The sequence below is a fragment of the Pseudomonas spartinae genome (genome assembly GCF_965197125.1).
In the GTDB taxonomy this organism is placed as follows: Bacteria; Pseudomonadota; Gammaproteobacteria; order Pseudomonadales; family Pseudomonadaceae; genus Aquipseudomonas; species Aquipseudomonas composti_A.
On sequence record NZ_CBDAMB010000005.1, the window covers coordinates 167,945 to 283,287 of the forward strand.

The 115,343-nt window shown below is 62.9% G+C and carries 76 protein-coding genes, 1 tRNA gene and 1 pseudogene (1 of these 78 cut by a window edge); 65 read left to right on the top strand and 13 right to left on the bottom strand.

Features of this window, described 5'->3' with window-relative positions; all coding sequences use genetic code 11:
• Nucleotides 1-674: 674 nt before the first annotated feature.
• From ACN8M7_RS13590 to metR, 4 genes are all read right to left on the bottom strand, one after another.
• Nucleotides 675-3,821: an efflux RND transporter permease subunit gene (locus tag ACN8M7_RS13590; protein WP_490261097.1), complete on the bottom strand. Its 3,147-nt coding sequence runs from the start codon at nucleotides 3,819-3,821 to the stop codon at nucleotides 675-677.
• Between the two features lies 1 nt (nucleotide 3,822).
• The gene (locus ACN8M7_RS13595) at nucleotides 3,823-4,908 is read right to left on the bottom strand and encodes an efflux RND transporter periplasmic adaptor subunit (RefSeq protein ID WP_490261098.1); all 1,086 of its coding nucleotides are present in this window, start codon (nucleotides 4,906-4,908) and stop codon (nucleotides 3,823-3,825) included.
• 9 nt (nucleotides 4,909-4,917) lie between these two features.
• Entirely contained in the window at nucleotides 4,918-5,574 is a 657-nt protein-coding gene (locus ACN8M7_RS13600) for a TetR/AcrR family transcriptional regulator (protein ID WP_061241553.1), read from the bottom strand.
• A 226-nt stretch (nucleotides 5,575-5,800) separates the two neighbouring features.
• A complete protein-coding gene (gene metR, locus ACN8M7_RS13605) occupies nucleotides 5,801-6,718 on the bottom strand; it encodes a transcriptional regulator MetR (RefSeq protein ID WP_061241551.1) in 918 nt (305 codons plus the stop codon).
• Nucleotides 6,719-6,886: 168 nt separating this feature from the next.
• On the opposite strand from metR, the gene metE reads away from it, so the two are divergent.
• Complete coding sequence (gene metE / locus ACN8M7_RS13610) at nucleotides 6,887-9,175, top strand: 5-methyltetrahydropteroyltriglutamate--homocysteine S-methyltransferase (protein ID WP_490261099.1); 2,289 nt, start codon at nucleotides 6,887-6,889, stop codon at nucleotides 9,173-9,175.
• Nucleotides 9,176-9,370: 195 nt separating this feature from the next.
• The gene (locus ACN8M7_RS13615; protein WP_061241662.1) at nucleotides 9,371-10,360 is read left to right on the top strand and encodes an alpha/beta fold hydrolase; all 990 of its coding nucleotides are present in this window, start codon (nucleotides 9,371-9,373) and stop codon (nucleotides 10,358-10,360) included.
• Nucleotides 10,361-10,459: 99 nt separating this feature from the next.
• On the opposite strand, the pseudogene ACN8M7_RS13620 reads toward ACN8M7_RS13615, so the two are convergent.
• Nucleotides 10,460-10,630, bottom strand: a pseudogene (locus ACN8M7_RS13620) (DUF6316 family protein); the annotation flags it as partial.
• Nucleotides 10,631-10,909: 279 nt separating this feature from the next.
• Here ACN8M7_RS13620 and ACN8M7_RS13625 point away from each other — a divergent pair.
• Complete coding sequence (locus tag ACN8M7_RS13625; protein WP_490261100.1) at nucleotides 10,910-11,872, top strand: DMT family transporter; 963 nt, start codon at nucleotides 10,910-10,912, stop codon at nucleotides 11,870-11,872.
• On the opposite strand, the gene ACN8M7_RS13630 is transcribed toward ACN8M7_RS13625, so the two are convergent.
• Nucleotides 11,869-12,336 carry an Lrp/AsnC family transcriptional regulator gene (locus ACN8M7_RS13630; protein WP_013714912.1) on the bottom strand — a complete coding sequence of 156 codons (468 nt, stop codon included), beginning with the start codon at nucleotides 12,334-12,336 and terminating at the stop codon, nucleotides 11,869-11,871. The genes ACN8M7_RS13625 and ACN8M7_RS13630 overlap by 4 nt on opposite strands.
• Nucleotides 12,337-12,534: 198 nt before the next feature.
• On the opposite strand from ACN8M7_RS13630, the gene ACN8M7_RS13635 reads away from it, so the two are divergent.
• From ACN8M7_RS13635 to ACN8M7_RS13645, 3 genes are all read left to right on the top strand, one after another.
• On the top strand, nucleotides 12,535-16,002 hold the full coding sequence (locus ACN8M7_RS13635; RefSeq protein WP_490261101.1) for an indolepyruvate ferredoxin oxidoreductase family protein: 3,468 nt from the start codon (nucleotides 12,535-12,537) through the stop codon (nucleotides 16,000-16,002).
• Nucleotides 16,003-16,071: 69 nt separating this feature from the next.
• Nucleotides 16,072-17,184 carry a Leu/Phe/Val dehydrogenase gene (locus ACN8M7_RS13640; protein WP_490261102.1) on the top strand — a complete coding sequence of 371 codons (1,113 nt, stop codon included), beginning with the start codon at nucleotides 16,072-16,074 and terminating at the stop codon, nucleotides 17,182-17,184.
• A gap of 76 nt (nucleotides 17,185-17,260) precedes the next feature.
• Nucleotides 17,261-17,335: transfer RNA gene (locus ACN8M7_RS13645), tRNA-Arg, on the top strand.
• A 122-nt stretch (nucleotides 17,336-17,457) separates the two neighbouring features.
• Here the strand turns inward: ACN8M7_RS13645 and ACN8M7_RS13650 are convergent.
• Nucleotides 17,458-19,599, bottom strand: coding sequence for a TonB-dependent siderophore receptor (locus tag ACN8M7_RS13650; RefSeq protein ID WP_490261103.1), 2,142 nt, complete (start codon nucleotides 19,597-19,599; stop codon nucleotides 17,458-17,460).
• Between the two features lie 424 nt (nucleotides 19,600-20,023).
• On the opposite strand from ACN8M7_RS13650, the gene ACN8M7_RS13655 reads away from it, so the two are divergent.
• The 10 genes from ACN8M7_RS13655 to ACN8M7_RS13700 all read left to right on the top strand — a co-directional run bounded on the left by ACN8M7_RS13655 (nucleotide 20,024) and on the right by ACN8M7_RS13700 (nucleotide 53,806).
• Entirely contained in the window at nucleotides 20,024-20,818 is a 795-nt protein-coding gene (locus ACN8M7_RS13655) for an ABC transporter ATP-binding protein (protein ID WP_490261104.1), read from the top strand.
• On the top strand, nucleotides 20,818-21,798 hold the full coding sequence (locus ACN8M7_RS13660) for a FecCD family ABC transporter permease (protein WP_490261105.1): 981 nt from the start codon (nucleotides 20,818-20,820) through the stop codon (nucleotides 21,796-21,798). The genes ACN8M7_RS13655 and ACN8M7_RS13660 overlap by 1 nt, the downstream gene beginning before the upstream one ends.
• Entirely contained in the window at nucleotides 21,795-22,838 is a 1,044-nt protein-coding gene (locus ACN8M7_RS13665; protein WP_490261106.1) for a FecCD family ABC transporter permease, read from the top strand. The genes ACN8M7_RS13660 and ACN8M7_RS13665 overlap by 4 nt, the downstream gene beginning before the upstream one ends.
• 28 nt (nucleotides 22,839-22,866) lie before the next feature.
• On the top strand, nucleotides 22,867-23,805 hold the full coding sequence (locus ACN8M7_RS13670) for an ABC transporter substrate-binding protein (RefSeq protein ID WP_490261107.1): 939 nt from the start codon (nucleotides 22,867-22,869) through the stop codon (nucleotides 23,803-23,805).
• Nucleotides 23,806-23,979: 174 nt separating this feature from the next.
• On the top strand, nucleotides 23,980-24,972 hold the full coding sequence (locus ACN8M7_RS13675) for a TauD/TfdA family dioxygenase (protein ID WP_490261108.1): 993 nt from the start codon (nucleotides 23,980-23,982) through the stop codon (nucleotides 24,970-24,972).
• A 65-nt stretch (nucleotides 24,973-25,037) separates the two neighbouring features.
• Nucleotides 25,038-29,840 (top strand): acyl carrier protein, encoded by a 4,803-nt coding sequence (locus ACN8M7_RS13680; RefSeq protein ID WP_490261109.1) that lies wholly within the window; start codon nucleotides 25,038-25,040, stop codon nucleotides 29,838-29,840.
• Nucleotides 29,837-39,367 carry an amino acid adenylation domain-containing protein gene (locus tag ACN8M7_RS13685; protein ID WP_490261110.1) on the top strand — a complete coding sequence of 3,177 codons (9,531 nt, stop codon included), beginning with the start codon at nucleotides 29,837-29,839 and terminating at the stop codon, nucleotides 39,365-39,367. Before ACN8M7_RS13680 ends, ACN8M7_RS13685 begins: the two co-directional genes overlap by 4 nt.
• 2 nt (nucleotides 39,368-39,369) lie before the next feature.
• Nucleotides 39,370-48,384, top strand: a complete 9,015-nt coding sequence (locus ACN8M7_RS13690; RefSeq protein WP_490261111.1) for an amino acid adenylation domain-containing protein — start codon at nucleotides 39,370-39,372, stop codon at nucleotides 48,382-48,384.
• Nucleotides 48,381-52,163, top strand: a complete 3,783-nt coding sequence (locus ACN8M7_RS13695) for a non-ribosomal peptide synthetase (RefSeq protein ID WP_490261112.1) — start codon at nucleotides 48,381-48,383, stop codon at nucleotides 52,161-52,163. The genes ACN8M7_RS13690 and ACN8M7_RS13695 overlap by 4 nt, the downstream gene beginning before the upstream one ends.
• Nucleotides 52,163-53,806: a cyclic peptide export ABC transporter gene (locus tag ACN8M7_RS13700; protein ID WP_490261113.1), complete on the top strand. Its 1,644-nt coding sequence runs from the start codon at nucleotides 52,163-52,165 to the stop codon at nucleotides 53,804-53,806. The genes ACN8M7_RS13695 and ACN8M7_RS13700 overlap by 1 nt, the downstream gene beginning before the upstream one ends.
• A gap of 4 nt (nucleotides 53,807-53,810) precedes the next feature.
• On the opposite strand, the gene fhuF is transcribed toward ACN8M7_RS13700, so the two are convergent.
• On the bottom strand, nucleotides 53,811-54,536 hold the full coding sequence (fhuF, locus tag ACN8M7_RS13705) for a siderophore-iron reductase FhuF (protein WP_490261114.1): 726 nt from the start codon (nucleotides 54,534-54,536) through the stop codon (nucleotides 53,811-53,813).
• Between the two features lie 288 nt (nucleotides 54,537-54,824).
• On the opposite strand from fhuF, the gene ACN8M7_RS13710 reads away from it, so the two are divergent.
• The 3 genes from ACN8M7_RS13710 (at nucleotide 54,825) to ACN8M7_RS13720 (ending at nucleotide 57,541) form a co-directional block, all read left to right on the top strand.
• On the top strand, nucleotides 54,825-55,040 hold the full coding sequence (locus tag ACN8M7_RS13710) for an MbtH family protein (protein WP_490261115.1): 216 nt from the start codon (nucleotides 54,825-54,827) through the stop codon (nucleotides 55,038-55,040).
• Nucleotides 55,040-55,816 carry a thioesterase II family protein gene (locus tag ACN8M7_RS13715; protein ID WP_490261116.1) on the top strand — a complete coding sequence of 259 codons (777 nt, stop codon included), beginning with the start codon at nucleotides 55,040-55,042 and terminating at the stop codon, nucleotides 55,814-55,816. Before ACN8M7_RS13710 ends, ACN8M7_RS13715 begins: the two co-directional genes overlap by 1 nt.
• A 297-nt stretch (nucleotides 55,817-56,113) precedes the next feature.
• A complete protein-coding gene (locus tag ACN8M7_RS13720) occupies nucleotides 56,114-57,541 on the top strand; it encodes a diaminobutyrate--2-oxoglutarate transaminase (RefSeq protein ID WP_490261117.1) in 1,428 nt (475 codons plus the stop codon).
• Between the two features lie 66 nt (nucleotides 57,542-57,607).
• Here the strand turns inward: ACN8M7_RS13720 and sstT are convergent, their stop codons facing one another.
• The gene (gene sstT, locus ACN8M7_RS13725) at nucleotides 57,608-58,831 is read right to left on the bottom strand and encodes a serine/threonine transporter SstT (RefSeq protein WP_490261118.1); all 1,224 of its coding nucleotides are present in this window, start codon (nucleotides 58,829-58,831) and stop codon (nucleotides 57,608-57,610) included.
• Nucleotides 58,832-59,206: 375 nt separating this feature from the next.
• Between sstT and ACN8M7_RS13730 the strand changes: the two genes are divergently transcribed.
• Nucleotides 59,207-60,448, top strand: coding sequence for a glutamine synthetase family protein (locus tag ACN8M7_RS13730; protein ID WP_490261168.1), 1,242 nt, complete (start codon nucleotides 59,207-59,209; stop codon nucleotides 60,446-60,448).
• Nucleotides 60,449-60,486: 38 nt separating this feature from the next.
• Nucleotides 60,487-61,809, top strand: coding sequence for an MFS transporter (locus tag ACN8M7_RS13735; protein ID WP_490261119.1), 1,323 nt, complete (start codon nucleotides 60,487-60,489; stop codon nucleotides 61,807-61,809).
• Between the two features lie 13 nt (nucleotides 61,810-61,822).
• Here the strand turns inward: ACN8M7_RS13735 and ACN8M7_RS13740 are convergent, their stop codons facing one another.
• The 4 genes from ACN8M7_RS13740 to flgA form a co-directional block, all read right to left on the bottom strand.
• Entirely contained in the window at nucleotides 61,823-62,572 is a 750-nt protein-coding gene (locus ACN8M7_RS13740; protein WP_061241508.1) for a flagellar brake protein, read from the bottom strand.
• A 91-nt stretch (nucleotides 62,573-62,663) separates the two neighbouring features.
• Complete coding sequence (locus tag ACN8M7_RS13745) at nucleotides 62,664-63,131, bottom strand: flagella synthesis protein FlgN (RefSeq protein ID WP_490261120.1); 468 nt, start codon at nucleotides 63,129-63,131, stop codon at nucleotides 62,664-62,666.
• A 50-nt stretch (nucleotides 63,132-63,181) separates the two neighbouring features.
• The gene (gene flgM / locus ACN8M7_RS13750; RefSeq protein ID WP_061241505.1) at nucleotides 63,182-63,517 is read right to left on the bottom strand and encodes a flagellar biosynthesis anti-sigma factor FlgM; all 336 of its coding nucleotides are present in this window, start codon (nucleotides 63,515-63,517) and stop codon (nucleotides 63,182-63,184) included.
• A 135-nt stretch (nucleotides 63,518-63,652) separates the two neighbouring features.
• Nucleotides 63,653-64,411 carry a flagellar basal body P-ring formation chaperone FlgA gene (gene flgA, locus ACN8M7_RS13755; protein WP_490261121.1) on the bottom strand — a complete coding sequence of 253 codons (759 nt, stop codon included), beginning with the start codon at nucleotides 64,409-64,411 and terminating at the stop codon, nucleotides 63,653-63,655.
• 78 nt (nucleotides 64,412-64,489) lie between these two features.
• Here flgA and ACN8M7_RS13760 point away from each other — a divergent pair, with 78 nt between their 5' ends.
• The 44 genes from ACN8M7_RS13760 to ACN8M7_RS13975 all read left to right on the top strand — a co-directional run.
• Nucleotides 64,490-65,422 (top strand): chemotaxis protein CheV, encoded by a 933-nt coding sequence (locus ACN8M7_RS13760; RefSeq protein ID WP_061241501.1) that lies wholly within the window; start codon nucleotides 64,490-64,492, stop codon nucleotides 65,420-65,422.
• A gap of 44 nt (nucleotides 65,423-65,466) precedes the next feature.
• Complete coding sequence (gene cheR / locus ACN8M7_RS13765; protein WP_061241499.1) at nucleotides 65,467-66,294, top strand: protein-glutamate O-methyltransferase CheR; 828 nt, start codon at nucleotides 65,467-65,469, stop codon at nucleotides 66,292-66,294.
• Nucleotides 66,295-66,647: 353 nt separating this feature from the next.
• Nucleotides 66,648-67,055 carry a flagellar basal body rod protein FlgB gene (flgB, locus tag ACN8M7_RS13770; protein WP_061241497.1) on the top strand — a complete coding sequence of 136 codons (408 nt, stop codon included), beginning with the start codon at nucleotides 66,648-66,650 and terminating at the stop codon, nucleotides 67,053-67,055.
• Nucleotides 67,056-67,066: 11 nt separating this feature from the next.
• Entirely contained in the window at nucleotides 67,067-67,510 is a 444-nt protein-coding gene (gene flgC / locus ACN8M7_RS13775) for a flagellar basal body rod protein FlgC (protein WP_061241495.1), read from the top strand.
• Nucleotides 67,511-67,529: 19 nt separating this feature from the next.
• Entirely contained in the window at nucleotides 67,530-68,195 is a 666-nt protein-coding gene (flgD, locus tag ACN8M7_RS13780) for a flagellar hook assembly protein FlgD (RefSeq protein WP_061241493.1), read from the top strand.
• A 36-nt stretch (nucleotides 68,196-68,231) separates the two neighbouring features.
• The gene (gene flgE, locus ACN8M7_RS13785; RefSeq protein ID WP_061241491.1) at nucleotides 68,232-69,602 is read left to right on the top strand and encodes a flagellar hook protein FlgE; all 1,371 of its coding nucleotides are present in this window, start codon (nucleotides 68,232-68,234) and stop codon (nucleotides 69,600-69,602) included.
• Between the two features lie 212 nt (nucleotides 69,603-69,814).
• Nucleotides 69,815-70,555 (top strand): flagellar basal body rod protein FlgF, encoded by a 741-nt coding sequence (locus ACN8M7_RS13790; RefSeq protein WP_061241489.1) that lies wholly within the window; start codon nucleotides 69,815-69,817, stop codon nucleotides 70,553-70,555.
• 46 nt (nucleotides 70,556-70,601) lie between these two features.
• Nucleotides 70,602-71,387: a flagellar basal-body rod protein FlgG gene (flgG, locus tag ACN8M7_RS13795; protein ID WP_061241487.1), complete on the top strand. Its 786-nt coding sequence runs from the start codon at nucleotides 70,602-70,604 to the stop codon at nucleotides 71,385-71,387.
• A gap of 38 nt (nucleotides 71,388-71,425) precedes the next feature.
• Nucleotides 71,426-72,148, top strand: a complete 723-nt coding sequence (gene flgH / locus ACN8M7_RS13800; RefSeq protein ID WP_061241485.1) for a flagellar basal body L-ring protein FlgH — start codon at nucleotides 71,426-71,428, stop codon at nucleotides 72,146-72,148.
• A 256-nt stretch (nucleotides 72,149-72,404) separates the two neighbouring features.
• Nucleotides 72,405-73,484 (top strand): flagellar basal body P-ring protein FlgI, encoded by a 1,080-nt coding sequence (locus tag ACN8M7_RS13805; RefSeq protein ID WP_490261169.1) that lies wholly within the window; start codon nucleotides 72,405-72,407, stop codon nucleotides 73,482-73,484.
• 14 nt (nucleotides 73,485-73,498) lie between these two features.
• Entirely contained in the window at nucleotides 73,499-74,683 is a 1,185-nt protein-coding gene (gene flgJ / locus ACN8M7_RS13810; RefSeq protein WP_490261122.1) for a flagellar assembly peptidoglycan hydrolase FlgJ, read from the top strand.
• Between the two features lie 9 nt (nucleotides 74,684-74,692).
• Nucleotides 74,693-76,738 (top strand): flagellar hook-associated protein FlgK, encoded by a 2,046-nt coding sequence (gene flgK, locus ACN8M7_RS13815; RefSeq protein WP_490261123.1) that lies wholly within the window; start codon nucleotides 74,693-74,695, stop codon nucleotides 76,736-76,738.
• 68 nt (nucleotides 76,739-76,806) lie between these two features.
• Nucleotides 76,807-78,495: a flagellar hook-associated protein 3 gene (locus tag ACN8M7_RS13820; RefSeq protein WP_061241476.1), complete on the top strand. Its 1,689-nt coding sequence runs from the start codon at nucleotides 76,807-76,809 to the stop codon at nucleotides 78,493-78,495.
• A gap of 197 nt (nucleotides 78,496-78,692) precedes the next feature.
• Entirely contained in the window at nucleotides 78,693-79,463 is a 771-nt protein-coding gene (gene rfbF / locus ACN8M7_RS13825) for a glucose-1-phosphate cytidylyltransferase (protein WP_490261124.1), read from the top strand.
• Nucleotides 79,454-80,521: a CDP-glucose 4,6-dehydratase gene (rfbG, locus tag ACN8M7_RS13830; RefSeq protein ID WP_490261125.1), complete on the top strand. Its 1,068-nt coding sequence runs from the start codon at nucleotides 79,454-79,456 to the stop codon at nucleotides 80,519-80,521. The genes rfbF and rfbG overlap by 10 nt, the downstream gene beginning before the upstream one ends.
• The gene (gene rfbH, locus ACN8M7_RS13835; protein WP_490261126.1) at nucleotides 80,514-81,836 is read left to right on the top strand and encodes a lipopolysaccharide biosynthesis protein RfbH; all 1,323 of its coding nucleotides are present in this window, start codon (nucleotides 80,514-80,516) and stop codon (nucleotides 81,834-81,836) included. Before rfbG ends, rfbH begins: the two co-directional genes overlap by 8 nt.
• Entirely contained in the window at nucleotides 81,836-82,528 is a 693-nt protein-coding gene (locus ACN8M7_RS13840; protein ID WP_061241464.1) for a sugar phosphate nucleotidyltransferase, read from the top strand. Before rfbH ends, ACN8M7_RS13840 begins: the two co-directional genes overlap by 1 nt.
• On the top strand, nucleotides 82,525-83,889 hold the full coding sequence (locus ACN8M7_RS13845) for a GHMP family kinase ATP-binding protein (RefSeq protein ID WP_061241461.1): 1,365 nt from the start codon (nucleotides 82,525-82,527) through the stop codon (nucleotides 83,887-83,889). Before ACN8M7_RS13840 ends, ACN8M7_RS13845 begins: the two co-directional genes overlap by 4 nt.
• Nucleotides 83,886-85,799 (top strand): N-acetylneuraminate synthase family protein, encoded by a 1,914-nt coding sequence (locus tag ACN8M7_RS13850; RefSeq protein WP_490261127.1) that lies wholly within the window; start codon nucleotides 83,886-83,888, stop codon nucleotides 85,797-85,799. The genes ACN8M7_RS13845 and ACN8M7_RS13850 overlap by 4 nt, the downstream gene beginning before the upstream one ends.
• Nucleotides 85,792-86,988: an FkbM family methyltransferase gene (locus tag ACN8M7_RS13855; RefSeq protein WP_061241456.1), complete on the top strand. Its 1,197-nt coding sequence runs from the start codon at nucleotides 85,792-85,794 to the stop codon at nucleotides 86,986-86,988. Before ACN8M7_RS13850 ends, ACN8M7_RS13855 begins: the two co-directional genes overlap by 8 nt.
• 5 nt (nucleotides 86,989-86,993) lie before the next feature.
• Nucleotides 86,994-88,784, top strand: a complete 1,791-nt coding sequence (locus ACN8M7_RS13860; RefSeq protein ID WP_490261128.1) for a thiamine pyrophosphate-binding protein — start codon at nucleotides 86,994-86,996, stop codon at nucleotides 88,782-88,784.
• A 2-nt stretch (nucleotides 88,785-88,786) separates the two neighbouring features.
• Complete coding sequence (locus tag ACN8M7_RS13865) at nucleotides 88,787-89,668, top strand: sugar phosphate isomerase/epimerase family protein (RefSeq protein WP_490261129.1); 882 nt, start codon at nucleotides 88,787-88,789, stop codon at nucleotides 89,666-89,668.
• The gene (locus ACN8M7_RS13870) at nucleotides 89,665-90,720 is read left to right on the top strand and encodes a Gfo/Idh/MocA family protein (protein WP_490261130.1); all 1,056 of its coding nucleotides are present in this window, start codon (nucleotides 89,665-89,667) and stop codon (nucleotides 90,718-90,720) included. The genes ACN8M7_RS13865 and ACN8M7_RS13870 overlap by 4 nt, the downstream gene beginning before the upstream one ends.
• The gene (locus ACN8M7_RS13875) at nucleotides 90,713-91,543 is read left to right on the top strand and encodes an SDR family oxidoreductase (protein ID WP_490261131.1); all 831 of its coding nucleotides are present in this window, start codon (nucleotides 90,713-90,715) and stop codon (nucleotides 91,541-91,543) included. The genes ACN8M7_RS13870 and ACN8M7_RS13875 overlap by 8 nt, the downstream gene beginning before the upstream one ends.
• Nucleotides 91,537-92,406 carry a class I SAM-dependent methyltransferase gene (locus ACN8M7_RS13880; protein ID WP_061241443.1) on the top strand — a complete coding sequence of 290 codons (870 nt, stop codon included), beginning with the start codon at nucleotides 91,537-91,539 and terminating at the stop codon, nucleotides 92,404-92,406. Before ACN8M7_RS13875 ends, ACN8M7_RS13880 begins: the two co-directional genes overlap by 7 nt.
• 1 nt (nucleotide 92,407) lies before the next feature.
• A complete protein-coding gene (locus tag ACN8M7_RS13885; protein WP_082768115.1) occupies nucleotides 92,408-93,466 on the top strand; it encodes an NAD-dependent epimerase/dehydratase family protein in 1,059 nt (352 codons plus the stop codon).
• 53 nt (nucleotides 93,467-93,519) lie between these two features.
• Nucleotides 93,520-98,613 carry a glycosyltransferase gene (locus tag ACN8M7_RS13890; protein WP_490261132.1) on the top strand — a complete coding sequence of 1,698 codons (5,094 nt, stop codon included), beginning with the start codon at nucleotides 93,520-93,522 and terminating at the stop codon, nucleotides 98,611-98,613.
• A gap of 246 nt (nucleotides 98,614-98,859) precedes the next feature.
• Nucleotides 98,860-100,344 (top strand): flagellin, encoded by a 1,485-nt coding sequence (locus ACN8M7_RS13895; protein ID WP_061241436.1) that lies wholly within the window; start codon nucleotides 98,860-98,862, stop codon nucleotides 100,342-100,344.
• 72 nt (nucleotides 100,345-100,416) lie between these two features.
• Nucleotides 100,417-100,809 (top strand): flagellar protein FlaG, encoded by a 393-nt coding sequence (locus ACN8M7_RS13900; RefSeq protein ID WP_490261133.1) that lies wholly within the window; start codon nucleotides 100,417-100,419, stop codon nucleotides 100,807-100,809.
• A 78-nt stretch (nucleotides 100,810-100,887) separates the two neighbouring features.
• Nucleotides 100,888-102,354, top strand: a complete 1,467-nt coding sequence (gene fliD, locus ACN8M7_RS13905) for a flagellar filament capping protein FliD (protein ID WP_490261134.1) — start codon at nucleotides 100,888-100,890, stop codon at nucleotides 102,352-102,354.
• 6 nt (nucleotides 102,355-102,360) lie between these two features.
• Nucleotides 102,361-102,756 (top strand): flagellar export chaperone FliS, encoded by a 396-nt coding sequence (gene fliS, locus ACN8M7_RS13910; RefSeq protein ID WP_490261135.1) that lies wholly within the window; start codon nucleotides 102,361-102,363, stop codon nucleotides 102,754-102,756.
• A 109-nt stretch (nucleotides 102,757-102,865) separates the two neighbouring features.
• Nucleotides 102,866-103,249, top strand: a complete 384-nt coding sequence (gene fliS / locus ACN8M7_RS13915; RefSeq protein ID WP_490261136.1) for a flagellar export chaperone FliS — start codon at nucleotides 102,866-102,868, stop codon at nucleotides 103,247-103,249.
• Between the two features lie 23 nt (nucleotides 103,250-103,272).
• Nucleotides 103,273-103,566, top strand: a complete 294-nt coding sequence (fliT, locus tag ACN8M7_RS13920; protein ID WP_061241420.1) for a flagellar protein FliT — start codon at nucleotides 103,273-103,275, stop codon at nucleotides 103,564-103,566.
• A 257-nt stretch (nucleotides 103,567-103,823) separates the two neighbouring features.
• On the top strand, nucleotides 103,824-105,299 hold the full coding sequence (locus tag ACN8M7_RS13925; protein ID WP_490261137.1) for a sigma-54 dependent transcriptional regulator: 1,476 nt from the start codon (nucleotides 103,824-103,826) through the stop codon (nucleotides 105,297-105,299).
• A gap of 165 nt (nucleotides 105,300-105,464) precedes the next feature.
• On the top strand, nucleotides 105,465-106,679 hold the full coding sequence (locus ACN8M7_RS13930) for a sensor histidine kinase (protein WP_490261138.1): 1,215 nt from the start codon (nucleotides 105,465-105,467) through the stop codon (nucleotides 106,677-106,679).
• 3 nt (nucleotides 106,680-106,682) lie between these two features.
• Nucleotides 106,683-108,098, top strand: a complete 1,416-nt coding sequence (fleR, locus tag ACN8M7_RS13935; RefSeq protein ID WP_490261139.1) for a sigma-54-dependent response regulator transcription factor FleR — start codon at nucleotides 106,683-106,685, stop codon at nucleotides 108,096-108,098.
• 234 nt (nucleotides 108,099-108,332) lie between these two features.
• Complete coding sequence (gene fliE, locus ACN8M7_RS13940) at nucleotides 108,333-108,662, top strand: flagellar hook-basal body complex protein FliE (protein WP_017679158.1); 330 nt, start codon at nucleotides 108,333-108,335, stop codon at nucleotides 108,660-108,662.
• Between the two features lie 10 nt (nucleotides 108,663-108,672).
• A complete protein-coding gene (fliF, locus tag ACN8M7_RS13945) occupies nucleotides 108,673-110,460 on the top strand; it encodes a flagellar basal-body MS-ring/collar protein FliF (RefSeq protein WP_490261140.1) in 1,788 nt (595 codons plus the stop codon).
• Entirely contained in the window at nucleotides 110,453-111,469 is a 1,017-nt protein-coding gene (gene fliG, locus ACN8M7_RS13950; RefSeq protein WP_061241412.1) for a flagellar motor switch protein FliG, read from the top strand. Before fliF ends, fliG begins: the two co-directional genes overlap by 8 nt.
• Nucleotides 111,470-111,472: 3 nt before the next feature.
• Nucleotides 111,473-112,276, top strand: a complete 804-nt coding sequence (gene fliH, locus ACN8M7_RS13955) for a flagellar assembly protein FliH (RefSeq protein ID WP_490261141.1) — start codon at nucleotides 111,473-111,475, stop codon at nucleotides 112,274-112,276.
• Entirely contained in the window at nucleotides 112,266-113,612 is a 1,347-nt protein-coding gene (fliI, locus tag ACN8M7_RS13960) for a flagellar protein export ATPase FliI (RefSeq protein ID WP_061241409.1), read from the top strand. The genes fliH and fliI overlap by 11 nt, the downstream gene beginning before the upstream one ends.
• Before the next feature lie 46 nt (nucleotides 113,613-113,658).
• Nucleotides 113,659-114,108: a flagellar export protein FliJ gene (gene fliJ, locus ACN8M7_RS13965; protein ID WP_490261142.1), complete on the top strand. Its 450-nt coding sequence runs from the start codon at nucleotides 113,659-113,661 to the stop codon at nucleotides 114,106-114,108.
• An 85-nt stretch (nucleotides 114,109-114,193) separates the two neighbouring features.
• Entirely contained in the window at nucleotides 114,194-114,499 is a 306-nt protein-coding gene (locus ACN8M7_RS13970; RefSeq protein ID WP_490261143.1) for an STAS domain-containing protein, read from the top strand.
• Nucleotides 114,499-115,343, top strand: the 5' portion of a protein-coding gene (locus tag ACN8M7_RS13975) for an ATP-binding SpoIIE family protein phosphatase (protein WP_061241401.1). It continues 844 nt past the right edge of the window; only the first 845 of its 1,689 coding nucleotides appear in the window; its start codon is at nucleotides 114,499-114,501; its stop codon lies beyond the right edge, outside the window. Before ACN8M7_RS13970 ends, ACN8M7_RS13975 begins: the two co-directional genes overlap by 1 nt.

Below are 115,343 nucleotides of genomic sequence, written 5' to 3' on the forward strand. Positions count from 1 at the left end.
GATGGCGCGGATACTAAGTTGGCTGTTAGGGCATTTCAAGCAAAACCTGAACCAAACTTTTAGTTGTTTTTTAATTCGGCGATTTTTTGTTATTTTTATAATAAAAACAATAACTTATATTTCGATCTTTTTTGGGCGTCAAAAAACAGTCTCGTTATTTCATGTTGTTTTTATGGCGCCATAAAAACAACATCTCTCCGTGCATGCTTGTGTGGCGTGCGTTTTCGGTTTTGCTCGAAAGTTGTGCGAAACATGCTCTGTGACGTTAGTGCTAAGTTGCGGAGTGTTACGCGGTAGATGCTTTATTGGGGTTGGCGCGTGCTGCAGTACGGCGAGGAGCTTCTTGCTATGTGAAGGGCACCACGTAATTGCTGCTTGGCACAATGCCACTGCCTGATCTACTCTCCGGGTACCGGGCTAACGAAGTGGCCAACAGGCAGGATGCCGACCCCATACACTTCGTTAGCTCGGTCTTCATTGCCTTCGCTGGTCTGCGAGGCGAGTGAAATACAAGGCCCTCACGCAGAGGGCTTTGTCGTTTCTGCAGGGCGCTGTGCGCCCGCTGCCTGTAAATAGCATCCCTGCTGCCTTTCCATCCCCGCCCTTGGTCGTCATTGCTGAGTAGTCTAGATGATGTATGGCATTTTGCCATATCCCCCTCTCGGGAGGCCGTTTCAGTCGGTGCTTTGCCGCCGCACCGCGTTCGGGCGAGGGGGCATGAGGTGTTCCGGCAGGTCGAGCAGGTCGGTGTCGTAGGTCTCCAGTGGCGGTGGGCGGCGCTCGAAGCGAGCACCGAGTACCAGCATGCAGGGCGTAAGCAGCAGGGTCAGTACGGTGGCGAAGGCCAGGCCGCCGGCGATGGCGCTGGACAGTTGGGTCCACCACTGCGTCGAGGGTGCGCCGAAGCCGAGGCTGGGGCTGATCAGGTCGACATTGACGCTGAGTACCATTGGCATCAGGCCGAGGATGGTGGTCACCGCGGTCAGCAGCACCGGACGCAAGCGCAGGCTGCCGGTTTCCAGCGCGGCTTCGCGTGGCTCCAGGCCCTGGCGGCGCAGTTGGTTATAGGTGTCGATCAGAATGATGTTGTTGTTGACCACGATGCCGGCCAGGGCGATCAGACCCATGCCGACCATGACGATGCCGAACGACTGGCCGTTGACCAGCAAGCCGATCAACACCCCGGCAGTGGAAAGGACGATGGCCGACAGCACCAGCGCAGCCTGGTAGAGGCTGTTGAACTGGGTCACCAGGATGATCGCCATGAGGAAGATGGCGACGGCGAAGGCCGTCATCAGGAAGGTGGCCGCCTCGCGCTGGTCAGCATCTTCACCTGCGAATGTCACCTTGACCTCGGCCGGCACTTCGCCGAGCGCTTCACGCAATGCCTTGAGGCGTTCATCCAGGCGCGCACCTTCGGCCAAGTCTGCCTGCAGGGTGATGGTGCGATCCCCGTCGACGCGGCGCAGGGTGCCGACCTTGGGCGCCGGCTGCAGGTCGACGAAGTTGCTCAGAGGCACCTGGCCCGCCGGCGTGTTCAGCGTCAGGCGGCCGAGCTGGTCGAGCGAGCGCCAGTTGCCAGGCAGACGCACGCGAATGTCGACTTCGTCGGTGGCATCTTCCGGGCGGTAGGTGGCCAGCTTCAGGCCATTGGTGATCATCTGTACCGCGTTGCCGACGCTGAGCACGTCGGCGCCGAAGCGCGCGGCGGCCTCGCGGTCGACCTTGATCCGCCATTCGATGCCGGGCAGGGCGCGGTCGTCTTCTATATCGACGAAACCACCGAGCTTGTGCATTTCCCCGCGAATACGCTCGACCCACGCTTCGCCCTGTGCCGGATCCAGCGCACTGATCTGCAGCTTCACCGGTTTGCCATCGGTGGGGCCTTGTTCCTGTTGGCGAAATTCCAGTATCACCCCGGGGATTCCGGCGGTGCGCTGGCTCATGTCGGCAAGAATCTCCTTGGCGGGGCGGCGCTGGTGCCAGTCGACGAACTGGAACTGCAAGGTGCCGATCACATCGGCGCCGAGCTGGCCTTCCGGCTGCGCCAGGGAGCGGGCATACAGCGCTTTGACCTCGCGCATGCCAAGCACCTGCTTCTCGACCTGTTTGAGCAGGGCGTCCTTCTCCTGCACTGACAGATCGCCGCGTGCGCGCAGCCAGATCTGCGCGCTTTCCGGTTCGACGTCGGGGAAGAACTCCACGCCATGGTTGAAGCGCCCGTAGCCGACGTAAATCAGCGCAACCAACGCGAGCATGCCGAGCAGCGTGAGGCCGGGACGCTTGAGCAGGGTTTCCAGCAACTGGCGATAGAGGCTGCCCGCGAGGTGAGTAGACGGCGCGCGCGGTCGGGCCTGGCCGCCCGTGACGGCGCCGAGCACCGGCAGGAACACCAGCGCCATGGCCAGTGAGGCCAGCAGGCAGATGATCACCGTGGCCGGCAGGTACTTCATGAACTGACCGACCACGCCAGGCCAGAACAGCAATGGCAGGAACACCACCAGGGTGGTGGCGGTGGAGGCGATCACCGGCCAGGCCATGCGCGTGGCGGCGTTGGCCCAGGCCTGACGCGGCGTCTGTCCCTGCTGCAGGTAGCGGTCGGCCAGCTCGGAGACGACGATGGCGCCGTCGACCAGCATGCCGGCCACCAGAATCAGGCTGAACAGCACGACGATATTGAGGGTGAAGCCGAGCATCCAGATCAGCAGAATGCCGCTGAGGAAGGCGCCGGGAATGGTCAGCCCGACCAGCAGTGCCGAGCGCATGCCCATGCTCGCCACCACCAGAATCAACACCAGGACGATGGCGGTCAGCACGTTGTTGAGGAGGTCGCCGAGCATGCTCTGCACCTCCTGCGACTGGTCCATGATGTAGCTGACTTCCACGCCCGGCGGCAGCAGGGGCGCCGCCTGCGCCATCAGCGCCTTGACCTGATCGATGGTCTCGATGATGTTGGCGCCGCTGCGCTTGGCCACCTCCAGCACGATGGCCGGCTGGCCGTTGATGCGGGCGAAACCGGTCGGGTCCTTGAAGGTACGGTGGATGGTGGCGACGTCGGCGAAGGTGACCACGCTGTCACCGACCACCTTGATCGGCATGTTCATCACGTCTTCGAGGTTTTCGATGACGCCGGGCACCTTCATGCTCATGCGGCCGGCACCGGTATCCAGGCTGCCGGCAGCGACCAGGCGGTTGTTGCGACTGACCAGGTTGAACAGTTCGTTGTAATCGATCCCGTAGCTGTCGAGCACCTGCGGGTCGACGACGATCTCCAGCAGGTCCTCGCGGTCACCGCCGATTTCCACCGACAGCACTTCGGCGATGCCTTCGATGTTCTCCTTCAGGCGCCTGGCGATGTACACCAGTTCGGTTTCGGCAATCGGTCCGGACAGCCCCACCGACAGCACCGGAAACAGCGCCACGTTGACTTCGGTGACCGTAGGCTCGTCCGCTTCCTCTGGTAGCTTGCTGCGAGCGGTGTCGACTTTCTCGCGTACATCGGCCAGCGCCACCTTGGCATCGAAGCCTGCGTCGAACTCCAGCGTCACCGACGCATGGCCCTCGCTGGACACCGAGCGCATTTCCTTGACGCCCTCCAGGCTGCGCAGCTCCTGCTCCAGCGGGCGCACCAGCAGGCGTTCGCCATCTTCCGGGCTGATGCCTTCAAGGGTGACCGAGACGTAGATCATCGGGATGGCGACGTCCGGGTTGGACTCCTTGGGCATGGCGATATAGGCCACCAGTCCGCCGCAAAGCAGAAACAGCAGGATCAGGATGGTGGTGCGGCTGCGGTCGAGAGCGGCAGCGATCAGTGCGTGCATCTCAGCTGCCCTCGGCGAGTTGCGTGCGCACCTGCTGACCCGGCTGGACGAAGCCCTGGCCAAGGGTGATCAAGGCCACCCTCGCTGGCAGGCCGCTGACCCAGGCGCCCTGGTTATCGACGCTGATCAGCTCGACCGGGGTGAACTCCACGCGCTGCGCATCATTGACCCACTTGACGCCGTGGCGGCCGTTTTCGTCCAGGCTGAGCAGCGCGGGGGACAGGCGGTGGGCCATGGTTTCGCCGGTCTGGATATGCAGCGTGGCGCTGGCGCCGGCCAGGCGCAGGCCGTCCGGGTTGTCCACCTTGACCTCGATACGGAAGCTGCGCGAGCCAGGGTCGGCGGCGGCGGCGATGAAGTACAGCTCGCCCTGCAGCGTGCGGCCGTCGAGCAGTTCCACTGTGACAGGTTGGCCCAATTCGAGCTGGATGACCTGCTGCTGGGCAATCTGTGCGCTGACCTTGAGTCGGTCGATATCCACCAGGGTCAACAGGCTTTGCCCGGGCTGGACGAAATCGCCGAGTTCGACCATGCGCTGGTCATAGATGCCGGCAAACGGCGCTCTGATCTTGGTGTTGCGTTGCTGCAGACGGGCGCTGTCGAGTTCGGCGCGGGCCTTGGCCAGCTCGCTCTCCAGGCGCATCAGTTCATTGGCCGAGACCAGGCTGCGTTCACGCAGGCGTTTGGCTGCGCTGACATCGCTCTGACGCTGGCGTACATCGGCCTCGCTGCGTGCGACCTGGGCCGGGCGGTCATCTGGCGAGAGGCTGAGCAGCAGTTGCTCGGCAGCGACCCGATTGCCCTTGTCCTGATCCAGGTTCTGCACACTGCCGCTGACCTGGGCGCGCAGCTCTACCCGCCGCCAGGCCTCGACCTGACCTTGCACGACATGCTGGCGCTGCATGGGCTGTGCCTCCAGCCATTGCACCTCGACCCTGGCCAGTTCGGGCGCTACGACAGGCTTGTCGGGCTCGGCTTGTACGTCGTCGCGTGCCATGAAGCGGTCTCCGCTGAGCAGCCAAAGCAGCAACACAACGACGATGACGACGGCGATGATCCAGGGGCGTTTGCTCAATTGCGCGAACATGGCGATGGCTCACTCGTTGATGGCGGGCGCTGCCAGCAGCGCGGCGGCCTGGCCCTGCAGGCCGGCGATGATGAAGTCGGTGACGCGCTCGAAATAGGCGTCGAAGGCAATGGGGTCGGCCCAATGCTCGAAGCCGCCCGAGGCAATGCGCGTCATCACCCCGTTGATGCAGGCCTCCACGCCCCACAGCAGGTGCTGGCAATGCTCGGCAGAGAGCTGCAGACCGGCGAAACTGTTCTGCAGCAATTCACCGAACAGGGCCACGTACTCGGCTTCGAGTTCGAGGAATTGCTCGCGGTAGGGCGGTTCCAGTCGTTCCTGAAAGGCCGGTCGATCGCAGTGCAGGCATAGCTGGGCCTGCAGTGGGTCGGCCAGCAACTGCTCGAAGGCGCGACGGATCATTCGGCGCATGGCCTCCGGCGCCGGTGCGGAGTGAGAAAGTGCCCGCAGCTCGGTCAGATGCATGCGCGAACGATCGAGCACCAGGCGCGCATAGAGCGCTTCCTTGCTGGGGAAGTGCTTGTACACGGTGCCCTTGCCGATGCCGGTATGGCGTGCCACTTCGGCGATGGTGACGCGGTCCCAGGACTGGCTCTGGAACAGCTGGCGGGCGGCTTCGAGGAGGGCGCTTTCGCGTTGCTGGAAGAGTTGATCCTGGTAGCGCATGGACATTTCCGCAAATTGACGTGACCGGCGGTCATGCTATGACCGTCAGTCACGGCGCAGCAAGGCGAGAGTTGTAACAAGGCAATTACCGGCCAGGCGCGTTGCTCGCAGGCTGCAGCTGTTACGGATGGCAGGGCGTCACATGGCTGCCCACGATGAGGGCGAAGCACGCGGGCAGCCGACGAAATTCGTTTGGCTGCCAGCTGCCTTGTGTGTGAAAGGACGCTCAGCGCGCGACGCTGACGCCCTCGAGGCTGGCGAACGAGGTGTCCTTGGCGGTGAGCAGGAAGTCACGCATGAACGGCGCGTCGAGCATATCGGTGCGGATCGCCGCGTAGAGGGTGGCGAACAAGCCTTTTTCGCCCAGACGCTTGGCGCTGACGTAGCCACGCGAGCTGTACTCGTGCAGCGCCCAGTTGGGCAGGCCGCATACGCCACGCCCGCTGGCCACCAGTTGCATCATCATCACCGTCAGCTCGGAGGTGCGTACCTGTGCCGGCTCGACGTCGTTGGGTTCGAGAAAGCGGGTGAAGATGTCCAGGCGGTCGCGTTCCACCGGGTAGGTGATCAGGGTTTCCGTGGCCAGATCCTGCGGCTGGATGCAGGCCTTGTGTGCCAGGCGGTGCTGGTTGGCCACGGCGAGCATGGCTTCGTAGGTGAACAGCGGTACGTAGGTGATGCCGGCGAGCTCGATGGGGTCGCTGGTCACCACCAGGTCCAGGTCGCCACGGGCCAGCGCCGGCAAAGGGGCGAAGGAGAATCCCGAGGCCAGATCCAGCTCCACCTCCGGCCAGGCGTCGCGGAACTGGTCGATGGTCGGCATCAGCCACTGGAAGCAGCTATGGCACTCGATGGCCATGTGCAGGCGGCCGGCAGTGCCACCAGCGAGGCGCGCCAGGTCACGCTCGGCGCCGCGCAGCAGGGGCAGGGTGGCGTCGGCCAGTTGCAGCAGACGCAGGCCGGCGCTGGTGAAGCGTACCGGCTTGGTCTTGCGCACGAACAGCTGCAGGCCGAGGCGTTCTTCCAGTTCCTTGAATTGATGCGACAGCGCCGACTGGGTCAGGTGCAGGCGCTCGGCGGCTTCCACCAGGCTGTCGGTTTCGCGCAGGGCGTGCAGGGTTTTCAGGTGGCGGAGTTCGAGCATGACGGGTCTCTACTAGGGCTTCATTCATCCAATGCCGTAACTGGATGAAAATGGTTCATACAGCCTACATGAGTAAAACTTTAGATCAAGACGAAAATCTTGAGTTTGTCTCACTCTGACGTGATGCCGAGAATGGCGCCATCTCGATTGATTCTGGAGTTTCACCACATGGCCCTGTCTCACTCTCTCGGTTTCCCGCGCATTGGTCGCGACCGCGAACTGAAAAAAGCCCTCGAAGCGCACTGGAAAGGCGAGCTGGACGAAGCCGGTCTGCGCTCCGTCGGCCAGCGCTTGCGTGCCGAGCACTGGCAGCTGCAGAAGGATGCCGGCATCGATCTGCTGCCCGTGGGGGACTTCGCCTGGTACGACCAGGTACTCGGTCACTCCATGGCTTTCGGGGTGATTCCCGAGCGCTTTCGTTCGGCTGCGGGCAAGCCGACGCTGGATACCCTGTTCGCCATGGCGCGTGGCGTCAGTAGCAGTTGTTGTGGCGGCGCTCATGCGCAAGAGATGACCAAGTGGTTCGATACCAACTACCACTACCTGGTGCCGGAGTTCAGTGCCGATCAACGGTTCGCCCTGAGCTGGGAGCAACTGTTCGAGGAGGTGGCTGAGGCTCAGGCGCTCGGTCACCGGGTCAAGCCGGTGCTGATCGGTCCGCTGACCTATCTGTGGCTGGGCAAGGCCAAGGGCGACGACTTCGACAAGCTGGAGCTGCTCGAGCGTCTGCTGCCGGTCTATGGCGAGATCTTCCAGCGTCTGGCTGCACAGGGCGTGGAGTGGGTGCAGATCGACGAGCCGATCCTGGTGCTGGATCTGCCGCAGGCGTGGAAGAACGCCTTCGAGCGTGCCTACAACCTGATCCAGCGCGAGCCATGCAAGAAGTTGATCGCCACCTATTTTGCTGGCCTGGAAGACAACCTGGGCCTGGCCGCCAACCTGCCGGTGGACGGCTTGCACATCGATCTGGTGCGTGCGCCCGAGCAGTACCCGACCATTCTCGATCGTCTGCCGGCCTATAAGGTGCTGTCCTTGGGCGTGGTCAATGGGCGCAATGTCTGGCGCTGCGATCTGGATAAAGCCCTCGAGGTGCTGCGTCATGCTCATGAGCGTCTGGGCGAGCGGCTGTGGGTGGCGCCGTCCTGCTCGCTGCTGCACAGCCCGGTGGACCTGGCCCGTGAAGACCAGCTCGACGCCGAGCTGAAAGGCTGGTTGGCCTTCGCCGTGCAGAAGTGCCAGGAGGCGGCATTGCTCGGCAAGGCCCTGGAGGCGCCGCAGGATGCCGCGGTGCAAGCGGCGCTGGAGGCGAGCCGCGCAGTCCAGGCGGCTCGCGCCACTTCAACGCGTATTCACAAGCCCGAGGTGCAGGCCCGCCTGGCGGCGATTCGTCCGCGCCATGCCCAGCGCCAGTCGCCGTTCGCCGCGCGTATCGAACAGCAGCGCGAGTGCCTGCAGCTGCCCTTGCTGCCGACCACGACCATCGGCTCCTTCCCGCAGACTTCGGCCATCCGCCTGGCGCGGCAGTCGTTCAAGCAGGGCAAGCTCAGCAACGCCGAGTACACCGAGGCCATGCACAGCGAAATCCGCCATGCGGTACAGGTGCAGGAGCGCCTGGGTCTGGACGTGCTGGTGCATGGCGAGGCCGAGCGCAACGACATGGTCGAGTACTTCGCCGAGCAACTCGACGGCTACGCCTTTACCCGCTTCGGCTGGGTGCAGAGCTACGGTTCGCGCTGCGTCAAACCGGCGGTGATCGTCGGTGACCTGAGTCGGCCCAAGGCCATGACCGTGGAGTGGATCACCTACGCTCAGGGCCTGACCGACAAGGTGATCAAGGGCATGCTCACAGGCCCGGTGACCATGCTGATGTGGTCGTTCCCGCGCGAGGACGTGGCCCGTGAAGTGCAGGCCAGGCAACTGGCGCTGGCGATTCGTGACGAGGTGGTGGATCTGGAAGTGGCCGGCATCAAGATCATCCAGATCGACGAGGCTGCGTTCCGCGAGGGCTTGCCGCTGCGTCAGGCGGCTTGGCAGCACTATCTGGGCTGGGCTACCGAAGCCTTCCGCCTGACCGCCAGCGGCGTGCGTGACGAGACGCAGATCCATACCCACATGTGCTACAGCGAGTTTAATGATGTGATCGAGTCCATCGCGGCGATGGATGCTGACGTCATCACCATCGAGACCTCGCGTTCGGACATGGAGTTGCTGGAGGCTTTCGAGCGCTTCGCATATCCCAACGAGATCGGCCCGGGCGTTTATGACATTCACTCGCCGCGTGTGCCTGACAGTGCCGAGATGGCCGGGTTGCTGCGCAAGGCGGCACGGCGCATTCCGCTGGAGCGCCTGTGGGTCAACCCCGATTGCGGCCTGAAGACCCGCGCTTGGCCGGAAACCGAAGCCGCGCTGGTGAACATGGTCGCCGCTGCCAGGCAGTTGCGCGTCGAGCTGGCCTGATTGCCGCCAGTCGCGCTGCCCCTCCCTCGGGCACCTGAGGGGAGGGCAGCGCGACGCTCTGGGCTGGGCTTTTGGTCACCATTCGGGCAACCGTTCGTCCTCCTTCATCAAACTGTCACGCTTGTGTGGCAGCGCCGCCGAATGACTTTCATCAGACTCGCGTTTCAGTGGGGTTCTGCGTTTCTGGTGTTTTTCATGCGTGTACTGATCTTTCTCGCCGCATTGCTATGCGGCCTGCCGACTCTTGCGGCCAATCGTTGTGATCTGAATGAGCCCACCCGCTATGCCGACGTTGGCGATGTGCGCCTGGCCTATCAAAGTGTTGGCAGTGAGCGCGATCCGACTCTGCTGCTGGTGATGGGGCTGGGCGGGCAGTTGATCCACTGGCCTGACGAGGTGGTCGAGCGTTTGTGTCAGCAGGGTTTTCGCGTCGTACGCTTCGACAACCGCGATGTGGGTCTGAGCAGTTGGCGAAAGCCTGCGCCAAGCATCAACCTGCCTTACGAAGTGCTGCGCTATCGCCTGGGGTTGTCCCTCGGCGTGCCTTACCACCTGCGGGACATGGCCGGCGATGCTCTGGGGCTGATGGATCAGCTCGGTGTCGAGCGCTTTCATGTGCTGGGCGCGAGCATGGGCGGCATGATCGCCCAGCACCTGGCCGACCTGGCGCCGCAGAGGGTGCTGAGCCTGACGCTGGTGATGACCAGCTCGGGTGCCCAGGGTTTGCCGGCCCCCAGCGATGCGCTGGTGGCGCTGCTGGCAAGACGCGAGGCGGGCAGTCGCGAGGCGGCGTTGCAGCAACAGGCGGACCTGCTGGCGGCGCTCGGTAGCCCGGCGGTGCATGATGATCGTGCCCTGCTTCTGCACCAGGCCGAGGTCGCCTATGACCGTGCCTTCAACCCCGAAGGGGTGCAGCGCCAGTTACTGGCGATTCTTGCCGAGTCCAGCCGGGTCGAACTGCTCAATCGCCTGAAGGTGCCGACACTGGTGGTACACGGTACCGCCGACCCGCTGTTGCCGGTGATGCATGGCGTGCACGTGGCGGCGCACATCAAGGGAGCCGAGCTCAAGTTGATTCCGGGCCTGGCGCACCGCTTTCAGGATGCCTTCAAGGAGCCGCTGCTGGCGGCGGTCTTGCCACACCTGGCGGCGCATCGAGGCGACCTGGGGTTGGCGCACCTGTAGCGTGAGCGCTCAAGGCTCCTGGTTGTGCTTGATCGCTTCGCGCCGCTGCAGGTTATCAATGTGCTCGCTGCTGTGGCGCATCAGCTTGTCGGCCATGACCATGCGTTCGATGTAACGCACGATGCTCTGTTCGGCGTCGTGGCGCGAGCGGTAGGGGCCTTCCAGCGTGCCTTCGCGTGTGGCGAAGAAATACTGGCCATTGACGGCGCTGACGCGTGAGCTGCGGTAATGCGTACCCGGTTGAGGGTCGAGGCTGCGTTGGCCGAACATGGTGAGGGCTCCATCTGCAGGGGCTGGATAAGCTGAGTCTACTGTGGGCGATGCGGCCTGCCTGGCCAGGCGACAGGTGGTCGACTTTGGCGTCCTTTTGGCTGCTTTTCTGTGGTTTTTTGGGGTTTTTGACGCCGGCTGGTTGGCGTTGCTGGTGTGCCCAGCAGTACAGTTCTGCGCTGCAACCGGGCTGAACTGTTGCTGTGTCGGTGTGGTGGCCTCTCCTAGAATGCTCTGCTGCGGTCGACACGCTCTGTTGGCTGCCTGCCAGAGGTTGTCATGCACATTTCATCCGGCCGTTGGATGTACGGCCTGCTGTTGGCCCTGATCACGTCAGTGTTGTGGGGCATCCTGCCGATCAAATTGAAAGAAGTACTGCAGGTGATGGACCCGGTGACGGTCACCTGGTACCGCCTGGCCGTGGCCGGTTCCCTGCTGCTGGCCTACCTCGCTGCGAGCCGCCGGCTGCCACGTTTTCGTCCTCTGGGGCGCAAGGGCGGTTGGCTGCTGGCGCTGGCCATCGCTGGGCTGACGTCCAACTATGTGCTGTATCTGGTCGGGCTCAATCTGCTCAGCCCCGGTACCACGCAACTGGTGATCCAGGTGGCGCCCATCCTGCTGCTGATCAGCAGCCTGTTCGTCTTTCGCGAGCGCTTCAGCCTGGGCCAGGCGATTGGCCTGATGGTGATGCTGCTGGGCTTCGGTCTGTTCTTCAATCAGCGTCTGGGCGAACTGCTGACCTCGCTGACCACCTATACCACCGGCGTGCTCACCGTCCTGGCTGCTGCCTTCGTCTGGACCTTCTACGGCCTGGCGCAGAAGCAGCTGCTGACCTCGTGGAGCTCGGTGCAGGTGATGATGGTCATCTACCTGGCCTGCGCACTGTTGCTGACGCCCTGGGCGCAGCCGCTGCAGGTGCTCGAGCTGAGCCCGCTGCAGGGCTGGCTGCTGCTGGCCTGCTGCCTCAATACTCTGGTGGCCTACGGCGCCTTCGCCGAGGCGCTGGCGCACTGGGAGGCCTCGAGAGTCAGCGCGACCCTGGCACTGACGCCATTGGTGACGTTCGTCTCCGTGGCCCTGGCATCGACCTGGTGGCCTGACCATGTGCTGCCCGAACAGGTCAACTGGATCGCCTATGCAGGCGCCGTGGTGGTCGTGCTCGGCTCGGCCCTCACTGCACTCGGCCCGTCGCTGCTGGCCGCTTGGAGGGCGCGCAGGGCCAGGCGCCAGGCCCTGTCTTAATCCAGCGGCAGCTCGGTGGTGCGTTTGACCTCGCTCATGGCGATATGCGAGTGCGCTTCATGCACATGCGGGCGCTGCAACAGGTGGTCACGCAGGAAACGCTCGTAATCGGCGATGTCCTTGGCCACCACCTTGAGCAGGTAGTCCGAGCCGCCGGCCATGCTGTAGCACTCCAGCACTTGCGGATAGCCCACCACGGCCTGCTCGAATTCGTCCAGATTGCCGCGGCCGTGGGCCGATAGCTTGATGTCGACGAACACCGTGATGCCGAAGCCCAGGCGCTTGTGATTGAGCAGGGCGACCTTGCGCTCGATCAGTCCTTCTTCCTGCATGCGGTTGATCCGTCGCCAACAGGGCGACTGCGACAACTCGACCTTTTCTGCTACCTCGGCAGCCGAGAGGTCGGCATTGTGTTGCAGCAGGCGGAGAATCCGGCGGTCGATGGGGCTGAGCTTGTCCTGCATGATTGTTTCCGATTTTTTTTAATTGTTGGAAGGATCATGCGAAGTATCGCCCTCGCTGCTGAAAAAAAGAAAGAAAAAAGCGGAACCCTCCGGTCATGATTTAGGCAAATCCGTCGCAGTGATCCTGCGGCAGGATCCAACGGAGCGTGTTTACCGTCGCGCTCCCTGTGCTCGCCATAAGAATAAAAGGAGCGCTCCATGTCACTGGCCGAAATCCGCCTGGATGACAAATACCGCCTCGCTACTGGTCACCTCTACCTGACCGGCACCCAGGCGCTGACCCGCCTGCCCATGCTGCAGAAGCAGCGTGACGCCGCCTTCGGACTCAATACCGCCTGCTTCATCTCCGGCTATCGCGGCTCGCCTCTGGGCGGTCTGGACAAGAGCCTGTGGGATGCGCGCGATTACCTGAAGGAAAACCACATCCACTTCCAGCCTGGCATCAACGAAGAGTTGGGCGCGACGGCAGTGTGGGGCAGCCAGCAGGCCAACCTGTTCCCCGGCGCGCGCTACGACGGCGTGTTCGCCATGTGGTACGGCAAGGGGCCGGGCGTCGACCGCAGCGGCGACGTGTTCAAGCACGGCAACTCGGCCGGGGTCTCCAAGCACGGCGGTGTGCTCTTGCTGGCCGGTGACGACCATGGCTGCAAGTCCTCGACCATCGCCCACCAGAGCGAGCACGCCTTCATTGCCGCGTCGATTCCGGTGCTCAACCCGGCCAACGTTCAGGAAGTGCTGGACTACGGCATCATCGGTTGGGAGCTGTCGCGCTACAGCGGCTGCTGGGTGGCGCTGAAGACCATCGCCGAGAACGTCGATTCCTCGGCCGTGGTGGACGTCGATCCGCTGCGCATCCAGATCAAGATTCCCGAGGATTTCCAACTGCCGGAAGACGGCGTGCATATCCGCTGGCCGGATCCGCCCCTGGCCCAGGAAAAGCGCCTCAACGTCTACAAGATCTACGCCGCGCGTGCCTTCGCCCTGGCCAACAACCTCAACCAGGTCAAACTCGATTCGCCCAACCCGCGCCTCGGCATCATCACCACCGGCAAGTCCTACCTCGATGTGCGTCAGGCCCTGGATGACCTCGGCCTGGACGAGGCGCTGTGCGCCAAGGTTGGCCTGCGAGTGCTCAAGGTCGGCATGAGCTGGCCGCTGGAACCGGTGTCCGTGCACCAGTTCGCCGAAGGCCTGGATGAGATCCTGGTGGTGGAGGAAAAACGCAGCATCATCGAAGACCAGCTTACGGGGCAGCTATACAACTGGCCGGTGGGCAAACGCCCGCGGGTGGTCGGCGAGTTCGATGAACAAGGCAATTCGCTGCTGCCCAACCTCGGTGAACTGACCCCGGCGATGATCGCCCGGGTGATCGCCAAGCGCCTGGCGCCGATCTACAGCAGCCCGACCATTGAGGAGCGCCTGGCCTTTCTCGATGCCAAGGAAAAGGCCCTGGCCGCGCCCAAGCACAAGACTGTGCGCACCCCGCATTTCTGCTCCGGCTGCCCGCACAACAGTTCGACCAAGGTGCCGGAAGGCAGCCGTGCCCTGGGTGGCATCGGTTGCCACTACATGACCCAGTGGATGGACCGCAGCACTGATACCTTTACCCAGATGGGCGGCGAGGGTGCCACCTGGATCGGCCAGGCGCCGTTCACCGACACCCCGCATGTGTTCCAGAACCTCGGTGATGGCACCTATTTCCACTCCGGTCACCTGGCCCTGCGCGCCGCCGTGGCCGCCGGGGTCAACATCACCTACAAGATCCTCTACAACGACGCGGTGGCCATGACCGGCGGCCAGCCCATCGACGGTGAGCTGCGCATCGACCAGCTCAGCCAGCAGGTGCATGCCGAAGGCGTGAAACGCATCGCCCTGGTCAGCGACGAGCCGGACAAGTACCCGACCCGCGCCACCTTCGCCCCGGGCGTGACCTTCCATCACCGCCGCGAGCTGGACGCCGTGCAGCGCGAGTTGCGCGAGGTCAAGGGCTGCTCGGTGATCCTCTACGACCAGACCTGCGCCACCGAGAAGCGCCGTCGGCGCAAGCGCGGCAAGCTGGTCGATCCGGCCAAGCGCGCCTTCATCAACCCGGCGGTGTGCGAAGGCTGCGGTGATTGCAGCGTCAAATCCAACTGCCTCTCGGTACTGCCGCTGGAGACCGAGTTGGGGCGCAAACGCGAGATCGACCAGAGCGCCTGCAACAAAGACTTCAGTTGCCTGGAGGGCTTCTGCCCGAGCTTCGTCACCGTGCATGGCGGCAGCCTGCGCAAGCCCGAGGCCGTTGGCCTGGGCGCGCTGTTCATCGCCTTGCCGGAGCCGAAGCAGCCGGCCCTGAGTCGGCCCTGGAACATCCTGTTGCCCGGCGTCGGTGGCAGTGGCGTGACCACCGTCGGTGCACTGCTGGGCATGGCCGCGCATATCGAAGGCAAGGGCTGCACGGTGCTTGACCAGGCCGGCCTGGCGCAGAAGTTCGGCCCGGTGATCACCCACATCCGTATCGCTGCGCGGCAGAGCGATATCTACGCGGTGCGCATCGCCGCCGGAGAAACCGATCTGCTGCTGGGTTGCGACCTGGTGGTGTCGTCCAGTGAGGAGGCGCTGGCCAAGCTCAACGACAAGATCGCCCATGCGGTGATCAACAGTCACGAGTCGGCGACCGCCGAATTCACCCGCAATCCCGATGCCCAGGTGCCCGGCGCTGCCATGCGCGAAGCGATCAGCGAGGCGGTGGGTGAGGGCAAGACCCGCTTCGTCGATGCCACTCGCCTGGCGACCCGGTTGCTCGGTGACAGCATCGCCACCAACCTGTTCATGCTCGGCTATGCCTATCAGCTGGGTCTGGTGCCGGTGTCGGCAGAGGCGCTCAACAAGGCCATCGAGCTCAATGGCGTGGCGGTGCAGCTCAACCAGCAGGCCTTCCTCTGGGGCCGTCGCGCCGCGCATGACCTGACCGCGGTGGAGAAAGTCGCTGCGCCCAAGGTCGTCGAAGTGCCGCATTGCAGCACGCTCGATGAGATCGTCGCCGACCGTGTGCAGCGCCTGACCGCCTACCAGAACGCGGCCTATGCCGAACGCTACCGGGCGCTGGTCGAGCGTGTGCGCAAGGCCGACAGCGATGCCCAGCAGCGCCTGAGCAAGGCTGTGGCGCGCTACTACTTCAAGTTGCTGGCCTACAAGGACGAGTACGAAGTGGCGCGGCTGTACAGTGACGAGACCTTCCGCAAACAGCTCGAAGCGCAGTTCGAAGGCGATTACCAGTTGCAGTTCCACCTGGCGCCGAGCTGGTTGAGCAAGCCGGATACGGTCACCGGCGAGCCGCGCAAGCGCAGCTTCGGTCCCTGGATGCTCAAGGCATTCGGCGTGCTGGCGCGTTTCAAGTTCCTGCGTGGCAGCGTGCTCGATCCGTTCGGTCACAGTGCCGAGCGCCGCCTGGAGCGCGAGCTGATCGAGGAGTACGAAGCCAACGTGGCCTACCTGCTCGCCGAGCTCAACGCCGGTAACTACCGCACGGCAGTGGCGCTGGCCGAGATTCCGGAGCAGATCCGCGGCTACGGCCACGTCAAGGACGCGGCGCTGGCCAAGGCGCGCGAACAGGCAACGCAGCTCAAGGCGCGTCTGACCGTCAGCGAGATCGCCGCGGTGCAGTTGTTCGAACCGGCTGCCTGACCTTCCCATCCCCTTTGCCACCCTCTCCCATGCGGGGGAGGGGCGGCTTTTTACATCCGAGGTAACCCGATGTCCGTCTTCACTCACGTCGACTTCGATCAGCACGAACAGGTGGTTTACGGCCACGACCAGGCCAGCGGCCTGAAAGCCATCATCGCCATCCACGACAGCACGCTCGGCCCGGCACTGGGCGGCTGCCGCATGTGGAACTACGCCACTGACGAAGAGGCACTGCGCGATGTGCTGCGCCTGTCGCGCGGCATGACCTACAAATCGGCGCTGGCCCGTTTGCCGCTTGGCGGCGGCAAGGCGGTGATCATCGGCGACCCGCACACCGGCAAGAGCGAGGCGCTGTTCCAGGCCATGGGCGATTTCGTCGACAGCCTGGGCGGGCGCTATGTCACTGCGGCGGATTCGGGCACCGGCGTGGCCGAGATGCGCATCATGGCCGAGCGCACCCGCCATGTGGCCGGCGCCGGGCAGCGTGAAGCCTTCGGCGGTGGCAGCCGTGACGGCGATCCGTCGCCTTCGACCGCCTATGGCGTATTTATCGGCATCCAGGCGGCCGCAGCGCATCGCCTGGGGCGTCAGGATCTTGAAGGCGTGCGCGTGGCCATCCAGGGTGTCGGCCAAGTCGGTTTTGGCCTGGCCAAGCTGCTCAAGGAAGCCGGCGCGCAGCTATGGGTGACGGACATCTTCGAGGCCAACGTGCAGCGCGCGGTCAGCCAGCTAGGCGCCACTGCGGTCGGCCAGCACGACATCTACCGCCTCGACGTGGACGTGTTCGCGCCGTGCGCGCTGGGCGCCATCGTCAACCTGCAAACCCTCGAAGCACTGCGTGCACCGATCATCGCCGGCGCCGCCAACAATCAGCTGGCCGATGCCAGCCTGGCCGAGCTGCTGCGCCGCCGCGAGTGCCTGTACGCGCCGGATTATGCGATCAATGCAGGTGGCATCATCGACGTCTGCTACGAGCGCACCGGCGGCACTGCGGCTGAGCTCAAGGCGCATATCGAAGGTATCGGCCCGACCCTGACGGAAATCTTCCAGCGCGCTGAACGCGAAGGCGAGACCACCACTGCGATTGCCGACCGCATGGCGCTGGAGCGTCTGCGCGGCGGTGTGCAACCACTGCGCGCTGCAGCGGCCCTCAGGGTGGTTTCCCAAAGCTGGCAGCGCTAGGCAGCGAGAGGGGCACGACATGACAAATGCGTGCGTCGCCGCTAAGATGCGGCCCGGTCGTTGCCAATACGGCCGTGTCCCCTTAGTTCAACGGATAGAATAAGCCCCTCCTAAGGGCTAGATGCTGGTTCGATTCCAGCAGGGGACGCCATCGACTCCGCAACGAAAAAGCCGGCTATTGCAGCCGGCTTTTTCGTTTTTGGTGGTTTGCAAGGATGGCAGCAGGCTTCGGTAGAAGCCTGCCACTCCATCGGTTTGCTGGGTATGGACGCATCACCAGTTGAAGTTCACCGAGGTCAGCAGGGTGCGTTCGTCACCGTATTGGCAGGTGGAGAACGAGCACTGCGTGTAGCGCTTGTTGGCCAGGTTGCTGGCGTTGACGGTCACGTTCCAGTGGTCGTCGATCTGGTAGCGGGCCATGGCGTCGAACAGGGTATAGGCAGGCATGGCCGAATCCATTTCCGAGGCCTGGGTTGTACCCATGTAGCGAGCGCCGGCGCCTACGGTCAGTTGCGGAATACCCCAGTTGACGAAGTCGTAGCTGGCCCACAGGGCGGCCTGGTGGTAGGGCGTATCGTCGCTGCGTTGGCCAACGCTTTTATCAGGGTCGACGGTCTTGGTAATACGAGCATCGGTGTAAGCGTAGGAGGCGATCAGGCTAAGAGCCGTGGTGACGTCCGCTTTGGCTTCGAGTTCAAGGCCCCGGGAACGGACTTCATCTGTCTGCTGAGGATCGCCATTGTTGTCGGTGCTCAGGACGTTGGTTTGGGTTAACTCGTAAATGGCAGCACTGAGTAGCAGGTTGCTGTCCTTGGGCTGATAGCGCACGCCGACTTCATACTGCTTGCCTTCGGTGGGGTCGAAGGTCTGGCCGGTGACTGACGCAACGGAAACCGGGAAGAACGACTCGCTGTAGCTGATATAGGGTGCCAGGCCATTATCTGCGACGTAGACCAGTCCTGCGCGGTAAGTAGTGGCTTCGTCATCCTGACTGGCCTTGGTGTCATTGCGATGCGCCATTTGCTGCTGATCGGCCCAGTCATGGCGGCCGCCGAGCAGCAATATCCACTTGTCGTCGAACTTGATCTGATCCTGGAAATAGACACCCTTTTGTAGTGTGTCGAGCTGTGAGCCGCGATCCAGGCTGCGATCCTTGTTTACTACTACCGGTTGTCCATAGTTGTAACGGGTCAGATCCAGGCTTGGGGCGTTGCCACGGAAGTTATGCGAGTCGTAGGAGGTGTCGTAGCCGTCGAAACCAACCAGTACGGTGTGCTCGGTGCTACCGAGCTGCCATTTCGACTCAATATTGGTATCGCTGGCCCAGGTTCGCGCGCGCTCGCGTCGATCACTGTATTGGCGTGCCAGAATGCCAGTGGCTGAGGCTTGCGCAATTGCTGCTCTTCTGGCCGCTCCCGAGAATGGAAGCTGAACGTAGTTGAACTTCACATCCGACTCGTAATATCGCAGCTTATGATTGAGCGTGAAGTTTTCGTTGAAGTGGTGCTGAAATTCGTAGCCCAGCGTCGACATCTCGCCGTTCATGTCGTCGTAGTCCGGCTCGCCGATGAAATCGTGGCGACCGATCTTGAAAGCGCTATCACCTACACCTTTGACCAACTGATAGGGCAGGGACGCGGGGAAGCGCGTATCGGTCTTCTGGTAGAAGGACAGCAGGGTCAGCGAGGTGTCTTCGTTGGGGCGCCAGGTCAGCGCCGGGGCGATGTAGAACTTGTCGTCGTTGATATGATCCTGCTGGGTGTCGCTGTTGCGGCTGAGCAGGGTCAGGCGATAGCTCAGGGTGTCGCTGCCAGCCAGCGGGCCGCTGAAGTCTGCAGCGAGTTGCTTGCGGTCGTGGGAGCCTACTTGCAGGTTCAGCTCATGGAAGGGCGTTTCGGTCGGACGCTTGCTGACGCCATTGACCATGCCGCCGGGCGAGAGCTGACCATAGAGCACCGAAGCGGCGCCGCGAACGACCTCGACGCGCTCCAGGCCATAAGGCTCCTGAATCCCGTCGTAGGAATTGTTCTGCAGACGCAGGCCATCGCGCAGCGAACCGCCGGTGCCGGACTCGACCTCGAAACCGCGGATACGGAAGCGATCCGCAGTGCGGTTGAAAGCGGTCGAACTGGCGGTGAACCCTGGTGTGTAGCTCAGCGCCTGGGCCAACGTTTCCGACTGGCGGTCGCGGATCTCGTCGCTGGTCACCACCGACAGCGACTGCGGCGTTTCGGTGATCGGCGTATCGGTCTTGGTCGCGCTCATGTTGCGCTTGGCCACGTAACCCGGCACGTAGCCCGTGGGTTTTTCCTGGGCCTGGCCGGTCACTGTCGTGGCGCCGAGTTCCACTGGCTGAGTGGCATTCGTGGTGTCTCGCTCGGCTGCAGATAACCCCGCTGAACTCAGGCTAGCCATAGCCAGGGCGATAGCTGTAAGACGAAATCCTGGGCGTCGAGCGGTGTGTTCCGGGCGTTCTTGCAACGATACGTGGCGCATGCGTGACGGGTCCTGTTGTCTTTAGAGGTATGTCTGCGCGTGGCCGAGGACATTCTGACGATCCATCATGGCGCAGCGCTGTTGGCAGGTTGCTATAGCGCCGTGAACTCTACATCTAAATGAGAAAGATTTGTACTACTTAACAATTTATTGTCTTCACTAGGCTATTGCTGCAAGCTACGTGCAATGACCCAAGGCTCGAACACTGGCACGGAGCAAGGCAAGTCGAGCTGGGTACGATTTTCGCGGTGAACCCCGTATGTCCGTCAGTCTGTCTGGCCTTCGAGCTGGTCAGTGGTTGGCGGCGTGGTTCGAATTCGAGTGTGTGCGCATGTTGAAAGCGATGCGACTTCAGCTCCGGTTTGACGAGCTGAAGGTGCTGGATGACATCAGCCTGACGATTCCCGATGGCTGCTTTACCGCGCTGATTGGCGCCAATGGCTGTGGCAAGACCACCTTGCTCAATGTGCTGGCGCGCATGCAGCGTGTGGCCAGTGGTGAGGTGCTGCTCGAGGGCAGGCCGCATGCGCAGTTTTCGCGGCGCGAGTTGGCTCAGCGCGTTGCTCTGTTGCCACAGCGCACCACCTCACCTGCCGGTATCACGGTGCGTGAGCTGGTCATGCAGGGGCGCTACCCCTGGCAGAACTGGTGGCAGCAGTGGAGCGAGAAGGATCAGCAGGCAGTGGATCGAGCGGTAGCGCTGGCCGACATCACCACGCTGCTGGATCGCACCTTGTCCACCCTGTCCGGTGGCCAGCTGCAGCGCTGCTGGATCGCCATGACCCTGGCGCAGGACACGCCGGTGATCCTGCTCGACGAGCCCACCACCTTTCTCGATATTGCCCACCAGATTGCCTTGCTCGAGCTGTTGGCCGAGCTGCGTGACCAGGGGCGCACCATTGTCGCCGTGTTGCACGACCTGAACCAGGCTGCGCGCTACGCAGATCATCTGGTGATGCTGCGCCGGGGCAAGGTGCATGCGCAGGGGGCTCCAGCGGATGTGTTCACGCCGGACAACCTCAAGGCCGTATTCGATCTGGATGCGCACATCATTACCGATCCGCATTCGGGCGACCCTTTGTGCGTACCGGCTTCATCCACACGCTCTCGCGTCGTTGATTGCCAGGTAAGCCTGTGATGCGTGCGTGGGCCTGGCCGATCTGGTTGTCGATTCTGGTGGGTGTCGGCCTGGCCTCGATGCTGCATCTGGCGGTGGGCGCCAAGTCGATCCCGTGGAGCGATGTCTGGCAGGCGCTGGTGGCCTACGACCCGAGTAATTCCGATCACAGTGTGATTCAGGGCTCTCGTCTGCCGCGCCTGTGGGTGGCAATGGCGGTGGGTGGCTGTCTGGGTCTGGCGGGCACGGTGATGCAGGCCGTGGGGGACAACCCTCTGGCTGATCCGGGCATTCTTGGTATCAACAGTGGTGCGGCGCTGTTCGTGGTGGTGGGGCTGCTGGTGTTGCCCGGCAACGACATGAGCATGATTCCGCTGTTCGCCTTCAGTGGTGCTCTGGTTGCCGCAGTTGGGGTCATGCTGCTGGCGGGGCGTAGGCCCAATCCGGTGCGCCTGACGCTTTCCGGGGCAATGATGGCCGCGCTGTTCGGTTCCATCACGGCTATCTTGCTGCTGCTCGATCAGCAGGGGCTCGATAGTCTGCGCCGTTGGCTGACCGGCTCGCTGGGCATCGCTGGCGCCAACCTGCCAAGCTGGCTCTGGCCATACCTGGCCGCAGGTGTGGTGCTTTGCCTGATCAACGTCCGGGCACTGAATGCCTATCGTCTCGGGGCGCAGGTGGCTTCGAGCATGGGCGTCAATCTGCTGCGCATGCGCCTGCTGAGTCTGGCTGCGGTTGTGCTGCTGTCTGGCTGCGCGGTGGCCCTGGCCGGGCCTATCGGTTTCGTAGGGCTGGTGGTGCCGCATGCAGCGCGGCTGCTGGTAGGGCATGACTTGCGTCGCCTACTGCTGGCGACGCCATTGCTGGGCGGCTTGTTGCTGATTCTGGCCGATGTCGTTGCGCGTACCCTGGTCAGCCCCTATGAACTCAACACGGGTATCGTCACGGCGCTGATCGGTGGCCCGGTGTTCGTCGTCCTGGTGCTGAGGAAGTTGAAATGAGCCGCTGGCTGACGACGCCCAGACGTCTCGCCGGGCTGCCCTGGATCGGCCGGCCGATCGATATGCTGTCCGCGCTGTTACTGGTCGTGCTGCTGCTGGGGTTGGCGCTCTACGCCGCCACGGTGGGCAGCTATTCGCTGGGTATGGCTCAGCTCTGGCAGAGCCTGTTTATCGGCGATCTGTCGGCCATACAGGACAACGTGCTGTGGGAGTTGCGCCTGCCACGCATCTTGCTGGCGATTCTCGGTGGCGCGGCCATGGCTTTGGCAGGCGTGCTGATGCAGTCGCTGACGCGTAATCCTCTGGCGGCGCCCGGCCTGGTAGGGGTGGAGGCGGGGGCCAGCGTCACCATGCTGCTGATTCTGGTGCTATGGCCGTCAGCGCTACCGCTGCAGCTTTATCCAATGGCGGCGTTGCTGGGCGGACTGGCGGTGGCGTTGTTCATCGTCGGGCTGTCCTGGCGCGGCGGCATCGCACCACTGCGTTTGATTCTGGTTGGTGTGGGGCTGACGGCCATGCTCGGCGCCGTCGCTGACCTGCTGATCACCTACGGCAATATCGATCGCGTCGAGTCGGCACTGATGTGGCTGGGCGGTAGCCTGCACCGTGGCGGCTGGCCGCAGGTAAAGAGCCTGGCGTTGTGGTTGCTGATCGCAGGGTTGCCGCTGCTGTTGTGCCATCGTCAGCTCAATCTCATGCAGTTGGGTGAGGGCGTGGCGCTCAGTCGAGGCCTCAACCTGACCGGGCTGATGCTTCTGTTGTTGCTCAGCAGCGTGATGCTGACCGCCGCGACGGTGGCCAATATCGGTGTGATGACCTTCGTTGGTCTGGTCGCGCCGCACCTGGCCCGCCAGCTTTGTGGTGATCGACATGGTGCGTTGCTGCCACTGTCGGCGCTGTTCGGCGCCGTACTGGTCTTGCTCGGCGACACCCTCGGCCGGGCGTTAATGCCACCGCTGCAGCTACCTGCCGGGCTGGTAGTGGCGCTTATCGGTGCACCCTATCTATTGGTTTTGCTGGCGCGGCAACGCAACCGTTGACGCGCCTTCACTCAAGGACATGACGACGATGATGGTAACGCTGAGAGCTTTTTTGCTGCTGGGTTGTGCGTTGGTTGGCCTGACTTCCGTGCAGGCGTTCGCTGCTGAGATGCGGGTGTTCGAGAATCAGTTTGGCCGCGTCGAGGTGCCGGTTGCGCCGCGTTGCGTGGTGTCCTTGCACGACCTCAGCCTGACTACGCAGTTGCTCGAGCTAGGGGTAACGCCCTGCGGCTCCGCCGGGCGCAAGAAGCTGTTCTCCGATGCGCTGTTTCGTGGTGCTCAGCAGCGTTTCGACGTTTCCGCCATCCGCTATGTCGGCTCGCACCAGTCGCCCGATCTCGAGGCCATTGCCGCGCTGAAGCCGGACCTGATCGTCGGGCTGTCCTATCACGAGGAGCTCAAGGAGCGGCTGAGCAAGATCGCGCCCGTGGTGCTGCTGCCGGCGCGCGAGGCCGATATCAAGACCTACGCCAAGGAGCTGGCCGATCTGGTGGGCAAGCAGCAGCGCTACCAGGAGATGCTCAAGGAGTACCAGTGGATCGTTGGCGAGTTCGCCAAGCGGGTGAAGGATCCCGGGCGCATCACCGTGACCACCCTGGAGGTCTACCCGGATGGCTTCCAGTTGATTGGTCGCTCCGGCATGGATGACGTGATCGCCGACTTCGGCCTGGGGCGCGTGGCGGCCTTCAAAGAGGCGCGCCAGAATGTGCCTTACAGCCTGGAGCGCATTGGCGACTTCGACAGCGACTTCATCATCGATACCTACGAGGAAATGCTCGACTCGGAAGCCGGCACCGAGGCGTTTCGCCGTTCGCCGCAATGGCAGAACCTGTTCGCGGTGAAGAATCATCAGTTCCTCTACTTCAACCGCAGCCGCTTCGCCGACACCATGCAGGGCATGATCGGTTCGGCTTATCTGCTGCTGTCGCACATTGGTGAGCGTGCCTACAACCTGCAGGAAAAATGATGATGCTCTGTTTCGGCATGGCCAAATAGTGGCTCTGACTCGCCTGTTTCGGGGGTTTGCCGCGACGCTGTGAACGATTCGTGTTTTATTCTCAAATAATATTAATTCCTGTTTGATAGTGAGTTTGTTTTGCGATAATTTGGTGCGCCTAATCAGTAGCACCAAGGAATCCAGATGCTTACCGACTCGCTCTCCCGCGCAGACCATTCACTGGATAGGGTTCAGGCAGATAGCGAGGGTGCTCTGCCATTCATCTTGCGTGCCCCGGTGCCGGGCGAGTCCTGGCGCGATCATGCCGATCTGATCAGGCGCACTGTCGACAGTCAGTTGCAGGCCGCTGGCGGCGTCCTCTTCCGTGATTTCGCCTTTCGCGACGCCGGTGACTTCGAGGATTTTGCCCGCAGCTTCGGTCATGAGCTGTTGACCTACGACTATGCGTCCACGCCGCGTACCAAGCTCAACAGCCGCGTCTACACCTCGACCGAATACCCCGCTCACCAGGTCATTCCGCTGCACAACGAACAGTCCTACTCGTTGAATTGGCCAATGAAAATCTGGTTTCACTGCATCCAGGCGGCGCAGGCCGGTGGTGAAACCCCGATTGCCGACAGTCGCCTGGTCTATCAACGCATCGATCCCGTCATTCGTCAGCGCTTCGCCGACAAGCGCCTGATGTACGTGCGCAACTACGGCAATGGGCTGGATCTCACCTGGCAGCAGGCCTTCAGCACCGAAGATCGCAGCGAGGTCGAGCGCTTCTGCCGCCTCAGCCAGATCGACTTCGAGTGGAAGGACGATGGCGAGCTGTGCACGCGCCAGATCTGTCAGGCCATTGCTCAGCATCCGGTCACGGGGGAGTGGGTCTGGTTCAATCAGGCGCACCTGTTCCATATCTCCAACCTGCCGGCGGCACTGCGCGAAACGCTGGTGTCCATCGTCGGCGAGGAGGGCGTGCCGCGTAACGTCTTCTACGGCGATGGCTCGCCCATCGAGCTGGACGCACTGGAGCATGTGCGCGATGTGCTGCAGCGCACTCAGGTCAGTTTTCCCTGGCAGGCCGGCGATGCGCTGATGCTCGACAACATGCTGGTCGCCCACGGGCGTTCCACCTTCCAGGGGCCGCGCAAGGTCGTGGTGGCCATGGCCGAGCCCGCACCAGCGGGCTGATGCCCTCACTCCTGATGCCGCCGCGCAGGCGGCAGACCTCGAATCTGCAAGAAGAAGGACGACACATGCTCGATCGCTTGATGCGTGACTGCTGGCTGCGCGGTATTCGCCTGTCCGCGAGTGAAGGCCGTTTGATGATTGCGGCCGCTACGCCGCAGGCCTTGAATGCCGATCTGGAACAGGAGCTGCTGGCACGCAGCGGTGAGATTCTGTCGTGGCTCGAGCTCCACGCGGATTATTTCGCGGCGCGCCCGCTCAGCGATAACGAGCAGGCTCTGTGGTTTCTGCAGCGCATGGAGCCGAACAGTTGCGCCTACAACATCGCACTGGCTGGGCGGGTCAGGCCGCAGTACCTCTGGGCCGATCTGCCGCAGCGTCTGGAGCGGGCCTGGCAGGTGGTGCAGCAGCGCTACCCGCACCTGTGTAGCGCCTATGTCGAGCGTGATGGCGAGTTACTGCAATGGGACAGCCGCCCGCAGCCCACCTCGCTGCAATGCGAAACCTTGCAGGGTGCAGATGCAGCCAGTATCCAGCGCCGCGTGATCGAGCTGGCTGACACGCCTTTCGACCTGGCCGCTGGTGAAGTCAGCCGCCTGGTGCTGTTGAGCAATGAGCTGGGTGAACGTACCGAGCACACGGTATTGCTGGGTATTCACCATATCGCCTCCGACCTGACCACCTTCGATGTGCTGTTCAGTGAGCTGTTCGCCCAGGTCGATGAGCAAGCGCTTGCCGATGTCGACCCTCAGGCCTACCGCAACTGGTGTTGCGATCTGTACGTGCGCAGCGAGGCGATCGAGGCCGAGGAGCTGGCCTGGTGGCAAACGCAGTTGGCTGATGTGCCGACGCTGGAGCTGCCGACCGATTTCGCCTATGGCAGCAGTCAGGGCTTCGACGGTGGGGAGCTGTCGTTTCATTTTGGCGCCGACGACAGCGAGCGCCTGCGTGCGGTGGCCAGGCGTCTGGGTGTGACGCCCTACGTTTATTGGTTCTCGTTGTTCCAGCAGTTTCTCGGCGTGCTGTCGGGGCAGGATGATTTCGTCCTCGGCACGCCCAGCGGCTGGCGTCTGAAGCGCGAGCAGGCCGAGCTGCCGGGCTATCTGGTCAACCCCTTGCCGGTGCGCTGCCGTTTGCGTCGTGACCTGTCCAGTGCTGAGTGGGCCAAGCAGGTGGCAGCCACTGTCAGGCAGACCTTGCGCCATCGTCACTATCCCTTCGCGCGGCTGGCCAAGCATCTGGATCTGCCGCGGCAGATGGGCCGGGCGCCGGTGTTCCAGCACATGTTCACGCTGAACAAGGAACGTGACGTGCCGTTCGAGCGTTACATCGAGCGCATGATCGGCGAGCAGCGTGGCGCGGCTCACGAACTGAACCTGGTGATAATCGATGACCTGCCCGAGTTCATCGGGCGCTGGCGCTACAGCAAGGCGCTGTATCGGCGCGAAAGCGTCGAGCGTTTCCAGGCGCAGTTCCTTGCCCTGGTCATGGCGGCCATGGAGCAGCCGGACGTGCCTTTCTCCGAGCTGAACTGGCTGGCTCCCGAACAGCGTTCGCAGTTGTCTGGCGAGGTTCTGCCGGTGCTGGAGGAGAGTGCCTGGCAGGCCTTCACCAAACACTGCTCGGCAAAACCGCAGGCCATCGCCCTGGAGGATCGGCAGGGCCAGTTGAGTTATGCCGAGCTGGCCGGAGCCGTGGTCGCCCGTGGCGAGCGCCTGCAAGGCTCGCTGAGCGCGCTGGGAGATCGGATTGCCCTGTGCCTGCCACGCAGCCGCGAACTGGTGATGCATATGCTCGCCGCCTGGCAGTGCGGCGCCACCTATCTGGCCCTCGACCCGCAGTGGCCCGAGTCGCGCCTGCAGGGCATCTGCCTGGATGCCACGCCCAGGGTCTGTGTCGGTATGGGTGAGCGCCCGCACTGGTTGCCAACGTCGGTACAGTGGCTGGTCGTGCCGAGTGCGCCGCTATTTAGCGATGCACCGCTGCGTGCCGGTCTACCCGCGGATCTGCCGGCCTACGTGGTCTACACCTCCGGCTCCAGCGGGCGGCCCAAGGGCGTGGAGGTGACCCAGGGCAACCTCATTCACTACGTCAGCGCCTGCCTGGAACGCCTGCAACTGAGCTACGAAGCCAGCCTGACGAGCCTGGCCAGTTGCGCCACGGATCTGGGCCACACCGCCTTGTTCGGCGCACTGCTCAGCGGCCGGCGCTTACGTCTGCTGGACGAGGCGCTGGCCTTCGACGCCGAGGAATTGGCGGCGCTGCTCGGGCAGCAGCCCGTGGACATGCTGAAGATCGTACCCTCGCACCTCAATGCCCTGCTGGTGGCCAGCGAGCCGCAGCGTCTGTTGCCGCGTCAGTGTCTGGTACTTGGCGGCGAAGCCTTGGGCGCCGATCTGCTGGCGCGGGTGCGTGCCCTGAGCCCGAGCCTGCGTATCGTCAACCACTACGGGCCCAGCGAAACCACGGTGGGCGTGTTGACCCACGAAGTTGAAGGCGAGGGCGACGCGCCGCTCGGACGTCCCCTAGGCAACGTGCGCATCAGCGTGCGCGGGCCGGATGGCGCAGTGCTGCCGGCTGGCGCCAGCGGCGAGCTGTATATCGAGGGCGCGACCGTGGCGCGTGGTTATCTGAGTGCCAGCGAGGCCGATCAGGCGCGCTTCGGTAAGCTGGGTTACCGCACGGGCGACCGGGTGCGCCTCGATCATCTGGGGCGAGTGCTGTTCCTTGGGCGTCTGGACGAGCAGGTGAAGATTCGCGGCTATCGCGTCGAGCCTTCGGAGGTGGCGGCGCAATTGCGCGCGCTGCCACAGGTCGAGGACGTGCGCGTGCTGAATGTACCGACGCCGCTGACGGGCAATCGCCTGGTGGCTTTCCTGGTCGCCGCGCCGAGCGCACTGGCTGGCATTCAGGCGGCTCTGCAGGTGCGCCTGCCGGACTATATGCAGCCGGCGCAGTGGCACTGCCTGGAGGCCATGCCGCTGCTGGCCAATGGCAAGGTCGATCGTCTGGCGCTGTTGACGCTGACCGAGCAAGCGCCGCGCAGCGTCGAAGCGCGTGCCGAGCAGCCGTTGAACGAAGTCGAACGCGCTTTGCTGGCGATTTGGCGCGAACTGTTGGGCAACCCCGGCATCGGTCCGGACGACAACTTCTTCGCCCATGGCGGCGACTCGATTCTCGGCCTGCAGATCATTGCCCGCGCACGCCAGCAGCGGATCACCCTCACGCCCAAGCAACTGTTCGCCGAACCCAGCGTGCGTGCGCTGGCGCTTGTTGCGCAGACGCCGCAGCGGGCCAGGGTCGAGCGCCTGCTGACGATTGCCCGGGAGATTCTGGAGAAGCCTGATCTGCAAGCCGACGACAACTTCTTCGCGGTCGGCGGCGACTCGATCCTCAGCCTGCAGATCATCGCCCGCGCCAAGCAGCAGGGCCTGCAGCTCAAGCCCAAGCAGATCTTCGAGTTTCCTTCGGTCAGCGGCTGGGCCGAGCAGGCCGTGGACCTCGCCAGTGTGGTCGAACAAACCAAGGTCGATAGCGCCGAGCCGAGCGGCGCTTTCGCCCTGACGCCGATCCAGGCCTGGTTCTTCGATCAGCAGCAGAATACGCCGCAGTACTGGAACCAGTCTCTGCTGCTGGCCGTTCAGCAGCCGCTGGAGTCGGCGCGCCTGGGCCAGGCTCTGGCTACCTTGCTGCAGCGTCACAGCAGCTTGCGTCTGGTCTTCGAACGGGGCGTACAGGGTTGGCAGCAACGCTATCAGCCGTGGTCGGCAGAGATGGCCGGCAAGCTGCTGCAGGTGGTCGATCAGCCGTTGGATGACGTGCTGCTGGAGCAGTGGCAGCAGGGCTGGCAACTGGATAGAGCGCCCTTGATCCGCTGGGTGTATTTCACCGGCAGCGGGCATCTGCTGTGCACGGCGCACCATTTGCTGGTCGATGCGGTGTCCTGGCAGGTGCTGCTAGAGGAGTTGGAAAGCCTGTACCTCGACCCGCAGGCCGCGCTGCCAGTCGTTTCCGCCAGCTTCCATCGCTGGAGTGAGGCCCTGCAGCGCCATCGTCAGGAGCCGGCCGTTTTGGCTCAGCGCGAATACTGGCAGGCGCAGTTGGCAGAGGAGGGCGAGGTGACCCGCGTGGTCAGCCTGTACGGCGAAAGCCGCACGCTGGAGACGCGTCTATCTGCCGAGAAGACTGAGCAGTTGCTGGGCGATTGCCATGAGGCCTACAGCACTCAGGTGCAGGATCTGCTGGTCGCCGCCCTGGCCTCTGTCATCGGTCAATGGCTGGGACGCGAGCAGGTCACCCTGGAGATGGAAAGCCACGGTCGCAGCGGCTGGGAGCAGGGCCCGGATCTGTCGCGTTCGGTGGGCTGGCACACCAGCCGCTACCCCTTGGCCGTGCCCGCTGCCGAACAGCCGGAAGAGGCGATCATCGCTGCCAAGGAGACATTGCGCCGCGTGCCGGAGCAGGGCATCGGCTACGGCCTGCTGCGCCTCGATCCACAGCAGCTTGGTGCCGCCTCGCTGCTCACCTTCAACTACCTGGGCCGTGTCGATCAGTGGCTCGGCGGCTCGCGCCTGTGGCGCCTGGCGCAGCCGCTGTGCCCGGCCATGCGCGCCCCCGACACCTGCCGCACCCATCTGCTCGACGTCACCGCCCTGGTCGACCAGGGCCAGTTGCACATCGAATGGCGCTACGCCCCGCAGGTGCATGAGCAGGCCCTGATCGGCGCGCTGGCGCAGCAATTTCAGCAGCGCATCGAAGCCCTGCTCGAACACTGCCTGGATCCCGAAGCCGGTCGCGCCACCGCCGCCGACTTCGCCGACTCGGGGCTTTCCGATGACGAATTCCTCGGTCTGCTGGAGCAACTGCAATGACCATCCCCGGCGCCCCCATATCCCCAGCCCACGGCAAGGAGACCCTCGGCATGAACGACAAGGTCAAGGCACTTTCCCGCAATATCGAGGCCATCTACCCGTTGGCGCCCATGCAGCAGGGGCTGCTGTTCCACAGCCTGATGCATCCGGGCAAGGGCATGTATCTGCTGCAGTACCGCCATGTCATGGTGCTGCCGCAGCTCGATCTGCAGGCTTTTCGCCAGGCCTGGGCACAGGTGGTGGAGCGCCACGAACTGCTGCGCACCTCCTTCGTCTGGAAGCAGCAGAAGCGCCCCATGCAGGTGGTGCACAAGCAGGTCGAACTGCCTATCACCTATGAGGACTGGTCGGCTATCGACGAGGCCGAGCAGCAGGCGCGCCTGGAACATCTGCTGGCCGAGGAGCGCCGCCAGGGGCTGGATTTCACCCAGGCGCCGCTGATGCGTGTGCGCCTGTTCAAGCTGGCGCCAGACACCTATCAGTTCGTGCGCAGCTATCACCACATACTGATGGATGCCTGGTGCTTCTCCATCATCATGATGGACTTCCTCGACGGCTACCGCGCGGCGCGTGAGGGGCGGCGCCTGGAACTGCCCAAGCCACGCCCGTACCGCGATTTCATCCGCTGGCTGGAACAGCAGAAACCTGAAGAGCATCAGGCCTTCTGGCAGCAACGCCTGGCCGGTTTCGACACGCCCAATCAATTTGGCTTCGGCCACCCTGGGCGCGTTACGGATGCGCCGGAGCCGGTGGAGGATTGCGTCGAGCACCTCAGCGTCGAGCAGACCCAGGGCCTGCAGCAGGCCGCCAGCCGTCTGGGCATCACCCTCAATACCTTGGTGCAGGGCGCCTGGGCCTTGCTGCTGGGGCGTTACAGCGGCAATCGCGATCTGCTGTTCGGCGTCACCGTGGCCGGGCGCCCGGTGCACATGCAGGGCATGGAAAGCATCGTCGGGCTGTTTATCAACAGCCTGCCGCTACGCTGGAACTGGCAGCCGCAACAATCGCTCGGAGCCTGGCTCAAGGCTTTGCAGGCGGAGAACCTGAGCCTGCGCGAGCACGAAAGCGTGTCGCTGGCGCAGATTCAGAGCTGGAGCGAGGTGCAACGCCAGGATCTGTTCCAGAGCCTGTTCGTCTTCGAGAACGCGCCGATTTCCGCCAGCCTGCGTCAGGGCCAGTTGGACTACCTGATCAGCGACATGGCCAACCGCACCCACACCAACTATCCGATCACCGTGGTGATCGTGCCCGGCGAGCGCCTGCACCTGCAGTTGACCTACCAGACCGACTGGTTCCTGCGTGATGAAATCGAGCAGATGCTGCGCCACTTCCGCACGCTGCTGCTGAACATGGGCGAAGCCCTGGCGCGCGATACGGACACCCCGCTACAACGCCTGACCATGCTCGATGCCATGGAGATTGCTCAGCAGCACGCCTGGGCCACTGGCGACGTGGCGGCGGACGAGGCGTTGTTGCAGCCGCTGTACATCGAGCGCCTGCAACAGCAAGTGCGGCAAACGCCCGAGCGAATTGCCGTGGTGCATGGCGAGCGTAGCCTTACCTTCGATCAACTGAACCGCGCTGCCAACCGCCTGGCCCGCCACCTGCGCGCCAATGGCGTGCAGGACGGCGACCTGCTGGCACTGCTCGACGAGCGCGGCCTCGACCTGGTGGTGATGATCCTCGCCACGCTCAAGGCCGGTGCCGGCTGGCTGCCGCTGGATCCGCGCAACCCGCCGCAGCGTCTGGCGCAGGTGCTCACCCAGAGCCGTTCGCCGTTGTTGATCCATGGCGCCGAGCAGAGTGACCTGGCCCTGCAGGCGCTGCAGCAGATGGCCCAGCCGCCAGCAGCGATCCGCTACGAGCCAGCAGCCCTGAGCGACTACAGCGATGCCGATCTGGATCTCCCCGTGCATGGCCTGTCGCTGGCCTACTGCATCTTCACCTCGGGTTCCACCGGCACGCCCAAGGGCGCCATGGTGGCCCACGCCGGCATGCTCAATAACATCCTCGGCAAGTTGCCGGGCCTGGGTCTGAATGAGCAGGACGTGATCGCCCAGAGCGCGCCGCAGTGCTTCGACATCTCCGTCTGGCAGACCCTTGCCGGCCTGGTGCTGGGGGCGCGCACGGTGATTCTCGGCGACTGCGTGATGCAGAATCCCGAGGCCCTGGCCGAGGCCATCGCGCGGCATGGCGTGAGCATTCTCGAGGCGGTGCCGTCGCTGATGCAGAGCCTGCTCGACGCAGGCCTGGAGCGCAGTGCGCTGCGCTGGGTGCTGGCCACTGGCGAGGCGCTGCCGCCAGCGCTGGCGCGGCGCTGGTTCGAGCGCTACCCGGACATTCCGCTGATGAATGCCTACGGCCCGGCGGAATGCTCCGATGACGTGGCCTTCCACCCGCTCACCGAGCGCTTGCCCCAGGCGCGTAGCAGCGTGCCGATTGGCCGCGCCACCCTGAACAATCGCCTGTACCTGCTGGATGCCGAATTGCAGCCGGTGCCGCGCGGTGCGGTGGGGGAAATCTTCGTCGCCGGTGTCGGGGTTGGCCGTGGCTATATGGCCGACCCGGCGCGCACGGCGGCGGTGTTTCTGCCGGACCCCATCGCCAACGACGGCAGCCGCCTGTATCGCACTGGCGATCTGGCGCGCTTTTTAGCCAATGGCGAACTGGAGTATGTGGGGCGTACCGACCACCAGGTGAAGATTCGCGGCCACCGTATCGAGCTGGACGAGATCGAAGCCTGCCTGACCCGTTATCCCGGCGTGCGTGAAGCGGTGCTGCTGGCCCGCGACGACCAACAGCGCGCCAAGGTGCTGGTGGCCTACGTGGTGGCCGAGCCGCAGCCCTCCATCGAGGCGCTGCGCGAGTTCGTTGCGGCCAACCTGCCGCCGTACATGCTGCCCAGTGCGTTCATGCTGCTCGAGCGTATGCCGCTCAACGCCAACGGCAAGATCGACCGCAAGGCGCTGCCGGCACCCGACTTCGCCGCGCAGAGCGAGGCTCGTTACGTGGCGCCGAGCAGCGAGCTGCAAGCGCAATTGGTCGAAGCCTGGCAGTCCGTGCTCGGTCTGGCGCGCGTCGGCATTGAGGATCACTTCTTCGAGCTGGGTGGGCATTCGCTGCTGGCCACGCAACTGATCGGCCAGATCGGCAAGCTCAGTGGCAAGGAGCTGCCCCTGCGCGTGGTCTTCGAGCGCCCGACCATCGCGGCCATGGCCGAGTGGCTGGAGCAGCAGGAAGCCGGCGAGAGCAATGCGCCGATGAGCCTGCCGCGTCCGCAGGACCTGCCGCTGTCGTTCGCCCAGCAACGCCTGTGGTTCCTCCAGCAGCTACAGCCGCAAAGTCCGGCCTACAACCTGGCCGGCGCGGTGCGCCTGAGCGGCGACCTGCATGTGGCTGACCTGCAGGCAGCGCTACAGGCCCTGGTCGATCAGCATGAAATCCTGCGTACCCGTTTCGTCAGCGATGGCGGCGAGCCGGTGCAGGTCATCCTCGCCAAGGCCGAGCTGGCCCTGCCGCTGATCGAGGTGGCCAGCGAGGCGCAGTTGCACGAGCTGCTGCGCCAGGACGCGATGACCCCGTTCGCCCTGGACAGCGCGCCACTGCTGCGTGCCTGCCTGTATCGCCTGGGGCCGCAGGCGCACGTGCTGGCGCTCAACTGTCACCATATCGTCGCCGATGGCTGGTCGCTGCAACTGATCATCGACGGCCTCTGCGCCCATTACCGCGAGCTGCGTCAGGGACGTGAACCGGCGTTGGTCGAGGCGCCGATGCAGTACGCCGACTATGCCTTGTGGCAACGCCAGTGGATGGACAGCGCCGCCTGCCAGGACGAACTGACCTACTGGCGCGAGCAGTTGTCCGGTGAACTGCCGGTGCTCGAACTGGCGGCCGATTTCCCCCGTCCGGCCCATGCCAGCCAGGCTGGCGGGCGCGTCGAACAGCGCCTGCCGGATGGGCTGGCGGCGCGCCTGCGGGCCTTCAGCACGAGCCATGGCTGGAGCAACTTCATCCCCATGCTCTGCGCCTTCCAGTTGCTGCTGCGCAGTCGCAGCGGCGAGCACGACATCCTCGTCGGGGTGCCTGCGGCCAACCGTCACCATGCGGCGTTGCAGCCGCTGGTGGGCTGCTTCGTCAACACCCTGGTGTACCGCCAGAACCTCTCCGGCACGACCAGCCTGTTGCAGCACATGAACGAATTGCAGGCGCTGTCGGTGGCGGTGCAGTCGCATCAGGATCTGCCCTTCGACTACCTGATCGAACAGCTCGGCGTGGCCCGTCAGGTCAGCTACAACCCGTTGTTCCAGGCCATGTTCAACTACTTCCCAGGCCATGCCCTGGAGCGTTTCGAGCTGACCGACCTGATCGCCGAACCCCTCGATAATCGCCCGGACAGTGCCCTGTGCGACCTGCATCTGGACGTGCGCGACAGCGAGCACGGCATCGCCCTGAGCCTGCAGTACAGCAGCGAGCTGTTCCGCGAGCAGACCGCCCAGGCGATGCTTGATCAGTACCTGGCGCTGCTCGACGCCGTGCTCGGACAACCGCAGCAGGTGCTCGGTGAACTCGCCTGGCAGCCCGAGCAGCGCGCGCTGGCCCGCTTGCACGGTGAGCCTGTGCAGGGTCAGGAAGACATCCTGCTGGCCTTCGCCCGGCAGGTCGCCGAGCAGCCCGGGGCTATCGCCGTGCAGGCTGGCGAACGGCACCTGAGCTATGCCGAATTGAATCAGGCCGCCGAGCGCCTGGCCGCCGCCTTGCAGGCCCGTGGCGTCGGCGCCGAGGACCGCGTGGCGCTGCGCCTGCCGCGTGATGCGCGTTTGCCCATGGCCATGCTGGCCATCCTCAAGGCCGGCGCCGCCTACGTGCCGCTAGCCGAGGACACCCCGGCCGAGCGCGGTCGCTACATCCTTGCCCACGCGCGGCCACGGCTGTGCCTGACCAATGCCGAGGCCCTGGCGGAACTGGCCGAGTGGGGCAGCGATGTCGAGTTGCTGGATATCGATGTGCTGACGACCACCGAGCCTTACTACGCGCCGAGCGTACATCCTGCCCAGCTCGCCTATGTGCTCTACACCTCGGGTTCCACCGGGCAGCCCAAGGGCGTGGCCATCGAGCGCGGCAACCTGATGAACCTGATGCTCGGCGTGCAGCAGGTGCTGCCATTAACGGCGCAGGACAGGGTGCTGGCGCTGACCACCGCCACCTTCGATATCGCCATCGTCGAGCTGCTGCTGCCGCTCGGTCGCGGGGCCAGCATTCTGCTCGCCGACCGTGAGCAGGCACGCGACCCGCAAGCCCTCGACCGCCTGATCGAGGCCGGCCAGCCGACGGTGATGCAGGCCACGCCGGCCACCTGGCGCATGCTGGTGGCACACACCCAGCGCAGTTGGCAGGGCGTGCGCGCCATTTCCGGTGGCGAGGCCCTGCCAGCCGCGTTGGCCGAGGCCATGGAGCAGCGTGGCGCCCAGGTGATCAATGGTTACGGGCCGACCGAGGCCACCGTCTACAGTACCTTCGAGCCGCGCCAGGGCGACAGCAGCGGGGTCGAGGTGCCGATTGGCCAGCCTGTGGTCAATACGGCCGCCTACGTGCTGGATGCCGACCTGCAACCCGTTGCACCGGGCGTGTCCGGCGAGCTGTACCTGGCCGGTGCCAACCTGGGGCGGGGTTACTTCGCCGCGCCGGGGCTGAGTGCGGCGAGCTTCCTGCCCGACCCGTTCGTGCCGGGCGCGCGCATGTACCGTACCGGCGACCGCGTGCGGCGCAATGCCAACGGCAGCCTGGACTACCAGGGGCGCCTGGACTTTCAGGTCAAGCTGCGTGGCTTCCGTATCGAGCTGGGCGAGATCGAGGCCTTGCTGGCGCGCGTCGCCGGGGTGCGCGAAGCGGCGGTGGTGCTGCTTGGCAGCGGCGACAGTGCGCGCCTGGTGGCTTACTACTCGGTCACCCAGGCGGCGGGCGAGCTGACTGATGCCGTGCTGCGTGAGCAACTGGCGCAACACCTGCCCGACTACATGCTGCCGAGCCAATTCGTGCGCCTCGACACGCTGCCGTTGAGCCCCAGTGGCAAGGTCGAGCGCAAGGCGCTGCCGGCCCCCACGCAGCATGAAGGCCAGCGCTATGGTGAGCTGAGCCAGCCCTGGGAGGCGCAACTGGCCGAGCTGTGGTGCGAGCTGCTCGGTTGCAACACGGTGGGCGCCAGCGACAACTTCTTCGCCCTCGGTGGCCATTCGCTGCTGGCGGCACGGCTGGTGGCGCGCATCGCCGAGCGCCATGGTCGGCAACTGGCGCTGCGCAGCGTGTTCGAGTGCCCGACCCTGGGCGAGCTGGCGGCCAGCCTGGCTGCTGCCGAGGGGGCAGAGGAGAGCATCCTGCGGCCATTCGGCGAGGCGCCGGCGCCGCTGCACTTCACCCAGCAGCGGCTATGGTTCCTCGACCGCTTGCAGGGCGATACCCAGGCTTACCATCTGTCCCTGGCCATGCACCTGCACGGCACCCTGCGAGCCGATGTACTGGAACGCGCCCTGGCGCAACTGGTACAGCGTCAGCACAGCCTGCGCAGCGTGTTCAGCGAGACGGACGAAGGCGCACGGCAGCAGGTCGTGCAGTGGCACGGCCCGCTGCTCAGCGTCGCACCCTTGCAGCAGGATGTACGTTCGCCGGCCTTTGCCCGCACCCTGAGTGAGGAGGCGCAGCGTGCCTTCGACCTGACTCGCGCGCCGCTGTGGCGCGTGCGCCTGTACCAGGGCGAGGGGCACAGCGTGTTGCAGGCCACCTTGCACCACATCATCGCCGACGCCCGTTCGCTGGAAATCTTCTTCGATGAGCTGCAACGCCTGTATCAGGCCGAGCTGAGCGGAGCCCAGGCGGCGCTGGCGCCGTTGCCGTTGCAGTTCAGCGACGTCGCTGCCAGTTGGCAGAGCTCAGCCGGGCAGGCGCTGATCAAGGCGCAACTGGACTACTGGCGGCAGACCCTGGCCGGCGAGCCGCCGGTGTTGGATTTGCCCACCGACCTGCCGCGCCCTGCCGAGCAGGGCTACCACGGGCGGCGCCTGCGCTTCGAGCTACCTGCCGAGTTGGTCGAGCGTCTGCGTAGCACCGCACAGCGCCATGGCCTGACCGCCTTCGCGCCGCTGCTGGCGGCGTGGAAGGTGCTGCTGGCCCGGCATTCCGGGCAGCGCGAGCTGTGGATCGGCCTGCCGGTGGCGCAGCGTCAGCAGGCGCACACCGACAACCTCATCGGCTACTTCGCCAGCACTCAGGTGCTGCGCAGCCAGATCGATCCGCTGCAATCGGTGGCGTCGTTCTGGCAGGCGTTGCAAGCCACCCACCTGACCGCCCAGCAGCACGCCGACGTGCCCTTCGAGCGCTTGGTGGAAGCCTTGCAGGTACGCCGTGATCTCAGCCATACGCCGCTGTTCCAGGCGCTGTTCAACCTGATCCAGCGCGACGACGTGGCGGCGGTCGGCCAGGGCTTCGCCGGCCTGCCGGCGCAGCGCCTGGATGTCGAGAGCGACAGCGCCCTGGTGGACATCGGCCTGCATATCGAGCAGCACGGCAGCGCCTGGCACTGCGTGCTGGAGTACAACACCGAGCTGTTCGTCGCCAGCACCATGCAGCGCTACGCCGACGAGTACCGTCACCTGCTCGACGGTATGCTGGCGCGACCCGAGGCGCGGCTGTGGGATATCGACCTGGCCAATGCCGATCACGCCCTGACCCGCCGCCCATGGAACCTGCCGGCGCACACCCTGAGCGAGACGGAAGACCTCATCGCCCGCTTCGAGCGCCAGGTCTTGCAGAGCCCAGATGCACTGGCCGTTGATTGCCAGGAGCAGCGTTACAGCTATGTCCAGCTCAATGCCCTGAGCAACCGCCTGGCCCACTGGCTGCGCGCCCAGGGTGTCGGCTGCGACGATCTGGTTGCCCTGTGCCTGAGCCGTGGCCCCTGGCTGCTGCCCTGCATTCTGGCGATTCACAAGGCGGGCGCGGCCTACCTGCCGCTGGATCCGCAGCAACCGGGCGAACGCCTGCGCTTTATCATCGAGCACGCACGGCCTGCACTGGTGCTCAGCGAGCAGGCCTGCGCCGAGGTGCTCGTCGCTGTCGACAGCACGCTCGTCGAGCACCTGCCGTTGGATGCACAGCCCGCGCATGACCTGGCCTTGCCGGTGGCGCCGCAGCAGCGTGCCTATGTCATCTACACCTCGGGCTCCACCGGCACGCCAAAGGGTGTGCAGGTCACCCGTGGCAACCTGAGCAACCTGCTCGTCGGTCTCGACCAGCAGTTGCCGTTGACGGTCGAGGACGTCTGGCTGGCCAGCACCACCTATGCCTTCGATATGTGCAAGCCGGAGCTGTTCCTGCCGCTGCTCAAGGGCGCGGCCATCCTTCTGGCGCGGCGCGAGCAGGTGGTCGATGGTCACCGCCTGTTCGAGCTGCTGCGCCGTGCCACGGTGTTCCAGGCCACCCCAGCCGGTTGGCAGCTCCTGCTGGAAACCGGGCGTGACGACTGGCCGGCCCTGCGCGGCCTGATCGGTGGTGAAGCGGTGCCGGCCGAGTTGGTCAAACTGCTGCAAGCCAAGGGCGTGCAACTGATCAACGCCTATGGGCCGACGGAAACCACCGTCTGGTCGACCACCCAGGCGCTGCGCGAAGTGCCGGCCGGCGTGGCCGATATCGGCATGCCGCTGCTCAACACCCGTTGTTACGTGCTCGACGAATGCCTGCGGCCCGTGCCGCTGGGCAGCACCGGCGAGCTGTATATCGCCGGCAGCGGGGTGACCCGTGGTTACCAGCGGGCGCCGGCGATCACCGCAGCGGCGTACCTGCCCGACCCGTTCGCCCGCGAGCATGGCAGCCGCATGTACCGCACCGGCGACCTGGTGCGCCGACGCAGCGATGGGCGCCTGGCCTACGTCGGCCGTGCCGATTTCCAGGTCAAGGTGCGCGGCTTCCGTATCGAACCGGGGGAGATCGAATCGCTGCTGCGCCGTTACCCCGGCGTGGAAGAGGCGGTGGTGATGCTCGATGGTCGCAGTCACAGCCTGTTTGCCTGGTTGCAAAGCCCGAGCCCGGTCGACGAGGCGGCGCTGCGCCGTCATCTGGAAAGCCTGCTGCCGGCCTACATGGTACCGGCCGGCTTCATCCAGGTGCAGCGTTTCGCTCTTAATGCCAACGGCAAGATCGACCGCAAGGCCCTGCCGGCGCCGCAAGCGCAGGCCGAGCAAGGGGTGGCGCCACGCACGGCGCTGGAGCGCGAACTGGCCGAGCTGTTGCAGGAGCTACTCGATCTGCCGCAGGTCGGCGTGCTCAGCAGCTTCTTCGAGCTCGGTGGCCATTCGCTGCTGGCGATGCGCCTGATGACCCGGGTGGAGAGCCGCTTCGGCGTCAAGGTCGAGCTGCGCAGCCTGTTCCATAACCCGACCATTGCCGGCCTGGCCGAACAGATCGAAAACCCGCAGCGGCCTTCGACCGACCAGGCACTGGATGAAATGCAGCGTTTGCTGGCAGAGATGGAAGACTGAAGATGAATGCGACCAACCAACAGGCCTTTGTCGAGATCGCCCAGCGCCTGGCCTCGCTGCCAGCGGACAAGAAGCAACTGTTCCGTCAGCGCCTGGCCGAGAAGGGCATCGATAGCTGGCGCCTGCCTATCGTCCCGGCCACTGGCGGGGAGGGGGCCGCGGTGCCGCTGGCCCATGCGCAACTGCGTTTTCTCTCCGCTGAGGCCCTGAGCAGCCGCGCGCTGTACAACCTCTGCTCGGTGCTGCGCTTCGATGGTCGGCTGGATCTGGCGTGCCTGCAGCAGGCCATGCAGCAACTGGTGGAGCGCCACGCCATCCTGCGCACCCGCTATCTGGCCGATGCCCATGGCCGCTTGCAGGCGCATTGCGAGCCCTGGACGGCGGGCCTACCAGCGGTCGAGCCGTTGCCGCCAGAAGCTATCGCTGACCCGCAGCAATCGTGCGCCGACGAGTACGCTCGGCAACTGGCCGAGCCCTTCGACCTGAGCCGCGAGATGCCCTGGCGCTGGCGCGCGTTCAGCGATGCTGAGCAGGGCAGCACCTGGCTGTTCTTCACCATCCACCACGTTGCCTACGACGCTTGGTCGGCCCAGCAACTGACCCGCGAACTGGCCGAGGGCTACCGCGCGCTGAGCCTGGGCGAACCCGCTCAGCAGCCATCGCTCAGCATCCAGTACGCCGACTACGCAGCCTGGGAGCACGAATGGTTAGCCAGCGACGCCTGCCGCCAGCAGCTCGATTACTGGCGCAACCAGTTGGCCGATGCGCCTGGCCCGTTGGCTCTGCCATACGACCACCCGCAGCCGCCGACCAACCAGCGCCGCCACAGTGGTGCAGTGCGAGTGCGTGAGCTGCCGGCTACCTTGTCGGCGCAGGTCGATAAGGCGATTCGTGAGCAGGGCGTGACCCTGTATATCTTCGGCCTGACGGCCTTCGCCTGCCTGCTGGCGCGCTACAGCGGCGAACGCGACCTGTGCCTGGGCACCTCGGTGGCACAACGCGATCGCCCCGAGCTGGCGCCGTTGATTGGGCCGCTGCTCAACACTCTGGTGTTGCGTCAACGCCTGGAGGATGACCCGGACTTTCGCAGTGCTCTGCTGCGCACCCGCGACAGTGTGGCAGCCGCCTTCGACCAGCAGACCCTGCCTTTCGAAAAGGTGCTCGAAGCCCTCGACCGGCCGCGCTCCAGCCCGTTGTTCCAGGCCATGTTCGTGCAGGTTGAGCTGCCGGAAAGCCGCACCCTGAGCTTGCCAGGCGTGAGCGTCGAGGTGCTCGACCCGCCGCAGCGCCATGCCCGGTTCGACCTTACCTTGCGCCTGCTGCGTTGCGCCGACCAGCGCCTGCGCTGCGAGCTGGAATACAGCGACGAGCTGTTCGAGGCCGCCACCATCGAGCAACTGCTCGACGATCTGCAGGCCATCCTGCAGGACGCATCAAGCAATCCCGAACGGCGTCTGTCGGCGTTGCGCCTGGCGTCACCGCGCAGCGAACTGCAGGGCCCCGCGCTGAACGCCAGCCCCGAGCCGCTGGACCGCCAGGTGCAGCAATGGGCCGCGCGTACGCCACAAGCGCCCGCCCTGTGCGAGGCCCGGCAGACGCTGGCCTATGGCGAGCTGGGCAATGCCGTGCAGGCCCTGGCGCTGCGCCTGGCCGAGCAGGGTGTCGAGCCCGGCCAGGTGGTGGCCCTGTGCATGCCGCGCAGCGCCAAGCAGGTGCTGGCGATGCTGGCCTGCTGGCAGCGTGGCGCGACTTGCCTGTTTCTCGATCCGGCACAGCCCGCGCAGCGTCTTGAGCAACTGCTTGCAAGCAGCGCGGCGAGCCTGCTACTGACCCTGGCCGAGGCGCCGGCGCTGAACGCCGCAGTGGCGCGCCTGCAACTGAGCGCCGCCGACCTTGCCGCGCCCGCCCCGCAGCAGCCGGTGGCCAGCCTTAGCCAGCCCGAGCAGGCCGCCTACCTGATCTACACCTCGGGCTCTACCGGCCAGCCCAAGGGCGTGCTGGTCAGCCATGCCAACCTGGCGCACTACGCCGCCGCCGTCAGCCAGCGTTTGCAGGCCAGTGCCGGCAGCTGTTGGGCGACCCTGGCCACGGTGGCCGCCGACCTCGGCCTGACCTGCGTATTCGCCGCCTTGCACTCAGGTGATCCGCTGATCCTGCCGGAGGCCGCGCTGGCCTTCGATCCACCGGGCTGGGCCGACTTCCTGGCGCAGCATCCCGTCGACTGCCTGAAGATCGCCCCCTCGCACCTGCGCGGCCTGCTGGCGCTGGATGCTGCCCAGCGCGTATTGCCTCGGCAACTGCTGATTCTCGGCGGTGAAGGCTTCGATGCGGCGCTGTTCGCCCGCATCCGCGAACTGGCGCCGGAGCTGCGCGTGTTCAACCACTATGGCCCGTCGGAAACCACCGTCGGCGTGGTCTGTGGTGAGGTGACGGAGGCCGGGCAGGGCGCTTACCTGCCGCTGGGCCAGCCATTGGCCGGTGCCGAGCTGCGTATCGTCGATGCGGCGGGCCAGCCGGTGCCGCGCGGCGTGGCCGGCGAGCTGCTGATCGGCGGCCCGCAGGTCGCCCAGGGCTATCTCGGCCAACCCGAAGCCACTGCCGCCGCCTTTATTGATAACGGCGAAGGTCGGCGTTTCTACCGCAGCGGGGATCGGGTACGCCTGGATCACCATGGGCGCTTGTCGTTCCTCGGGCGCCAGGACGACCAGGTGAAGATTCGCGGTTTCCGCGTCGAACCCGGCGAGGTCAGCGCCTGGCTGAGCCAACAATCGCTGGTGCGCGAAGCTGCCGTGCTGGCGCGCGAGATTCAGGGCCGTCTGCAACTGGTGGCCTATGTCGCGCCGCGCCTTACCCAAGATGAACTGAACGCCCTCCAGGCGCAGGCCAGGGCGCAACTGCCCGAACCGCTGCAACCGGCCTACTGGTCGAGCCTGGACGCTCTGCCACTGACCGCCAACGGCAAGCTGGATCGCCGTGCCTTGCCCGAGCCTGAAGCGAACGTGGTCGTGGATGAGAGCGGGCAGGCACCGCAGAGTGCCAGCGAGCAAGTGCTGGCTGCGCTCTGGAGTCAGGTGCTGGGCTGCGCCGCGGTCAGTCGTCAGGACGACTTCTTCGCCCTCGGTGGCGACTCGATTCTCAGCCTGCAACTGATCGGCTTGGCCGCTCGCCAGGGGCTCAAACTGCAACCGCGCGATGTGCTGCAGCAGTCGACGCTGGCAGCCATGGCGGCGAATGCCGACTGCCGCGCGCAGCCGCGCCTGGCCAGTATCCTGTCGGCCTTCCGTGAATTGCTCGGCCAGCCGCAACTGGGGCTGGACGACGACTTCTTCGCCGCTGGCGGCGATTCGATTCTCAGCCTGCAACTGATCGCCCGGCTGCGTCAGGCCGATCTGCGCCTGATGCCGCGCCAGTTGCTGGAAAACCCCACGCCACGGCAACTGGCGGCCGCGCTGGAGCCTGCGCCTGAACCCGCAGCGGCGCCGCCAGCACAGGTCAGCGCCGTGGCGCGCCTGTCTCATGCCCAGGAGCGGCTGTGGTTTATGCAGCAGCTCGAACCCGAAGCCACCGCCTACAACGTCACGCAACTGCTGGCCTTGCACGGCGAGCTGGATGTGCCACGCCTGCGCAGCGCCTGCTTGAGCCTGATCGAACGGCACGAAGCCCTGCGTTGCCGCTTCTTCGAGGACAACGGGCAGGTGCGTCAGCGCCTGGACACGGCGCCCGAGCCCAGCTTCGCCCTGCACGATCTGCGCGCATCGCCGGCAGAAGCGCGCGAGGCGGCGATTGCCCAGGCAGCGCAGCGGGTCTTCGACTTGGCCCAGGGGCCGCTGGTGGCCATCGACCTGTTCCAGCTCGCGGAAGACGACTACCGCCTGCTGTTCAACGCCCACCATATCGCCGTGGACGGCTGGTCCATGGGGCTGCTGGTGCAGGATCTGGCGGCTCTCTACGAAGGCCGTCAGTCCACTCCTAGACGTGGCCTGCTGCAGGTGATCGAAGCGCAGCGCCAGACGCTGGAAGGGGATGCCGGCCAGGCACTGCTGGATTACTGGCAGCAGCGCCTGCAGGGCTTGAGCGATGAGCCGCTGACCCTCAGTGAAAGCCCGCGCCCGGCACTGCAAGCCTATGCCGGCGCCCGTGAGCAGTTTCCATTGCCGGGCGAGCTGACCTCGGCACTCGCGGCCCGCGCCAGGCAGCTTGGGGTGACCCCCTTCGTGCTGTATTTCGCCGCGCAGCAACTGCTGCTGTGGAAACATTCCGGGCGCCGCGATTTCGCCATCGGCCTGCCGGTGTCCGGGCGCGAAGCGGCAGACAGCCAGGCGCTGGTCGGCCTGTTCGTCAACACTCTGGCCTACCGCGTGCAGCTTGAAGAGCGGGAAAGCCTGGAGCATTTCCTGCAGCGCCTTGGCCAGCGCCTGGCCGATGACAGGGCCCACGAGCAACTGCCCTTCGAGCGCCTGCTCGAGGTGCTCCAGGTCGAACGCAGCCTTGACCGCACGCCCTTGTTCCAGACCCTGTTCAACTATCAGGTGGATCACCTCGGCGAGCGCAACCTGCACCTGCCTGGCGTCACGGTCGCGCCCCTGGCGCTGCCGCAGGGCGCGGTCAGCGCCAAGTTCGACCTCACCTTCAACCTGTTCAGCCAGGGCCGTGGCGATGAGGCCAGTAGCCAACTGATAGTCGAATACGCCACCGCGCTGTTCGACCCGGCACGCATCCAGTGCCTGGTGGACGACTACCTGGGCGTGCTGGCCAGCCTGGCGCATCTGGATCTGCAGCGGCCGCTGCTGGACTTGCCCTTGGCGTCGGTCCAGCGTCTGTCGCGTGCTGGCGATGCTGCCGAGTTGGATGTCGAGGCAGATTTCGTGACCCGCTTCGAGCTGCAGGCCGCCTTGCATCCTGAGCGCACTGCGCTGTTCTGCCGCGACCGGCAACTGAACTACGGGCAGTTGCAGACGCAGGCCAACCAGCTTGCCCACTGGTTGCTGAGCCAGGGTGTAACGGCGGAATCGACTGTTGCCTTCTGCCTGCCGCGCGACGAGCGCCTGCTGGTCTGCCTGCTGGGCATCCAGAAGGCCGGGGCACAGTACCTGCCGCTCGACCCCAGCCATCCGCCTGCGCGGCAGGCGGCTATCCTGCAGCGGGCACGGCCGCACCTGTTGCTGTGCGAACGTGAGGATGAGCATTTTCCGGCCACGCTGCGTTGTCAGCGCTGGCAGGATCTGGCCTTGTCGGCGCAGCCGGCCCATGCACCGGCGCTGCCGAGGCACCTGCAGCAACTGGCCTACACCCTCTACACCTCCGGTTCCACCGGGCAGCCCAAGGGCGTGCAGGTCAGCCGGGGCAACTTCGCCAACTTCCTTCTGGCGATGGAGCGCGCCTTGCCGCTGGACGGCGTGCAGCGCTACCTGGCGCTGACCACCGTGACCTTCGATATCAGCGGCCTGGAGCTGTGCCTGCCGCTGGTACGCGGTGGCAGCGTGGTACTGGCCGATGACGAGCAACGCCAGGATCCGCTGCTGCTGGCACAACTGATCCGTGAGCGTGAGGTGGAGCTGATCCAGGCCACCCCAGCGACCTGGGCCATGCTGCTGCAGGGCGATCGCCAGGTGCTGGCCGGGCGTGTCGCTTTGGCCGGTGGCGAGGCGCTGGCGGCGGAAATGGCCGGCGAGCTGCGCCAAGTCGTGGGCTGCCTGATCAACGTCTACGGGCCGACCGAAACCAGTGTCTGGTCGACCCAAACGCCAGTGACTGAGCTGACTCAGCCGGTGGTGCCGATTGGCAGGCCGCTGCTAAACACGCGCTGCCATGTGCTCGACGAGTTCCTCTGCGAAGTCCCGCCGGGTCGTGTCGGCGAGTTGTATATCGCCGGAGACGGGCTGGCCCGTGGTTATGCCGAGCAGCCGGCGCTGAGCGCCGAGCGTTTTATCGCCGACCCGTTCGGCACAGGCGGGCGCCTGTACCGCACCGGTGATCTGGCGCGTTGGCAGGCCGACGGCCAGTTGTATTACCTGGGCCGCAGCGACGATCAGATCAAGCTGCGCGGCTTCCGTATCGAACTGGGCGAGATCGAGGCGGCGTTGCTCGCTCATCCCGATGTCGCCCAGGCGGTGGTGGCGGTGCAGGGCGAGCACCTGGCCGCGTTCTGGGTCGCGCAGGCTGGTGCCGAGCCGAGCGCAGACGCGCTGCGCGAGCATCTGCAGGAGCGCCTGCCGGTGTATATGCTGCCGACCCATCTGCAAGCGCTGGACGCATTGCCGCTCAACAGCAACGGCAAGGTGGATCGCAAGCAGTTGCCGCAGATGAGTGACGCGCCTCGCACGGCAAGCAGCGCACAGCGGCCGATGAGCGCCAGCGAGACGCTGCTGAGCGAGATCTGGGGGCAGGTGTTGCAGCTCGATGCGGTGCCGCTCGATGGGCACTTCTTCCAGCTTGGCGGGCATTCGCTGATGGCTGCGCAGGTGCGTTCGCGGTTGCGCGAGCAGGGCTTCGAGGTGCCGCTGCGCTGGCTGTTCGAGACGCCCTTGCTGACGGAACTGGCGGCGCGCCTGGAGACCCAGGCCGCCGCCATCGACCCGGCTGGCCTGCACATCGCGCAGGTTGATCAGCAATTCGATCAGCCGCTATCGCCTGCGCAGCAACGGGTCTGGCTGATGCAGCAACTGCAGCCGGATGACAGCAGCTTCAATATGAGCAACAACGTGCGTCTGCGTGGCCAGCTCGATGTCGAGGCGCTGCAGCGTGCCTTGCAGCGCGTGGTGCGTCGCCATGCGATCCTGCGCACCACCTACCACCAGCAGCAGGGCGAGGCGCGCCAGCGTATCCATGAGCAGTCGACGCTGACGTTGCAGCAGGTGAGCGTCAGCGAAGCACAGTGGACGCAGGCAGCCCATGAGCTGGCCACGCGGCCGTTCGAGCTAAGCAGCGAGGCGTCTCTGCGTGCGGTGCTGTATCGCCTGGGTGAGCAGGAGCATGTGCTGCAACTGGTGTTGCACCATATCGCCTCCGACGGCTGGTCCGGTTCGGTGTTGATCGGTGAGCTGGTCGAGGGCTACGAGGCTTATAGCCAGGGTCAGGCGCCGGTCGAGCAGGAACTGGAAATCCAGTACGTCGACTATGCCGCGTGGCAGGCTTCGCCCGCGCTGCGGGCTCGTCAGCGCCAGGGTCAGCAGTTCTGGCAACGCACCCTGGCCGGCATCCCAAGCCAGGTGCCATTGCCGTTCGACTTCCCGCGCGCCGAGGCTGACGCCAGTGCAGGAGCGGCCCTGGACTTCCAGTTGCCGGCGGCAACGCTGGCGCGTCTCGAGGTCTTGCAGCGCGACAGCGGGGTTTCTCTGTTCATGCTGTTGCTGACCGTGTATGCCACCGTGCTGCAACGCGAAACCCAGGGCCGCGATCTGGTCATCGGCACCGACGTGGCCAACCGCGAACACCCGGCCACCGAGGCGCTGATCGGCTTCTTCGTCAACCTGCTGGCGTTGCGCATCCGCGTGCAGCCGGAGCTGAGCTTCCGTGAGCAGGCGGCACTGGTGCGCGATGTCTGCCTGGATGCCTTCGCCTGGCAGGACACGCCGTTCGAGCAGGTGGTCGAAGGTCTCGATCTGCCGCGCGTGGCCAACCAGCATCCGTTGCTGCAGACGCTCTTCGTTCTCGACAACACGCCGCGTCAGCCACGCCGCCTCGGCGACCTCGAGGTGACGCCGCTGACGGGTGAACAACACCATTCCAAGTTCGATATGGCGCTGTTCGCCAGTGCCGACGGCGATGCCCTCAGCCTGCGCTGGGTGTACCGCACCAGCCTGTTCCGCACGGCCACCATCGAGCGTTTGCGCGACAACTTCCTGGCGCTGCTCGACGCTGCGCTGGGTGCGCCAGACAGCCCTATCGACGCCTTACCTCTGCCTTCCAAGGGAGCCGCTGCCATGTCCACCGCTACGGACAATCCGCTGCAACGCAAGATGAGCAAACTCGGCAAGATGCGCCAGAGCGGTCCGGCTGCCGCTGCCACACCGATCGAAACCCGGCCACTGCGCGCGGACTCCAGCTTCCCGCTGCTGGTGCAGTTGCGCGATCGCGAACTGGCGCCAGCGGTGTGGGCCGAAGCCAATCGCGAGAAAGTGGAAGGTTGGCTGCGCGAACACGGTGGGATTCTCTTTCGCGGCTTCGATCTGCCGACCCCGGCGGACTTCGAGCAGTTCTGCCAGGCGCTGTGCCCGGAGTTGTACGGCCAGTACGGCGATCTGCCGAAGAAGGAGGGCGGCAACAAGATCTACAAGTCCACGCCCTATCCGAAAGACCGCATGATCCTGTTCCACAACGAGAGCGCCCACCAGCATCGCTGGCCGCGTCGGCAGTGGTTCTATTGCGAGACGCCGGCTGCCAGCGGCGGCGCCACGCCCATAGTCGACAGCCGTGAGGTGTACCGCGAACTGCCTGCCTGGCTGCAGAACAAGCTGCGCCGCAAGCAATTGATGTACGTGCGCAATTTCAGCGCCAGCCTGGATGTCAGCTGGCAGCACTTCTTCCAGACCGAGGAGCGTGCCGAGGCCGAGCGCATCTGCCGCGAGGGCGGCATCGATTTCGAGTGGCGCGGCGCCAACGAATTGCACACGCGCCAGGTATGCCCCGCGGTGATCCTGCATCCGCTGACTGGCGATGCCAGCTTCTTCAACCAGATCCAGCTCTACCATCCGGCGTTTCTCGATGCCGATATCCGTGAGCAGTTCCTCAAGGGGCGCGACAGCGTGCTGCCCCGGCAGGTGTTCTATGGCGATGGCAGCGAGCTGGAAGAGGCCGCCATCGAGGCGATCAGCGCTGCCTACGAGCGCTGCGCGGTGCGTTTCGACTGGCAGCGCGGCGATGTGGTGATGCTCGACAACATGCTGGCTGCCCATGCCCGCGACCCCTTCGAGGGCGAGCGGCGCATCGTCGTCGCCATGGGCGATATCTATCGCCGCGATCAGGTGGCGGCCGCACCGGCCATGGCCGAGGAAAACACTTTGGAGATGACACCATGATGGATCTTGGTCTGCCGCTTTCCCCGGCCCAGAAGCAACTGGCCGAGGCCAACCCGCAGGCGTATCGCTGGGTGCGCATGGCGCTCGCCGGCGTTGCCCCGGAGCGGGTCGAACAATGTCTGCGTGATCTGCTGAACAGCCATGAGGCGCTGCGCCTGCGCTACCAGCGCCCGCTCGGCGCCACTGGCCTGCGCCAGCGCGTAGCCGAGCCCGGCGAATTGCGCCTGGATTGGCGCCAGGCGGATGCCGGTGTCGATGCGGCGGCCTGGCAGCGCGAGGCCCAGGCCCAGTGCCAGGCGCAGCAACCCGATCTGCTGGCCTGGTGGCGCGACGAGCAGCTATGGCTGGCACTGCCGGCCTACTCGCTGGATCTGCGCAGCCTCGAGCAACTGCGCCTTGAGCTGCTGGGACAGGGCGCGGCATTGCAGGCCGAGCCGATGCAGTACAGCGATTACGCCGAGTGGATCGCCGGCCTGCAACTGGACGAGGACGCCGAGCAGGGCATGCAGTTCTGGCGCAACCTGGCCCTGCAGGAGGTGCCGGGGCTGCGTCTGATCGAACGCTATGGCATGGCCAGCGGTGCCCGTGGCTGCGTGCAGCAGGCGCTCGAACCTGCTTTGTGCGGTGCCGTGCAGGCACTGGCCGAGGGCGAAGCGCTGGCCGTCGAGCCGCTCGCCCTGGCAGCCTGGGGTGCCTTGCTCGGCCGCCTGAACGGTCAGCGCCATGCGCAACTGGGCCTGCAGCACGACCCGCGTGACGACTATGAGCAACTGCAGGGCGCCTACGGGCTGTTCGAGCAGACCCTGCCCATGCAGGTGCATCTGTCCGAGCACACCAGCTGGGTCAGCCTGGCCCGGCAACAGGCCCGGCAATTGGAAAACGCCGTGCTCTGGCAGGAGTACCTCGGCCAGGCCGAGCTGCTGCCGGAGTGGCGCGCCAGCTATCAGGCCGGCTTGCGCGTGCAGCAGGTCAGTGAGGTGCAAGGGCTACAGGCCTTGTCCTTCGACACGCCGGTGGAGCTGCAACTGCAATGGTTGCTGGATGAATCCGGCCAGGGCCAGTTGGCGCTGGTGTACGACAGCGGGCTGTATCGCCGTGAGCAGATGCAACTCCTGCTGCGCCGCTACGTGCATTGGATCGGGCAACTGCTGCAGGCGCCGCAAGCGCCGCTGGACAGCCTGGACGCCTTGCTGGCGGAGGAGGCGCAACCGGCGGCAACTGTCGGGGAGCTGCCAGTGGACGTGGATATCGTCGAGCGCTTCCGTGCCCATGCGCGCAACCAGCCGCACAGCCCGGCGCTGTGCGATGGTCGGCAGGTGCTGTCTTACGCGGAGCTGGACGAGCTGAGCGAGCGGGTGGCCGGCAGCCTGCAGCAGGCTGGCGTTGGCCCAGATCAGGTGGTGGCGCTGCTGCTGCCGCGCGGCGCGCAGATGCTGGTGGCCATGCTCGCCTGCTTCAAGGCCGGCGCGGCCTACCTGCCGCTGGATCCGGCGTTGCCGCCGCTACGCCTGGCCAGCATTCTCGACGATGCCAAGCCAGCGCTTGTGCTGCATCTGGAGGAGTCGAGCCTGGCCTGCGAGGTGCCCAGCCTGATCTGGTCTAAGGCCAGCAGCGCTGCACCACTCGCTGCGCCCGTGGTCAGCGCGCCGCAGCACCTGGCTTATGTGCTCTACACCTCGGGCACCAGTGGCAAGCCCAAGGGCGTGCAGATCGAGCAGGGGCAGCTACGCCATTATGCGAGTCAGATAACCCATGCCCTGGATTTGCCGGCCGGCGCGCACTACGGGCTGGTGTCGTCGCTGCTCGCCGACCTGGGCAACACCGTGCTGTACCCGGCGTGGTTGCAGGGCGGCTGCGTGCACCTGCTGAGCCAGGCCAGCGTCACCGATGCGCAGGCCTTCGCCGAGGCGCTGCGCGAGCATCCGCTGGATGTGCTGAAGATCGTTCCGTCGCACCTTGAGGCATTGATCGGCGAGCATCCGCTGGAAGGTGTGCTGCCCCGTAAGGTGCTGGTGCTTGGCGGCGAAGCGGTGGGTGAGAGCCTGCTGGCGCGCCTGGCACAGGCAGGAGCTGGCTGCCGCCTGTACAACCACTACGGGCCGAGCGAAACCACGGTAGGCGTGCTCTGGCGCGCCATCGACAGCGGACAGGGGGCGAGCGGCACGGCCTTGAACCAGGTGCTTGGCAACAACCGCATTTACCTGCTCGACGAACGACAGCGCCCGGTGCCCTGCGGGCAGGCGGGCGAGTTGTGCGTGGCCGGGGCCAGTGTCGGCCGTGGCTACCTGGGCAATGTCGGCAGCTCGGCATTCGGCCGCGATCCGCTGTCCGGCACGCGCCTGTATCGCACCGGTGACCTGGCCTTGCGCCAGGCCGATGGCGCCTTGCGCATCCTGGGGCGCAACGATCAGCAGGTGAAGATTCGCGGTTTCCGTCTGGAACTGGCGGAGGTCGAACAGGCCTTGCGTGGCCTGCCGGGCGTGCAGCAGGCAGCGGTGCTGCTCGATGGCGAGCGCCTGCTGGCCTTCATCGTGGAGGAGGAGGGGCAGAGCCGGGCAACCAACCTGTTGCGCGACGACCTGGCCCGGCAACTGCCGGACTACATGCTGCCCGCCGGCATCTTCGCGTTGAAAGCCCTGCCGCTGAACAGCAATGGCAAGCTCGATCGCCAGACGCTATTGGAGCGTGCCCGGCAGCGCATGCAGGGCGCGCGGGTGGCCCCGGTCGGCGAGCTGGAGAGCGAGGTACTGGAAATCTGGTGCCGCGTGCTGGGTGTCGAGGATCTCGGCGTGACCGACAACTTCTTCGCCATGGGCGGGCATTCCCTGGCGGCGATCAAGGTGGTGGCGCTGATTCGCGAGCAACTGGGGCTCAACCCGCCAACCAATCTGCTGTTCGAGCGGCAGACCGTGCGCGAACTGGTGCAGAGCCTCGATCAGGGCGCGAGTGGCGAGGGCTGGCAGGTGCTGAACGAGGTGGCCGGTGATGCGCCTGCCTTGCTCCTGGTGCATGGCGCGGAAGGCCACCTGAAAGACTACCGACCGTTGCTGAAACACCTGGGCGAAAGCCAGGCCGCTTATGGCTTGACGGCATTTGACGAGGGTTGGCAAAGCAAGGATCTGAACGCGCTGCTGCAGCGCTATGTGCAGAGCATTCCCGAGTCGCTCAAGCAGCGGCCGCTGGTGCTGCTCGGCTGGTGCCTGGCGTCGCGCCTGGCGCTGCTGTTGACGGCGCATCTGCAGGCCGCAGGCTTCAACGTCCAGGCCCTGGCGGTGGTGGACCATGATGCGCAGCGCAGCCTGGCTGGCGATGGCGACGAGAGTGGGCAGTTGCTCGCCGACCTGGTGTTCCTGTGTGGCAGCCGTGCGCGGCCGCTTGGCGATACCTTGCGCGAGCGTCTGGCCCGGCAACTGGTCGATTGCGATTATGCCGAGGGCGTGGCCCGCCTGCTGGCCGACGCCGAAGTGCGCGAGCATCTGCAGTGGGAGGGCGCTGAGGCCGAGTTGCAGGCCGCGATGGTGCGCTACCGGACGATCAAGACGCGCCTGTACGAACAGGCCTTACCGGTGGTCGACGTGCCCATCTGGCTGTGGCGCAGCAATGCCCACGGCGACCTGCGCGCCGCCTGGCAGGCGCACACACGCAAGGCGCTGCATTATCGGAGCCTGGATGTCGGCCATCATGCGATCCTTGCCGAGCCGCGTCTGAGTGCAGAACTGTTGTCCTTGCTGGCGCCAAGCACTGCGCCGCAACACCAAGCCGAGAGGGTGCCTGACTGATGATGTTATTGAAGGAGCTGCTGATTGACGCGCGCTGGCGCATTTTCCTGGCGGTGCTGTGCAGTGCCTTGAGTGCGGCGTGCAGCATCGGTCTGATCGGCTATATCAACCGCAGCCTGGAGCAGGGGCTGGATGACCTGAGCCAGGCGCTGGCGCTGTTCGCCGGCCTGCTGTTGCTGCTGTTCGTCAGCGGTACCCTGGCCCAGTGGCTGCTGGTGCAGATTGGCCATCGCCTGGTCTATCAGTTGCGCCTGCGTCTGGTCGGCAAGGTGCTCGGCACTGCGCTGGAGCGCATCGAGCGACTGGGCAGCCCGCGCATCTACAACGCCCTGACCAAGGACGTGACCACCGTGGCCACGGCCTTTAAACAATTGCCGATCTCCCTGTACAACGGCCTGCTGCTGCTGGCAGGCCTGGCTTACATGGCCTGGCTGAGCCTGCCGTTCTTCGCCCTGACCCTGGCGGTGATCGCCTTCGGTGTAGCGCTCGACGTGCTGCTTGGGCGCAAGGTCAAGCGCCTGATGCAGCAGGTGCGGCAGCAGGACGACCGCTTGACCGAGCAGTTCGAGGCGACCATCAGCGGCCGCTGCGAACTGGCCTTGAGCCGCGAGCGTCGGCAACTGCTGTACAACCAGCGCCTGGAGCCGATCGCGAAGGCTTCGCTGCAGGCCTCTGTACGCGCCGATACCCTGTGGGCGATCAACCTGAACTGGACCTCGCTGCTGGTGTTCGTGCTGATCGGTACACTGTTCTTCCTCGGTCAGGGCTTCGGGCTGTTGAGCCAGCAGGTGGTGGTGGGCTACGTGCTGGCGATCATGTTTCTGCGTACGCCGATCTCGATGATTCTCGATGCCGTCCCGGCGGTAATTCGCGGCCATGTGGCGCTGCAGGCCATCGATGACCTGGCCCTGGGCGAGACGGTGCACTTCACCTTGCCGCCCAAGGCCGCCGAGCCTTTTCGTGAGTTGCGCTTGAGCAACGTGCAATACCGCTACCCCGGGCAGAGCGACGAATTCGCCTTCCAGCTGGGGCCCATTGACCTGCACGTACGCCGTGGCGAACTGATCTTCATCGTCGGCGGCAATGGCAGTGGCAAGTCGACCCTGGCCAAGCTGCTGACCGGACTCTACCTGCCCAGCGCGGGGACGGTCTCGCTCAATGGCGTGACGCTGGATGCTGCGCACGGCGAGTGGCACCGCGAGCATTTCGCGGCGATCTTTGCCGACTTCTACCTGTTCGCCGATGTACTCGGTGAGAACGGCCAGCTCGATGGGCTGGAGGAGCGGGTCGATCATTACCTGCAACGCCTGGGGCTGGCGCACAAGGTGCGGTTCGTCGACGGGCGTTTGTCCACCACGGCGCTGTCCCAGGGGCAGCGCAAGCGCCTGGCCCTGCTGTTGCTGATGATGGAGGGCCGCGAGGTGCTGCTGCTCGACGAGTGGGCGGCGGATCAGGATCCGGTGTTCCGCCACGTCTTCTACCACGAGCTGCTGCCCGAATTGCAGGCCGCCGGCAAGACAGTCATCGCCATCAGTCACGATGACCGCTACTTCGACGTGGCCGATCGTATCTACCGCCTCGACTACGGCCAACTGGTGGATTACGACCGCAGCAGCGAGAGCCCTTTCCAGGTGGTCAGGTAGTGGGTTACTCGGGCGTCTTGTCGCGATCGAGCGGGCAACTGCTGCAATAGTCGATGCCGGGCAGGCGGTAGCGAATGCAGCAGATACGCCGTAGCCGCTGCGGTTCGCTGGCGCCGACGTCCTTGTAGTACACCGGGGCGAACAGCGGGTTGCGTCGACCATCGGGGCGCAGGCGGCTTTCCAGCACGGCTCTGGCCGGGGCGGAGCAGCCGGCCAGAGCCAGTGGATGCAGTTCGATTTGTGTGGTGGCGAATTCGAAGAGGTTGCCGGCGTTGCTCCAGAACAGTCGTGGCGAGGCTTTCGAGACGCTGGCCATTACCTCGATCACCGGTTCCAGATGGCCTTGTATCAAGGTGCTGAAGCGCTCAAAGGACGAGCAGGGCGGCAGACAGCTGCCGTCATGGGGCAAACGTAGGCCAAGCGGTTTGCCTTCTGCCGAGAGGGCGACGCCGACATCGCTCAGGGCGATAGGCAACTCGCGCTGCAAGAGCAGGTTGGCCGCCACGGTGGGGGCCAGGAAGCAGAAATACCATTTCGACCAGATAGAGGTCAGTGCCAGCAGATCGTCGCTGCCATGGCGGGCTGCCAGCTCACGAATGAACTCAGCGAAATAGTCCGGCTGAAACAGTTGCGAGCCGGAAATTGCCTGCTGTTGATCACTGGCCAGTTGCAGGTTTTCCCCATAGGCAGCCAGCGGGCCGCTGAACAGCGGGGCAAGACTGTCGATCATCAGAGGCGCTCGTTGCCGCCGCAAGGCCGCGTTGGAGGTTGGTCGAGAGGGGAATGGGTTATCTGAACCATGTTTGATACTTGCTGCTGAGACTCGTTATCACTTGAGGTGGCGGCAGTATAAACACACCTCATCCTGCAAGCGAACCGGACAGTGCTGCCGGGGTGAGAGGAACGTCAAATTTGGTTAATGATAATTGTTATTAACTGTATTATTCTGCGTGCGCTCGCATGGTGATCAATCGATGGCCGCGAGCATTCGCATCGTCAGCTGAAAACGGAGTGAAACATGAGTCTGGACAGTCCTGAAACGCGCTTCCTGGTTGTGGTCAACGCTGAAGAGCAATACTCCATCTGGCCCGAGTACAAGGAGATACCGCAAGGCTGGCAGCAAGCCGGCAAGCAGGGCAGCAAGCAAGAGTGCCTGGCCTATATCGAATCGGTGTGGACCGACATGCGTCCGCTCAGTCTGCGTCAAGCCATGCAGGGGCAGGAACGCGGCTGATGCCTCGCTCATCCAACCCCTGGTTTTCATTCTTGCCTGGCAGTAGCCAGTCGCCTGCGCTGCGGCTTTATTGCTTTCCCTATGCGGGGGCGGGGCATACGGTTTTTCAGCATTGGCGCGCCGGCCTGCCGAGCGAGATTGAGCTGGCTCTGGTCAAGTTGCCGGGGCGCGGCGCGCGCTTCGGCGAGCCTCGCGCCACTTCGTTGGCCGACTTGGCTGAAGCGCTGGCCGTAGCGGTTGCCCAGGCCAGCGCCGATGGCATTCCCTTCGCGTTCTTCGGCCACAGCATGGGGGCATTGCTGGCATTCGAGACCGCGCGCCAACTGCTTCGGCAGAGGCTGTCGCCAGCCCAGTTGCTGGTTTCTGCGCGCACGGCGCCGCTCGCCCATGGTTGGCGCGAGCGGGTGGCGGATCTGCCGCAGGCGCAATTTCTCGAGATCATCCGTGGCATGAACGGTTTGCCTCAGGAGTTGCTCGACAATCCTGAGTGGGTCGATCTGTTTTTGCCGATCATCCGCGATGATTTCGCGCTGTGCGAAGACTATTGCTACCACCCAGCGCCGCAGTTGTCGTGCCCCATTCACGTGCTGGCCGGAGAAACCGACGCCAGCGTGCCTCTATCGCTGCTCGATGGATGGGCTCAGGAAAGCCACGCCGAGTGTCGGACATGGCTGTTTCCCGGCGGGCACTTCTATCTGTTCGAGCAGGAAACCGAGTTGCTTGAGCTTGTACAGCGTCTGCTTGTGAGCGAGCCGCTGCGGCAGGCCGTCAACTGAGATCAGTCCTCTCATTCAGCCTTGCCGCTACCGCTCAGTCAGTCGTGTCAGTTGTATGGCGCGCTGATCGCGGGCGCCAGGGCATCTCGAATCGGAGCAAGGCGCGGCTTGTGGTTGTGACGCAGTGCCTGTGCCGCGTTTGATTAATATAATGATAGTAATTATCATTCATGACTTGCTAGAAGTGTGCGGGGGGCATTGCTGAGGGCCGATCAGCCGCACCGCCGTGCTGCTTTCTGCTCAATCCAGCGCTGTCTGTCAGATCACGCGCCATTTGCGCGTCACGAGGATGCACTCATGAATGCGATCACCCCTATTTACACCACGACGATTGTCGATCTACAGAGCCGGCACAGCGGGCTTCGCCAGCGCTATTGCCTCGACAGCACACCGGCGTTGCAGCGGCAAGAACAGCGCGAGTCCAACGCGCGCAGCTACCCGCGGCGCATACCGCTGGAGCTGAAGCGCGCACAGGGTGTTTATGTCGAGGACTCGCGTGGGCAGGTCTACATCGACTGCCTGGCTGGCGCTGGCACGCTGGCGCTGGGGCACAATCATCCGGTGGTGGTGGAGGCGATCCAGCGAACCCTGGCATCGGGCATTCCACTGCATACGCTGGATTTGAGCACGCCGATCAAGGATGCCTTCGTGCAGACCCTGTTCGACCTGTTGCCGGGCGATTTCGCCAAGGATGCGCGCGTTCAGTTCTGCGGTCCGACCGGTGCGGATGCGGTGGAGGCCGCGCTCAAGCTGTCGCGTACGGCAACGGGACGGCACAGCGTGCTGGCGTTTCATGGTGCTTACCATGGCATGACCCTTGGTACGCTCTCGATCAGCGGCAATCTCGGGCCAAAGAGCGCGCTGGGCGGGTTGCTCTCCGGCGTGCAGTTCCTGCCTTATCCGCATGACTATCGCTGCCCGTTCGGCCTCTCCGGTGAGCAGTCGATCGATGCCAACCTGCATTACATCCGCCACCTGCTGAGCGATCCGGAAAGCGGCGTGACTCAGCCGGCGGCGATGATTCTGGAAACGGTGCAGGGTGAGGGCGGGGTGATTCCCGCGCCTGATCGTTGGCTACAGGGACTGCGAGCGATTACCCGCGAACATGGCATTCCCCTGATTCTCGACGAGATCCAATGTGGCATCGGGCGCACTGGCGATCTCTTCGCCTTCGAACGCAGCACTATCACCCCTGACGTGATGACGCTCTCGAAGGCCATTGGCGGAGGGTTGCCACTTTCTGTGGTGGTCTACCGTGGCGAGTTCGACCAATGGCAACCAGGCGCTCATGCCGGTACGTTCCGTGGCAACCAGTTGGCCATGGCTGCAGGCGATGCCACCTTGCGCTTCATGCAACGCGAAGGCATCACCAGCCATGTGCGCGGCGTCGGCGCTCGCTTGATTACGCTATTGCAGGGCTTGCAGGCTGAGTTCGACTGGGTTGGCGATGTGCGTGGGCGAGGTCTGATGTTGGGTATGGAAATCGTCGATCCAGCTCGCAGTGACGGCGCTGGCCTGCCGCTGGCCGATGGCGAGCGCGCGCGCAAATTTCAGCGTGCCTGTCTGGAGCGCGGCTTGATCGTGGAGTTGGGCGGGCGGCATGGGGCGACCGTCAGATTCCTGCCGCCGCTGATCATCAGCGAGGCCGAGATCGAACAGGTCGGGCAGATTCTCTATCAGGCCGCCCAGTCTGTTCAGGGGTTTGCTCTGGCTGCGCAGCAGTGAGCCGCGTTCGACAAGATTGTGCGCGATAGAGAGAAGGCTTGTGCACTGCACAAGCCTTCTTGCTTTTCAGGCCTGACGCTGTTCTTCGGCCAGGCAGGCCGCTGCGGTGAACAGCGCATCGGTGGAGGAGTTCAGCGCGGTTTCCGCCGAGTCCTGAACGATACCGATGATGAAACCGATGGCGACGATCTGCATGGCCACTTCGTTGGGAATGCCGAACAGGCTGCACGCCAGCGGGATCAGCAGCAGCGAACCGCCAGCTACGCCCGAAGCGCCGCAGGCGCTGATCGAGGCCAGAATGCTGAGCAGCAGGGCGGTGGGCAGGTCGACGGCAATGCCCAGGGTGTGCACCGCGGCCAGGGTCAGGACGGTGATGGTGATGGCAGCACCGGCCATGTTGATGGTGGCGCCCAGCGGAATGGACACCGAGTAGGTTTCCTCGTGCAGGCCCAGGCGCTGGCACAGCTGCAGGTTGACCGGAATGTTGGCCGCCGAGCTGCGGGTGAAGAAGGCAGTCAGGCCGCTCTCGCGCAGGCAGGTGAACACCAGCGGATAAGGGTTGCGACGAATCTTCCAGTACACCAGTACCGGGTTGACCACCAGGGCGACCAGCAGCATGCAGCCAACCAGCACGATTAGCAGGTGCAGGTAGCCGAGCAGGGCGTCGAAGCCGGACTCGGCCAGAGTGGCGGCTACCAGGCCGAAGATGCCCAGCGGTGCGAGGCGGATCACCAGCTTGACGATGGAGGTGACGCCGCCCGACAGGTCCCCCAGCAATTGCTTGCTGCCGGCACTGGCATGGCGGAAGGCGAAGCCCAGGCCGATGGCCCAGGCCAGGATGCCGATGAAGTTGCCGCGCAGCAGCGCGTTGACCGGGTTATCGACCACGTTCATCAGCAGGGTCTTGAGGACTTCGCCGATGCCGCCGGGGGGTGTCAGTTCTGCGGCCTGGCTGCTCAGCACCAGCGACGAGGGGAAGGCGAAACTGGCAACCACGGCGACCAGTGCGGCGCTGAAGGTGCCGAGCAGGTACATCAGTAGAATCGGGCGGATATGGGTCTGCTGACCGTGCTGGTGGTTGGCGATGGAGGCCATCACCAGGATGAACACCAGTACCGGCGCCACCGCTTTCAACGCGGACACGAAGACATTGCCGATGAAACCGACGGACAGCGCAGCCTGGGGAGCGATGACTGCAAGGGCGATACCTGCGAGCAGGCCGATGATGATCTGCGTCACCAGACTGGTGCGGTTGAGAAACTGCAGGGCAGGGTGGATAGCTTGGGACATCAAGTGGTTCTCTGGTTGCGCAGCACGGTGCAATGGGCGTCGTGCCTGGATCGAGAGGGCTTCCAGCACCGCCTTCGAGAGGTGGTCCGAAAAAATAGCGCGCGACTCTAGCACAGCCTTGTGAGGCTTCGAGCCAGACGCAGGCAACAGGACGACAGGGTGCAAGCCCGTGTCGCATCTCGGCAAGCTTCGTCTGCTTGAAATATTGAACGTCTGATGCGTATTTTGTACGAAACGCCGCCGCAGAGCGGCATCTGCCAAGGACAATCGAAGATGAGTACTACCAGCCGCTGCGACCTGGAAACCCTGCTTTTGGGGATCGACGAGGTCGAGTGCGTCACCCCCGATCTAAATGGCGTCCCTCGCGGCAAGGTGATGACGGCAGCCGGCTTTCTCGAGGGTCGTCGTTTGCAGCTCGCTCGCGGGGTGCTGCTGCAGTGCATCATGGGTGGTTATCCGTCGGCACGTTTCTACGGCAGCGATGACGGCGACCTGGCGCTCAATGCCGAGCCGAGCCAGATTCACCGCCTGCCCTGGAGCGACGCGCCGCGTGCACTGGCCATCTGCGATGCGGACGAACTGGACGGTCGCAGTTCCGGCTTGTCCACGCGTGGCTTGCTCAAGCGCGTGCTGGCGCGCTACGCCGAGCACGGTTGGCAGCCAGTCGTTGCGACCGAGCTGGAGTTCTTCGTGTTTGCCGCCAACCCCGATCCGATGCAGGCGTTCCAGCCGCCGCTGGGGTTGGATGGCCGTCGTGAGGATGGTGGTTCGGCGTTCAGCGTCAGTTCCGGCAATGGCTTGCGGCCGTTCTTTGCCGAGGTCTATCGCTGCATGGAGGCGCTGGGGCTGCCGCGCGACACCTTCATGCACGAAATGGGTGTCAGTCAGTTCGAGATCAACCTGTTGCATGGTGATGCGCTGCAACTGGCCGATCAGACCTTCCTGTTCAAGCACCTGCTCAAGGAGGTCGGGTTCAAGCATGGCCTGTCCGTGGTCTGCATGGCCAAACCCCTGGCGCATACGCCGGGCAGCTCCATGCATATTCATCAGAGCGTGGTGGAGCAGGGTAGCGGCCGCAATATCTTCAGCGCCGACGATGGTGAGGCTACGCCGGCTTTCTATCACTTCATTGGTGGCCAGCAGGCTGCAATGGCCGATTTCACCCTGCTTTTCGCCCCGCACGTGAATTCCTATCAGCGCTTGTGTCATCCCTATGCCTCGCCGAACAATGCCTGCTGGTCGGCGGACAATCGTGCCGCCGGGCTGCGCATTCCGGCCAGTGCCCCGGTAGCTCGACGAGTTGAAAATCGCCTGCCAGGCGCTGATGCCAACCCTTATCTGGCGCTGGCGGCCAGCCTAGCTGCCGGGCTGCATGGCCTGGAATGCGAGCTGCAACCAAGCGCAGCGATCCAGGGTGAATTCGAGGTGCCTGACGAATTGGCGCTACCCTGTACCATGCACGCGGCCATCGAGCGTCTGAAACGCAGTGAGCTGGCAATCGAACTGTTCGGTGCGGAATTCATCGAAGGTTACATCGCCAGCAAGACCATGGAACTGACCAGTTTCTACGATGAAATTACGCCCTGGGAGCGTCGTGTTCTCGCCGCGCAGGCTTGACGCCGACCCCAGTACCGCACAAGGAGCTTTACCCGCCAATGCGACTGATCTGGAAGTCATTCCGCTCGTTGTACTTCGCCACGTTGTTGATGTTGCTCGGCTCCGGTCTGCTCAGTACCTACCTGGCGCTGCGTCTGGCCGATACGGTCGACGGTCTGTGGGTCGGTGCGTTGATGGCGGCCAACTATTTCGGCCTGGTACTGGGTGGCAAGCTGGGGCATCGGCTTATCGGCCGGGTCGGGCATATCCGTGCTTACGTAGCTTGTGCCGGGGTGGTCACTGCAGCGGTGCTGGGGCACGGTCTGGTGGAGTGGCTGCCGTTCTGGCTGTTTCTGCGCATGCTCGTTGGTCTGGGCATGATGTGTCAGTACATGGTGATCGAGAGCTGGCTCAACGAGCAGGCCGAAGCCAAGCAGCGCGGTCTGGTGTTCAGTGGCTATATGGCCGCCTCTTATCTGGGGCTGATTCTCGGGCAGCTGACGTTGGTGGTTCACCCCACGCTGGGGTTGGAGCTGTTGATGTTGGTGGCATTGTGTTTTGCCCTTTGTCTGGTGCCGGTTGCGCTGACCCGTCGCCTGCACCCGGCGCCCCTGCATCCAGCACCGCTGGAACTGCGTTTCTTTCTCAAGCGTGTACCGCTGTCGCTGACCACCATTTCAGTGGCCGGCCTGCTGATCGGCTCCTTCTATGGTCTGGCGCCGCTGTATGCCACGCGTATGGGCTTGTCGACCGAGCAGGTGGGTCTGTTCATGGGTAGCTGCATTCTGGCAGGCCTGCTGGTGCAATGGCCGTTGGGTTGGCTATCGGATCGTCAAGACCGCGTGCGCCTGATTCGCGGCTGCGCCGTCTTGCTGCTGTTAGCGGCACTGCCGCTGGCGGCGTTGCCGAAAGTCTTTCTCGGTCTGCTGATCTGCATTGGTTTTCTGGTCAGCCTGATGCAGTTCAGCCTCTATCCGCTGGCGGTGGCACTGGCCAACGACCACGTGGAGCCGGAGCGGCGTGTGTCGCTCACCGCCATGCTGCTGGTGACGTTCGGTGTCGGCGCCTGTATCGGCCCGTTGCTGACCGGCGTACTGATGCGCTTCTACGGGGCCAACATGCTGTACGTGTTCGTCTGCGTCTGCGCGCTGATCCTGATCTGGCGCATTCGTCCGGAGGTGGTGACGCATCTGCATCAAGTCGATGACGCACCGCTGCAGCACATGGCTATGCCCGGTAACGTCACCAGCTCGCCATTGGTCGCTGCGCTCGATCCGCGCGTGGATGAGCAGGACGTGCAGGAGCAGATGCAGGAGCCCGCTGCTGCGGCAGCAGCGGCGGCGGCTGAAGAAGACCAGCAGAAGGCACAGGCAGCCCAGTAGAGGCTGCAGTGACTTAGAAGGGGCCGTCGCTCTCGGTGCGGCGCGCCTCGCGCTGCAGTTGATAGACGAAGCGCTCGACCTGGCGTTGTTCCAGGCCGTTCATGCGGTGAAAGCGCGTACCGACGAAGGTCATGTCGACCTTGTCGTCGTACTGCACGTGACGCAGTTCCACGGCGCAGGTCATGTTGCCAAAGGGCAGGTAGGCGGTAAGGCGCTCGTGCACCTGGCCGTTGTTCAACTGCTGGGAGAGATTGCCGGCGAAGCGCAGCTTGCAGCCGGTAGCCGAGATATCCAGCAGGTGCCCTGGTAGCGGTTCGCGTAGCTTGTCGCCATTGAGCACAACCTTGACCAGGTCGCCCTGCTTCAGCTGTGCGCGAAAGGCACTGCGGCGCTGGTGATAGATCACTTCGCTGGGTAGCGGTGTCCAGTAGCAGGGTGCGCCTTCCAGCTCACCGAGTTGTACATCGTGATCACAGGTCCAGGCGACTCGTACACCGTCGCGAAACGCTTCGACATTGAAGGTTTCACCCTGCTTGAGAAAGCGCTCGCCATCATTGGGGATGATTTCGTCCAGCGCCACACGTGCGCGATCCTTGTCGATCTCAACGAGGTAGCTTTGGAAACGCAGGCCACGCCCCTTGAACTGAATGATCAGGGGGTCATGGTTTTGTTGCAGTTGACGCAGGGTGGCAATGATCTCTATGGATGTCTTGAGCACCTTGGGCGGTTGAGGACCGCTCTCGTCGTTGAACGCGCTGGACACAGGTCGGAACTCTCCGAATCATGGGCTACAACGGCACTAGCATACTGGCGGAGTGCCTGCATGTCCCTGTGCTTTTTGTTGGGGGGATGGCTCAGGCCTGGCTGAGCGGTCTTTGCTGCGCGATTCTAGCGGCACTGCCACGGCTGTCATAGAGGCCGGGCGTCTCTCCGCCGCGCAGAATACCCAGGACGCTACCGACGGAGGCCTGACTGGCGCGGATCAGGCGACCATTGCGCAGGTTGGCTTCCTGGCAGCGTTGCAGCAAGGTAGAAAGTTCTTCGCTGCGTGCAATTAGCTGTCCGCCCACGGGGGATTGGCTCGCCAGCGCGGTCAGTCCGTCGCGATCAGCGCTCAGGCCGGCGTTTTGCAGGAGGCGGCTACGGTCATTGCCATGTTGCTGGAGCAGGGCAAGAAGGGGTTGTTTTTCACCGAGCAGGCTATCGAGGCGTGGTAGATCACGTTCGGTGAGCGCCTGGAATTCGCTATCGATCAGCTCAAGCAATTGCTCGGCGGTGCCGATATCGGAGGAGAACAGGTCAAGCAAGGCTGTGTCGTGCATGGCGGGCTCTTGGGGGTCGGGCGTCCAACACCCCCAGCGCAGCCCTGGGACTAGCGCTGGGATTCGAAGTCGAGCAGTTTCTGGGCGACGCGTTTGCTGTCGACCTGATAGCTGCCGTCGGCGATGGCCTGCTTCAGCTCGGCCACACGCTCCTTGTTGACGATTGGCTGATCACGCAGCTTCTCGCCGATAGTTTGCAACTGCTGTGCCTCACGGCTCAGTTGCACGGATTCACCGCTCTTGGCGTTGGTTTGCTCATCGCTACCGGTGACAGGCGCCTTGCTCGGCTGCGCCGACTCGTTGCGATTGCCAGTCTGAGTCGCGCCGGTACGTCCCGTGTTAGCGGGCGTATTGGCATTGTTCAGCCGGTTGAAGTCGATGACCATGATGCAGAACCTCGGACGATATGGTGGACGCTTGCCATGCTTTTCGGCCACTGCCGGGAAAACTTTAGGACTAATTTCATTGCGTCTTGGGACAGTGTAGGGAATCGCCAGACCTTTGCGCTACAAGAAACATGCCTACATGGATACTTCCACCTGCCCTGGACCGACCACACGGGCTCGCACCACTCGCTGCGAGCGCAGGTTGCGTACGTTGATCTGCTCACCCGGCGCCCCGTCTGTAAGGGCTTCACCGGGCATGCGCACGTTGACGGTGGTACCGCGAGCGCTTATCACCACCTGATCGCCCCGACGAATGACCTCGGCCACTTGCAGATGAGTCGAGAGAAGAATCTGGTTACTGCCGAGTTGACGCGTCAATTTCTTGCCGATCGCCTGGCTCAGGTCGGTGAGGAAGTTCTGTCCCAATTGCCCGACATCGCGCTCAACCAGGTTCAGATCCGCAGCCTTGACTACGCTCATGCGCTTGAGGGGGCGCGTCAGTACGACGACGGGGCGATACAGGCGGACTTCAGCAGGGACAAACACCGTCCATGGGGCGCTGCCATCGCAACGGACCCGGGTGGTGACGCGGCCCAGTGGCTGCGCCGGGCTTTCCAGCGTGGTGGTCAGGGGTTGGTCGCATAGCGGTAGGCGCAGGCGCGGGTCGAGCCGATTGACACGAATCTCATGGCGGCCCTGAATTTCGCTACGCTGTAGATATTCGGTGGTCGCCTGCTCAAGAAAAGACTCGGTGACGCCGATAAGTTGTTCAGTGCTGGTGAAGCCAGCCGCCGCCGTACCGCTGTAGCCGAGTGTCGGCAAAGCGAGTAAAACGAACAAAGTTGCAAGGCACTTTGCCAGCGGCTGACGGAATGATGACGTTCTCTGTTTCATAAGCAATGCAAAGCAAGCCCCGTGCCGCCTGCTAGGCTCAAACGGGGTACGCGTGACTAGACGAGAAGGAGTCCGGGCATGGCCGGGTTGATGGATTCGGTTAACCAGCGAACTCAGCTGGTGGGGCAGAACCGCTTGGAGTTGTTGCTGTTTCGCCTGGAAGGCCCACAGCTATACGGGATCAACGTATTCAAGGTGAAAGAGGTGCTGCAGTGCCCGAACCTCACCATCATGCCCAAATCCAGCCCGGTAGTGAGGGGCGTGGCTAACATTCGTGGGGGCACCATTCCGATTCTCGATCTCTCCATTGCTACCGGCCGTGCGCCGCTGGGAGATCTGAAGACCAGTTTCGTGATCATCACCGAGTACAACACCAAGGTTCAGGGTTTTCTGGTGCGCTCGGTCGAACGGATCGTGAACATGAACTGGGAAGAGATCCATCCGCCACCCAAGGGTACCGGTCGCGATCACTACCTGACCGCAGTCACGCGGCTCGACCAACAGCTGGTCGAGATCATCGACGTCGAGAAGATCCTTGCCGAGGTCGCTCCGACCTCCGAGGTGATCTCCGCTGGCGTCATCGATGATCAGGTTCAGAGTCAGGCGGTGACCAAGCATGTGCTGATCGTCGATGACTCCTCGGTGGCGCGAAAACAGGTTTCGCGCTGCCTGCAGACTGTTGGTGTTGAAGTGACCGCGCTGAATGATGGCCGCGAGGCGCTCAATTACCTGAAGAAAATGGCGGAGGAAGGGCGGCATCCTGACAAGGAATTGCTGATGCTGATTTCCGACATCGAGATGCCGGAAATGGACGGCTACACCCTGACCACGGAGATTCGTAGCGATCCGCGCATGCAGAAGCTGCATATCCTCCTGCATACTTCGCTTTCCGGTGTGTTCAACCAGGCGATGGTGAAGAAGGTGGGGGCTGATGACTTCCTTGCCAAGTTCAAGCCAGATGATCTGGCAGCGCGTGTGGTCGATCGCATTCGTGTATCGGAAGGGGGCTGAAGGGACGACCTTTGGCGAACGTTATGGTTGGTGAGGCGGCATTAGTGTCTTCAGGTAATTTGGATTTCGAGCAGTTCCGGACTTTCCTGGAAAAGGCCTGCGGTATTTTGCTTGGTAGCAACAAGCAGTATCTGGTCTCCAGCCGTCTGAACAAGCTGATGGAACAGAACGGCATCAAGACCCTGGGCGAGCTGGTGCAGCGTATGCAAAGCCAGCCACGCGGAGGGCTGCGCGAGCAGGTGGTCGATGCCATGACGACCAACGAGACGCTTTGGTTTCGCGACACCTATCCCTTCGAGGTGCTCAAGAGTCGCGTGCTGCCGGAGCTAATCAAGGCCTATCCGGCTCAGCGCTTGCGCATCTGGTCGGCGGCATGCTCGTCCGGTCAGGAGCCTTATTCCTTGTCGATGTCCATCGACGAGTTCGAGCGCAGCAACCTCGGCCAGCTCAAGGCCGGTGTGCAGATCGTTGCCACCGACCTTTCGCCGTCGATGCTCAGCAACTGCAAATCCGGTGAGTACGACAGCCTGGCCATGGGCCGGGGGCTTTCACAGGAGCGCCTGCAGCGTTACTTCGATCCGAAAGGGCCGGGTCGCTGGCAGGTCAAGGCGCCGATCAAGAGCCGCGTTGAGTTCCGTCCGCTCAATTTGCTCGATAGCTACGCGGCGCTGGGCAAGTTCGACATCGTGTTCTGCCGCAACGTGCTGATCTACTTCTCGGCCGAGGTGAAGAAGGACATCCTCACGCGCATTCACGCCACGTTGAAGCCGGGTGGTTATCTGTTCCTTGGTGCTTCCGAGGCGCTCAATGGCCTGCCGGAAAAGTACCAGATGGTGCAGTGCAGTCCAGGGATCATCTACAAGGCCAAATAGCCGCGCGGTGTGTTCAGTCCAGTAACGGGAGGCCAATGGCCTCCCGTTTGCGTTTCTGGGGTTGGCCATGGTGGTTCGGCTGCGTATGGCTGGATGGAGAGGGCGCACCGGCAATCTGACGCAACTTCATGGGCAGCGCGCAGGGGGCGCGCCGCATTTCCGTGGGCGGCAATCTCCGTTCTGGGTGTTGCCGCTCGCTTGCCAGTAGGCGGTAAGGCCTTGCCGCCTTGCCGCTTTTGTTAGCTGTTTATTTTTGTAAGTGACTGATTTTATTGGTTTATTTTGGTTGGCACAGCCTTTGCTGAGTAGCTTGTAACAGAGACCACATGGCCCAAGCGGCAAAGGTTCGGAACATGAGCATCAACTTCGGCAGAGCACTCGGCATCCACGAACAGGCACTCGGTTTCCGCGCCCAGCGCGCCGAGGTGCTGGCCAACAACATCGCCAACGCCGATACCCCGAACTACAAGGCGCGTGATCTGGACTTCGCCAGCGTCCTGGCCGAGCAAAGCAATCGCATGCAGCGCGGTGGCGTTTCCCTGAATCGCACCGACAGCCGCCACATCCCGGCCGAAGGCGTCAGCAGCGGCGAAGCTGAGCTGCCGTACCGCACGCCGTTCCAGGCCTCGCTGGACCAGAACACCGTCGACCTGCAGATCGAGCAATCGAACTACGCCGAGAACTCGGTGCAGTTCCAGGCCAGCTTCACCTTTCTCAATAGCAAATTCAAAGGGCTGACTGCAGCCCTGCGCGGCGAATAAGGAGCGCGACCATGTCCCTTGCCAGTGTCTTCAACATCGCCGGAACCGGCATGAGCGCCCAGAGCACTCGCCTGAACACCATTTCCAGCAACATCGCCAACGCCGAGACCGTGTCTTCGAGCCTGGATCAGACCTACCGTGCTCGCCATCCGGTGTTCGCCACCATGTTCCAGCAGGCGCAGAACGGCGACCGTGGTTCGCTGTTCGCCGAGCAGGATGAGGCCGGTCGTGGTGTGCAGGTGCTGGGTGTGATCGAGGATCAGAGCAGCCTGATGCCGCGTTACGAGCCTGATCACCCGATGGCCAATGCCGACGGGTATGTCTACTACCCGAACGTCAATGTGGTCGAGGAGATGGCCGACATGATCTCAGCCAGTCGTGCTTTCCAGACCAACGTTGAAATGATGAACACCGCCAAACAGATGCTGCAGCGTGTGCTGACGCTGGGTCAGTAAGCCGAGACGAGGAAATCACATGAGTACCGTAAATGGCGCTGGCTCTGTATTGGATCAATACCAGCTCAAGCCGGAAGGTCCGAAAAGCAAGGATCTCGGCAAGAACGAGTTTCTGAACCTGCTGGTGGCGCAGCTCAACAACCAGAACCCGCTGGAGCCTCAGGGTAACGGTGAGTTCATCGCCCAGCTGGCGCAGTTCAGTCAGGTGGAGGGAATCGAGAAGCTCAACACCAGCATGGGGTCGATGCTTTCCAGCTTCCAGTCCTCGCAGGCGCTGCAGGCGTCTTCTCTGGTCGGGCGCAAGGTGATCGTGCCGAGCGAGAAAGCTGTGGTCGATACCAGCGAGAGCTTCAAGGCCAGTACCGTTTTGCCGGTCAGCAGCAGCAACGTGTACGTCAATGTCTACGACAATTCCGGTTCGCTGGTGACGCGCGTCAACCTGGGCGAGCAGGCTGCCGGTAACGTCAGCTTCATCTGGGATGGCAAGGACTCCGACGGCAATGTGGTGCCGCCGGGTACCTATAAATTCGAGGCTCAGGCCACCTACGACGGCGAGACCAAGGGGCTGTACACCTTGCTGCCGGCCAACGTCGACAGCGTCACCTTGGGCGGCAGTGAGCTGATGCTCAACCTTGCTGGTCTGGGCAGCGTTCCGCTTTCTCAAGTGCAGGTCATCGGCCAATAACTATTGCCGCCGGCAGTTCCGGCAAAGGAGTTTTCCATGTCGTTCAATATTGGTCTTAGCGGTCTGCGTGCTGCGACCAGCGACCTCAACGTCACCGGTAACAACATCGCCAACGCCGGCACTGCAGGCTTCAAGCAGTCTCGTGCCGAGTTCGCCGATGTCTACGCCGCTTCCGTGCTGGGTACCGGCAAGAACGCTCAGGGCAGCGGTGTGCTGCTGGCGGACGTTTCGCAGCTGTTCAATCAGGGCAACGTCAACTACACCAACAATGCGCTGGATATGGCCATCAACGGCAATGGCTTCTTCATGACCAGCAACAACGGTGAGATGAGCTACACCCGGGCGGGTTATTTCGGCACTGATCGCGATGGTTATATCGTCAACAACTTCGGCTACCGCCTGCAGGGGTATGCGGCCGATGACAGCGGCAACGTCTTGCCGGTGCAGGCTGATCTGCGCGTCAGTGCTGGCCAGCAGGAGCCCCGGGCGACTACCACCGTCTCCCAGCGGACCAACCTGAACTCCAATGCCGTTCGTCCCGCCAATGCCGGGACCATGGCGGCGCCGACCTTCGACCCGAGTGATTCGAAATCCTTCAACTGGTCGACCTCGACCAACATCTACGATTCGCAGGGTAATGCCCACGTGATGAGCCAGTACTTCGTCAAGAACGAAGCTCCGGCTAACAATGGCTGGGTCATGCATGTGCTGATCGATGGCGTCAACCCACGTGATCCCACCAGCAACCAACCGTTCAGCTATGCAGTGAACTACGATGCCGCAGGGCAACTGGCGAATCCGGCGTTGACGCCGCTGGCCAGCACGCCGGCGAATCCGGCTCTGGATGCACCCGCCATCCCGGTCGGAACGCCCAACGGTGTCTTTGCGCTCGCCGATACCGACTGGGTGCCGGCTGAAGAGGATCCGGCCAACCCAGGCACCATGGTGGCCAATGGCGCCGATAGCGAGGCCTTCACCTTCGATATGCGCGGTTCGACCCAGTACGCCGCCTCCTTCGGGGTCAATGCCGTGAGCCAGGATGGTTACACCACCGGTCAGCTGGCTGGTATCGAGATCGACGATACGGGGGTGATCTTCGCCCGCTACACCAACGGCCAGTCCAAGGTGCAAGGGCAGGTGCTGTTGGCGAATTTTGCCAACGTTCAGGGGCTGACCCCTGTGGGCAAGACCGGCTGGGTGCAGTCGTTCGAGTCGGGTGAGCCGGTGGTCGGTACGCCACGCAGCAGCACCTTGGGCGCCTTGCAGGCAGGTGCGCTGGAGGACTCCAACGTCGAACTGTCCGACCAGTTGGTGAACCTGATCGTTGCGCAGCGTAACTACCAGGCCAACGCCAAGACCATCGAGACCGAAAGCGCCATTACCCAGACCATCATCAATCTGCGTTGATGACTGGCGGTAGAGGCAAAGCGGCAAGCCAGGCTTGCCGCTTTGCCGTTCAAGGGCCGGCAAAACCCCGCCGCCGGCTTTTCTTTGCAATCTCTCTCTTCCTATAAAATCCTTTTAAATCAGTCTCTTGTATTTGTTTTTCGTGGCTGGCACAGCGCTTGCTTTAAAGCTTGCAAAGAGCCAAGGGCGTGTCGCCCACTCGGAGAATTACCATGGACAAGATGCTGTATGTCTCCATGACTGGAGCGCAGAACAACACCCTGGGGCTGCGCGCCCACGCCAACAACCTGGCGAACGTTTCCACCACGGGTTTCCGCCGTGATTTCGAGCAGGCGCGCTCCATGCCGCTGTTCGGTGAAACCTTTCCGGCTCGGGTGTTTGCCATGAGCGAACGTCCCGCCACCGATTTTCGTCCGGGCTCGCTGCAGGAAACCGGGCGTGACATGGATGTGGCGGTGGGCGGCAAGGGCTGGATAGCCGTGCAGGCTCCTGATGGCAGCGAAGCCTATGTGCGCACTGCCAGTCTGAACATCGATGCGCTGGGGATGTTGCGCACCGGCAACGGTTTGCCGGTGATGGGCAATGCCGGGCCGATTGCCGTGCCGCCGGAGCAGAAAGTGGAAATCGGCCAGGACGGCACCATCAGTATTCGTGCGTTGGGTGAGAACCCCAATGTGTTGGCTGAAGTTGACCGCATCAAGCTGGTCAACCCGGATCCCAAGAGCCTGGAGAAGGGCACCGATGGCCTGATTCGCGTCAAGGGCCAGCCTGAAGTGCTGGCGGATGCCACCGTTGAGGTGACCTCCGGCTTTCTCGAGGCGAGCAACGTCAATGCCGTCGAGGAGATGACCGCAATCCTTTCCCTGTCCCGCCAGTTCGAGCTGTCGGTGAAGATGATGCGCACCGCCGAGGACAACTCGTCGGCCATGGCGCGGGTTTTGCAGATTAGCTAATTACCAGCACGCGGCGCCGTAAAACCGGCGCCCGAGGAGAAACGATATGCTTCCGGCACTGTGGGTCAGCAAGACCGGTTTGTCCGCCCAGGACATGAACCTGACCACCATTTCCAACAACCTGGCCAACGTTGCGACCACCGGCTTCAAGCGCGATCGCGCCGAGTTCGAGGATCTGCTCTATCAGATCCGTCGTCAGCCTGGTGGCCAGTCCAGCCAGGACAGCGAACTGCCGTCCGGTCTGCAGTTGGGTACAGGTGTGCGCGTGGTGGGAACGCAGAAGATCTTCACCGCCGGCAGCCTGCAGACCACCGAGCAGCCGCTGGATTTGGCAGTGAACGGCCGTGGCTTCTTCCAGATCCTGCAGCCCAACGGCACCGTTTCCTATACCCGTGATGGCAGCTTCCATCTGAACTCCGACGGGCAGATTGTCACTTCCCAGGGCTTTGCCCTGGAGCCGGCCATCGTCCTGCCCGCCGAAGTGCGCACTTTCACCGTCGGTGAGGACGGTACCGTTTCGGTGACCACCGCCGGCAACGCGCAGCCGCAGGTGATCGGCAACATTCAGCTGGCTGACTTCGTCAACCCGGCAGGCCTTGAAGCCATCGGCAACAACCTGTTCCTGGAGACCGGTTCCAGCGGTGCGCCACAGGTCGGCAACCCAGGGCTCAATGGTCTGGGTACCACGCTGCAGAACACCCTGGAAAACTCCAACGTCAGTGTGGTGGAGGAGCTGGTGAACATGATCACCACCCAGCGTGCCTATGAAATGAACTCCAAGGTGATTTCCACCGCTGATCAGATGCTGTCCTTCGTGACGCAGAACCTCTGATTTTTTGACTCTGTTGTGAACGCCGCGAGGTAGTGGTTATGAACCGGCAAATTTTCTGTTTCCCCCTGTTGGCTGGCTTGCTGCTTGTCAGCGGTTGCGTGGCGCCGACAGCCAAGCCGGATGATCCCTATTACGCGCCGGTGCTGCCGCGTACGCCACTTCCGGCTGCACAGAACAATGGTTCGATCTATCAGGCGGGTTTCGAGAACGGCCTGTATGACGACCGCAAGGCATTTCGCGTGGGTGACATCATCACCATCTCGCTGAACGAACGGACCCAGGCCAGCAAGAACGCCAACAGCGCGCTGCAGAAAGACAGCAGCGGCACCCTGGGGGTGCCCAATCTGTTCGGTATGGCCGTCGCGCCAGACAACCCGCTGCGCAGCCTCAGCGCTCTGGGTATGACCAACAACAACCTGAGTCTGGATTCGAGCTGGGATTCCAAGCGCGCCAACACCGGCTCCGGTCAGGCCGGGCAGAGCAACAGCCTGTCGGGCTCGGTCACCGTAACCGTGGCTGAAGTGCTGCCCAACGGCATTCTGGCTGTACGTGGCGAGAAGTGGATGACGCTCAATACCGGCGATGAGCTGATGCGTATTTCCGGGCTGGTGCGAGCTGACGATATTTCCACCGATAACACCGTGTCTTCCACTCGTGTCGCCGATGCGCGCATCACCTATTCGGGTACTGGTGCCTTCGCCGATGCCAGCCAACCCGGCTGGATGAGTCGTTTCTTCATGAGCCCACTGTGGCCGTTCTGATCGCGGGGAGCTGTAGATGAAAACCTGGCTGACTCATTCCCCGTACGTGCTGTTCAATCGTCTGTCTCACTGGTATGCGCGAGTGACGGCTGGCGGTTCTGCGCGCAAGGCTTTTACCGTCACCTCGAGCGCCAAGCGAGGCGCGCGATTTGATCGTCTCGAGTCGGCACAGGCAGGGGCGTGCCGTCGGCAGTTCGCCGTTGCTCATCGTGGCTATCGCCATCGCGGTGCCAACGATTGGCTGCTGCTGGCGACCATGCTCGCGTGCATGCTGCTGAGCCTGCCGACCCAGGCCGAGCGCCTGAAGGATCTGGCGTCGATCCAGGGTGTGCGCAGCAACCAGTTGATCGGTTACGGCCTGGTGGTCGGTCTCAATGGCAGTGGCGACCAGACCACCCAGACGCCATTTACCGTGCAGACCTTCAACAACATGCTGGCCCAGTTCGGCATCAAGGTGCCGCCAGGCGGCAACGTGCAGTTGAAGAACGTCGCAGCGGTGTCGGTGCATGCTGACCTGCCGGCGTTCGCCAAACCAGGCCAGACCATCGACATCACCATTTCCTCCATTGGTAACGCCAAGAGCCTGCGTGGCGGCAGCCTGCTGATGACGCCGCTCAAGGGCATCGACGGCAACGTCTACGCCATCGCCCAGGGCAACCTGGTGGTCGGTGGCTTCGATGCCAGCGGCGCCGATGGTTCGCGCATCACCGTCAACGTACCGTCCGCTGGCCGTATTCCGGGTGGCGCCACGGTGGAGCGTCCGGTGCCGAGCGGCTTCGATCAGGGCAACACCCTGACCCTCAACCTCAATCGGCCCGACTTCACCACGGCGAAGAACATCGTCGATCAGATCAACGACCTGCTCGGCCCAGGCGTCGCGCAGGCCATCGATGGTGGGTCGATTCGCGTCAGTGCGCCGCTCGATCCCAATCAGCGTGTCGATTACCTGTCGATCCTCGAGAATCTTCAGGTCGAAGCCGGCAAGGCAGTGGCCAAGGTCATCATCAACTCGCGCACCGGCACGATCGTGATCGGCCAGGACGTCAAGGTCCAGCCGGCCGCCGTCACCCACGGCAGCCTGACCGTGACCATTACCGAAGACCCTATCGTCAGCCAGCCCGACGCCCTGTCCGGCGGGCAGACTGCAGTGGTACCCCGTTCGCGCGTGGGCGCCGAGCAAGAAGCCAAGCCGATGTTCAAGTTCGGCCCGGGCACCAGTCTCGACGAGATCGTCCGCGCGGTTAACCAGGTGGGCGCGGCGCCTTCCGACCTGATGGCCATCCTGGAGGCGCTCAAGCAAGCCGGCGCTCTTCAGGCTGACCTGATCGTGATCTGAGGAGGATCGCCGATATGGATTCCCGACTCTCAGCCGGCCTGCTGGCCGGTGGCAAAAGCCCGGTCGATAGCGGTGCTTTCACCGACCTGAACCGCCTCAACCAGTTCAAGGTGGGCGGTGATACCGAGCAGAACATCCGCAAGGTGGCTCAGGAGTTCGAGTCGCTGTTCATGAACGAAATGCTCAAGGCCATGCGCTCGGCCAACGCCGCGTTCGGCGAGGGCAACTTCATGAACAGCAACGAGAGCAAGACCTATCAGGACATGCATGATCAGCAGTTGGCCGTAACGCTCTCCAAGGAAGGGCGCGGCATTGGTCTGGCCGATGTGCTGGTGCGGCAGATGTCGAAGATCAAGCATCCGTCCAGTCGTCCCAATCCCTTCGCGCAGATCGAACAGCCGGTTGCCGCGACAGGTGAGGCGAAAGCCGACAAGGTCGCCAACAGCGAAGGTTTCCGTGATGACGTGGCACTGCTCAACCGTCGCCGCCTGGCGGTGCCGGGCAAGCTGGCCGATCGCCTGTTGGCCGGCATCGTGCCGTCGGCGGGGGAAGGCGAGGGCAAGGCACTGGCAGGTAATGACTGGATTCCGGCTCAGGCCAGTGCTGCACCCAAGGCGCCAGGTCTGAGCTTGGCCAACAGCGATGCCTTGACCGGCCGGCGCATCGCCCAGCCGCCGCTGGCGCCGGGCAAGGCGGCGTTCAGCTCGCCGCAGGAATTCGTCGCCACCATGCTGCCAATGGCGGAGGCTGCAGCCGAGAAGATCGGCGTTGACCCGCGTTATCTGGTGGCGCAGGCCGCGCTGGAAACCGGCTGGGGCAAGTCGATCATTCGCACTGGCGATGGCCAGAGCAGCCACAACCTGTTCGGCATCAAGTCCCACAACACGTGGGATGGCGAGTCGGCTCGCGTGCTGACCACTGAATACAAGGGCGGTAAGGCGGTGAGGGAGGCGGCCAACTTCCGCGCCTACGACTCCTATGCGCAAAGCTTTGACGACTACGTCAGCTTCCTGCAGAACAACGGTCGCTATGAGAAGACGCTGAACGTCACCGAGAACCCGGAGCGTTTCGTCAAGGAGCTGCAGCAGGCCGGTTACGCCACCGACCCGAACTATGCGCGCAAGATCTCGCAGATCGCCCGCAAGATGCAGACCTATCAGGCAATCGCCGCTGCCGATAGCGCCACCACAAGGACTTGAGGTTGAACCATGGCTGACCTACTCAATATCGGCCTCTCCGGTCTTGCCGCCAACAAGACCTCGCTGGCTGTTACCGGTCACAACATCGTCAACGTCAATACACCTGGCTTCTCCCGTCAGGATTCGGTGCAGGCCACGCGCACGCCGCAATTTAGCGGCGCCGGTTACATCGGCTCGGGCACCACGCTGGTGGACGTGCGGCGCATCTATAACGAATTCCTGACTACCCAGGTGCGTAGCAGCACGGCCCTGAACAGCGACACCAAGGCTTATCTGAGTCAGATCAATCAGCTCGATTCGTTGCTGGCGGGCAGCACCACGGGGATTACCCCGGGCTTGCAGAAGCTGTTCTCCGCGCTGCAGACCGCGGCGGAGGACCCGGCGAACGTACCGGCACGGCAGTTGGCCCTGTCTGAAGCCGAAGGTCTGGCCAAGCGCTTCAACACGGTCTACGACCGTCTGTACGAGCAGAATGCCTTCATCAACAAGCAGTTGTCGGCGGTTACCGATCAGGTCAACCAGCTGGCCACTTCGATTGCTGGTTACAACGACGCAATTGCCATCGCGGCGTCCAATGGTCAGGCACCGAATGACCTGCTCGATGCCCGTGAAGAAGCGGTGCGCAAGCTGTCCGAGTTCGTCGGTGTGACCGTCGTTCCGCAGGACGACAACAGCTACAACCTGTTCATCGGTTCCGGCCAGCCTCTGGTTGTAGGCAGTCAGGCCTCTCGAATCGAGGTGGTGCCGGGGCAGGCTGATCCGCTGCGCCACGAGATTCAGTTCGTCAGTGGCAACTCCCGGCAGAACGTCACTTCGTTGATCACCGGTGGCGAGATGGGGGGGCTGCTACGTTACCGCGAGGACGTACTGGACACTTCACTCAATTCGGTGGGGCGTCTGGCGCTGTCGATCTCCGATCAGATCAACCGACAGCTGGGGCAGGGGCTGGATCTCAATGGTCAGTTCGGCAACGAGCTGTTCCGTTCGATCAATGATCCCGCACTGCTCAGCCAGCGTAGCCTGGCACGTGTGGGCAACAGCGATCCTAACGCCAACCTCAACGTCACCATCACGGACACCACGCAGCTGACCACCAGCGACTACGAGGTGCAATTCACCAGTGCCACCGAGTACGTGGTGCGGCGCCTGTCCGATGGCACGCAGTTCCCGACCACGCCGGCAACCTTCGATATCACCACCGTGCCGGCACCTGAGATAGACGGCTTTTCCCTGGGCGTGGCCAGCGGCACCTTTGCCGCAGGCGACCGCTTTCAGGTAATGCCGACCCGCAACGCCGGTCGTGATGTCCGTGCGGACATGAAAAACGCCGAGGAGCTGGCCTTCGCTGCGCCGCTCAAGGCCGAAACCAGCCCGGCCAATATCGGTACCGGCAAGATCACTCAGCCGAAACTGCTGACCGAAATCGATATCTACGACCCGGCTGCCCAGGCAGATCTGGAAACCAGCCTGCGTAATGCGCCACCACTGCGCATCGTGATGGGGGCTGGCGGTGGAGCGACCCAGAGCTACGACGTGGTCGACATCAACGGCAACGTGATCGACACCGGCAGCATCGTCCCCGGGCAGGACAACGCGCTGACCATCAGCGTACCGGCCAACCCGCCTGGGATTCCTACTGCGTTCGACTACCAGGTGACCATCAGCGGTCGCCCCTCGGGTGGCGACAATTTCTCTGTGTCGTTCAACACCAATGGCGTGTCGGACAACCGTAACGCGTTGAACCTGGTCAACCTGCAGAACAAGTCGGTGATTGGCATCAATCCGGCAGCGCCCACAACCACCGGTTCCAGCTTTTCCGACTCCTACGGTGACCTCGTCGAGCGAGTCGGTACGCTGACCAGTCAGGCGCGCGTGGACGGTGAAGCGACGGGCGCGATTCTCAAGCAGGCCACCGATAATCGTGACTCGGTGTCTGGGGTCAACCTCGATGAAGAAGCGGCCAAACTGATCCAGTTCGAACAGTACTACCAGGCATCCGCGCAGATCATTCAAGTTGCGCGTAACCTGTTCGATACTCTGATCAATACATTCTGATAGTCACCTTCCCGCGTTCGGGAGTGTGCGGCCTGTGCTGATGACAGGCGTTGCAAGAGGCAAGCCCCATGGTCATGCGCATCTCATCCATCCAGGCATTCAACAACGGCGTTTCCGGCCTGGGGCGCAACTATTCGAATCTGATTCGCACCCAGGAGCAGATCAGCAGCGGCAACCGCATTCTCACTCCGGCAGACGACCCGGTGGCATCGGTACGTCTGCTGCAACTCGAGCAGCAGCAGGCGGTGCTCAAGCAGTACAGCGACAACCTCACCGCCGCCAAGAACAGCCTGACCCAGGAAGAGACCACGCTCAACTCGGCCAATACCGTACTGCAGCGCGTGCGCGAGCTGGCAGTGCGCGCAGGCGGTGGTTCGCTATCGGCGGAAGACCGTAACTCCATCGCCAAGGAACTATCCGAACGCGAGGCCGAGTTGCTCAACCTGATGAACAGTCGCAACGCCCGCGGCGAGTATCTGTTCTCCGGCTTTCTGGGCAAGAACGAACCCTTCGTGCGTAACCCGGACGGGACCTACTCCTACTTCGGTGACGAGGGGCAGCGCAGCCTGCAGGTGGCCAGCTCCACCAGCGTGGCGATCAACGACAACGGCAAACGCCTGTTCGAAGACGTCACCAATGCCAACCGTGTGGCTAACGGCAACGGAGTCAATAACCCGGCATTGCCATCTCCTCCCTTGCCGGCAACCACCATTCCTGCGGTGCCGGCTGCCGACCAACGCGTCTTCATCTCGCCGGGGCTGGTCGAGGACGAGCGCGCCTTCAATTCCGATTTCCGTAATGGCGAGCCCTATTCGCTGGCCTTCGTCAGTGGTACCGAGTTCCGTATCTACGATGCCAGTGGTGCGGACGTCACCTCCGAGATTCCGGGGGGCGGCAAGATTGATCCGCTGGTCAACGGCGGCAACGTCATCAATTTCCGTGGTATGCGTTTTCAGCTCGATGTGGTGTTGAAAGAGGGCGACAACGAGCTGGATCTCGATAACCTGCTGGCCGATATTCAGCCGCCTGCCACCGCTGGCACGCCAGGCATCGGTACGCACAGCTTTACCCTGCAGTCGGCGCCCACCGAGTTCGCGGTGACACGCGCCTCTACCAACGGTTCGGCAGCCGTGGTGGCTGGCGGCAACATCGTCAACCAGGCCGTGTTCGACAGTCAGTTCCCCACGTCCGGAGTGGTGCTGCGTTTCACCGATGACACCAACTACGAGGTCTATGCCCAGCCGGTCGGCCCCAATAGCCCGGTGTTGACCACCGGAACCGTTACCGCTCCGTATCCTGCCACCTTCGCTGTATACGGGGCTGAGTTCAGCATCTCCGGTCCCGCCGCTGCCGCAGGTGGCGACGAGTTCGGTGTGCAGCCGCAGTTCCAGGAGCAGCGCAGCATCCTCAACACTATCTCCCGTCTGCGTCAGGCTCTGGAGTCTTCACCGACTTCGCCGGCCGGCAACCTGGCTGTTCGCGATGAAGTCGCCATCGCCCTGAAGAACCTCGACAACGGCATGGGCAACGTACTGGAAGTGCAGACCGAAATCGGCGCGCGCCTCAACCTGATCGACACCACCAGCGTCGACAACGAGGATGTGACACTGGTGAACAAGTCGGTACAGGCCGAGCTGCGCGAACTCGACTACGCCGAGGCGTTGTCGCGCCTGTCGTTTCAGACCATCGTGCTCGAGGCGGCGCAGCAGAGCTATGTGAAGATTGCCGGGCTTAATCTGTTCAATCAGTTGCGTTAGCTAGCCGCTTTCTCCTCAAGGCTGTTACGCTCGCGACCCCGGGCGGGAAGCCTGCCGAGATTCGTCGCTCGTTTTCCGTCTCTTCATACGTGTGCCGGTCTCGTCTGGCGGTGCGGCATGCATTTTGCTCTTGCGGTTCGTAAGAGTGGGATAAGGTCAACGAATTGTCGGTCAGTACGGACGACCTGGGCGAATCTATGAAAACAGTCATTCTGGCCGGTGGGTTGGGTACGCGTATCAGCGAAGAGTCTCACCTGCGGCCCAAGCCGATGATCGAGATAGGTGGCAAGCCGATCATCTGGCACATCATGAAGATCTACTCCCATTACGGCATCAACGACTTCGTGATCTGCCTGGGCTACAAGGGCTATGTGATCAAGGAGTATTTCGCCAACTACTTCCTGCATATGTCGGACGTGACCTTCGACATGGCAGAAAACCAGATGCACATTCACAACCGCCATGCCGAGCCGTGGCGTGTGACCCTGGTCGATACGGGCGAGAGCACCGCTACCGGTGGCCGCCTCAAGCGTGTACGCGAGTACCTGGGCGACGAGACTTTCTGCCTGACCTACGGCGACGGCGTCGCCGGCATCGACATTCCGCAACTGATCGATTTCCACCGTGGCCACGGCAAGCTGGCCACTGTGACGGCCGTGCAGCCGCCCGGGCGTTATGGCGCGCTTGATGTGCACGGGCAGCGGGTGCAGGGCTTTCAGGAGAAGCCTCAGGGCGATGGCGGCTGGATCAATGGCGGTTTCTTCGTTCTCGAACCAGGCGTGTTCAATTACATCGAAGGTGATGAAACCACCTGGGAATATGAGCCGATGCGCCAATTGGCCGAGCAGGGTCAGCTCATGAGCCATCTGCATCGTGGCTTCTGGCAGCCGATGGATACGCTGCGTGATCGCGTATTGCTCGAAGAACGCTGGAAGAGCGGTCAGGCGGAGTGGCGTGTATGGCCGTGAATGCGGCGTTCTGGGCCGGTCGCCGAGTCCTGTTGACCGGGCATACCGGCTTCAAGGGTGGCTGGCTGGCGCTGTGGCTGCAGGAACTGGGCGCCGAGGTCTGTGGTTACGCCCTGCCGGCACCTGCTGAGCCATCGCTCTGGCAAGTCGCCGGTCTGGCGCGGCGTGTGCCCGGCACCCTGGCCGATATCCGTGACGCTCAGCGCGTTGCCGAGGTCGTTGCGGCTTTTCGCCCGGAAATCGTCCTGCACCTGGCGGCTCAAGCACTGGTGCGTGAGTCCTACCGCGCACCAGCCGAAACCTACGCCACCAACGTTATGGGTACGGTCAACCTGCTGGAAGCGGTTCGTTGCTGCGACAGCGTGCGCGCTGTACTGGTAGTGACCAGCGACAAGTGCTACGAGAATCGAGAATGGCTCTGGCCGTACCGCGAAAGTGACAACCTTGGCGGGCACGATCCCTATAGCAGCAGCAAAGCCTGCGTGGAGTTGCTGTGCGCGTCTTGGCGCGAGTCGTTCCTGCGTGAGTCCGGTATCGCACTGGCCACGGCGCGGGCCGGCAATGTGATCGGCGGTGGCGACTGGTCGGCAGATCGCTTGTTGCCCGACATTTTGCGTGCCTGGCAGGCCGGGCGGTCACTGACGCTGCGTTACCCGCAAGCCGTGCGCCCCTGGCAGCACGTACTCGAACCGCTGCATGGCTATCTGTGCCTGGCGCAGGCGCTGGTCGAGCAGGGCGAGGCGGTGACCTCGGCATGGAACTTCGGCCCCGACAACGAGGGGCTGGTCAGTGTCGGCGAACTGGTCGAGCGACTGGCCCAGCACTGGCCAGGCCAGGCGTCCTGGACGGTTGAAGCGGCTGAGCAACCACACGAAGCAGGCTTGCTTGCGCTGGACTCCAGTCAGGCGCGTACTCGTCTGGGCTGGCGGCCACGCTGGACTTTGCAGCAGGCCATCGAACGAACCCTCGACTGGCACCAGGCCTGGCAGACCGGCGAGGACATGCAGACATTCAGCCGCGCCCAGATTGCGGCCTATCAAGGCGAAATCCATGAGTGAACAGACGGCGCAAGCGCTACGTCAGCAGATAACCGAGCTGGTGGAGCGTTATGCCGAGCTGCAACTGGCACCTGCTGCCTTCGAAGCTGGCCGCGATGCCGTGCCGCCATCGGGCAAAGTGATCGGTGCTGGCGAGCTGAAAAACATGACCGAGGCCGTGCTCGACGGCTGGCTGACCACCGGGCGTTTCAACGAGGCTTTCGAAAAGCGTCTGGCCCGGTATCTCGGGCGCCGCTGCGTACTGACCACCAACTCCGGCTCCTCGGCCAATTTACTGGCGTTCTCCGCGTTGACCTCGCCGCGTCTGGGCGAGCGAGCGATTCGCAAGGGCGATGAAGTGATTGGTGTGGCAGCAGGCTTTCCCACTACGGTCAACCCGATCTTGCAGTTCGGCGCGGTGCCGGTGTTCGTCGATATCGAACTGGGCACTTACAACATCGATCCGGCTTTGATCGAAGCCGCCATCGGCCCGCGTACCAAGGCGATCATGCTTGCCCACACGCTGGGCAACCCGTTCAACCTCAAGGTCATCCGCGAGCTGTGTGATCGTTATGGCCTGTGGCTGATCGAAGATTGCTGCGATGCCCTCGGTTCGACCTACGAAGGTCGCCAGGTGGGTAGCTTTGGCGATCTGGGTACGCTCAGCTTCTACCCCGCGCATCACATCACCATGGGCGAGGGGGGGGCGGTTTTCACTGACTCGCCGTTGCTAAAGCGCATCGTCGAGTCGTTTCGCGACTGGGGGCGTGACTGCTATTGCGCGCCCGGCGAGGATAATACCTGTGGCAAGCGCTTTTGCTGGCAACTGGGTGACTTACCGGAAGGCTACGACCACAAGTACACCTACTCGCACCTGGGCTACAACCTTAAGATCACTGACATGCAGGCCGCCTGCGCACTGGCGCAGATGGATCGCCTGGATGACTTCATTGCCGCGCGCAAGCGCAATTTTGCCTGGCTCAGCGAACGCTTGGCCGGCTGCGCCGACCAGTTGATCCTGCCGCAGGCAACGCCTGGCAGTGATCCCTCGTGGTTCGGCTTCCCGCTGACCCTGCGCGATGGTTGCGGTATCGAGCGGGTCGGGCTGTTGCGTTATCTGGATGAGCAACGCGTGGGTACGCGCCTACTCTTCGCCGGTAACCTGACGCGTCAACCCTACATGCAGGGCCAGGTGTACCGCGTGTGCGGTGAGCTGACGATGACCGACAAGGTGATGCGTGACACCTTCTGGATCGGCCTGTGGCCGGGGCTGTCCGAGGATCATTTGGAGCACGCCGCGCGCAGCCTGGAAACCTATGTGCGGAGGCTGCGCTGATGCGTGCCTACGTGCTCTGTGGCGGTTTCGGCACGCGCTTGCGCAGCGTGACGGACGCCCAGAAGGCGCTGGTGCCGGTACACGGCGAGCCTTTTCTGGCGCGCGTGTTGCGCCAGTTGGCGCGGGCCGGCGTCAGCGAGGCGGTACTCTGTGCTCACTACCGGGCCGAGCAGGTCGCTGAACAGCTGGCAGATCTGGCGCGGGACGCCGGACTGCACCTGCTGCTGGTGGTCGAACCCAGCCCCATGGGGACGGGCGGTGCACTGCTCAATGCCTTGCGCGAGCAACCGCCGCAGGGACGCTATCTGGTGCTCAACGCCGATACCTTTGTCGATGCCGATGGTTACGCGCTGATGACGCAGGGGCATGGCAGTGCGCTGCTGGCTGTGCGGGTGGATGACCGCAGTCGCTACGGCAGCCTGGAGGTCGATGCGTGTGGCCGGTTGCGTGCGCTACTGGAGAAGGGGCGCGAAGGACCAGGCTTGATCAATGCAGGCGTCTACGCTTTCACCTGCGAAACTTTCGCGAGCGCTACCGTGCGGGCGTGTTCGATGGAGCAGGAACTGTTGCCCGATTTGCTGGCCCGCGAGACCGTGAGCGTCATCGAGTATTGCGGTCGCTTCATCGACATCGGTACGCCGGAGTCGCTTGAGCGCTATGCCAATGATTTTCGGATGGAATCTCGATCATGAGCGTGCTCGTACAAACCCTCAGCATCCGCGAACGGCAGAGCATCCTAGACGCGGTCGAATGCATCGAGGCCGGCGCCCTGCAGATTGCCTTCGTGGTGGACGAGCACATGCGATTGCTGGGGGTCGTGACCAACGGAGATGTGCGCCGCCATCTGCTGCAAGGCGGTAAAACGGACGAGCCAGTGACCGCCTGCATGAACGAGGAGTTTCGCTCGGTGCAGGTTGGCGTGCCGCGTGAGGATCTGCTCAAGGCATTCGACCTGGGCTACATTGCCTTGCCGGGTTTGGACGAGCAAGGCCGCCTGGTTGAGGTGTACACCCGGCAGATGGCCGCCAGCGCCGAGGTGCCTGTCCTGGCGCGTGCTCGCGCACCGGTGCGGATGAGCTTCTGCGGCGGCGGTGCCGATCTCACCTATTTCTTCATCGACCACTCCGCGGCGGTGCTCAGTTGCACCGTGGGGCTGTATGCCCATGCCACGTTGATCCCACGTGACGATGGGTGCATCAGCATCTTCGCTGAAGACCTGAAACGCGAAGAGCATTACAGCTCCCTGGCCGAGTTGCTGGCCGCGCCGGAGAAGAGCCTGCTGGCCACCATCGTCGCGGTGATCAAGCCCAAGTATGGCTTCGATCTCTACCTGCGTTCGGACTTCCCCGTTGGCTCTGGCCTGGGCGGCTCATCGGCGGCCACCACCGCGACCATCGCCGTGTTCAACGAGCTGCGTCAGGATCGCTGGAACACTTACGAAATCGCCGAGCTTGCATTCCAGGCCGAGCGCCTGTGTTTCGGTATCGCCGGTGGCTGGCAGGATCAGTACGCCTCGGCGTTCGGCGGTTTCAACCTGATCGAGTTCGAAAATCAGCGCAATCTCGTGCACCCGATTCGTCTGGAAGACGCCATCCGCAATGAGCTGGAGTCCTGCTTGGTGCTGTGCGACACCGGTATCTCCCATGACTCCGGGCGCCTGCACGAACTGCAGCGCGAGGAAATCGAGGCCGAGCTGTCGCAAACCGAACTGCTCAGCGCCAGCGTCACCCTGTGCCGGCGCATGCACCACTTTCTTATCCGGGGCGAGCTCAAGGCGTTCGGCACCTGCCTGGATGAAGCCTGGCAGTTGAAGAAGCGTTTTTCCTCGGCCATCAGCGATGGCCGACTCGACGACATCTATGCAGCCGCCCTGGCTGCTGGGGCCTGCGGCGGCAAGCTGCTGGGCGCTGGCGGCGGCGGTTTTTTCCTGTTCTACGTCCAGCCCCAGCACCGCCAGCGTGTGATCAACGCCGTCGGCGCGCTGGGCTGTCAGACCCAGAACTTCCGCTTCGAATCGAGCGGCGTGACCTCATGGCGAACGAAAATCCAATGACCCAATTTCACATTGACGGCTTCGCGCTTGGCGGCGAGCGCGTCTACGTCATCGCCGAAGTCGGCAACAATCACAACGGCTCGCTGGCGCTGGCGCGGCAACTGGTAGACGCGGCTATCGAGGCCGGTGCCGATTGCGTCAAGTTTCAACTGCGCAACCGAGACGCTCTGTACCGCCGCAAGGCCGATGGCTCGCGCGCCGAGGATCTGGGCGTCGAGTACATTCAGGACTTGCTGGACAAGGTGGAACTCAGCCTCGACGAGCACCGCGAGGTACGCGCCTATTGCACGCAGAAGGGCATCACCTACCTGTGCACGCCGTGGGACGAGCCCAGTGTCGATGCACTGGCCAGCTTTGACGTGGCGGCGTTGAAGATCGCTTCGGCGGATCTGTGCAACCCCTATCTGATCGCCAAGGCCGCCAGCCTGGGCAAGCCGCTGATCCTCTCCACTGGCATGTCCTTCGAGCACGAGATCGTGCGCGCCATCGAGCAGCTCAAGGCGCTCGGCACGCCGTTCGCTTTGCTGCATTGCAACAGCGCCTATCCGGCGCCCGAGTCGGATATCCAGCTTGGCTATCTGCGGCGCTTGCAGGAGCTACATGGCTTGATCGGCTACTCCGGGCATGAGCGTGGTATCGCCATCACCCTCGGCGCCGTGGCGCTGGGCGCCAAGCTGGTGGAGCGCCACATCACCCTGGATCGGGGCATGGAGGGGCCGGATCACCTGGCCAGTCTGGAGCCGGGCGAGTTCCGCCAACTGGTCGACGGCATCCGCCAACTGGAGCTGGCATTGCCCTGGCAGGGCCCAGGTCGCCATGCCAGCCAGGGCGAGCTGCTCAACCGCGAAAACCTCGGCAAGAGCGTGATTGCCGCCTGTGACATCGCCCGTGGCACCGTCATGGAGGCGTCGATGCTGCGCATCGCCAGCCCTGGCCAGGGCTTGCCGCCGTATCGCTTGCCGGAGCTGCTGGGCAAACCGGCTGGGCGCGATATCGCCCTGGGCGATTTTCTCTTCGACAGCGACCTGAGCGAGCAGGCCCAGGAGCAGCGTCTGGCGTTCGAGCTGCCTATTCGCTGGGGCGTGCCGGTGCGCTATCACGACTTCCTAGATTACCGTCGGCGGATCAACCCGGATCTGTTCGAGTTCCACCTGTCCTACCGTGACCTCAGCCTCAAACCACAGACGTTTCTCGCCGAGGTCGACTGTTCGCGCCTGGTGGTGCATGCGCCGGAGCTGTTCGAGAACAGCGAGTTACTGGATCTGGCCTCGGATGATCCGATCTATCGCCAGCGCTCGATCGATAACCTGCAGCGTGTGGTGGACGCGACCCTGCAGATTGGTGAGTTCTTCCCCAACGCCGATGCGCGTTTGATCGTGGCCAACATCGGTGGCTTTTCCGCCGACGAGCCGCGTCCGCTGGCCATGCGCCCTGAACTCTACGAGCGCTTCCACGGAGCCTGCCGCCAGGTGGATTTCGCCGGAACCGAACTGATCCCGCAGAACATGGCGCCGTTCCCCTGGCACTTCGGCGGTCAGCGTCACCAGAACATCTTCATGATGCCCGAGGAACTGGCCGCCCAAGCGCGTGAGCACGGTCTGCGCCTATGCCTGGATCTGTCGCACCTGCAAATGACCTGCTTCCACTTCGGTCTCGATTTTCAGCAAGCGCTGGCTCTGCTGCTGCCGCATTCTGCGCACCTGCACGTGGCCGATGCCAAAGGCACCAACGGTGAAGGCGTGCTGATGGGTACCGGCGACATCGACTGGCCGGCCACTTGGGCGCAGATTCGCCAGCATCCACAGGTCAGCTTCATCCCCGAGGTTTGGCAGGGGCACAAGGATCATGGCGCAGGGTTCTGGTCGGCTTTGCGTTACCTGCAATCACTGCGAGGCAGCAGCCATGCATAGCGAAACCCTCACGCAGCGCCTGGAGCGACTGCTCGCCGAGCCGCTCGACGCGGTGCGCAGGCGACAGGAGCAAACCCTAGATTGTTTGCTCGGTGGGCTGGATCAGCCATTCATCCTGTTCGGTGCCGGCAACCTGGGGCGCAAGGCATTGGCCGTGCTGCAGGCTATGGGTGTCAAGCCAGAGGCCTTCATCGACAACAACCCCGCGTTGTGGGGCACGCAGATCGAGCGGGTGCCGGTGTTAGCACCCGCTACGCTGGCCCAGCAATGGCAGGGGCCGCTGCCGGGCGTGATCGCGACCATCTGGTGCGGCGAAGCGACCGACCGCATGATCGACCGCCTGGGCCCGCTGCAGGCTCTGGGTTTCGAGCGAATCGCTCTGTTCGGTCATCTGGCCTGGCGTTATCCGCAGAGCTTTCTGCCGCATTATTCCCTGGATTTGCCAGAGAAGGTGCTGGCTGATGCCAAGCGCATCCGCACGGCCTTCGGCTTGCTGGGGGACGATGAATCGCGACGCCTGTTCGTTGACCACATCGAATGGCGACTGTTTCTCGACTACAACCTGCTGCCACCTGCAGCGCCGCAGGCGATCTATTTCGACCGCTATTTCAGTAACGAATACGCCGATGAGGTGGTGTACGACATCGGTGCCTTCAACGGTGACTCGGTGTTGGGCTATCTTGAAAGTGGTCGGCCCTTTCACGAAATTCATTCGTTTGAGCCCTCGTCAAGCAACTATCAGGCTTTGCTCAATACCCTGCTGCGTCTGCAAGGCCGCGGCAGTTTTCATGCCCACCAACTGGCGGTAGGGGATGCTTGCGGTGAGGTACTGATCGAGGCCCAGGGCGGTCCGGCCGCACGCGTGGGCAGTGGTAGTGAGCGGGTCACGGTGACCACGCTGGATACGCTTTGCGAGCGTATCGCGCCGCCCACCTTCATCAAAATCGATATCGAAGGTTTCGAGCCGCAGTGTCTCGAAGGCGGGCGCAAGCTGATCATTGAGCGACAGCCGCTGATTGCGGTGTGCGTCTATCACGAGCAGAACCATCTGTGGACGATCCTGCTGCAACTGCACGCCTATCAACCGTGCTACCACTTCCGTCTTGGTCCGCATCTAGCCGAGGGGTGGGATCTAGTGCTCTATGCCGTTCCCAATGACCGACTTCCCCAGCATTCTTTTGCCGAGTGATCCCTATGCGTGTCGCCGATTACATCTTCGATTTCATTGCCAACCAGGGCGTCGGCCATGTTTTCTTCCTGCCGGGTGGCGGGGCCATGCACCTCAACAACGCCTTGTTTCGTCAACCGCGACTGATTGCCGTGAGCATGCTTCATGAGCAGGGTGCGGCGATTGCCGCCGAAGGCTACGCGCGCACCAGTGGTAAATTCGGTGCCTGCCTGGTGACCTCCGGGCCGGGCGCAACCAATGCCATCACCGGCCTGGCCGGTGCCTGGTTCGAGTCGACTCCGGCGCTGTTCGTCTCCGGACAGGTCAAGCGTGCCGACCTCAAGGGCGATAGCGGCCTACGCCAACTCGGTACTCAGGAGCTGGATATCGTCAGCGTGGTCACGCCTCTGACCAAATACGCGGTATCCCTGCTTGATCCGCTGCGCGTGCGCTATGAGTTGGAGAAGGCGCTGCACCTGATGCTCAGCGGTCGCAAAGGCCCGGTGTGGCTGGATGTACCGCTGGATGTGCAGGCCACCGAGATCGCACCGGAGCAGCTTTTTGGCTACACGCCTGAGGTGGATACGCAGCCTTTGGCTCCCGACGACTCTGCTGTTCAAAGACTGGTGCAACGCTTGCGTCAGGCTAAGCGCCCCGTGCTACTGGTGGGTAACGGCGTGCATGCCGCCGGTGGCGAGGCAGCCATGCGCGAGCTGATCGAGACGCTGGGGCTGCCGACGCTGACCACCTGGATCGGCGCCGATCTGCTCGAATACGAGCATCCGCTCTATGTTGGCCGTTGTGGCACCGTGGCCCAACGTGGTGCCAACTTCAGCGTGCAGAACGCCGACCTGGTCTTGGCCATCGGTTGTCGCATGGACTTTTCCATCACCGGCTTCAATCGCAGCCACTTCGCGCGCCAGGCCGAGATCGTGGTGGTGGACATCGACCCGGCGGAAATCGCCAAGCTGGGCGACATGCCGGACGAGCACTTCATCTGCGATGCGCGCGCGTTCATGCAGCGCCTGCTGGTTACCAACGGACCGCAACCGCTGGGCTGTCAGAACTGGCGCGAGCGCTGCCAGGCCTGGAAGGCGGCTTACCCTGTCGTGCTGCCCGAGTACCGCCAGCCCAGCGACTACGTGAACACCTACGTGTTCAGCGAAACCCTATCCGAGGCCATGGCCGAGGGCGACCAGATCATCCCCGGCAGTTCCGGCGCCGCGCTGGACACCTTCTGGCTGTCGGTGCGCCTCAAGCGTGGCCAGCGCGCTGTGGCGACCGGTGGGCTGGGGTCGATGGGCTATGGCCTGCCGGCTTCCATCGGTGGCTGCCTGGGTAGCGGCAGCCGACGTACCATCTCGGTGGATGGCGACGGCGGTTTCGTCATGAACATCCAGGAGTTGGAGGTGGTGCGCCGCCTGCGCCTGCCGGTCAAGTACTTCGTGCTAAACAACAACGGCTATGCCTCGATCCGCGCCTCGCAAGGTGGTTACTTCAAGCAGACCATCGGTTGCGACCCGGACTCCGGGCTGACCCTGCCGGACATCTCAGGCCTGGCCGCAGCCTTCGGCCTGCCGGTATGCCGTATCGATGGCAAGTCCGACCTGCGTCAGGCCATTGACGAGGCGCTGGCGCTTGAAGGCCCGGTGCTCTGCGAGGTGATGGTCGAGCCCGATCAGGCTATCGGCCCGCGCATCACCTCGAAAATCGGCCAGAACGGCGCCATGGTTTCCAGCCCGCTGGAAGACCTTTTCCCCTTCCTGGAGCGCGACGAATTGCGCGCCAACATGCTGATTCCGCTGGTGGACGAGTGATGATGAGCGACTACCTGAGCCAATACGCCGACGCCGGTCTCTACACCATGCAGGGGCGTTTGGGCGCACCGGAAGAAGGGCGCTTCCAGTCCTTCCCGCGTCAGGGCTGGCGCCTGGAAATTGCTCGCGCCGCCGAGATCGGCCTGCGCGGCATCGAATGGATCTATGACCTGTTCGGCGAGGGCGCCAACCCGCTGGAAACGGCGCAGGGGCGTGAGGAGCTGCGTGGTCTGCTGGGCCAGCACGGTGTCGCCGTGGTGTCGATCTGCGCCGACTATTTCATGGATCGTCCGCTGCTGCGCTGCAGCCAGACCGAGAACGCCGAGCTGATCGAACGCCTGCAGTGGCTGCTGAGCATCTGCCCGGAAATGGGCGTGGGGCGCGTTGTATTGCCTTTCGTCGACGCCTCGCGCATTCGCGACGAAAACGAGCGCGACCAGGTGGTGGCCAACCTGCGCCAGGTGCTGCCGCAGGCCGAGCGTCATGGCGTCGAGCTGCATCTGGAAACCGACCTGGCGCCGCAGCCGTTCCGTAAACTGCTCGACCTGCTCGATCATCCCCTGGTCAAGGTCAACTACGATGCCGGCAACAGCGCCTCGCTGGGCTATCGCCCTGAGGACGAATTCGCCGCTTATGGCACGCGCGTCGGCAGCGTGCACATCAAGGATCGCCGCCTGGGTGCTACTACCGTACCGTTGGGGCAGGGCGATACCGATTTTCCCAGCTTGCGCGAGCAACTGATCCAGTACGGCTACCGTGGCGACTTCGTCCTGCAAGTCGCCCGTGGCGAGGCCGGTGACGAACCGAACTGGCTCGCCTGCATGGCAGCACTCGCATCCGACTGGCTGCGTGGCACGGCCCTCAATGAGAGAAAAACATCGTGAAGATTCTGTTCTGTGGCCTGGGTGGCATCGGCCAGCGCCATTTGCGCAACCTGCGCCAACTGCTCGGTGATGAGCTGCAGCTGCATGCCTACCGCGTGCGTGGCCAACGTATCAAGCTGCGCGATAACCTGACCGTCGACGAAGGCGCCGACCTCGAACGCGACTATGCCATCGTCGTGCATCACGATCTGGCCGAGGCCCTGGCGGAAAAGCCGGCTGCCGCCTTCATCTGCAACCCAAACTCGCTGCATGTGCCGGTGGCACTGGACTGTGTACGTGCTGGTGTACCGGTGTTCATGGAAAAACCGCTGGCCAGCGATCTTGCCGGTATCGATCAGTTGCTGGCCGAAGTGGAGCAGCGCCGCCTGCCGTTCCATGTCGGCTACAACTTCCGCTTCCACCCCGGTTTGCAGCGCCTCAAGGCTCTGCTTGACGACGGTTTCTTCGGGCGCCTGCTGAGTGTGCGTTCGGAGATCGGCGAGTATCTGCCCAACTGGCATCGCTACGAGGACTACCGGCAGATGTACGCCGCGCGTGCTGATCAGGGCGGCGGGGTGATTCTGTCGCAGATTCACGAGATGGATCTAATCTACTGGTTCTTCGGCCTGCCACGCAGCATCGTCACCCATGGCGGCCAACTCAGCCATCTGGAGATCGACGTCGAAGACACCGCCTCGTCACTGATGCGCTGCGACGGCGCCACGGGTAGCTTCCCCATCCTGCTGCATCAGGATTACCTGCAACGCCCGCCGGTGCGCTGCTTCAAGATCGTCGGTGATGCCGGCTACGCCGAGATCGACCTGTTGGCCAACCGCTTGCGCGTTTACGGCGCCGAAGGCGAGCTGAGCGAGGAAAACGACTTTCCCGGTTTCGTGCGCAATGACATGTTCCTGGCCCAGGCGCGGCATTTCCTCGACTGCGTGAACGGCTCGGCTACGCCGCAGGTCAGCCTGCACGACGGCTTGCAGAGTCTGCGTCTGGCATTGGCGGCCTTGCGCTCGCTGAAAGAGGGCAGGGAAGTGGCGCTGAGCGAGGTGAACGTGCATGGCTAGCGTGGACAGCCTGTTCCGTCTGGATGGCCGTGTGGCCGTCATCACCGGTGGTGCGGGGCTACTGGGTTATCAGCATGCCGCGACCATCGCCGGGCTCGGCGGAATCCCGGTGCTGCTGGATATCAATGGTGAAGCCCTGGCCGCCAACGCCGCCAGGTTGGCCGAGGAAACCGGCTGTCAGGCGCCGACCTACGTGGTCGATATCACCGACCTGCAGGTACTTGAAACCATTAAGCAGCAACTGTTAGCCAAGCATGGTCGGGTGGACATCCTGATCAACAATGCCGCACGCAACCCCAAGGTGGAGAGCGCCGGTGACAAGGACTTCTCTCGTCTCGAGCACTTCCCCTGGGAGCAGTGGCAGCTCGACCTCAATGTCGGCCTGGGCGGCGCGTTCAACTGCGCCAAGGTCTTCGGCGCGCAGATGGCGCGGCAGGGGCGCGGGGTGATCGTCAATATTGCCTCCGACTTGGGCGTGATCGCGCCAGATCAGCGTCTGTACCGGGTCGAAGGGCGCGAGGCCGAGCAGCAGCCGGTCAAACCAGTGACTTACTCAGTGGTCAAGCATGGCCTGATCGGCCTGACCAAGTACCTCGCCACCTACTGGTGCGAGCAGGGTGTGCGTTGCAATGCGCTCTCGCCTGGCGGTGTCTACGCCGGGCAGAACGATGTGTTCGTCAGCAAGCTCACGCAACTGATCCCGCTGGGCCGTATGGCAGCGGCTGACGAGTACCGGGGCGCCATCGCCTTCCTGTGCTCGGATGCCTCCACCTACATGAACGGCGCCAACCTCGTGATGGACGGAGGGCGTAGCACATGGTGAGCCGTGAACTGATCGCCCGGCATTGCATCTGCTGCGGTAGCGATCAGTTACGGCGTTCACCTGCGGTTCTAATGCCCTTCATCGCTCACCGTGTTTTCGGCCACGAGCCGGTGGAAATTACCGAGGAGTGGGGGTTGCGCGATTTGCTACCTGGCATGGCTTATACCCTGTGCAGTTCGCTGCAGTGCCAGCATTGTGGTGTGTTGTTCCTCGACTATCGCTTTACCGAGGAACAAATGGCGGCGCTTTACCATGGCTATCGTGATGAGATTTATACCCGCCAACGTAATCATTACGAACCGGGTTACGCCGCAATTGCTGACCATTATCAGCAGCGCGAGGCATACATTCGCGATGTCGAGTCATGGCTGGCTCCGCACTTGCCGCCGCGTCCAGTTGTGCTCGACTGGGGCGGTGGCAGCGGATTGAACACCCCGTTTCTCTACCAGGGCGGCAAACTGCATGTGCACGATATTTCCGCCGTGGAACTCATGCCCGGTGTCGAACGTGTGAATACTTCGCAACTTGCAGCACAACGCTATGACCTGATTGTTTGTAGCCAAGTACTAGAGCATGTGCCATTTCCATTGGATTTGATCAAGCAGATTCTTCCGGCTTTGCATGAACAGACGCTGGTGTACTTGGAAGTACCGCATGAAGCACTGATGCGTGAAAATCCCGGTAGTCTTGAATTGGCCGGGCTGAAACGTCATTGGCATGAACATGTCAATTTCTTTACTCAGCAGGCGCTGCATAGCTTGCTCGACAGTACAGGATTGGTACTGGTCGATAGCCATTTGTTAACTATCGATCTGGGGTGGCGGCAAAGTCAGGTGATGGGTGTGCTGGCGAGGTACCCCTGAAATGCAGGAACTATCCTTTTCGCCCGAGTCCGCAAGGATTCGGGCCGATTTGCAGAGCATCCCTGAAACCCTTGGTCTGCACGATGCGTTAGATGGGCGTCACCTGCTGCTCACCGGCGCTACCGGGTTCTTTGGGCGATGGCTGCTGGCGCTTTTGACGCAAATCAACGCTCAGGGCGCGCGTGTCGAGGTTTCGGTATCGTCTCGTGATCCAGCACGTTTTCTTGCCGCACAGCCCTATTATCGCGACTGTTCCTGGCTGCACTGGATACGCGGCGATGTGCGTGATCTGCAAATGCCGGTCAACCGAGTACCGGACATGATTCTGCATGCGGCAGCCGATACCTCTGCTGCTGCTCATGCTCGACCGCTGGAGCTGTTCGACAGCATTGTCGGCGGGGCGCGAAGAGTGCTCGAACTGGGCTTGCATAGCGGGGGCGGGCGCATCCTGCTGATTGGCTCCGGCGCTCAGTACGGTGTACTGCCTGCTTCCCAGCCGGTGGCCGAGGACTATTCGGGAGCTTGCGATAGCTCGCGTGCCAGCAGTGTCTATGGTGAGGCCAAGCGTGCTCAGGAAGTATTGGGTGCGATTTATGCACAGACTTATGGGCTCGACGTGATCATGGCGCGCTGTTTTGCATTTTCGGGCCCGGGTTTGCCACTGGACGGACACTTTGCGATCGGTAACTTCGTGCGTGATGCATTGTCTGCCGAGGCAATTGTTCTGAACTCCAGCGGCCAGGCCATGCGCAGTTACCTGCATGGAGCTGATTTGGCAGGTTGGCTGCTGGCTCTACTGGTGCGTGGCAACCCAGGCCAGGTTTATAACGTTGGTTCCGACCAGGCCATCAGCATCGCGGATCTGGCAAGGCGTGTCGTGGCCAGGGTCGCGCCAGGCAAAGGCATACAGATACTGGGCAAGGCTGATCCCTCAGAACGATCGTTCTATGTGCCCAACATCAATCGATCACGAGGGTTGGGGTTGGATGTGTGGACATCGCTGGATGCCTCGATAGACAGCATGGCTGCCTGGGTTAGAGCCCATGGTTGCGGTGAGTGAAATAGATTGACAGATCTTGCCGGCTGGCAGGTGACATGACAGGGGTGAGCAGGATGGAGTGGGCCGGTATTGCAGGCGGGCGGTGTCCGAAAGCGCTCTGGCGGGTTGGGGTCGCGGGCGCTTCTGTGGATGATCCACAGCGGGCCTTAGTGCTCACCGACACTGACTGGAAGTGGCTGAGCGAGCTGTTGCCCTTGTCGGTATTGCATGAATATGGCAATGCCAATGGCCTGTCGTTCGAACCTTTGAGTGGTGTCGACACGCAGAGCTTCGATGCATTGTTGCTTATTGTTCTCAGTACTGAGTCTCAGCAGAGTGTCTACGTAGGATCGCAGTCACGTCGTTATCTTTTGCTGCTGGACGCAGATCAACGCTTGGATGCGAAGTATGAGCAAGATTTTGCGCGTATCTTCATGCCTGCTGGCGGCCGTTTCAACGATGAGCGTTTGGTCTGCCTCAATCCAGCAATTGACATGGCTGAGCCGCTTACCCAGCGTTCATTCGAGGCAGGGCAGGTCGTCATTTATAGTCGCGATGTTCACGATGCTGGAAAGGCGCATTTCGCCTATTGCCACGCGCCTGAGCGTAGTGCTGGCTGGCTGTCCGATTGTTGGCTGGATTGCTTGCTTACCGGCATGGTGCCTGTGCATATTGCGGACTGGCCAGTGCCTGCCTGGATTCCGGAGAACAGCTATGTGGACGGCAGGCGCTTTCCTGACCGCGATACGCTTGAGCTGTTTCTAGACACCATGGCACCTGAAGAATATCGGGCGATGGTGGAGACGATGCGGCACTTTCGGGCGAGTCCGGATAGCTATCCATATTCGATTGACGCCTGGATCAATGCTCTGACAGCTGCTGTCGCTGCTGATGCCGCTCAGGCAAGGGACGAGGCGCCCCTGATCAGCGTGATCATCCCTTCTTACAATTATGGGCGCTTCATAGGGCAAACCGTTGCCTCGGTTTTGGCGCAAGGCGTGCAATCGCTAGAGGTTCTGGTACTGGATAACGCCTCCTCAGACGAGACGGCTGAGGTAATGAGGGCGTTCGCCACCGATGCGCGAGTGCGCTTCATGGGTAACCGCCGGAATATTGGGCCGAGCCACAACGTGCTCAATGGGATTCGCATTGCCACTGGACAGTTCATGACAGTCCTGATGGCGGATGACATTTTGCTCAGCGGTCATTTTCGACGATTATTGCCTTTGTTACAGGCTCACCCTGAAGTTGCGGTTGGCTACGCACCAGTCAATTACATAGATGAACGTGGAACGTCTTTAGCTTCACCACCTCACCCTGGGCACAGGGCGGTAGATTATGTCGGTGGTCGAAACGAAGTCGCCGATTTATTGATATTCGACAACTACGTCACGCCCTCTGCCAGCATCATCCGGCGTCACGCATTTCTGACAGACTGGCGCTGGAACCCTCATCTGAAAGGTGCGGGGGATTGGGATATGGTCGTGCAGTTGGCGGAACATAACCCGGATTTCATATTCACCAGTACCCCAGGTGTTGGCTACCGTGTGCATCAGGCACAGCATTCCACTCAATTCTATGCATCCGCAGCTCCGCTCGAAGATCATGTCTACATCGTCGAGGGCGTCTTCGAGCGAGGCTCCGAGGGGGTGTTGCGGGGCCGAGAGCTTGATGTCGCTGCACATCTGCGCCGCCGGCTCGCCCTGTACCCGAGCGAGTCGAACTCAGCGCTGGGCGTGCGCGTTTGCAATCTCTGCGAGCGCCTTGAGGCGCTTGCCGCATTGGGTGAGAGCGCTCTGTTCTCCATCATCCTCACCACCTACAACCGCGCCGATCTGCTCAAGGATGCCCTGGCCAGCGTCGGCAGCCAGACGCTGCGCGATTTCGAAGCCATCCTGGTCAACGACAACGGCGAGCCGGTCGAGCAGCTGCTGGCGACCTGCGACTTTCCCGTCACCTATATCCGCCAGGGCCGCAACCAGGGGCTTTCGGCTGCACGTAATGCGGGCCTTGCGCTGGCGCGTGGTCGCTACATCGTCTATCTCGACGACGATGACATCTACCTGCCCAATCACTTGGCGGTGCTGGCCGAGGCTTTCGAGCAGAATCCTGGCAGTGTCATCTATACCGGGGTGGAATACGTCAACGAGCGGCTGGAGGACGGGCAGCGTATCGAGCTGGGCCGTGGCCAGCCATTCAAGCACGAGGTGTTTGATCGCGATCGCCTGTTCGTGCAGAACTACATCCCGGTCAATACCTGGGCACATCCGCGCGCGATGCTTGCCACTGTCGGTGAGTTCGATACCGATCTTGCCGCATTCGAAGACTGGGACATGCTGTTGCGTCTGGCCACGCGCTACCCGTTCGTGCATGTCCCGACCGTCACCAGTGAAGTGCATACGCGGGCGCCTGGCGCCGGCGGCGATCACATGCTGGGGCGTGAGCGCAAGAACTTCCCTGCACTGTACCGAGAGCTCTATGGCCGTTACGCGGGCTCTTCCAGTGACGGGTTGCAGCATGAGCGCGAGAAGATGCTGCGCAGCCTTGGCGAGCCGGTCAGGAGCGACCTGGCTCAATGGCTGGTCGAGCGTCTGCCGACGGCCAGCGAGAATCGCCAGATCGGCGAGTACCTGCAGAGTCACCAGGGTGGACCGCTGATTGGCGTGGTGGTCGTCGATACGGATGGGCAATCCGAAGCGCTGATGGTGACGCTCCAGAGCCTGATCGGTGAGCGCTGCCTGTATTCGACGTTACGCATTCTGGTGATCACGTCTGCGGACGCTCCGTCGACCTCGGCGACAGACAAGCTGCATTTCCTGCGCATGACCGACGAGCCCCTGGCCGCGCAGGTCAATCGTGCGGTCGAGGCGAGTGACTGCCAGTGGTTCATGCTAGCGAGCGCAGGCGACGAGTTCACCCAGAGTGGGTTGATGGTGGCGGGGTTGGAACTGGCTCGCAATCCCGAATGCCGCGCGGTCTATGGCGACCAGTTGCAGCGCCTGCCGGACGGCAATCTGGGTGGGGCTTTCCTGCCGGGCTTCAATCTCGATCTGTTGCTCAGCTTCCCCATGGTGATGGCGCGCCACTGGTTGTTCCGTCGCGATCTGTTCCGCGCCTGTGGCGGCTTCGACGTGGCGTTCCCCGACGCCTTCGAGTTCGAACTGCTGACCCGGCTCATCGAGCAGGAGGGGCTGGCCGGGCTGGGGCACATCGATGAACCGTTGCTGATCACTGACGCCCCCGCGTTGCGTGACAACCCGGACGAGCGCCGGGTTATCGAGCGCCATCTGGGCAATCGCGGTTACCAGGCCAAGGTGCTGCCGGGTCTGCCGGGCCGCTATCGGGTTCATTACGGTCACGCTGCTACGCCACCGGTGTCGATCGTCCTCAGCACGGACGTGCCGCTGGCCGCCCTTCAGCGTTGTATTGAGAGCCTGTTGGAGAAAACCGCTTACGCCCACTATGAAGTGTTGCTGGCCGATGATGGTAATCGGCCGGATGTCAGCGCCTGGCTGAGTGAAGTGGCGGCGCTCGGCGATGACAAGGTTCGAGTGGTCGCAGGGGGCAGTGGCTTGGCGCAGAATCGGGCGGCGGAGCAGGCGAGGGGAGAGTACCTGTTGTTGCTTGGCGGTGACGCCGCCATCGTCAACGCCGATTGGCTCGACGAACTGCTCAACCATGCCCAGCGCCCCGAGGTCGGAGTGGTGGGTGGCAAACTACTGACTCCTGGCGGGCGCATTGCACAGGCTGGCCTGTTGCTTGGGCTCAATGGCCCGGCGACGCCCGCCTTTGCAGGTGAGTCCATGGAGGCTGCGGGCTACCTGCATCGCCTCCAGGTCGATCAGAACTACAGCGCCGTCGGTGAAGCCTGTCTGATGATTCGTGCGGAGCTCTTCCAACAGCTGGGTGGCCTGGATGCACAGTTGGCAGCCTTTCGCGATGTGGATCTGTGCCTGCGGGTTCGTGCGGCAGGTTACCTGACGGTCTGGGCGGCGAATGCAATCGTGCTGCATGAGGTCGAGCAGCCGCGTGCTGACGTTGCCGCGGAGGATCAGCTCTACGAGCGTTATCTGCCGCAACTGGCCAACGACACTGCCTACAACCGCAACCTGGCGTTGAGCGGGCGCGGTTTCGATCTCGAGAGCGACGTGTCGCTTACCTGGCGCCCGTTGAGCTGGCGGCCCTCGCCAGTGGTGCTGGCTCATCCGGCTGATCCCTGGGGCTGTGGCCACTATCGGGTGATTCAGCCGTTGGCGGCGCTCAAGGCGCAAGGGCTAGCCGATGGCACCCTGTCCATGGGGCTGCTGACGGTGACTGACTTCGAGCGCTATGACCCCGACGTGGTCGTGCTGCAACGGCAGATCGGTGACGAGCGCCTGGAGGCCATGCGCCGTATCCAGCGTTTCTCGCGTGCATTCAAAATCTACGAGCTGGACGACTACCTGCCCAACCTGCCACTCAAGAGTGTGCACCGCGCGCAGATGCCGCGCGACATCCTCAAGTCGCTGCGTCGTGGGCTGGAGTTCGTCGATCGCTTCGTGGTGTCCACGGCGCCGCTGGCCGAGGCATTTGCAGGGCTGCATGGCGATATCCGGGTAATCGAGAACCGCCTGCCAGTGAAATGGTGGAAGGGCTTGGAGAGCCAGCGCCGGCGTGGACGCAAGCCGCGTGTCGGCTGGGCGGGGGGAGTCAGCCATACCGGTGACCTGGACCTGATCGTCGATGTCGTGCGCGAGCTGGCGGGTGAGGTCGAGTGGGTGTTCATGGGCATGTGCCCGGACGCGATCCGGCCGTACGTTAATGAAATCCACGCGGGTGTCGATATCGAATCTTACCCGGCTGCCCTGGCTAGTCTGGATCTGGATCTGGCCCTGGCGCCCGTGGAGCAGAACCTGTTCAACGAGTGCAAGAGCAATCTGCGCCTCCTCGAATATGGCGCCTGTGGTTTCCCGGTGGTGTGCAGTGATCTGGTGTGCTATCGCGGCGATCTGCCGGTGACTCGGGTGAAGAATCGCTTCCGTGACTGGGTTGACGCCATCCGCATGCATATCAACGATCTCGATGCGGCTGCAGTCGCGGGGGATCGTTTGCGTGATGCGGTCTACCGCGACTGGATGCTCGAAGGGCAGAATCTGCAGCGTTGGCGTCAGGCCTGGACGCCTGATTGATGAGTAAATGGGCCGTCGGACCCCTCGCTTGGTCCGACGGTTTTCAGTCAAAGCCGGCCTTTGGCTATCAATGGCCAGTTAAGTGACTGAGTGAAAAGAATAAAAAAAAGCTGAAAATTGTCTCTAAAGCTCCTTAGGCAAGCGCCGATAAAGAGATCGAATGCGAACTCTCTGGGCGTCTGAGCATGCAGGCCCGAGCTCGCAAGCTCAGACAAACGGTTCTCAAGGTCATCTGGAGGCAATACCATGGCCCTTACAGTCAACACCAACGTTGCGTCCCTCAACACCCAACGTAACCTGAACAGCTCGTCCAAAGGCCTGGATACTTCCCTCCAGCGCCTGTCCACCGGCTTCCGCATCAACAGCGCCAAAGATGACGCTGCTGGTCTGCAGATTGCCAACCGTCTGACCAGCCAGATCACTGGCCTGGGCGTCGCTACCCGTAACGCCAACGACGGTATCTCCCTGGCGCAAACTGCTGAAGGTGCTCTGCAGCAATCCACCGGCATCCTGCAGCGTATGCGTGACCTGGCCCTGCAATCGGCCAATGGTTCCAACGGCGTTACCGAGCGCGCCGCCCTTCAGGGTGAAGTGGCTCAGCTGCAGCAAGAGCTGAACCGTATCTCCGACACCACCAGTTTCGGCGGTCGCAAGATCCTCGACGGCAGCTTCGGCTCGCAGAGCTTTCAGGTCGGTGCCAACGCCTACGAAACCATCAGCGTTTCCATCGGTTCGGCCGCTACTGATCGCATCGGTATCAACCGTTTCACCACTGACGGCGGTGCAGCTCAGGCCAGCGCGTCAGGTGCAGCGTTCAGCGCCACCTCGGGCAGTGCCTATGGCAGCGCCTCGTTCAACATCAGCTCCAAACTGTCTGACGGTGATGTCGCCATCTCCGGCGCTGCCAGTGGTTCGGCCAGCGAAGTGGCTCGTGCCATCAACGCCAAGAGCGACGAAACTGGTGTGACCGCCAACGCTCGCACTGTGGCTACTCTTGGTGGCATCACTACTTCCGGTACCGTGTCGTTCAATCTGTCGGGCTTGACCAGCAAGTCGCTGGAAACCGAAGCTGCTACCGTTTCCGCGGTGGTGACCGATACTACTAGCCTGACCTCTCTGGCTGATGCCATCAACCGCGAGACTGGCAAAACTGGTATCTCGGCCGTTTCCAAAGGCGACACCATCGAGCTGGTTAGCTCGCGCGGCGATGCGATCCAGATCACCAACTACGCCGGTTCGGGTGGTGCAACTCTGCAAGCCAAGAGCTTCGATGGCGAAGACGACGTCGGCACTGCTGCTACCATTGTTGCTGGTGGCGGTGCTCGCGCCGACGGTCAGGTTCAGCTCGAAGCAGCTGATGCCTTCCAGGTTAGCGGCATGAGCGGTGGTCTGGGTGCCGATGGCTTCAGTGAGCTGGATGCGGTGAACACCATCGACATCAGTAGCGCAACGGGTGCTCAGGATGCACTGGGTATCATCAACGGTGCGATCTCCAACATCGACAGCCAGCGTGCTCAGCTCGGTGCCGTGCAGAACCGCTTCGAGAACACCATCTCGAACCTGCAGAACATCGCTGAGAACTCCTCCGCTGCTCGTAGCCGGATTCGTGACACTGACTTCGCTGCTGAAACCTCGGAACTGACCAAGAATCAGATCCTGCAGCAGGCCGGTACCGCGATCCTGTCGCAGGCCAACCAGCTGCCGCAGGCTGTTCTCAGTCTCCTGGGCTAAGCTCGAAGGCGCTAGACTACGGGGGGAAGGGCTTAGCTCTTTCCCCCGTTACCTCATTCTGAGGAGAAATTTATGGACGTCAGCTCAATTAAGCCCCAGGTCAATTCCACGGTTGTCCGCGATGGTGGCGTCTCCAGTGCTGCTGAAGCTCGGCAGAAACAAGGTCTCCCGACTGTTGCGACGGTTTCGAATACCGACGAACAGACTGTCGCTCGAGCAGTCACCTCTGCTCAGGAGGTCAGCCGTGAAGATGTTGAAGATGCGGTAGCGACCATTCAGGAGTTCGTGCAGTCGGTTCGTCGCAACATCAACTTCGCGGTGGATGATGGTTCCGGGCGAGTTGTGGTGAAGGTGACGGATTCAGGGTCGGGCGATGTGATCCGCCAGATTCCGTCCGAAGAAGCGCTCAAGCTGGCGGAGAACCTGTCAGAAGTGCGCAGCTTGTTATTCAAGGCCGAGGCGTAATTACAGCCCTGGCATGAATTTTGACTGACGTCCTGTTAAGGATAGCGTTCAGTCGGATTTTTGACGAGGTGCAAAGTCATGGCGGGTATCACTGGGCTCGGTTCGGGCATCAAAATTGACGAGATTGTCACGGCTTTGGTCAATGCGGAGCGTGCTCCGAAGACCAATCAGCTTGATAATCTCGAGAAACAGACCACCACGCGCATCTCGGCAATGGGCAGCCTCACCGGGGCGTTGAATACGTTCAAAACGGCCGTGGATGCGCTCAACAAGTCTTCGCTGTTCGAGTCACGCACTGCCAGCACTTCCAGTAGTAGCGTGCTGAAGGCCACGGCCGCCACCACGGCGCCTGCCGGTACTTACAGCGTTCAGGTTCAGCAGTTGGCAGCTAGTAGCAAGGTGGCGCTGCAATCGGTTTCCGGTGGAACCGATGCGACTTTCAACAGTGGCACACTGGAAATTTCCGCTGGCAGTTCCAGTATCAGTGTCGATATCACCGCAGCCAACAACACGCTCGCAGGTATGCGTGACGCCATCAACGAGGCTGGTAAAGATAGCGGCATCAGTGCGGCCATCATTACCGATGACTCTGGCTCGCGCCTAGTGCTCAGCTCGACCAAGACGGGTGCCGGTAATGATATCCAGGTGGCCGTTACCGAAGATGGTGTCACGTCGGGCAATAACGCTCTCAGTGGCCAGGCTTTTACCCCCACGGTAGATCCTGATGATGCAGAGGCCTTTATGAAGCCCAGCTCGGATACCGGAGCGGGTGGCGTAATCACCCAAGCCAAGTCCGCCAAGCTGACCATTGATGGCCTGCAACTGGTGCGTAACAGCAACAAGATCGAGGATGCCTTGGAGGGCGTTACACTCGATCTGGTGTCTGCCCAAAGCACTACCGATCTTGCTGATGGCAAGACGATCAACCTGACCGTGGGTGTAGACAAGGGCAGCGTCAAAAGCAATCTGCAGAAGTTCGTCGACGCCTATAACGCATTGATGTCCTCTACGGCTCAACTGACAGCTGTAGTGAAAGTCGATGGCTCCAATGAGCCGGTGACCGGCCCCCTGGTTGGCGATTCCACGGTGCGCAATGTTATGTCTGGCCTGCGTAACGAAATTGTGAAGATGACCGGTGGCAGCGAAAGTAACGTTCGTGCATTGGCTAGCTTGGGTATTACCACCAGCAAGGACGGTAAACTCTCTCTGGATGACACCCTGCTGACAGAAGCGCTTGATAGCAATTTCGAGCAGGTGGGTGGCTATCTAACCGGCGACGATGGATTGATGGGGCGTTTGTCCGGGTTCGTTTCAGGTTATGTGGCAACCGACGGTGTCTTGAAGCAACGCACAGATGCTTTGCAAGCTACCAAGATGGACGTCGATAAACAGCGCGAGTCGCTGAACAAGCGTGTCGAAAGTCTGCAAAAACGCCTTTACGCCCAATACAACGCCATGGATTCTCTGGTCGGGCAGCTTTCGCGCACCAGCGAAAGCCTGGGCAGCATGCTCGCCAACCTGCCGGGCTTCGTCAAAAAGGATTAGTAATTCATGAGCAAGAACCCTATCGATGCCTACAAGCAGGTTAAAACCAGCCAGGAGGTGTCGCCTTATCGCACGGTGCAGCTGCTGCTCGAAGGCGCTTTGCAGCGAGTGATGTTGGCCAAACACGCTCAGGCTGAAGGCGATACCGAGATTCGAGGCATGGCAGTGGGTAGCACCATTACCATTCTTAGTGTGCTGCAGGCCGCTCTGGATAAGGAGCTCGGTGGTGAAATTGCCGAGAACCTGGACGCGCTGTACGACTATATGACTCGCCGCCTGGCGGGAGTGGCACTGGATAGCACGCCGCGCTCTCTGGATGAAGTGCAAGCGCTTCTGAGCAATATCAAGAGTGCCTGGGATGCCATCGGCCCCGAGGTCGAACCGGCCCTGCGGGCTGATTGATCGTTTCGTTTTCGGTTTGGCTGTGCCGTTTCAGCGACAAAAGCGTTAAAGCTTTGAGCTGCAGGGTCGATACATCAAGTATCAGCCCATCGGTAGAGCGAGAGCGACTATGAACGCAATGGCGGCCCTCAAACAGTATCAGACCGTCAACAACCAAGCGCAGGCCGCAGAGGCCAGCCCTCATCGTCTGATCCAGATGTTGATGGAGGGTGGTCTGTCCCGCATCGCTCAGGCACGGGGTGCCATGGAGCGCGGGCAGACTGCGTTGAAGGGTGAGTTGATCGGCAAGAGTATTGCCATCGTCGCGGGACTGCGCGAGAGTCTCGACCATCAGCAAGGTGGTGAGCTGGCCGGTAATCTCGACAGCCTGTACGAATACATGATCGCCCGTTTGACCGAGGCCAATGTCAGTAACGAGCCGGAGCTTCTTGAGGAAGTGTCGATGCTGCTGCGCAACGTCAAACAGGGTTGGGATGCCATCGCTCCGCAATGAGCGAGCATCGGAGGAGAAAGGCAATGAGTTCATCTGTCCAGCGTTTGGAAGCGACAGGTTCCGCCCTGCGTGATGCACTGGCCAAGCAGGACTGGGCTGCGATTGGTGAGCTCGATCTGCAGTGCCGTATGGCGGTCGATGCTGCCATGGTCGACAGTCGTGACGAGGAAGAGCTGCGCAGTGGTCTGGAAAACCTGCTGTCGCTCTATCGAGAGTTGGTGACCGTTTGTCAGACCGAGCAGCAGCGTCTGGCCGGTGAGCTGGTGCAGCTCAATCAGTCCCGTCAGGGCGCCAAGGTCTATCAGCTTTTCGGCTGATTACTCCGCATTTACCGAGTTTAACCAGCAGGTTCGGCTCGGTTTTGCTTTTTGATCCTTTCGTTTCTCCTTCTTTTTTATCTGCTATCACTACCCCTCTCTGCAAACAGCTGCTTAGCTAGTTTCACGTGCGGGCAAAAAAGTTACGTCATAAATTTGACTGGCTTCAATTTTTTGACTTTACTAGTGGCCAAATGCTGGTGCGCGCCGAAGATCTGGCGCGCGATCTCTCACTCCTCGGGTCAGACAAACACAAGATGTGGCGTGAAACCAAAATCCTGTTGATCGATGACAATGCTGCGCGTCGTCACGAGTTGGCGATCATTCTGAGTTTCCTAGGGGAAGAGCATTTAGCCTGCACGAGCCAGGACTGGCGCAATGCAGTGGCCGAGCTGAGTTCCAGCCGTGAAGTGCTCAGTGTCTTGCTGGGTGACGTTGAAGCCAAGGGCGGTACCCTGGAGCTGACCAAGCAGATTGCTGGCTGGGACGAGTTTCTGCCCTTGTTGACGGTGGGCGACTCTAGTTTGGCCGAGTGGCCTGAAGATTTGCGCAGGCGTGTACTCGCCTGCCTGGAGACGCCGCTCAGCTACAACAAGCTGCTCGACTCCCTGCACCGTGCTCAGGTCTATCGCGAGATGTATGACCAGGCCCGTGATCGCGGTCGCCAGCGCGAACCCAATTTGTTCCGCAGCCTGGTAGGCACCAGTCGTGCCATCCAGCAGGTGCGGCAGATGATGCAGCAGGTGGCCGATACCGAGGCCAGCGTGCTGATTCTGGGTGAGTCCGGGACTGGCAAGGAGGTGGTGGCGCGTAATCTGCACTACCACTCCAAGCGTCGCGAGGCGCCTTTCGTGCCGGTCAATTGCGGTGCTATCCCGGCTGAGCTGCTTGAGAGCGAGTTGTTCGGTCATGAGAAGGGGGCTTTCACCGGCGCTATCACCAGCCGGGCAGGGCGCTTCGAGTTGGCCAACGGCGGTACGCTTTTCCTCGACGAAATTGGCGACATGCCGCTGCCGATGCAGGTCAAGCTGCTGCGCGTGCTACAGGAACGTACCTTCGAGCGCGTCGGTAGCAACAAGACGCAGACCGCTGACGTACGCATCATTGCCGCTACGCACAAGAACCTGGAGAAAATGATCGAGGACGGCAGTTTCCGTGAGGACCTTTACTACCGCCTCAACGTTTTCCCCATCGAGATGGCGCCGCTGCGCGAGCGCATCGAAGATATTCCGTTGCTGATGAACGAGTTGATTTCGCGCATGGAGCATGAGAAGCGCGGTTCCATTCGTTTCAACTCGGCGGCGATCATGTCGCTGTGTCGCCACGACTGGGCGGGCAACGTGCGTGAGCTGGCCAACCTGGTGGAGCGCATGGCGATCATGCATCCCTACGGCGTGATCGGTGTCGGCGAGCTGCCGAAGAAATTCCGTCATGTCGATGACGAGGATGAGCACCTCGCGGCCAGCTTGCGTGACGAGATGGAAGAGCGCGCGGCGATCATGGCGGGTCTGCCGGGCCTCGATACGCCGGCCATGTTGCCCCCGGAAGGCCTGGATCTGAAGGATTACCTCGGCAATCTGGAACAGGGCCTTATCCAGCAGGCGCTGGATGATGCGGGTGGCGTGGTGGCGCGTGCGGCTGAACGTCTGCGTATTCGTCGGACCACGCTGGTGGAGAAGATGCGCAAGTACGGCATGAGCCGCCGCGACGAGGACGGCCAAGACGAGGATTGATCCTGCGTTTTGGGTAAATACCACAGATAAAGCCGGAGCTTTGACGCAAGCTCCGGCTTTGTTTTTTCAAGTGACTGATAAATAAGAATAAAAAAGTAGGCACGGGGATTGCTAAAGCTCTTGTATCTGACCGTCTTCTGACGGTGCGTCGTACGAGAGAAGCAGATGGAAGCCAACCTTCGTCCTACCGAGTCAGCCGAGCCGAATGCATCCGCACCGCTCGAACAAGCCAGCCGTGCGGGACTGGAGCAGGCCTTTGCCCTGTTCAATCAGATGTCCAGCCAGCTCAGCGAGTCCTACAGCCTGCTCGAGGCTCGGGTCAATGAGCTGAAAGGGCAGCTGGCGTTGGTCAGCGCCCAGCGCATGCAGGAGCTCGCTGAGAAAGAGCGTTTGGCTCATCGCCTGCAAAGTCTGCTGGACCTGTTGCCCGGTGGGGTGATCGTGATCGACGGCCAGGGCGTCGTGCGTGAGGCCAACCCGGTTGCGCGCGCATTGCTCGGTCAGCCGCTGGTGGGGATGCTCTGGCGGCAGGTGATCGCTCGCAATTTCGCGCCGCGCGAAGACGATGGCCACGAAATCTCCATGCGCGACGGCCGTCGTCTGTCCATCGCCACCCGTTCCCTGCACGGGGAGCCGGGGCAACTGGTGCTGCTGACCGACCTGACAGAAACCCGTCGCCTGCAGGACCAACTCTCTCGTCACGAACGTCTCTCCGCGCTAGGGCGAATGGTCGCCTCCCTGGCGCATCAGATCCGTACACCGCTTTCCGCCGCGCTGCTTTACGCAAGCCACCTCAATGAGCAGGTGCTGCCTGCCGAGCAGCAGCAGCGCTTCGCTGGACGTTTGAAGGAGCGCTTGCACGAGCTGGAGAATCAGGTGCGCGACATGCTGATCTTCGCCCGTGGCGAGCTGCCGCTGCCGGATCGGCTGCCACCTTCGGTCTTGTTCGACGCCTTGCGCGCTGCGGCCGATGCACATGTAGGCGAGATGGCGGTCCGTTGGCAGTGCGACGTGCGTGACGGCGAGTTGCTGTGCAACCGCGACACGCTGGTCGGCACCGTGCTCAACCTCATTGATAACGCCATACAGGCGGCTGGGCGCGATGCGCGCCTGAAGATTCATCTGTACCGACGCGACAACCTGTTGCGCCTGTGCGTCAGTGACAACGGCCCCGGTATGAGCCGGGAAACCCTGGTGCGCCTGGGTGAGCCGTTCTTCACCACCAAAACCACGGGTACTGGCCTCGGCCTGGCTGTGGTCAAGGCTGTGGCGCGCGCCCATCAGGGCCAGTTGCTGCTGCAATCGCGCGCGGGGCGCGGTACCTGCGCCATCGTTTCTTTGCCGCTGCTCGATGCAGCGCCTCACTCGAATCAGGAGTAACCCATGGCTGCCAAAGTCCTGCTGGTTGAAGACGATCGCGCCCTGCGCGAAGCCCTGGCCGACACCCTGTGCCTGGGCGGGCATGATTATCGGGCAGTCGATTGCGCCGAAGCCGCATTGGTCGCGTTGACCGAGGAGCCGTTCGGCCTGGTGGTCAGCGACGTCAACATGCCGGGCATGGATGGCCACCAGTTGCTGGCGCAGATTCGCAGTCGCTACCCGCAGTTGCCGGTTTTGCTGATGACGGCGTTCGGCGCGGTGGAGCGTGCAGTGGATGCCATTCGCCAGGGCGCTGCCGACTATCTGGTCAAGCCCTTCGAGCCGCGTACATTGCTGGAGCTGGTGGCCAAGCATGCTCTCGGAAAGTTGACGGCAGGGGATCGTGACGGTCCCGTGGCGCTCGAGCCGGCCAGCGTGCAGCTGCTGGAGCTGGCTTCCCGCGTGGCGCAGAGTGATTCGACGGTGATGATCACCGGCGAGTCTGGAACGGGTAAGGAGGTACTGGCGCGTTATATCCATCAACAATCGCCCCGTGCATCCGGCCCGTTCATCGCCATCAACTGTGCGGCGATTCCCGACAACATGCTCGAAGCAACATTGTTTGGCCATGAGAAGGGCGCATTCACGGGGGCGGTCACGGCGCAGCCAGGCAAGTTCGAGCTGGCCGATGGCGGGACCATTCTGCTCGACGAGATTTCCGAAATGCCGCTGGGGCTGCAGGCAAAACTGCTGCGCGTGCTGCAGGAGCGAGAGGTGGAACGGGTCGGCGCACGCAAGCCGATCAACCTGGACATTCGCGTGCTCGCCACCAGCAACCGGGATCTGGCGAGTGAGGTCGCCGCAGGGCGCTTCCGCGAGGATCTCTACTATCGTCTGTCGGTCTTCCCTCTGGCCTGGCGACCGCTGCGTGAGCGTCCTGCCGACATTCTGCCGCTGGCCGAGCGGCTGCTGGCCAAGCACGTCAAAAAAATGAATCAGGCACCGGTGCGTTTGTCCGAGTCGGCTGCGCAGAGCCTGGTGCAGCATCAGTGGCCGGGTAACGTGCGCGAGCTGGATAACGCCATTCAGCGTGCTTTGATTCTGCAGCAGGGCGGGGTGATTCAGGCCCAGGATCTCTGTCTGCACGCACCTATCGGCCAGACGGTGCAGAGCGCCGCACCGCGCCTGGCCGTCGTGCCGAGCGTTGCGCCTCCAGTGGCTCCGCCGGTCGAGTCGGCGAGCGTGGTGGATTCCGGCGCGCTTGGCGAAGACCTTCGCCGCCGCGAGTTCCAGGTGATCATCGACACCCTGCGCGCCGAGCGTGGCCGCCGCAAGGAGGCTGCCGAGCGCCTGGGTATCAGCCCGCGCACCCTGCGTTACAAGCTGGCGCAGATGCGTGACGCCGGAATGGACGTCGAGGCCTATCTGTACGCCAGCTGAGGTCGCTCGCCACGGCGCGTCGCGGCCTTTGCGGCTGCGGCGCTGCGTGGCGCTTCAGCGTCATCAGGCACCCTCTGCCTGATCCTCCGGCCGTAGGGCGCGCCGTGCGCATCGATCATGGTGCTCCGCTCTCCGCTCGTGCCGCTCTCCGAGCTTCTTTTCATTCTGGCACCCTTGTTGCAGATACCCCTGCATAGCGCCGCTAGTGTCAAAAAGCGGGCAGTGGAGGAAGTCATGAGCCAGGGTGTCGAATTCAATCGCTTGATGCTGGAAATGCGTTCCATGCAGGCCGAGGCCATGGCACGGCAGAAGCCGGCTGTGAGCGAGCCTGTGCAAGGGGCGCCGAGCTTCTCGGAAATGCTCGGCCAGGCGGTGAACAAGGTCAACGAGACCCAGCAGGCCTCCAATAAACTGGCTACCGCTTTCGAGATGGGGCAGAGCGGGGTCGATCTGACCGACGTGATGATCGCCTCGCAGAAAGCCAGCGTATCCTTCCAGGCCATGACCCAGGTTCGTAACAAGCTGGTCCAGGCTTATCAAGACATCATGCAGATGCCGGTCTGAGGGTTGATTCATGGCTGAAGCAGCAGTAGCAAACGTACCGGCCAAAGCCGATGCAGGTGAGCCCAGGAAGCCGCTGTTCGGCTTGAGCTTCCTTGAAAATCTCGCCGAGATGTCGGTGCTGCGTCAGCTCGGGCTTCTGGTCGGGCTGGCTGCCAGTGTGGCGATCGGTTTCGCCGTGGTGCTTTGGTCGCAGCAGCCGGATTATCGTCCGCTCTACGGCAGCCTCAATGGGATGGATGCCAGCCAGGTGGTCGAGACCCTGACCGCCTCCGGCATCGACTACACCATCGAACCGAACTCTGGCGCGCTGCTGGTCAAGGCCGATGATCTGGCGCGTGCACGCATGCGCTTGGCCGCCGCCGGTGTGGCGCCCACCGATAACAGCGTCGGCTTTGAAATTCTCGACCGTGAACAGGGCCTCGGCACTAGCCAGTTCATGGAGGCAACCCGCTATCGCCGCGGCCTCGAAGGTGAATTGGCGCGTACTGTCTCCAGCCTCAACAACGTCAAGGCGGCACGTGTGCACCTGGCCATGCCCAAGGCTTCGGTGTTCGTGCGTGACGAGCGCAAGCCTTCGGCCTCCGTTCTGGTCGAGCTTTACCCGGGGCGTGCGCTGGAGCCGAGCCAGGTCATGGCCATCGTCAATCTGGTCGCGACCAGCGTGCCTGAGCTGGACAAGGGCCAGGTCACCGTGGTCGATCAGAAGGGCAACCTGCTCTCCGATCAGCAGGAGTTGTCCGAGCTGACCATGGCTGGCAAGCAGTTCGACTACACCCGTCGTATGGAAACGCTGTTCACCCAGCGTGTGCACAACATTCTGCAACCTGTGCTGGGCACTGGCCGCTACAAGGCGGAAGTATCAGCTGACGTGGACTTCAGCGCGGTGGAATCCACCTCCGAGATGTTCAATCCGGATCAGCCGGCGCTGCGCAGCGAACAGCAGGTCAACGAGCAGCGCCAGAGCAGCCTGCCGCCGCAGGGGGTGCCGGGCGCGCTGTCCAACCAGCCGCCTGGCCCGGCTGCCGCACCGCAGCAGGCCGCAGGAGCCGCCGCCGCTCCGGCCGGTCCGATTGCAGCCGGGCAGCCGTTGGTCGATGCCAACGGTCAACAGATCATGGACCCGGCAACTGGACAGCCGATGCTGGCGCCGTACCCGGCAGACAAGCGCGAACAGTCCACGCGCAATTTCGAGCTCGATCGCTCCATCAGCTACACCCGTCAGCAGCAGGGGCGTCTGCGTCGTCTGTCGGTTGCCGTGGTGGTGGATGATCAGGTGCGTGTCGATCCGGCCACTGGCGAAAGCACCCGGGTGCCGTGGACAGCCGACGACCTGGCGCGGTTCACGCGTCTGGTACAGGACTCGGTGGGCTTCGATGCCAGTCGTGGCGATAGCGTCAGCGTGATCAACACGGCGTTCACCGCATCGATGGGCGAAGAGATTCCTGACATTCCGTTCTACACCCAGCCCTGGTTCTGGGACATCGTCAAGCAGGTGCTCGGCGTCCTGTTCATCCTGGTATTGGTGTTCGGTGTGCTGCGCCCGGTACTCAACAACATCACCGGTGGCGGTCGTGGCAAGGCGCTGACAGGTTCCGGCGATGTCGAGCTGGGTGAGATGGGGGGCCTGGGCGGCGAGTTGTCCGATGATCGTGTCAGCCTCGGCGGCCCGCAGAGCATTATGTTGCCCAGCCCCAGCGAGGGGTATGATGCACAATTGAACGCTATCAAGAGCCTGGTGGCGGAAGACCCAGGTCGTGTCGCCCAGGTGGTGAAAGAGTGGATCAATTCCGATGAGTGATAATCGTACCGCTACCAAGCTGACCAAGGTCGACAAGGCCGCGATTCTCCTGTTGTCGCTGGGCGAGACCGACGCCGCTCAGGTGCTGCGCCACCTGGGACCGAAGGAAGTGCAGCGCGTTGGCGTCGCCATGGCCGGTATGCGCAACATCCACCGCGAGCAAGTCGAGCAGGTGATGGGCGAGTTCGTCGACATCGTCGGCGACCAGACCAGCCTGGGCGTGGGTTCTGACGGCTACATCCGCAAGATGCTCACCGCAGCGCTGGGCGAGGACAAGGCTGGCAACCTCATCGACCGCATCCTGCTCGGTGGCAGCACCAGCGGCCTGGACAGTCTTAAATGGATGGAACCGCGCGCCGTGGCCGATGTGATTCGCTACGAGCACCCGCAGATTCAGGCCATCGTGGTCGCCTACCTCGACCCCGACCAGGCGGGTGAAGTGCTCAGTCATTTCGATCACAAGGTGCGCCTGGACATCATCCTGCGCGTGTCTTCGCTCAATACCGTGCAGCCCTCGGCACTCAAGGAACTCAACCAAATCCTCGAGAAGCAGTTCTCCGGCAGTGCCAATACCACACGCGCCAGCATGGGCGGCGTCAAACGTGCGGCAGACATCATGAACTTCCTCGACAGCTCGGTGGAAGGCCAGTTGATGGACTCCATTCGCGAAGTGGACGAAGACCTGTCGACGCAGATCGAGGACCTCATGTTCGTCTTCGACAACCTGGCCGATGTCGACGACCGTGGCATCCAGGCACTGATGCGCGAAGTCTCGTCCGAAGTGCTGGTGTTGGCGCTCAAGGGCGCCGACGAGGCGATCAAGGACAAGGTGTTCAAGAACATGTCCAAGCGTGCGGCCGAGCTGCTGCGCGACGACCTGGAAGCCAAGGGGCCGGTGCGCGTCAGCGACGTGGAAGGTGCGCAGAAGGAAATTCTCACCATTGCCCGGCGTATGGCCGAAGCCGGAGAGATCGTGCTCGGCGGCAAGGGTGGCGAGGAAATGGTTTAAGCCATGGCAGCCAAGGAGCCTGAGAGCGAGCTGATTCGCGCCAAGGATCTGGGCACATTCGACCGTTGGGCGCTGCCCAGCTTCGATGCGCCGGGCGCAGAGCCGAGCGACGCCGATGCGGCCGCAGATGAGCAGGCGCAAGCGCCTGCCGCGGCCGTAGAGGAGCAGGATGCTGCGCAGGTCGAGGAAATCGCCCTCGAAGATGTCAAACCACTGACGCTCGATGAGCTTGAGGCCATCCGCCAGGATGCCTACAACGAAGGCTTCGCCACCGGCGAGAAGGACGGCTTTCATGCCGGCCAGATCAAGGCCAAACAGGAGGCCGATGCCGCGCTGGCGCTGAAGGTCGGCAGCCTGGAAACGCTCATGTCGCAGTTGCTCGAGCCCATTGCCGAGCAGGACCAGCAGATGGAAGTGGCCATGGTGCGCCTGGTCAGTCATATGGTGCGCGAGGTCATTCAGCGCGAGCTCAACACGGACTCCAGCCAGATTCGCCAAGTGCTGCGCGAAGCACTCAAGTTGCTGCCCATGGGCGCCGACAACGTGCGCATCCAGATCAACCCGCAAGACTTCGAAACCATCAAAGCGCTGCGTGAGCGTCACGAGGAAAGCTGGCGCATTCTCGAGGACGACAGCTTGCTGCCGGGCGGCTGCCGCATCGAGACCGAGCACAGTCAGATCGATGCCAGTGTCGAGACGCGCATGGCGCAGGCTCTCAAGCAATTGTTCGAGCAGCAGCGCGCGCAAGCTACCCAGCCGCCCGAGGCGGACATCAATCTGGAACTGGACAGCGCCGATGCGCCTTGATCGTGTGAGCTTCGCCCGGCGTCTGGAGGGCTACAGCGATGCGATCAGCCTGCCCAGTCAGCCCATACTCGAAGGTCGTCTGCTGCGCATGGTCGGCCTCACCCTGGAAGCCGAAGGCTTGCGTGCGGCAATTGGCAGTCGCTGCCTGGTCATCAATGAAGACAGCTATCACCCGGTCCAGGTCGAGGCCGAGGTCATGGGCTTTTCCGCTGGCAAGATCTACCTGATGCCGGTCGGCAGCCTGGCTGGCATCGCGCCAGGCGCACGGGTCGTGCCGCTGCCGGACGCCGGGCGCTTGCCCATGGGCATGTCCATGCTGGGGCGAGTGCTCGACGGCGCAGGGCGCGCGTTGGACGGCAAGGGCGGAATGAAGGCCGAAGACTGGGTGCCGATGGATGGTCCCAGCATCAACCCGCTCAAGCGTGACCCCATCAGTCAGCCGCTGGATGTCGGCATCCGTTCGATCAACGGCCTGCTTACCGTCGGACGCGGTCAGCGTCTGGGCCTGTTCGCCGGTACCGGCGTGGGCAAGTCCGTGCTGCTGGGCATGATGACCCGGTTCACCGAGGCCGAAATCATCGTGGTCGGGTTGATTGGCGAGCGGGGGCGTGAGGTCAAGGAGTTCATCGACGAAATTCTCGGCGAAGAGGGCATCAAGCGTTCCGTGGTGGTCGCTTCGCCGGCCGACGATGCGCCGCTGATGCGTCTGCGCGCCGCGCAGTATTGCACGCGCATCGCTGAATATTTCCGCGACAAGGGCAAGAACGTCCTGCTGCTGATGGACTCACTGACCCGTTATGCCCAGGCTCAGCGTGAAATTGCCCTGGCCATCGGTGAGCCGCCAGCGACCAAGGGCTATCCACCCTCGGTATTCGCCAAACTGCCGAAACTGGTCGAGCGTGCCGGTAATGCCGAAGCCGGTGGTGGTTCGATCACCGCCTTCTACACGGTCCTGAGTGAGGGCGATGACCAGCAGGACCCCATCGCCGACGCCGCGCGCGGCGTGCTCGACGGACACTTCGTCCTGGCTCGCCGCCTGGCCGAAGAGGGGCACTATCCGGCAATCGATATCGAGGCGTCCATCAGCCGGGTCATGCCGCAGGTGGTACCGCCTGAGCAGCTCAAGCAGGCGCAGCGTTTCAAGCAGCTGTGGTCGCGTTATCAGCAAAGTCGCGATCTGATCAGCGTCGGGGCCTATGTTCCTGGTGGTGATGCAGATACTGACCTGGCCATCGCGCGCCAGCCGCTGATGGCTCAGTACCTGCGCCAGGGCCTGGATGACAGCGTGGGCATGCAGCAGAGCCGAGAACAACTGGCCACCGTGCTAGGGCAATGATGCTGTTGACCCGAAAATCCTGTGACGTCGGTGAGGTCATGCAGCCATGAGTCTCAGTCGCGCCAAGCGTCTGCAGCCGGTCGTCGAAATGGCAGAAAGGGCCGAGCGCGAGGCAGCCCGCCAGCTCGGGCATTGCAAGGGGTTGGTAGGCCAGGCCGAAGCCAAGCTGGGCGAGTTGGAACGTTTTCGCGGTGACTATCAGCAGCAGTGGATCAGCGAGGGCAGCAAGGGCGTTTCCGGCCAGTGGCTTATGAACTATCAACGCTTTTTGTCGCAACTGGAAACGGCGGTCGGCCAACAGCAGCAGAGCCTCGAGTGGCATCGTGCCAACCTTGAGAAGGTGCGCGCCGTGTGGCAGCAGCGCTATGCGCGGCTCGAAGGGCTGCGCAAGCTGGTGCAGCGCTACATAGACGAAGCCCGATTGGCCGAGGACAAGCGTGAGCAGAAATTGCTCGACGAGCTGGCGCAACGCCTGGTCGATCGCGGTGAATCCTGAATAGAAGTTGTTTCGTCGCCTGCCAGATGCTACACCTTGAGACGTGAACCGCCCCATTTGGCAGAGTCTCGACAAAGGAGTAGACATGGCCATCACTTCGCAGCCGTCCGCGGACGGACAAGAGCTGACCATTGTGATTCGAGGACGCTTCGACTTCGCCTCTCATCAGGAGTTTCGCGACGCCTACGAGCGTGTAAGCGTCGCGCCCAAGCGCTATCAGGTCGATTTGCGTGATACCAGTTACCTGGATAGTTCGGCGCTGGGCATGTTGCTGCTGTTACGTGACCATGCCGGCGGCGATTCTGCGCAAATCCGTCTGCTCAATTGCAGCAGCGATGTGCGCAAGATCCTTGCGATCTCCAACTTCGAGCAGCTGTTTCAGATCAGCTGATGCCTGATCGTCTTGCGATTCTGATTGCCGAGGACAACGCGGCTGATCGCATGCTGCTGTCCACCATCGTCAGTCGCCAGGGCCATCGCGTGCTTACCGCCAGCAATGGCCTGGAGGCGGTGGCGCTATTCGAGCAGGAGCGCCCGCACCTGGTGTTGATGGATGCGCTGATGCCGGTCATGGATGGCTTCGAGGCTGCCCGGCGGATCAAGCAGCAGGCCGGCGAGGCGCTGGTGCCTATCATCTTTCTCACTTCGTTGACCGAAGGTGAGGCGCTGGTGCGTTGCCTCGAGGCCGGTGGCGATGACTTTCTCGCCAAGCCCTACAACCGGGTGATACTCGAAGCCAAGATCGGTGCGATGGACCGCCTGCGCCGGCTGCATGACACGGTGCTGCGGCAACGCGACCTGATCGCCCGGCACAACGAGCATCTGCTGCGTGAGCAGCGCGTGGCCAAGGCGGTATTCGACAAGGTGGCGCATTCCGGTTGCCTGGATGCGCCGAACATCCGCTACATGCAGTCGCCTTATGCGCTGTTCAACGGCGATCTGCTACTGGCCGCGTACAACCCGTCCGGTGGCATGCATGTGCTGCTTGGCGACTTCACCGGCCATGGCTTGCCGGCGGCCATTGGCGCCATGCCGCTGGCCGAGGTGTTCTACGGCATGACTGCCAAGGGGCATGCGCTCGCCGAAATCCTTCGCGAGATCAACGCCAAGCTCAAGCGTATCCTGCCGGTCGGCGTTTTCTGCTGCGCCACCGTGCTCAATATCAGCAGCAAGCGGGGTTTGCTCGAAGTCTGGAACGGCGGGCTGCCCGATGGCTACCTGCTGCATGCCGATGG

Excerpts from the sequence above, each read along its gene's own strand:
- ACN8M7_RS13590 (WP_490261097.1), bottom strand. The coding sequence starts at position 3,821 with ATGCACGCACTGATCGCTGCCGCTCTCGACCGCAGCCGCACCACCATC.
- ACN8M7_RS13595 (WP_490261098.1), bottom strand. The coding sequence starts at position 4,908 with ATGTTCGCGCAATTGAGCAAACGCCCCTGGATCATCGCCGTCGTCATC.
- ACN8M7_RS13600 (WP_061241553.1), bottom strand. The coding sequence starts at position 5,574 with ATGCGCTACCAGGATCAACTCTTCCAGCAACGCGAAAGCGCCCTCCTC.
- metR (WP_061241551.1), bottom strand. The coding sequence starts at position 6,718 with ATGCTCGAACTCCGCCACCTGAAAACCCTGCACGCCCTGCGCGAAACC.
- metE (WP_490261099.1), top strand. The coding sequence starts at position 6,887 with ATGGCCCTGTCTCACTCTCTCGGTTTCCCGCGCATTGGTCGCGACCGC.
- ACN8M7_RS13615 (WP_061241662.1), top strand. The coding sequence starts at position 9,371 with ATGCGTGTACTGATCTTTCTCGCCGCATTGCTATGCGGCCTGCCGACT.
- ACN8M7_RS13625 (WP_490261100.1), top strand. The coding sequence starts at position 10,910 with ATGCACATTTCATCCGGCCGTTGGATGTACGGCCTGCTGTTGGCCCTG.
- ACN8M7_RS13630 (WP_013714912.1), bottom strand. The coding sequence starts at position 12,336 with ATGCAGGACAAGCTCAGCCCCATCGACCGCCGGATTCTCCGCCTGCTG.
- ACN8M7_RS13635 (WP_490261101.1), top strand. The coding sequence starts at position 12,535 with ATGTCACTGGCCGAAATCCGCCTGGATGACAAATACCGCCTCGCTACT.
- ACN8M7_RS13640 (WP_490261102.1), top strand. The coding sequence starts at position 16,072 with ATGTCCGTCTTCACTCACGTCGACTTCGATCAGCACGAACAGGTGGTT.
- ACN8M7_RS13650 (WP_490261103.1), bottom strand. The coding sequence starts at position 19,599 with ATGGCTAGCCTGAGTTCAGCGGGGTTATCTGCAGCCGAGCGAGACACC.
- ACN8M7_RS13655 (WP_490261104.1), top strand. The coding sequence starts at position 20,024 with ATGCGACTTCAGCTCCGGTTTGACGAGCTGAAGGTGCTGGATGACATC.
- ACN8M7_RS13660 (WP_490261105.1), top strand. The coding sequence starts at position 20,818 with ATGCGTGCGTGGGCCTGGCCGATCTGGTTGTCGATTCTGGTGGGTGTC.
- ACN8M7_RS13665 (WP_490261106.1), top strand. The coding sequence starts at position 21,795 with ATGAGCCGCTGGCTGACGACGCCCAGACGTCTCGCCGGGCTGCCCTGG.
- ACN8M7_RS13670 (WP_490261107.1), top strand. The coding sequence starts at position 22,867 with ATGATGGTAACGCTGAGAGCTTTTTTGCTGCTGGGTTGTGCGTTGGTT.
- ACN8M7_RS13675 (WP_490261108.1), top strand. The coding sequence starts at position 23,980 with ATGCTTACCGACTCGCTCTCCCGCGCAGACCATTCACTGGATAGGGTT.
- ACN8M7_RS13680 (WP_490261109.1), top strand. The coding sequence starts at position 25,038 with ATGCTCGATCGCTTGATGCGTGACTGCTGGCTGCGCGGTATTCGCCTG.
- ACN8M7_RS13685 (WP_490261110.1), top strand. The coding sequence starts at position 29,837 with ATGACCATCCCCGGCGCCCCCATATCCCCAGCCCACGGCAAGGAGACC.
- ACN8M7_RS13690 (WP_490261111.1), top strand. The coding sequence starts at position 39,370 with ATGAATGCGACCAACCAACAGGCCTTTGTCGAGATCGCCCAGCGCCTG.
- ACN8M7_RS13695 (WP_490261112.1), top strand. The coding sequence starts at position 48,381 with ATGATGGATCTTGGTCTGCCGCTTTCCCCGGCCCAGAAGCAACTGGCC.
- ACN8M7_RS13700 (WP_490261113.1), top strand. The coding sequence starts at position 52,163 with ATGATGTTATTGAAGGAGCTGCTGATTGACGCGCGCTGGCGCATTTTC.
- fhuF (WP_490261114.1), bottom strand. The coding sequence starts at position 54,536 with ATGATCGACAGTCTTGCCCCGCTGTTCAGCGGCCCGCTGGCTGCCTAT.
- ACN8M7_RS13710 (WP_490261115.1), top strand. The coding sequence starts at position 54,825 with ATGAGTCTGGACAGTCCTGAAACGCGCTTCCTGGTTGTGGTCAACGCT.
- ACN8M7_RS13715 (WP_490261116.1), top strand. The coding sequence starts at position 55,040 with ATGCCTCGCTCATCCAACCCCTGGTTTTCATTCTTGCCTGGCAGTAGC.
- ACN8M7_RS13720 (WP_490261117.1), top strand. The coding sequence starts at position 56,114 with ATGAATGCGATCACCCCTATTTACACCACGACGATTGTCGATCTACAG.
- sstT (WP_490261118.1), bottom strand. The coding sequence starts at position 58,831 with ATGTCCCAAGCTATCCACCCTGCCCTGCAGTTTCTCAACCGCACCAGT.
- ACN8M7_RS13730 (WP_490261168.1), top strand. The coding sequence starts at position 59,207 with ATGACGGCAGCCGGCTTTCTCGAGGGTCGTCGTTTGCAGCTCGCTCGC.
- ACN8M7_RS13735 (WP_490261119.1), top strand. The coding sequence starts at position 60,487 with ATGCGACTGATCTGGAAGTCATTCCGCTCGTTGTACTTCGCCACGTTG.
- ACN8M7_RS13745 (WP_490261120.1), bottom strand. The coding sequence starts at position 63,131 with ATGCACGACACAGCCTTGCTTGACCTGTTCTCCTCCGATATCGGCACC.
- flgM (WP_061241505.1), bottom strand. The coding sequence starts at position 63,517 with ATGGTCATCGACTTCAACCGGCTGAACAATGCCAATACGCCCGCTAAC.
- flgA (WP_490261121.1), bottom strand. The coding sequence starts at position 64,411 with ATGAAACAGAGAACGTCATCATTCCGTCAGCCGCTGGCAAAGTGCCTT.
- ACN8M7_RS13760 (WP_061241501.1), top strand. The coding sequence starts at position 64,490 with ATGGCCGGGTTGATGGATTCGGTTAACCAGCGAACTCAGCTGGTGGGG.
- flgB (WP_061241497.1), top strand. The coding sequence starts at position 66,648 with ATGAGCATCAACTTCGGCAGAGCACTCGGCATCCACGAACAGGCACTC.
- flgC (WP_061241495.1), top strand. The coding sequence starts at position 67,067 with ATGTCCCTTGCCAGTGTCTTCAACATCGCCGGAACCGGCATGAGCGCC.
- flgD (WP_061241493.1), top strand. The coding sequence starts at position 67,530 with ATGAGTACCGTAAATGGCGCTGGCTCTGTATTGGATCAATACCAGCTC.
- flgE (WP_061241491.1), top strand. The coding sequence starts at position 68,232 with ATGTCGTTCAATATTGGTCTTAGCGGTCTGCGTGCTGCGACCAGCGAC.
- ACN8M7_RS13790 (WP_061241489.1), top strand. The coding sequence starts at position 69,815 with ATGGACAAGATGCTGTATGTCTCCATGACTGGAGCGCAGAACAACACC.
- flgG (WP_061241487.1), top strand. The coding sequence starts at position 70,602 with ATGCTTCCGGCACTGTGGGTCAGCAAGACCGGTTTGTCCGCCCAGGAC.
- flgH (WP_061241485.1), top strand. The coding sequence starts at position 71,426 with ATGAACCGGCAAATTTTCTGTTTCCCCCTGTTGGCTGGCTTGCTGCTT.
- ACN8M7_RS13805 (WP_490261169.1), top strand. The coding sequence starts at position 72,405 with ATGCTCGCGTGCATGCTGCTGAGCCTGCCGACCCAGGCCGAGCGCCTG.
- flgJ (WP_490261122.1), top strand. The coding sequence starts at position 73,499 with ATGGATTCCCGACTCTCAGCCGGCCTGCTGGCCGGTGGCAAAAGCCCG.
- flgK (WP_490261123.1), top strand. The coding sequence starts at position 74,693 with ATGGCTGACCTACTCAATATCGGCCTCTCCGGTCTTGCCGCCAACAAG.
- ACN8M7_RS13820 (WP_061241476.1), top strand. The coding sequence starts at position 76,807 with ATGGTCATGCGCATCTCATCCATCCAGGCATTCAACAACGGCGTTTCC.
- rfbF (WP_490261124.1), top strand. The coding sequence starts at position 78,693 with ATGAAAACAGTCATTCTGGCCGGTGGGTTGGGTACGCGTATCAGCGAA.
- rfbG (WP_490261125.1), top strand. The coding sequence starts at position 79,454 with ATGGCCGTGAATGCGGCGTTCTGGGCCGGTCGCCGAGTCCTGTTGACC.
- rfbH (WP_490261126.1), top strand. The coding sequence starts at position 80,514 with ATGAGTGAACAGACGGCGCAAGCGCTACGTCAGCAGATAACCGAGCTG.
- ACN8M7_RS13840 (WP_061241464.1), top strand. The coding sequence starts at position 81,836 with ATGCGTGCCTACGTGCTCTGTGGCGGTTTCGGCACGCGCTTGCGCAGC.
- ACN8M7_RS13845 (WP_061241461.1), top strand. The coding sequence starts at position 82,525 with ATGAGCGTGCTCGTACAAACCCTCAGCATCCGCGAACGGCAGAGCATC.
- ACN8M7_RS13850 (WP_490261127.1), top strand. The coding sequence starts at position 83,886 with ATGACCCAATTTCACATTGACGGCTTCGCGCTTGGCGGCGAGCGCGTC.
- ACN8M7_RS13855 (WP_061241456.1), top strand. The coding sequence starts at position 85,792 with ATGCATAGCGAAACCCTCACGCAGCGCCTGGAGCGACTGCTCGCCGAG.
- ACN8M7_RS13860 (WP_490261128.1), top strand. The coding sequence starts at position 86,994 with ATGCGTGTCGCCGATTACATCTTCGATTTCATTGCCAACCAGGGCGTC.
- ACN8M7_RS13865 (WP_490261129.1), top strand. The coding sequence starts at position 88,787 with ATGAGCGACTACCTGAGCCAATACGCCGACGCCGGTCTCTACACCATG.
- ACN8M7_RS13875 (WP_490261131.1), top strand. The coding sequence starts at position 90,713 with ATGGCTAGCGTGGACAGCCTGTTCCGTCTGGATGGCCGTGTGGCCGTC.
- ACN8M7_RS13880 (WP_061241443.1), top strand. The coding sequence starts at position 91,537 with ATGGTGAGCCGTGAACTGATCGCCCGGCATTGCATCTGCTGCGGTAGC.
- ACN8M7_RS13885 (WP_082768115.1), top strand. The coding sequence starts at position 92,408 with ATGCAGGAACTATCCTTTTCGCCCGAGTCCGCAAGGATTCGGGCCGAT.
- ACN8M7_RS13890 (WP_490261132.1), top strand. The coding sequence starts at position 93,520 with ATGGAGTGGGCCGGTATTGCAGGCGGGCGGTGTCCGAAAGCGCTCTGG.
- ACN8M7_RS13895 (WP_061241436.1), top strand. The coding sequence starts at position 98,860 with ATGGCCCTTACAGTCAACACCAACGTTGCGTCCCTCAACACCCAACGT.
- ACN8M7_RS13900 (WP_490261133.1), top strand. The coding sequence starts at position 100,417 with ATGGACGTCAGCTCAATTAAGCCCCAGGTCAATTCCACGGTTGTCCGC.
- fliD (WP_490261134.1), top strand. The coding sequence starts at position 100,888 with ATGGCGGGTATCACTGGGCTCGGTTCGGGCATCAAAATTGACGAGATT.
- fliS (WP_490261135.1), top strand. The coding sequence starts at position 102,361 with ATGAGCAAGAACCCTATCGATGCCTACAAGCAGGTTAAAACCAGCCAG.
- fliS (WP_490261136.1), top strand. The coding sequence starts at position 102,866 with ATGAACGCAATGGCGGCCCTCAAACAGTATCAGACCGTCAACAACCAA.
- fliT (WP_061241420.1), top strand. The coding sequence starts at position 103,273 with ATGAGTTCATCTGTCCAGCGTTTGGAAGCGACAGGTTCCGCCCTGCGT.
- ACN8M7_RS13925 (WP_490261137.1), top strand. The coding sequence starts at position 103,824 with ATGTGGCGTGAAACCAAAATCCTGTTGATCGATGACAATGCTGCGCGT.
- ACN8M7_RS13930 (WP_490261138.1), top strand. The coding sequence starts at position 105,465 with ATGGAAGCCAACCTTCGTCCTACCGAGTCAGCCGAGCCGAATGCATCC.
- fleR (WP_490261139.1), top strand. The coding sequence starts at position 106,683 with ATGGCTGCCAAAGTCCTGCTGGTTGAAGACGATCGCGCCCTGCGCGAA.
- fliE (WP_017679158.1), top strand. The coding sequence starts at position 108,333 with ATGAGCCAGGGTGTCGAATTCAATCGCTTGATGCTGGAAATGCGTTCC.
- fliF (WP_490261140.1), top strand. The coding sequence starts at position 108,673 with ATGGCTGAAGCAGCAGTAGCAAACGTACCGGCCAAAGCCGATGCAGGT.
- fliG (WP_061241412.1), top strand. The coding sequence starts at position 110,453 with ATGAGTGATAATCGTACCGCTACCAAGCTGACCAAGGTCGACAAGGCC.
- fliH (WP_490261141.1), top strand. The coding sequence starts at position 111,473 with ATGGCAGCCAAGGAGCCTGAGAGCGAGCTGATTCGCGCCAAGGATCTG.
- fliI (WP_061241409.1), top strand. The coding sequence starts at position 112,266 with ATGCGCCTTGATCGTGTGAGCTTCGCCCGGCGTCTGGAGGGCTACAGC.
- fliJ (WP_490261142.1), top strand. The coding sequence starts at position 113,659 with ATGAGTCTCAGTCGCGCCAAGCGTCTGCAGCCGGTCGTCGAAATGGCA.
- ACN8M7_RS13970 (WP_490261143.1), top strand. The coding sequence starts at position 114,194 with ATGGCCATCACTTCGCAGCCGTCCGCGGACGGACAAGAGCTGACCATT.